We start from the raw sequence: 82,600 nt of genomic DNA, 5'->3' as shown, positions 1-82,600 counted from the left end.
CCGAAACCTTTTCGTCAATCAGGGTCCGATAAGGATCCAATTTACTGGCTTTCTCCGGCACGGGTTTCCTGGGCTTAATCAACTCAGGATTCTGTTGTTCCTCAAAGTGTTTTTTAATGGTACGTGGATCACTGTCGTATTGACGTGCCATCTGTGCAAAATTTGGTTTGATGTCGTTCATAATGTAGAACCTCACTCCTTCTCGAATATCTTTTCTCATGCTCATTACCTCCTTGTGTAGATGAGATGAAATAAGTATATTCAAAAAAATGTATGATTTCCGACATTTTTCAAACCGTTGTTTTCCTACATTTTACTACCGGCGTTAACACTTGGTAGCTAAATGGCTCACTGACACGCAACCACTGGCTTGTCTCTCACATTCAACAGGTGGCTCTACTGTGCTACAACATTGTCAAGAACGCTCTTTTCACGTCGGAACTGCGATATGCCAGAAGAGGTTAACCTCCTGTCAAATCGGTTTCGCCGAAATTCGGCCACCCACAAAAAATCCAGCTCCGGTGAGAACATTCTTATCGGAGCTAGCTCATCCGCGTGCGGATTTTCTCCGATAAGAGACGCGCTCGTCGGAGCTGACGGTCCTAGGCACACCCTCGGGTGTGCCTAGCTATTGAACATAATAAGGCAACGACCGAGATTAAAATCCGGTAGATGCCTCGAGATCATGCTGGAATATATGATTGCAGTACCACCCCTGAAAATCTGGACTTCCTGCAAATACTTGCCGACCAGTCTAAAAATAGCACACACTCGAAAAACGGCGTTTTTCTTTTATCGGGCACTTCTACATCAATGAAACGGTCGCCTCAGTCGAGATAGCATCTCGTTCTTTATCACCCGACAACTCTTTCCCCAGTGCAATGATGAAGTCTTTCAGTTTGTCTTTGACTTCCGGATGGGTCAGGCCGTAGTTGATGCTGGTAGTCATGAAGCCGAACTTGTCACCGACATCGTAGCGGGTGCCTTCGAAGCGTTTCGCGAAGACGCGCTGGGTTTGGTTCAGGGTATCGATGGCATCGGTCAGTTGGATCTCACCACCTGCTCCAGGAGCTTGGTTCTCAAGAATATCGAAGATTTCCGGCGTCAACAAGTAGCGCCCGATGATAGCCAAGTTGCTTGGCGCTTCTTCTGCTTTCGGTTTTTCCACGAATCGGCTGACATTGAATAACCCTGGTTCTAATTCGGAATCGGTATCGATGATGCCGTACTTGGAAGTTTCTTCCTGAGGCACCGCCATAACTGCGATATTCGACGCATGCGTCCGTTCATAGGCATTGATCAACTGCTTCGTCAATGGCACTTCATCTTGCATCAGATCGTCCCCGAGCATGACTACGAATGGTTCATCTCCTACGAAGGCTTTCGCCTGCAGGACAGCATGTCCCAGTCCCAACGGATAAGCTTGACGCACAAAATGGATGCGGACACCTGTCGACTCCTGAACCAATGCTAATAGCTCATCCTTGCCCTTTTCCCGCAAGTTCATCTCCAATTCAACATTGGAGTCGAAATGATCTTCGATAGCCCGCTTGCTTTTACCTGTGACGATCAAGATTTCTTCGATTCCCGATGCGATGGCTTCTTCGACGATGAACTGGATGGTCGGCTTATCAACAATCGGTAACATTTCTTTCGCCATGGCCTTTGTAGCTGGTAAAAAACGCGTGCCGAAACCGGCTGCTGGAATGACTGCTTTTCTGACTTTTTTCATGTATACAATTACTCCTTTGAAATGGATTTGAAATATGCTCCTGGAAGAATACCTAATCTGTTAAGCGCTTACTACTAATAAGATAAAGAATCCAAAATAAGCACATAATGGGCCTATTCTGGATTCTTTATACCCTAGGGTTGTTTAGTTTTCGTGGAAAAGGTCCCTTGTATAAACCTTCTCAGACACATCAGTTAATTCTTCCGCAAACCGATTAGACACTATTACATCAGAGATTCCCTTAAACTCATCAAAATCCTTGATTACTCTAGAGTTGTAGAAATCATCCTCATCAAGTGCTGGTTCAAATACTACCACTTCAATCCCTTTAGCCTTGATTCGTTTCATGACACCTTTGATTGCTGATTGACGGAAGTTATCAGAGTCCATCTTCATGGTTAATCTATAGATTCCGACTACCTTAGGATTTCGCTTAATGATCATATCTGAAATATGGTCTTTTCTTGTTCTATTAGCATCAACGATTGCAGACATAATATTTTGAGGAACATCAGCATAATTAGCCAATAACTGCTTCGTATCTTTCGGTAAGCAATATCCACCATAACCAAATGAGGGGTTATTGTAGTGCGTCCCGATACGAGGATCCAATCCTACACCCTCGATGATCTGTTTGGTATTCAATCCTCGTACTTCTCCATAGGAGTCCAATTCATTGAAGTATGCTACCCTTAACGCTAAATAGGTGTTGGCAAATAATTTAATCGCTTCAGCTTCAGTAGAATCCGTATATAGGATATCAATATTTTCTTTTATTGCGCCTTGCGCCAGTAGCTCTGCAAATACTTTTGCTCGTTCTGATTGTTCCCCTACAACAATGCGTGAAGGATGTAAGTTATCATACAAAGCCTTTCCTTCTCTTAAAAATTCAGGCGAGAAGATAATGTTGTTGGTTTCGAATTTTTCTTTAATGCTTTCCGTGTAACCAACTGGCACTGTGGACTTGATTACCATAACCGCATCAGGGTTGATTGATAAAACGTTCGCAATCACAGCTTCAACTGTTCTAGTATTAAAATAATTTTTCTCTGCATCATAGTTTGTAGGGGTAGAGATAATAACGTATTCCGCATCTTTATACGCTTTGTAGTTATCTGTAGTTGCTACTAGATTTAATTCTTTTGTTGAAAGATATTCTTCAATCTCCTTATCCGCAATAGGTGATTGACGATTATTAATCATATCAACCTTTTCTTGAATAATATCCAGTGCGATAACTTCATTATTTTGTGCCAAGAGAACAGCATTTGATAACCCTACATAACCAGTTCCTGCAATTGTAATCTTCAAGTTGTACATCTCCCATTAACTAGATTCATTTATTATTTCACATTATAATAATCAACGTACCAATCCGTAAATTGTTGTAGGCCTTCTTCAATCGAAGTTTTCGGTTTGAATCCCACAGCTTTTTGCAGAAGATCAGTTGAGGCATAAGTTGCCGGCACATCACCAGGTTTAATTGGTTCAAACACTTTATCAAAGACAACTTCACGATTTAGTGATTTGCTTAGACATTTTTCTAATGTTCCAATAAATACCATAAGTTTCTCTGGATTATTATTACCGATATTGAACACTGCACTCGGAACATCCTCGACTGGTGGATGGTCTATCAGTCTTACAATTCCTTCTACGATGTCATCGATATAAGTGAAATCACGATACAAATCATTTTCGAAGTCACCATTATTGAAAATCTTGATGGATTCTCCATTAAAGTATTTATCAGTAAAACCAAAATAGGCCATGTCAGGTCTTCCCATCGGACCATATACTGTAAAGAACCTAAGGCCAGTAGAAGGGATTTTATAAAGATGACTGTACGTATGAGCCATTAACTCATTTGATTTCTTGGTTGCTGCATACAGAGATACCGGATGATCTACAAAGTCGGATTCTTCAAACGGCACTTTTTTATTGGATCCGTATACGGAACTTGAAGAAGCATATATCAAATGGTCTACTGGATGGAATCTGCAAGCCTCTAAAATATTGAAAAATCCGATGATATTACTTTGAATATACACATCCGGATTTTCAATGGAATATCTAACCCCGGCTTGAGCAGCCAAGTTAATAACGACGTTAGGTTTATACTCTTCAAATATTTTCATGATTGCTTCTTTATTGGATGTATCTTCCTTAATGAAAGTGAAATTATCAAATGGTGTTAGATTTTCTAAACGGGCATTTTTTAGATTTACATCATAATAATCATTTATGTTATCGATTCCTATAACCTGGAATCCTTGTTCTAATAGTCGTTTTGATAGATACGATCCAATAAACCCTGCCACGCCCGTAACTAAAAATGTTTTTTTAAGTTGATTAATTTCCATTTTCATCCTCCTTATTTCGCAATATCAAAGTATAATTTTATCGAATATTATTATCTGCATCACTCAATTTTTAATAACGTTATCCTTCAATTTATATCTATTTGCTGATATCAGAAATGAATGATGCCAGTGCTTCTTGCCATGTCAGAATATTGAATCCAGTAGCTTTTGCTTTGCTCAAATCCATGATTGAATGTTTCGGACGATATGCTTTCTGTGGATATTGTTCCGAGGTGACCGGACTAACTTCTACATCAGAATCTTTCAGGATTTCAAGCGCAAATTCATACCATGAACAGCTATTATCATTCGATAGGTGATAAACGCCATACTTAGGTTTTACATTCTCTAAGTGCAGTAAAAACTCCGCTAATGTTCTTGTCCAAGTCGGGCGCCCTACTTGATCATTTACTACTGTCAATTTAGGATAGCTTTCTGACAATCGACGCATGGTATAGACAAAGTTATTTCCATACTCTCCAAATACCCAAGAGGTTCGGATGATATAGTACTTCGAACAAATTGATTCCACTAGTTGCTCGCCTACATGCTTTGCACGACCGTATTCATTTTTAGGATTAGCTGAATCAGTCACTTGATATAGGTCTTGATTTGTCCCATCAAAGACATAATCCGTACTTATGTAATACATCGTCGCATCAACTGATTCTGCAGCCTCAGCAACATTCTTCGTTCCAATTTCATTAATCAGCGCGTTCATTTCTTTACCTTCATCTTCAGCTTTATCCACAGCCGTGTAGGCTGCACAATGATATACAACTGATGGGGTTACTTTTTTAAATATGATATCAACAGCATTCTTATCCGTGATGTCCATTTCAGTTGCATCTGTGGCTACATATGTTATTCTTTTTTCATCCAACAAATGTCTCAATTCTGTACCCAGTTGCCCATTGGATCCCGTAATCAAAATCATCAAAATTCCTCCTCTATAAAAAAAGGCAGGGATTTCCTACCTTTTAAGACTATTCTTATTGGCCATTCTTCGCGTAACTTGCTTCAACAGCTTCTTTTTCAGCTGACCACCAGTCTCTGTTGTCTGTGTACCACTTGATGGTGTCTGCTAAGCCATCACGGAAGTTGGTGAACTGTGGCGTCCAACCCAACTCTTCTCTTAGCTTGGTAGAATCGATTGCATAACGCAAATCATGCCCGGCACGATCTTGTACATAGTCATATGCATCTTTCGGCTGGTCCATCAATTCCAGAATCAATTCTAGAACATGCTTATTGTTTTCTTCTCCATCAGCACCGATCAAGTAAGTCTCTCCAATGCGCCCTTTTGTTAGAATCGCCCACACAGCTGAAGAATGATCATTCGTGTGGATCCAGTCACGGACATTTTTTCCCTCTCCGTACAGTTTCGGTCGAATGCCAGACAAGATATTGGTGATTTGTCGCGGAATGAATTTCTCGATGTGTTGGTAAGGACCATAGTTGTTAGAACAGTTTGAAATCGTCGCTTCTAACCCAAACGAACGCATCCAAGCCTTCACCAACAAATCTGATCCAGCTTTAGTGGAAGAGTAAGGGCTTGATGGATTATAAGGAGTCTCTGCAGTAAATTTCTCACCCGGCCCTTCTCCATGTCCAGGCAAATCTTCACGCAATGGTAAATCTCCATAGACTTCATCAGTGGAAACGTGGTGATAACGCACACCGTACTTGCGACAAGCTTCAATCAACGTGTAGGTTCCGATGATATTGGTTTGGACAAAAGGAAACGGATCCTTAAGTGAATTGTCATTATGCGATTCAGCGGCATAGTGAACAACAGCATCAGACTCTCTAACAAGGCGGTCCACCAATTCGGCTTCGGCGATATCTCCCACAACCAATTCCACTCGGTCTCCTAGTAGTCCTGCTAGATTCTCTTTATTTCCTGCGTAAGTAAGTTTATCCAAAACTGTAACGTGTACTTCTGGATGATTATTCACTACATAATGAACAAAATTAGATCCGATAAACCCTGCCCCGCCAGTAACAATAATTTTTTTCATTTTTCTTTGTCTCCTAGCTCTTATATTTCGCCATATATGAATGGATTATCGAATTCAGCCAACGTAGGGTGCTTTGTATCTTTCTCGGACAAAACAAGTTTATCTACTTGCATCGGCCACTCGATACTGACTGCAGGATCATTAAACGCAATGCCGCCATCATTTTCTTTGGAATAGTATTCGTCTACTTTGTATTGTACGTTGCAGTGTGGAGTCAACGTCACAAAACCATGAGCAAAACCTTTCGGAACCAACAACTGACGATGGTTATACTCGCTCAAAATATACCCTTCCCACTTGCCGTATGTAGGAGAACCTAAGCGCATATCCACTAAAACATCATAAATTACCCCGGTAGTAGCACGGACTAGTTTTGTCTGAGCTTTTGGATTAGTCTGGAAATGCATCCCTCTTAAGACACCAGGTTCAACAGATAAGGAATGATTATCTTGCAGGAAATCGATATCAATTCCTGCAGCGCTGAACTTTTCCCTTGTGTAGCATTCTGTAAAGAAACCTCTGTGATCTCCGAAGACATCCATCTCAATGATTTTAACATCCTGTAACTTTGTATCAATTACTTTCACAAACTCATCTCCTAAACTTTTTCTGATTCCGCCAAACGAAGCATATACTGTCCATAACCGTTTTTCTTTAATGGTTGCGCTAACTCGATAAGTTGTTCACGGGTAATATAACCCATACGATATGCAATCTCTTCCAAGCAAGCTACCTTCAAATTTTGGCGTTTTTCGATTGTTTCGATAAACGTTGAAGCTTCGAGTAAAGACTCGTGCGTTCCTGTATCCAACCATGCAAATCCCCGGCCCATGATTTCTACATCTAATTTTCCTTTTTCTAAGTAAGCTTTATTAACGTCTGTAATTTCTAATTCTCCTCGTGGCGAAGGTTTGATACTCTTAGCAATTTCTACAACATCGTTGTCATAGAAATATAAGCCAGTTACGGCATAGTTACTTTTTGGGTTGAACGGTTTTTCTTCTATCGAGATAGCTTTCATAGTCTCATCAAACTCTACTACTCCAAACCTTTCTGGATCATGAACATGATAACCAAATACAGTCGCTCCGTTTCCCTTAGAGGCAGAACGCTGTAATAGTTTCGACAAACCACTTCCATAATAGATATTATCGCCTAATATCAAACAGACAGAATCGTCTCCAATAAATTCTTCACCAATCAAAAAGGCTTGAGCTAATCCATCTGGGTTATCTTGAACTTTATATTCAATGTGAATACCAATTTCAGATCCATCTCCGAATAATTGTTCGAAACGAATTATATCGGTTGGTGTAGATATAATTAAGATATCCTTAATCCCCGCTAACATCAACGTCGACATAGGGTAATATATCATTGGTTTGTCATAGACAGGTAGTAACTGCTTGGAAAGAACTTTGGTAAGGGGATATAACCGAGTTCCACTACCTCCTGCTAAAATAATTCCTTTCATAACTTGTTCCTCCTATTATCCTTCTAACAAAATTTATTTTTTTAACAGTAATTTTAACTCCCTAATTGCTAAAATAATATCTTTTCTTTTTATCATTATATATACCATATATGAGAATAGATAGATTAAAATTGAATTTAAACTACTTCCATACCATCCTATCATGATGAAAATCAGAGATATAATTGATTCCATTAGTAGAGCTTTACCAATCGAAATTTTCAAAATTTTTGATAGAAATGCCTCAGCTATGGCACATCTAAATGCTAACAATACCACAATGCATAATATCGCAAAATTTAAATTATTAAAAACTCGCACTGCAATAAAAGTAAGTACAACGCTTAATGCCAGTGAGTATAAGTTAATTTTTAACATCAACTTCTCTTCTCTTAACGTCTTCAGGTACGTATTAACTAATAGTGCCATCTTACCTTCATAGACACACATTGGAAATACAAGTGCCATATACTTCAAACTATCTATGTATTGCGGAAGCCAAATTGAAAGAATCATTTTAATAGGGAAATACAATATTAATGTGCCTAACAATATTAAAACCAGAATCTCCCTAAGTATTGTATAGATTTTTGACAATTTACGCTCATCGACTCTTCTTAAAACAGGGAAAATTATTATCCCAATAGCATTAATAAATATCATTATAAAATTAGATATACTAAGTGTTAGGGAGACCTTCCCAAATGTAGCAACATTCCAATTTCTCTCTATTCCGAACCTTACAATACCAATGATTAACATACTCGCTATATTAGAAAACATTAATTTTATTCCAACATTTATATTTTCTTTAGCCTCGGTAAAATTTATTCTAAACACAGAAATTTTCCGGAATATAATATCTTTACAGTAATACAACGAATATAATAATGAAATAAATTTTGCTATTAAATCAGCTACTATCATCAGTTCGTATTCTCTAAAACCCAACAATAAGAGAGAAACAATAAATGAACCGTATAATATTCTATCTAGCATAGTAATATTTGAATATTCTTTTATTCTGCTTGTTGCTTGAAAAATAAATAAAGGCATTGCTCTCATATTAGCTAGTACCATACAGAATGCAACCGATATGAATATGAATCGCTTGTCTATATCAGTGTCCATGAATATTGACACTGATATAATAATTATTGCGAGTAGAAGTTGAAAAATTGACAACATCCAGAATTGTGAGAAAAAAATATTTTTATCTAATTGATCATACTTTTCCCCACCATACCTCAGATAAATCCCATCATTCCAACCAAAATGAAAAAAACCCATGTACGATGCATAAAACATATATAATTGCCAATACCCATATTCTTCGATACCTATAAGTTTGGGTACGATTAATATAAGCACTGTAGAAATAATGAATGAAATAATATTCGATGAAAATACGTATGACACATTTTTTACTAGTAGCCGTGCTTTACTATTCATTTGTTGGCCCTTAAACATCTTTTCCTCCATATATAATTATTAATTCATTACTTTTATTTATTCTAATCACTCAGTGTCTTAACATTTAATAATAAATCTACTTAAGTAAGTATTGGTTCTTTTTAGAGCCTCTATTAAAATATTTTAGCCATGTGATCCCTGGTCGTAATATACTTATCTGTCCGGATAGCAGGTTCGCTTCTCTAGAACTATACGATGTAATGTAAAGCCCTTGACAGCTCCTTTGTGATTCTCTAATAGCAAACCGGGAGCTTTCTAAACTGGCGGAAAGCTTGAATCAGATCAAAAATAGGCCTCGGTAATATTCAACAGTTCTATTGATAAATGAAACTGCTCTATTTTAGCTGAGTAGCAATGAATCCTTTTATAAAGAGGTATGATTTATTTCATTAAATTACTCTTAAAACAGACTTGTTATGAATTAACCGAATTTTTAATAGCCTCTAAATACCCATAGCCATACTTTTCATCAGCCTCTAAATATGCACCTTCACTCCATTCATTCCAAGCTGTAACGAATATAAAATCACTATTTGGTAATTCATCACTATGTTTTATTTGCTCTCGTAAATATTTTTCAAATTTTTCTGGACTAGCATTTTTGTGAACAATACCTTTTTTCCCCCATCTTGCAGTAGTGTCCCAATCATTATATGCACCTAAATAGGTAGTAATCCCATTGCTAGGCGTTTGTGTCAAAACTCTTTGCCAAATCTTATCATAGCTACAAATCAACGGCCTATCTAAGTATTCTTTGTATAAAATTCTTTTAAAATTGTATAGTTTAGCATAATCAAATTTTTTACTTTTACCCAAAGCAAAGGTCGGTTGGTATTCAAATTGAGCATCAAACTTAAACTGGTTAGATACTTCTACATCTTCCTCATGTTTAAGTGTATTGATGTAGAAAAGCCCTTCCCAACCCTCTTTTTTGGCTAAAGTATCCCATAATAATTTCATTTCCTGCCAACAATCAATATTCTTCGCATCATAGATTACCATTATAGGCTTATTATCAACTTTTATATATCTTTCATCATCAAAAAACTGTTTTAGATATACAAAATGCTGTTCCCAATCTTTTTTTGATCCGTAGGTTTGTTCAATTAAAATTTTTCTATTTTTTCTACTTGTGCTATTGGACCACGTATGATTTGCCCAAGAGATACAAAACGGAATATCTATGTTTTTATTATTTAACATTTGTTCCATTGGTTGTTGCATTATCTGTTTTCCTTCAAACCAATAGTGATAGTAACAAAAGCCGTACACACCAAATTCCTTTGCTATCTGGGCTTGTTTTATCTGTTCCTCTTCATTTGTCAAATCATAATAATTATTATCCAAAGGAATTCTAGGTTGATAATGATTTTTGAATAAAGGCAAAGCTTTTTTACAACTCACCCACTCTGTGTGTCCTTTCCCCCACCATTCATTATTTTCTTCAATTTCATGATATTGAGGCAAGTAAATCGCAATTATTTTTTTCATAATACACCCTCTCTTATACACAATTATCTACAATCGTACAATTCAATTATATTTCAATAAAACAATTTAGCTCTGTCAAAAAACATCAAGTCCATGATAATTTTTTTATTATCCTCCATTACCATTCTCCTTTTGACCTTGCTTTACAAAAGAGAGAATAAAAGGAAAGTACACTAGTATAAGCGGACCAAATAGTACTTCGGTCCCCAAGTTTAAAAGTAAAAATATTAGTAATAATATTTTTTGTGATTTTTCAACTCTATATAATATACTAACGCAAATAAGCATAAAAATTAACAACCCAATAAATCCATAGTAATATATCACTCTCGCAAATCCGGCTAGGTATATTGGTATCTTCTTCATTCCATTTCCAAATAACCAATTAGATAATGAAATATTCCAATTAGAAGTTAAATACGTATACCCATTAAACCTTCCTGCAGCTGAATCTCCAGCAACTATCCTATCTACAAAAATTTGGAAAGAATTTGAATGAGTAATAAAATACAAAATTAATGGAACTATGAATATAACTATTATCATTCTTTGAATTGATATATTTTCTTTTGTTTTATGAAAGAACCAGAAAATCCAGGTTATAGCACACAATAAAATTCCCGTTGTTGAAACAGACAACAATATTCCAACTGTAATTATGACCGGGATTTTCAAATCGTTATCTGAATCACTTGAAAACAAACAAATGATTAAGATTCCAAGAACGTATACAGCATACCAAGCTGGCTCAGAGAATATAGAATGCGGACGCATTATCATATCCATACCTAATATTTTTGTGTCCACTTGAAGATCATTCCTTATTGGAGTTAAAAAGGGCAGGGTTCCTGGTAACATATAATTCATTGTTCTAAGTAAAGTAACTTGTACAAACAAATAAAATGTTGAAAATACAGATGTAAGTTTATATAGTTTAATTCCAAATTCATAATCAAATAATTGTTTAGAAAAGAAAATAATTATTGATAAATAAACAGAATATCTTGTAGTCCTAAATATTACATCGTTAGTATTTATTGTTTCATCACTTACTAAAGTTAATAGCATTTGGATAATTATATAGGCCAAGTAAATAATTAAAATTGAAAAAGAATATTTTTTATCAGAAATAATTTTTTTCATCATCCAAATTACTAAAACTGGAAACATGATTAGAAGCATCAAATCACCCAATGTAAAATTCGTTAAAATAGGTATTGGTGATGCATACATTGTTAATATAGGAAACCAGATTAATATTGCTGAAAATACCTTTTTCAATTTCTTTACTTCATTTTGTGTTTCCATTCATTTTAATTCTCCATATATTTTTTATTGGTCTACCCATTTAATTAATAATGCGGTTCATATCATTGACTTAATAACTCAAATTTTTTACCTTAAAAAGATGTCTTAATTATCCCTTATCTGATTTTTCAGTAACTTTGAAACATCATTTTGATGTATTAATTTGAATTTAAAATTTTATGCGTTCAAACATTTAATACCTATTACATCATATGTATACTCTGTATTTTGATAATAGTGAAGTGGAAAGATGAGCAATTGCATAAAGTTTTTCATACTAAATAAATTCAACAATCAAATCCTGATTAACAGAATATTCCGGAATCATTCTGGGTTATTTGTTATTGATTTTGGAATAGTTGAAGTTGATTGTTATATATATACGCTTATTTAAGTATTGTTTTTAACAATTAACTCTATTAAGTTGTTTAGTGTTTTCGAAGAAGATGATGCATCTAAAAAGATTGTATATAAATTTTCTTTCTTTTTTTAGGAATATGCCCCCATCTTTTTCTTTTTCGCATCTATAATCCCTCTAATAGCCATTTTCATTTTTTCGATTTTTCGATCCTCGAATATCATTATTTTAATAATGAACTTATACAAATGTACATTTATAATTTTTTTCATTCCCTTGCCATATTTTCTTTCTAAATATTTTTGATTCCTAAATAAATAATATGTTCTTACTGGAGCTGCAAATGAAGGATGTACTGTTTTCCATAATATCTTTTTTGGTATTGAATTTCCAAATCTTTGAATAATTACAGAGTTCCCTAGCATAATTATCTTTTTATTATTTAGATATAATTTAATACCCAAATCAATATCTAAATGAGCAATAAACATTTCATCATCAAAACCATTTACACCCATGTAGTCTTCTAAGAACATCATTGATCCAGATGTCATAACCCAATTCCTAATTTCATTCAAGTTTTCACCAATTAAAGTATATGCTACTTTCTCTTGATTCGTTTCATATTCAGAATAAACTGATTTTACATTTGGACATACAATAGAATAGTGCTCATGTGACTTTTCAATAAAATCAACGATAGTTTTTACCCCATTATTCTCAAATTTAGAATCTTGATCCATAGTTAAAACATAATTAAAACCATCCTCTACAGCCATACGACATCCAACATTTAAAGCATATCCTAATCCTTTATTTCCATCTAAATTTACATATATAGATTTCTCATTATTGATTATATTTTGTATTATTGCCTTTTGTTCATGTTCTGAGTTATCTATAATATATAATTTATCTATTTCATTAATATACGTATTTATGTTCGCTTCAACATCAATATCAGGATTATATAAAACAACAACACCCGCATACTTATACATAAGTACCACCTCTATCTTCATGTTTTCTTATATAGAAATCCTGTAGCCATTTAGCGGTTTCCTTAATGTCATAACCACTATGAAAAATTGCTTGAGAAACATCATTCCGTTTATAATTACTCGATTTCTCCAAAATTTTATTAGCCCAAATATCTGTTTTTGAATTTAACGGCAGTGATTCAACAATATCAGTCACAAAAGCTTCACTTGGGATAGTGTCTGCTACTATGCACTTTAATCCAGAGGCTTGAGCCTCAACAATAGCGATACCCAATCCCTCAAATAATGATGGGAATACAAAAACATCCATTGCTTGTATCAGCTGTGGGATATCGTCTCTAACACCAGTAAATAAAACATGTTCGGTGAGTCCTAATTTATTTACTTTTTCTTCTACTTTTGCTCTCTGCTCACCTTCTCCAATCAACAATAACACAGTATTTTCATTTCTATCATGTACTTTCTTAAAAACCTCTACTAGGAACATGTGATTTTTTTGGGGATGGAACCTTCCAATATGGCCAATTACGAATTTTCCAGCCAAGTTCAATTCTCTTCTTTTTATGGTTCTCACTGCTTCATTGTATCTGAAGGCATTGACATCTATTGCATTTTTTAAAATAAAAAAATTATCCTTTTGACATACTTTCTTTCCAAATAACCATTCTCCTGCATAAAGAGAACAAGCAAAAAAATCATCAGCTATATAACGTATTGGATATTGCATCAAATTCTTAGCAAACGCAACCATACCCTTTCCAGAAGAGGTATTATGGCTATGAGAAATAGAAATCAAACCATATTTTTTTGCTATTCGAAGATATATTGATGCTGTACTCCGTACATGTCCATGAATTAACTTATATTGTGGATGGTCTTTAAAAAAAACATTCCAAGCTTTATTATAAGAAGAGTAATTTAAACCTTCATATTTTGGAATACTGTAAATTCTTCCACCTAATTCCTTTATTTCTTGATCGTAATCACATTTATCACGAGTATGTACAACGAAATCGAATTGGATTATGTTTTTATCAATTTTACGATATATATTCATGATCATTGTTTCAGCTCCGCCTCTATCAAGACGTCCAAAAACGTGTAAAATGCGAATAGGCTCTTTCATATTCGATCCTCCTTTTTATATTATCTCTCTTATTGCAACAATTCCATTTATTTTTTTTATAATATCATTAATTTCACTTATGTATGCTTCAACCACAATTTGTCTGTCAAATTCATTCTCTACTTTTTTTCTGCCTGCAATTCCCATCAATTTTTTTGTAGAGTTATCTAAGTTTAAGAATTCCTCAATTTTGTCAATTAAATCCAGGCTGTTCTTTTGGTCAACAACATATCCATTTATTCCGTTATCAACCACTTCACGGCAACCTGACCTATTTGTAGTAATAATAGGCCTAGCACATGCAGAACTTTCTAATAATATATTTGATATTCCCTCTGGATAGTAAGATGGATGCACAGTGCAATGTGTTTTTTTTAATATTTTTCTTATATCCCTTACCATGCCATGATAAATTACTGTACCATCTTCCTGTAACTTATTTAGCCTTTCTTCATAAGCTTGTTCACAAAATCCACAGATATGGAATTTTGTATTTGGATATTTATTATGTATATATTCAGCTGCTTCAAGGTACTGTTCAATTCCTTTTTCTTTCATAATCCTTGAAATAAAAACAAATTCTGTAGTACTATTATCTAGATAAGGTAATGGCTGAAAGAAATCTAAATTTACACCTGATCCAGGTACTAATCTATTTTTACCAATTGCAATTTTATTATCATTAAAAAATTGCATATTCTCAGTATTCTGAAAAAAAACACAATTAATTTTTTTGAAAGCTACTTTATAAAGTAAGATAGTAATTTTTTGCATAATCCCAGCATTCTCAACTGCAGTACCCAATCCAGTAATATTCGCAATATAAGGAACATTCAATAATCTACATGCCATCCCCCCATAAATATTAGGTTTAATCGTATAGGAGAGCACTACATCAGGTTTGAATTCTTTTATTATTTTTCTATAATGTGCGAGTAGTTTTAACTCTTCTAATATGTTGGTACCATGCCTAGAAATAGTAGTTTCAACATACTCACACCCCATCTGTACCAAATCATCAATTCGTTCTCCATACGGTGATGATATAATGACCTCATACCCATCTTCTAATAATCTCTCAACAAGTTCTTTCCTGAAGTTATAAATTACAACATCATGATTTACTAATATAAGGACTTTCTCCATTTAAATTAACTCTCCACTTCAGTAGAAATAATTGATTTTTTTAAATCTTTGATGCGATAATCATGTTTTAAATCACTTAATGACATATCGTAATTCAAATCACCGAATACCTTATTTATCAAGCCAATTTTGTTGGATAATAAATATAAAATCGGATTAAATAATTTTACTAATTTCATTTTTTTCCCACTAATATCGGCGATCGTTTTCACCATTTCAGAGGTTTTCACATATTCTTTGTTCTGAGGGAAGAAAACTCCATGCTCATTTGTGCTAACTAATAAACGAATCAATTCGGTTAGATTATCGATATGCAACATACTTCTTTTATTGTCGATATCTGGAAATAGTGGTGTAATCTTCGCGAACTTAGCCAGAAACGGATAGTTTCCTTTTGAATCTTTCCCGTAAATCATCGGCGGACGTATAACGACAACATTAAATCCCTCCGACTGAAGTGGAAGGATTCCCTGTTCCGCTTGTAATTTACTGTTCCCATAGAAATTGATTGGTTCCGGTACAGTATCTCTCGTGATTACTTTGGTTTCCCCAATTTTGCTGCTTGCTCCATATACAATCATGCTGCTCATAAAAATGAACTGTTTGACTCCTTCAGACTTTGCTTTTTGAGCAACTTCAATCGTGAGATCACGGTTAACTTTGTAATACAATTCTTCTTGATCTGCTTTCGCATCTTGGTGGGCAATCCCTGCCACATGAAAAATGGTGTCATAAGGAGAAAAATCAAGTTCTTTCCATTCACCATTCTTCGTATCAACACTATCCACATGATACTCTTCCGGCCATTGTGCTACCCATTTTTCAAAAGAGGTGCCAATATAGCTATTGGCACCTGTAATCAATATTCTCTTCATACCTATTGATTACCTCCTTCACTTAGCGCGCCTGTGCCGCCTTCAATAACGCCATCGCTTTTCAAGACGCTTGTAATGGTTCCGACAAAGCATTTCACATCGAAAGCGAAATTCATTTTTTGGATGTATTCTCCGTCCAACTCAGATTTGACAGTAATCGGCAACTCATCGCGACCATTGATTTGAGCCCAACCGGTTAAACCAGGGCGAACATCATTTGCATTGTATTTGTCTCTTTCAGCAATCAGGTCGTACTGATTCCACAAAGCGGGACGCGGCCCGATAATGGACATTTCGCCTTTGATGATATTGAAGATTTGAGGCAATTCATCAAGGCTTGTTTTTCTCAAGAATTTACCGACTTTTGTGATGTACTGATCAGGATCTCCTAATAAATGCGTTGGTGTGTCCTTGGGAGTATCGATACGCATCGTACGGAACTTCAAAATATTGAAATGCGTTTTGTTGATTCCGACTCTTTTTTGTTTAAAGAAGATAGGACCCGGTGTATCCATTTTTATTGCAATAAATAAAATTAAGAATAATGGCGATAAAATGACTGCGGCCAATACCGAAAGAACTAAGTCAATCACTCTTTTTACCTTCAAATACTCCATTTAGCACCCCTATAATTATTTTTTTCTTCTTATAATTGTCTCTAAGATATAATCATTTAAAGAAAATATCTTTCAGTATTTTTTATGATAACATTTCTACAAGCGAATTTGCACAAAAATCGAAGTTTTTTTGAAGTTTTACTTAAACTTTACGTTTAAAATCCGAAGGATAAGAAAGGAAACGGATACATCATGAATAAAGTATGAAATCACGATATTCCATCTTTTGTTTTCGATTACGAAAACTAGAATAAGGGTTTAATTACGATTTAGTGATAATAAGCGTTCCCCCCTCATATATTTTATATTCTGCACTTTGTAATTCCCAGTTCAATATCGCTTAATTAGTTCTTGCAAGTTAATGATTGCATGTTTCTCATTTCTTTTTTTCTGCACAGATACACACTATTATAGTTCTTTCCTTAAAGGTTTCTTATTTTATATTCCTATAATCATAATTCCAGGTAGTACCTTTCCGGATTGATCTTTCTTGCAAGTTCATGACTGCATGTTTTTATTTCTGTGTCATACCCATTCTCCTTGCGATGTGCCAATAGTTTGGGTTTGACCCTCTCTTTTTACACAATTATCCGGAAACAACACCGACGATACGCTCTCCTCCGGTCAACAGTCGCTCGTCGGAGGTAGGATAGCTGGCGCATTAGTGTTCTCCGATGAATAAGCTCTTCATCGCAGGCGACTGTACACGCGGCACGGCTCCCATTTGCGACAAAAATCGCAACATTCGGATGTAAGCCTATCCAATCGGCTGAATCCGGCCTATACTGGAGCTATTGTTTCACAATTGAACGAACGGAGGAATGTTTTCGTGATTATTGATGCATTAACGAATATGGAATTTTATAAGGGATTGAACGAAAGGCTCTACAAAGGGCTGGCATTTTTGAAGGAGACAGATGTCGCATCGTTGCCAGTTGGGCGTTACGAGATAGATGGTGATGAGGTGTTTGCGCTAGTGCAGGAGTACGATACGCGTTTAGCAGACGAATGCCGTTGGGAGGCCCACTATACGTACACGGACATCCAGTATGTCGTGGAAGGCTGCGAAAAGATGGGCTGGAAAACGCTGGATGGCTTCATGAAAACAGAGGATCGCCCGGAAGATGATGTGTATTTCTTTGATGCGGAGGGCGATCATTTCGTCGTGCACGCAGGGCAGTTCGCAGTGTTCACCCCGCATGATGCCCACCGTCCGGGAATGGCGGTCGACAGACCGGCACCGGTCAAAAAAGTTATCGTTAAAGTGGCGATATAACAGAAGACAATTGAAAAAGCCAGTGCAGCTTTGCTTGCGCAGAGGCTGCACTGGCTTTTTTTACTGGGTTATTACTGACATCTTGCGGTGTCCGTCTTTTTGGAAGTTTAGTAGTCTGGGGGTTCATTGGAATAGCTTCAATCATCGGTTGGTTCTTATAAATACCCTATCCGAGTGTTTATAAGAACCAAACTGTTTATGAAATGAGTATACTTACTATGAAAGATATTTATTCGTATGGAGGGATCTAAAGATGACTGATGCACGGCAACTTTTATATGAGTTAGAGATAGCGAGTAAAATTTCCTTGCCAAATGCAGATCACATCAAACTGAAGTTGCACTATGAAGAAATACTCCAAAACTATGATATTACTAAGAAAACGCCTGATAATTTAGAAAATGATTTCCAAGAAAAGTTGGACTTGTATTTAAGTGCCATTTCGGTTGAAGCATTTAGCATCCAAACTGTTATGAATTACAAAGAAGAACTAAGGCTATTCTCAAACTACACGCAAAAACCCGTTGCGCTTATAACCACAACAGATATTCGAAATTATTTAACTCTAAATCCAAATCTAAAAAACAGCACTATTTCAAAAAAGCTATCCGTAATCAAGGCGTTTTTTGCTTCGTTAGTCGTAGAAGAGTTACTTCTGCATAACCCTGCTTCAAAGATTAAACCTTTAAAGCAGGAAAGCAGATTACCGAAAGCTTTGACTCCCCTGGAGATGGAAGATGTCAGAAATTCCTGTTTAACCTTGCGAGAACGTGCTTTTGTCGAGTTGTTCTTCTCTACTGGATGCAGACTGTCTGAAGTCTGCAGTATGAAGAAAGCAGATATCAATTGGCACACAGGCGCACTGCCTGTAATAGGAAAAGGTAATAAAGAAAGGATTGTATATCTCACGCCTACAGCGATTTTCCACTTAAAAGCATACATTGATGTCTGTGAATATGAAGAAAATTTCTGCGAGTATATATTTTCTACTTCTATTCGACCCTACCGCCAGCTCCATCCGGGGGCAATCGGCAAAGAAATTAAACACATTAACGATCGATGCAACCTATCAAAAAAATTAACCCCGCATATCTTTAGACATACCATGGCAACAACTTCTTTAAACAATGGTATAGAGTTGGCTGACTTGCAAAGCCTCCTAGGACACGTGAATCCCTCTACGACTCTTCGCTATGCGAAAGTTTCCGAAGAAAGAAAGCAAAGTGCTCATAAAAAATATGTCCACTAATGATATGCTCCACACAAATTAATAATGGTGATTCTTTCATTGCTTGTTTTTCTGGCACAAACTGATTACTTTTTGAAATGCTGTAAGCCAGCCATCAGGTGGATGACATTTTTTCCCTACTGTACTCCGACGAACTCCCTCTTCATCGGAGGTGGTCATAGGTGCAGCACGCTTCCCAGTTGCGACAGAAATCGCAACAATGTGGTGTAAGCCTATTCAATCGAAGGAATCTGCCCTATACTGGTACTATCGATTCACAATCGAACGGATGGAGGAATATTTTTATGATCATTGATGCATTGGCAAATATGGATTTCTATAAGAATTTGAACGAGTCGCTGTATAAGGGACTGAGATTTTTAAGAGAAACGGATTTGGCAGCTTTACCTGTGGGACGCTACGAAATCGATGGTGATGCGGTGTTCGTGTTGGTACAGGAATATGAGACGCATCTGCCGGAGGAATGCCGCTGGGAAGCGCACTACACGTATACGGACATCCAGTACATCGTGGAAGGCAGCGAAAAAATGGGCTGGAAAGCGCTGGATAACGTCGTGAAGACAGAGGATCGGCCTGACGATGACATCTACTTCTTCGATGCGGAAGGCGATCATTTCGTGCTGCATGCTGGACAGTTCGCGGTGTTCGCGCCACAGGATGCCCACCGCCCGGGTTTGGCGGTAGACGAACCGGCCCCGGTCAAGAAAGTCGTCGTGAAAGTAAAAATGTAATGCCAAAGAAGCCAGAACCGGAGTTGCTCGCGCAATCCCGGTTCTGGCTTCTTTTTGATTATCCAGGGAATGCAAATAGCCTAGAAACATTTCCTTACGTATGCTTTTCAATCCAGGTAAAAATACAACGACTGCAACAGATACTCGGATTCATATTTTTGCGCCAATCTGAAAAGGTGCCGTTTCAAGGTTGCGCGCGTTCCGCTGCCGTTGCGGTAATTCATGAGGTTCTTTTCATACTGCCTGCGCTCGGCGTCGGTCGCGTGCTTCTTGAAGTAGCCCCAGACATGAGCAGCGGCATTCTCGACGTACCCGGGGTGGAGTTCTTCGGCGAAGGCGGTATCGATCAGGCGATAAAATTCCTGAACCGGATAGGCTTCTTTGTCCTTCAGCAGTGTGCGGATGGCTTGATAGACCGCGGTCGAACGTTCGAGGACGGCGTATTTATAGCGGCCCCACTCTTTTTCCAACAGTACTGTTTTTGGAACGGCTGTGGTCGCGTTTTGGCATTTGATGGCGGACAGGTTCTTGTCCTTCACTTCCAGCATGATGTCGATCTGTTTGTCCTCCAGCTGTTCGTGGAAGGTCAGGAAAGTCTCCAAGTCGATCGTATCGGTGTGCGCGCCCGGCCGTTTGCCTGGCGCCTGCTGGGAGTAATGAATTTTCTGGTTGCCGTCCGCTGCTTTCCAAGTTTTTTTAACTTCGGCGATCCAGTATGGGTCGGTGCCTCCCGATTTAGGCGAGTTTATGGCATGGTGCAAGTTATCGTAGACGGCCGGGATCTGGAGTCGGTGCGCCAGCTCGAGGACCTCTTCGATATTGTAGAGCCTGTCGTCATTCTCAATGATGAGCCGATTTCGGACAGCTTCCGGAAGACGGCGGAAATTCTGTTCGAAGCGCTCAAGTGCTTCTTTTTTATCCCCATAGATACCACCGACATGGAGGACGATTTTGTGCTGATTGTCGACGCCCAGACACTCCAGCATTTTGGCGTGGTACGCGAGATCGAGGATAGCGCGCGCCACGACATCTTCGTCGGGCGAATTCAGGACGGTGTATTGGCCCGGATGGAACGACACCCGCATGCCGCTCTTGCGGATCTTCGCGCCGATGTGCTGGAAGGCTTCGGCGTGGATGTCCCACCAAGGAAGCGCGTTGACCGGGCTGGAGCCGAATGGGATCAGATCCGAACTGATGCGGAACAGTTTGATGTCGTTCTTGCGGTTGTAGTCGATCATCCGCTCCAAGGCGGTGAGGTTGTGCGCCGTTACCTCCGTCAGCTTTTCCGGGGTCGCGTTCTTCTGCATGAGGCTGCGGATGTTAGTGTTGGGCGTGCCGATGTTGAGGCAGGCATAGCCGATGGACATAGGGGTTCCTCCTCTCGTTCAGAGTTCCCGATGGAACTCGATTACTGCGTTACATTTTTTAGCGCTCGTATCTTTTACGATAATCCTTCAGCAGCACATCAAACATCCGGATACCATTAGCTGCGCTGGCAGCATCGGCGGGACTTTTCGCTTTTCCGTTTAGTTCGTCAACGACTGTTTGGATGAACGGCATTGCGACGTGCTCCGGTTTTTAGAAGGTGTAGAGCGTTTTTTCACCGTCCTTGACTAGGTGGATCCATTCTAAGCTCGTGCTCTCGAAGACCAAGGTCCCTTCCGAACCCACTATTATCATTTCATAGAATCCGGCTCGGTTCTCAACGATACCCGTCATCGAAGTGATAATAGTGGGGATTAACAAACTAAAATCTTTATTACTTTACTGACACTTGATATTTAAAAACAGTATTTTGTCACTTGAAGGTCGGAATTTATGAAGAACTGATTACTCTCCAAAAATATAATGAAAATCATCACAGTTCACTTTTTATCCAATAAAATTAATTGCAAAATTTTATTGAATACAAAGAAGAAAGTTGCTACATATTGATGTATAATTTGAGTGAAAAGGGGTGTTTTTGTGTCAAGACCAAAAATTTCAAATGCTATCAAAGCTGAAGTGAGAAAAAAATGTTACTATGGTTGTGTTATTTGCGGAAACCCAATTGTGGAATATGAACATATAAAGGAATGGCATGTCGAAAAGAAACACGAACTAGAAAATTTAACATTACTGTGCCCAATGCATCATTCTGAAGTTACAAAAGGTTTGATAGACAAAGATTTTGTTTCGTTAAAATCAAAAAATCCTTATAATAAAGGGAAACTTCTTTCTCCAAATTATCATATCAATTATTATGGAGATGAATTCGAAGTTTTATTAGGATCTAATACAAGTAAAGAAAAGCATTTTACTGATGCAGAACGCGTCATTGTTAGGTTCATGAATCGTAATATAATAACCGCCAGATTTGAAGAGGGTAACCTACTCATTAGTTTAAATTATTTTGATGAAAATAATAAGTTGGTATTCGCAATTCATGAGAACGAGATGATATTCAATTTAAATAGTTTCGATATAATTAATGTGAAAAATCGATTCATACTTAAGGAAAATAATAGAACAGTGATTAACATCCATATAGCTCCTCCTCGCAAACTTGTTGTATCTACCCTAATTATGAAATCCGGAGATTTAGAGCTTTCTGTTACTGAGGAGTACATAAATTATTGTGGAACTAAAATGTCGAATATGCACTCTTCATACAATGGAGGCGCTGCATTTAATTTTAATTAGCGAACATCAGTTAATTGTGAAGAATCCACTTTCATCGGATAAAATTATGAGAATACAATCTAATAAACTATCTGTAATTTACCCTATTTATTTTAATAAATGATAGATTATACTCAATGATAAGACCTTTGATTAAGTTAGCGAATTCAGGACGGTGTATTGGCCCGGATGGAACGACACCCGCATGCCGCTCTTGCGGATCTTCGCGCCGATGTGCTGGAAGGCTTCGGCGTGGATGTCCCACCAAGGGAGCGCGTTGACCTGGCTGGAGCCGAACGGGATCAGATCCTAGCTGATGCGGAACAGTTTGATGTTGTTCTTGCGGTTGTAGTCGATCATCTTCTCCAGCGCGGCCAGATTATGCGCGGTCACCTCCGTCAGCTTCTCCGGGGTCGCGTTGCGCTGCATAACGCTGCGGATATTGGTGTTCGGTGTACCGATGTTGAGGCAGGCATAGCCGATGGACATAGACCTCATCCTTTCTCTTTTATGTCATTCTTGGAAAGTTGGATATTATAAATTATCAAACCCTAATCTTTGAATAGTCCTTCGATGTTCCACAGTTCACTTTTATCTAGTAACATTCCATACAAAATTTTCATTTGATCAGTAGTTAATACATCATTAGCGCAGTTACGTAGCAATTCTTTACTTATAATATCTTTTCGATGTTCAATTAATTTATCCGCGAAGTCTTTATTTCTGAAGAAATTTACCCACATATAATCAGAAGTATCAATCTTACTATAATCAAATTCATCTGGGTTAACTAAAAATGACAATGGCTCCGAGTATTCAATGTAGGGAACAAACTTTTCAACAGGAATCGGGACATCAAATAATTTTAGTAATACGCAATAATTAAGAGTATCTTGTAAATGATCTGGATAGCTATAGATCCCTGGCGCCTTTACTCTCTTATCTTTTTCTTTCTCAATAACTTCTAGAAATTTTGTCAAAATCAAATCGGAGTATGGTATGTTATCATCAATAATTAACCAAAATATCTCCTCGTTGCTGAATTCCCGTAAATTTTCTAATATATAGTCTCTCCATTTTTCTTGTTTTAAAAATTTATGAAACAAATAAACACGCTTCTTCTTGATCTTATCAGTTGTACTTTTTTCTATAAAATCCTCTATTTTCTTCAAAATAGATTGATCTGCATAAATGGATAATTGAGTTATTATATTTTTATATCCATAAAAATCATTTACTTCGATTGTTTCAACAACTTCCTCTGCGATAAATGATGCTAACAAATCTTTATACGCATTATCTGCTTTTCCTGTGTTTTTTTTCAAAAATATGGCAAGCAATTTGAAAAAATCATTATCCATTGTCGCATTCATTTTCCCTATTTTTTTCATAGACATATTAATGCCCAATAATACTCTTTTTACCTCATCATTTGATAGCTCAAGTTTAGTAATTATAATTAAGAAAGAATTTAATTGTGTTAACATTTCAACATTTGCATATATTCTCATTGAAACACAAAAGTTCTCAAATTTATTTATTATTTCAACATGCTCATCCACAGTAATTGACTTAACTTTATACTCGCTAAACCATTTTTCTAATTGCTTTGGATTGGTATACTTTACAAACATATCCAAATCTACTGAATTTAAAGGGTATTGTTTCTGTTCGTTTTTTCTTTGTCCAAAAATATCACTATTCAGATTGTTCTCTGGAGCATATGTACAGATAACAGCTTTTAAATAGGGTTCTATCAGAGTTTTGGGATCACTAAAATGATCAAGCATCAGAAAATTTCCCTTTAAATAGAAATAATAATCATATACGATTGCCTGTAAATCAAATATCTCTCCAAAGTCTTGCCCATACACTAATCTATTGCGACTTCTTAAGTATGTATTTTCATGTTTTTTCAGCATTTCATTTGCTTTATACAGGTTACTTTCCATTCCGTAATATATTTTCTTTAGGTATGTTAAGGATTTGCTTACCTTCATAGGAAGATTGTCAAATATGCTTTCTATTTCCTTTCTCTCTATTTCGAATTCACTAAAATTCCTTTGTTTTAGAAACAAAGAATTCATTTTAAAAACAATCAAATCAAAAATACTGTCAGACTCTTTGAGATCATGCAAAGCATTAAACATTTCGTACTGACACTCTCCATTATTACCATACGGAAATACCAAATTATAGTAATAAGCCTTGGCAATTCTGTTCTTGATATTGTCCAATCTTAATAACAAGTCTACATATCTATTCTCAATATAAAGATCAAAGAGTTTATCTTCATCAACATTAATCAACATCGACGCAACAGGAAAATGTTCGTCTGCAAATTGCACTAAATTTATGCCTGTTCTTATTATCACAGAACGGATAAAGTCCGCTTTTGGAGACTCCGACTTCAATATCGATTCTAAAGACCTATAATCTTCTTCTTGATAAAAATAGAGTATATCTCTCTTCAAAACAGAATTGTTGAATTTATGAATTGCTCTCAAATCTTCATACGATATTCTGTTGTACCCTGTAAAAATCTGATATTTATCAAATAGTATATTTTCGAGAGGATCCACTAAATAGTCACTTTTTTCATCCAAAATATAATCCAAATAGGAATATACTTTTTTCCCTATCTCAGGTAATTCTACACCTTTATTCTTTTGTAGTATTGCTTCTGGAAGGTTCTTGCTATCCAAAATGTATATATTACTCATCTCGAAATATAATTTTTCATAAGCCTTGATTTCACCATCTTGAATTTGAATTATATAATTGTTTGGTCTGTTGTGGTTTGCCTCATGTTTTTTTGCTAAGTAGTTAATCCATCCCATGATCAGCTTCAAATTATAATCATTCAAAGAATATCCAATAAATAGAAAAGTATGATCAACTAGCAAGGATTTGATGTACGTTTCAATCAAAATATGAGTCTGGCTGTATTCAATGTAATCAGATTCCTTCAACACAATATTATCTAATGAATCAATATCTCCATGCATTTTTATGATATACCGATTGTTATTTTGGGCCAAAAGATGTTTATCTTCACTAATAACTGAGTAGAGTCGCACATTTGGATCGTTTGAGTTTTCTAGTAATTTATCATAGTTAGTCGTAATTATGTGGTGAGGTAGTAGCTTAAATATAATGTCATTAATCGCATTTGAAGGTGAATCTGAACTTAAAGTTCTTTGAATTATCTCTTTGTAGTTTTTATAATCATGACTTTCATCCGAATCGTAATAATACTGAGGTATTTTCAGAAATTCATCCTGGGTTAGATTCGCCTCTCGCTTGATAATTCCTTTTGATTCATCGTTTGTATTGTCCTCAAAGTAATTTAACTCTTTTGCGAACTCTTTAACTAAGATTCCCCAAGTTGGAATATTTGAGTTAGCTGATACACCGGCTCCTACAAATACTACTAATTTATTGTTCTCTCTAGCTTGTCTAATATCTCGTATTTTCTCTGATAACAACATTTGCAAGTCCCTCCACTATAAATTCCACCACAACAAATCAAGTGCCTACTTCGTACTCATTTTAACCTTATATTGACGATTTTTGAATAAAAATAATCTATTATCTTGAAATGCATAGCATATTATCAATTCAAAAAAGAATAAGCTGACATATAATATTCTGCACATATGGAGCCTGTTTTAATAAACGTGTTTAGATAAAACTACTCTGTTTCAATAAAACAGTTTTGATACAGCCTTGAACCTTCACACGACTGTACTGCCTTTCGTCGGTGGTTCAGCTGTCTTCATTCTTCGTTCAACCGACAGCCTTAATTTTTATCTACGATTAAACATTCAAAAAAAGACCAAATGTCGAAAGAAAAAGCACCCACTACAGCAGGTTGTCGATATTCAGGCTGGCATAACTGATTGAATTAGGGATGCTCCTTACATACTGAGTTCCTGATGAAATTCAATCATTGAATTTCATATTGGGATCAGCTTTCATATCTCTCCCGGTAATCCTTCAACAACTCATCGAACATCCGGATGCCGTTGGCTGCGCTAGCGGCATCCGCTGGGCTTTTAGCGCGGCCGTTCAATTCGTCGACGACGGTCTGGATGAATGGCATGGCGACATGCTCCGGCGTTTCGAAAGTGTAGGTCGTGGTTTCGCCGTCCTTAATCAGGCGGATCCACTCGAAGCTCGTGCCTGCGAAGAACAAGGTCCCTTCCGAACCGATGATCGTCACTTCATCCAGATTGAAGTCGGCGACATAACACCAGGCGGCCGACCCGACGACGCCGTTCGCGAAGCGGAAGGAGGCCGAGACGGTGTCCTCCACTTCATAGAGTCCAGACCGGTTCTCGACGATGCCGGTCATTGCGGTGATATCACCGAAGTAATAAGCCAAGTAATCGATCACATGCACTTGGATATCCAGGTCCTTCCCGCCTCCAGCGGCCGGCAACAGACGCCAAGGCAAGTCGTCCTTATCCAAGTCTTCGGGTGCTGGCCGCTGGTATTGACGTATTTCCACCAATTGCGGTTGCCCAATCGCTCCCTCATCCAGCAATTCCTTTATTTTCTGGAATTTTTCGAGCGCCCTGCGGTAGAAGCTGACGAATACCGGCAAGCCTTTCTCCCCGGCTGCGTCAAGTATCGCTTGGCATTCCTCGAATGTGCGCGCCATCGGTTTCTCGATCAACGGCACCTTGTTCGCCGCAATCACCTGCATGGCGTAGTCGAAATGGGTGGCCGGCGGTGTGGCGATGTAGACTACCGTGATTTCTTCGTCCGCCAGCAGCTCCTCGACCGTCGCATACACCTGACCGTGCCCATGGCGTTTCACCCAATCATGTGCCTTGTCTTCCGTGCGGTTATATACCCCTTTCAATCGGGACCCGTTCGCTTTGTAGAGCCCTGGTCCGCTTTTCTTCTCGGTTACGTCACCGCAGCCGATCATTCCCCATACAGTCTCTTTCATACCCATCCCCTTTTCTGCGATTGCTCATTTCTATGTATAGCCTATTATACGCGACCGTAGGTTGGTTTACCTGCACAAATGCTTCATACAGAACAAGCCCCCGAGGCGATTACGTCGCTTCGGGGGCTTATTGCTACTTTGGACAAAGAATCTACAGATGTAATACCGTCCTGGGCGTTCGCCCGGCAGGAACAACTTGTGTCGACTATTCGACATCCTGAGTTCTTCGTTCAGTCGACGGATTTAGCTTGTGTTGACTGTCCGGTATTCTTCGCCCTTCGTTCAGCCGACATCCCTGCTTTTCGTCGGCTGTTCGGCAATCTTCGCTCTCCGTTTAGCCGACGCATCTGCTTTTCGTCGGCTGTTCCACATCCAACGTGCTGCTCATTTGCATGCGGACTTTCTCTATACTTAATTATTTGTCAAAAAGAAAGTCATCGCTTTTTGCATATAAAATAGGTGTGATTCAATGTCTTGAGGGATTACGTTTTAGTCGTGGAGCACTCGTGAGCTACGGTTGTAACGCTATTATTTATTTTCCGAACCGTTTCTTACGCTCTGTTGAGATCAGCTTGTTCTGCTTTTGATTACTATTTTTTTTTTTTTACGAACAAAATCGTAAGGCCCACAGAAATAACTACTGCAATAATTACTGCCCAATAAGGAATTCCTCCTTGTGTTTGAGTAATGGGCTGATTCGCTCGTGCGCTGTATTCCTCAACCGAGTCATTGTTGATTTCAAAATTTTCTTCTACAAGCATTTCCTTTCCCGCCACATCGGCAGTAATAGAAAGAGTATATTTTCCTGATTCCAGTGCAGAACTGTCCCAGTTCATAGAGAAATTTATTTTAGTTTTCGGTGCCATGATTATAGGTTCAAAATTGCCTGAAAAAAGTTCTTTTCCCTCTTCGTCAGACACTTTATATTCACCAGCGATCTGTCTTTGAATGATGGGTGCATCGTTGAGCATCTCAATATAAACTTTTGGGCCGACTGCATTAAAGCCCGCTTCGCCAAATGAGAACGCTGGTTCTGCTTGTCCTGGCAAATCGAGCTGTATGGCTATTGCAAAGGCTGTTTTCGTTATAACTTTGAATTGAGCGGTATCCTTTTTAAGGGTTTCACTTGCTTGTTCACTAACTTCTACTTCTTCTTCAATAAGTACTCCCCCAATAATCGTGCCCTTATTCATATTGGGGACGGTAATCTCAATGGGAACTTCGATAGTCTCATTTGCTTTTATTACGACTTCATTCTCCATTGAAATATTTTGGGATAACGCAAAAGCTTCATCTAATATTGCTGTGTCAAGAGAGTCTACATCCACATCATAAAATATGCCGCCAGTGGTTTGGCTGTATGCATTTGTCGGTGTTAAGTTCACCAAAATATCTTCGCTTTTGTTATTTTTGATTTCAATATAAATTGTTTGCTTTTCATTTGGATTTACCTGCAGATTAAAATACCCACTGACTCCATCTTTTTGGTTGTCAGGCAATATGGCTTTTATCGACATGGGTAGCTCTGTCGCCTCGGATGCTGCTACCTGTGGAGACATTGCTATGCCTAAAACTGCCGTTAGCACAAGCAAAAAAACTGCACTATTTCTAAAATACTTCATAAATTTCCCTCCGTAAATCTGTACAGTCATATTTTTCATTTCAGTATTAATAATACCAACTTAAACTTAAAAGAGCGAGCCAAAAAAGTTTAGACCCGAATCACTGGAACGAATAAGCGGAGATTGATCATGGACCATCTGAGCATTATTCGTGAAGTAACATCGGGTCTGCTTTTGGAACACGTTTACGATTAATTGGTAGGCAAAAGAAAGAGGCTAGGTCTTTGTCCCAGCCCCTTTAAGAAATCATCTTAAGCTAGATTAAATACTTGGCCCTTCTGCAAATGTCATCGTAATAGTTGAGGTATAGGTACCTGCTTTAGCATCCTTAGGGAGCAAAGTCAATGTCATAGGAGCTATATTTACTGTATAGATTCCCATCCCCTCATTTATACCTGCATCTAAAATTGTGACACCGCTAGGGTTATCGATTGCACCGCTTCCAATCACTATATTCGTAACAGGTGTAGAATCAGTACCAGCTTCGATAGATACAACCCCAAGTGCTAACGAATTAGGGGGTAATGTCTTTAGGGCGCTATGAGCAGCTTCAGCATTTGTAAATGTTGTTGCCTTCAAGGTTACATCCCAACCACCACCAGTACCTCTGGCATCAGTAAGTGTGATAGGGGATACTGCGGAAGTTGTTGTTTTAGTGGTACCATTTAAGGTTACGGCATCAAAGTTGCCAGCTGTAAACCCAGTAATTGTCGCATTGGTGGTACCTGTAACTCCTGTTGTAGTTTCTGCAGCAAAGGCTGTGCTCGTTCCCATTACACTTAGCAACATTGTGATAGCTGCTATTTTATTCATTTTCTTTAACATTTTATCCCGCCTTTTCTTTTTCGATTTGGTCGTACGAATTTGTAAACTGTATACAGATTAACCAATTTTTTCTAATATTTTCTCAATGAAAACCCCTTTCGGTAACTGGCTACCACCCGTTTTTATACAGAAGGCCCTTTAGCTTTGCGTCCCACCTTTTCAGATGGTTTGCCTTTATCGTTGCATTTCCGCAATTATATACTGAGGTTTTCGGAAAAATCATTCAGCTCAACGCTTTGAGCTGTTTTATCAATAATCGATCCGCCTAGTAATAATAATTCAGAAAGCAGGTTTATCGCAGAGAAACTATTTGAAAATATTTTACTATTCAATGGAATAATCTGAATTTGTCATATATTTTGCCAAATAATCTTTCTATATTTACTATATTTCTAAATTGCTCAATTGTCAAATTAAGCTAGACAAAAGTGAAAATATCTGAAATTATACCCAACACTTTTGCCGACACGAAAAAAAGCGCACCCATGAGCGAGCGCCCGAATAAAAGGCAAGCCAGTGTCCAACAGGTATGCGTTCAGCCGAGAGATCGACAGGCTGTCGGGTGTTCCGGATACTGTCCTGGGTGTACACCCGACAGGAACGACTTGTGTCGACTATTCGACATCCTGATTTCTTCGTTCAGTCGAGGGATTTAGCTTGTGTCGACTGTTCGGTATTCTTCGCCCTTCGTTCAGCCGACATCCCCGCTTTTCGTAGGCTGTTCGGTATCATTCGCTCTCCATTTAGTCAACACCCTGATTTTTCGTCGGCTGTTCGGTATCATTCGCTTCACGATCAGCCGACGGGGGCGGGTTCCGTCGGCTATTCAGAATGTAAAAACATCTGAATGTCAAAAGAAAAAGCCCCCGCCGCAGCGGGAGCCTAAAGTTCTTGCTTTATTAGATGAATAGGTTCAAGTTTGCATCCATCGTGTCGCCGATGTAAGTTGCTACACCGCCGAAGTCCACGCCTTCGATGATTTCTTCTTCTTTGATGCCCATGATGTCCATTGACATTGTGCAGGCCACCATCTTGACGCCCATTTTTTGTGCTTGCGCAATCATGACAGGGATGCTGTCAACGTTCTTCTGTTTCATGACGGCTTGGATCATCTTCGAGCCCATGCCGCCCATGTTCATTTGGGAGATCGGCAATTTACCGGCATGTTTCGGCAACATGATGTCGAACATTTTTTCCATGCCGCGTTTCGCTACGCTGACTTTTTCCGGACGCTTGATGACGTTCAAGCCCCAGAAGGTGAAGAACATCGTCACTTGCTTGCCGTAAGCCGCTGCTCCGTTGGCGATGATGAAGGAAGCCAAGGCTTTGTCCAAATCCCCACTGAAGACAACCATCGTTGCGCCGTCTTTCGTTTCCTGCAGGACAGGTGCTTGTGTCGCTTGAGCTGCCAATGCTGCTTGGTTGAAACCGGCTGGTGCTGCGCCAGCTTTGCCTTTCGCTACGTGGGCACGAACGATCTTACCGTCGATTTCTTTCGAGAGCAACGTATTGCCGGTGTTCTTCGTCCAGGCTGCGATGTCAGCCAGGAAGCCGAAGTCGGATGCTTCGATGATCAGTTCCTGACCGTCGACCATCTTGTCGATGTTCTCTTTCACTTTCAGGATCGGACCCGGACACTGCAGTCCGCAGGCATCGACTTGGATCGTGTTGCCGACCGGTTGGGCTGGCTTCGCGTGTGTTGGTTCCACATGAACCGCCTCTTCCGGCGCTTCTTCTTTATAATTTAAAGTCGTGTTTGCTTGTTTGTAAGTTTTGTAGCCGCCGTCCAGGTTCTTGACGGTGAAGCCGTTCTGCATCAGGATGCGGGCTGCGTTGTAGCCGCGGTGGCCGACTTGGCAGAACACATGGATCGTTTTGTCTTTCGGCAATTCGCTCATGCGCGCACGGACATCGCCCAATGGGATTGTGTAGGCATTGCCCAATACGCCGGTCGCCAATTCGAAGTCTTCACGGACGTCCAGGAAGAACGCGCCGCTTGCGATCAGGCCGTCGACTTCATGCCATTGGAAAGTGTCGATCGTGCCTTCCAGAATGTTGGAAGCCACATAGCCGGCGATGTTGGCTGGATCTTTTGCGGATGAATACGGTGGTGCGTATGCCAATTCCAAATCCGGCAAGTCGTAGACGGTCGCGCCCAATTTCATGGCTGTCGCGATGACGTCGACGCGTTTTTCGACGCCTTCCATACCGACTGCCTGCACACCCAAGATTTTGCCGTCCAAGCCGAACAACAATTTGATGTCCAACGGGGAAGCCCCTGGGTAATAACCAGCATGGGAGTTCGGATGAATATGCACGACTTTATAGTCGGTGCCGATACGTTCCAAAGTTTTTTCGTTGTTTCCGGCTGCCGCTACTGTCAATTCGAAAACTTTCGCGACGGAAGTTCCCATCGTGCCTTTGTAACGGACATCCATACCGTTCAAGTGGTCAGCCACCAAGCGGCCTTGACGGTTCGCTGGCCAAGCCAATGGCACAACTGTCGGGCTGCCGTTGACGAAGTCAGTCACTTCGATGACGTCCCCTACTGCGAAGATGTCCGGATCGGATGTCTGCAGTTGGTCGTTCACGACGATTGCGCCTCTGAAGCCTGTTTCCAAGTTGGATTCGATAGCCAAATCGTTTTCCGGTGTCACGCCGATGGATAGGATCGTCATATCTGTATTCAGCACTTTGCCGCTGTTCAAGCGGACTTTCATGCCGTTCTCTTCGAAGGCTTTGACGCCGTCGCTCAAGATCAATTGCACGTTATGCATATCGATGTGCGCATGCACGGATTGCGCCATTTCGAAGTCGATCGGTGCCATGACCTGGTCGCTCATTTCGACCAAGGATACGTGGATGCCCAATTCCCATAGGTTTTCCATCATTTCCAAGCCGATGAAGCCGCCGCCGATCACGGTCGCGCGTTTCACTTGGTGCTCAGTGATGTAGGCTTTGATCTTGTCCATATCCGGAATATTGCGCAAAGTGAAGATGTTTTTCGCGTCATCGATGCCTTCGATGGCCGGTTTGATCGGTTTTGCGCCAGTCGAGATGATCAGCTTGTCATAGCTTTCTTCTGTTGTAGCGCCTGTTATTACGTGTTTCACTGTGATTGTCTTTTTGCCGCGGTTGATCTTCACGACTTCGCTGAAGTTCTTGATGCCAATGTTGAATTTCTTGGCCAAGCCGCCGACTGTCTCCAACAACAGGTTATCGCGTTCTTGGATTACGCCGCCGATATGGTAAGGCAAGCCACAGTTCGCGAAAGAGATGTATTCACCCTTTTCGAAGATGACGATTTCGTCCTCTTCATTCAATCTTCTCAAGCGTGCTGCTGCTGTCGCTCCGCCGGCTACGCCGCCGATGATCACAATTTTACGTTTCATTCTATATAATCCTCATTTCACAAAGTTTTTAAGTTTCGGTTGTATGCAGATAATAATACCCCGGTAGGTATAATTTGTAAAGGGAAATGTGTCGAAAATATTAAAAACTTTTTGCACAAACTCTCAATGCCGGCCCGTCAGTGCCGCCCAGCTCCGACGAAAAGCGCTTTCGTCGGAGCTAGGCTTCCGGTGACCCGCTCTCATCCTGTTACCGGTCTTTCGCCGAAGCTGAGCACGCGGACAGAGGTTGTCCTCCGGCGAGCAAGGTCTCCTCGGAGGTGAGAGATTTGCGCTCGCCTCTGCTCCGGCGAAGCCAACCCTAATCGGAGCTGGTGCTTTCCTCCGGTGAACGCCCCTCTCAACGGAGTTGTGGTTCCGCTAATCCATCCTCCTCCTGTTACCGGAACCCAGCCGGAGCTGAGCGCGTAATCGCACTCTGTCCTCCGACGAACAACGCCTCCCCGGAGGTGAGAGTTTTACGCTCGCCCCACCTCCGGCAAAGGCCGCGCTCGTCACAGCTGTGCGGCCGTGGAACCCCTTGTCGCAAATCTGTGATTATTTGATGCCAACCGGATGGAACTTTGGTATACTTTGATTAGAAAGCAACCGTGAGAAGAAAGAGGGAAATATAATGGCATCAGCATTAATCGTATACGCAAGTTTGACAGGGAACACCGAGGAGATCGCCGATATCGTCGCAGACCAATTGGAAGCATTAGGTGTGAACGTCGAAGTAAAAGAATGTACGCAAGTCGCACCGGAGGACTTCTTGGCATATGACATGAACATCGTCGCGACCTACACATACGGATCCGACGGCGACCTGCCGGACGAATTCATGGACTTCTATGAAGAGATGGAAGACGTCGACTTCACTGGTAAAATCGCTGGCGTTGTGGGATCTGGGGATACGTTCTATGAATATTACTGCAAAGCAGTGGATGATTTCGAAGCGCAATTCAAAAAATTCGGCGCAACAATCGGCGCTGAAAACGTCAAGATCGACTTGAACGCCGAAGAAGAGGATATCGCGAACCTGCAGAAATTCTCGCAATCAATGGTAGACGCCCTGAATAAGTAAGCTAGACGCACCTATTCATTACATCATCACAATAAAGGAAGAGTTAACATTCGGGAATCCCTGCGGTTGGCTCTTCTTTTTTAAAATGCAGGAAAGCGCTTATGTTTTACCTTGTATAAATGTTTTTTTGGAACGAAGCCGTTTATTTTTTACAAACAGAGAGGAGGATAATGATGGATGTCGGAATGGAATATGAAATATTGATGCTCCAGTTAGGGTCCTTGGCCCGCAAGCTTTTCAATGCCGAAGAAAATCTTTCAAAATACCAAGAAGCACTGGAAAAGGCCATTGCGATGCTGGAAAAGGAGAACCGCGACCTCGAACGGCTGCGCAATGACAGTTTCTCGAACACTCTCCTGAAGCTCTTCGGCAACTTCGACCGCCGCTATGACAAAGAGTACCGCGAAATCATCGGCGCCAAAGTCGAATTCGACAAGGCCTACGCGATGAAGATCGCCGCCGCCCGCAGAGTCAAAGAAGTCGAAGCGGATATCGAAGAGAAGAAGCTGCGGCTGCGCAACATCAAGGAAGACGTCCTGCGCAAACATCCGAACATGAATCAGGTCGTGAGCGAACGTCAACAACAGATTCTCGCCCTTGAGCACGAATGGCGCGAGACCAACGAAGCCGAACAAGCCGGAATCGCAGTGTTGGAATCCCTGTCGGATATCATCAGCGGTCTCGATGCTGCCGATGCCATTTCGACTTGGGATCTGATCACCGATAGCAGTCTCATCCTGGATTTCCTGAAGCACGACAAGCTGGATGCCGCAGAAGCCTCGCTTCTACACCTTGAACAGACCGTCTATACTTTTGCGCGGGAACTGCGCGACCTGGATTTCGTCTTCGAAAGTGACCTCGAGACCATCTCCTCCACCCAACGCGCTCTGGACATCTTCTTCGACAACCTCTTCTCCGATTGGGGAACGAAAGTTATCATTGAGAAGAATATCGAAAACCTGAAGAAGCTGCAGGACAGCACCGAGGATGTTATGGAAAGTTTGGCAGCGAAGAAACGCGAGCTGGAGACGACTTTGGGAGTGTTGGCGGTTGAGGATGATAAAGTAATTTGAAGAGTATATAAATGTGAAGAACCGAGTGGTCTGAGGACCCTCGGTTCCTTTTTGGGTTTAGCACGAGCGCAAAACTCGGGGTTTAGCGGTAATCCTGGCTTCTCCGATGAGCGCACTTCTCAACGGAGTTGGGTTTTCGGTAATTAGCTCTCCTCCTGCGAGAGATTGTTGGCCGGAGCTGGGGTATCAGCGGTTCGCTCTTCTACGGTGAGCAGGTCCTCGTCGGAGTTGACGGGCCATGACGAGCGTCAGCTCCGGCGAAGCCAGCCCTTTTCGGAGGAGCGAGGGGCTCAATCCCTTCGTCGGCAGACTTCTGTTCCCTTAACCAATTTGTTCATTTCACAAAAAAATCTATTGCATTCTTGCGGGTCATATGAGAATATAGTACATGTAATCGATTTTATATCAATTACAGGAGCCCTTGTGGTTCCAGCTTCTGTTTAATCCCCCCAAGGTTAAATAGACAAAGCTCAGCTTCGGCTGAGTTTTTTTGCGTTTCGGGGTCAATATTACACAAATATATGGGAAACTTATCTATTCTCTAGAGGTAAGTTGTGCTATGATAGTGCCAGTACTTTTTTAAAACATAGGAGTGAATACACAATGGTATTACCGAATTTTGAAGAAAATCTGCAAAAATACGCCAAGTTGTTGGTTTCGAAAGGGATCAACGTTCAAAAAGGCCACACGATCGTCATCACTGTCGACGTCGAGCAGGCACCGTTCGCGCGTCTGTTGACGAAGGAGGCCTATGCGCTGGGCGCCGAGGAAGTCATCGTCAAGTGGACCGACGATTTCGTCACCCGCGAAACGTATCTGCACACGTCCGAGGAGAGAATGACGAATATCCCGCAATACAAAGTGGATGAAAGTCTCGACATGATCGAAAAGAAAGCGAGCCGCCTTTCTGTCCGCTCGGCCGATCCGGATGCGCTGAACGGCGTCGACGGCAAGAAGTTGGCTGCAGCGCAAAAGGCTAATAACGTCGCCTTCGATGCGCAACGCATCGCGACCCAAGCCAACAAAGTGAGCTGGACCGTCGCTGCCGCAGCCGGCGCGAAATGGGCGGCGAAAGTCTTCCCTGATCTGGCGACCGAAGAGGAACAAGTCGACGCCTTGTGGAACGAAATCTTCAAGACGTGCCGCGTCTACGAAGCCGATCCTGTGGCGGCCTGGGATGCGCATGAAGCGCGCCTGCTATCGAAAGCCGATGTGCTGAACGCCGAGCAATTCGACACGCTGCATTACACAGCACCGAACGGAACCGATTTGACGATCGGCATGCCGCAAAATCATATCTGGGAAAGCGCCGGCAGCGTGAACGCGCAGAACGAAAAGTTCATCGCCAACATGCCGACCGAGGAAGTCTTCTCCGCACCTGATTTCCGCCGCATCGACGGTATCGTGAAATCGACGAAACCGCTGAGCTACGCCGGCAACATCATCGACGGCATGACGTTCCGCTTCGAGAACGGCCAAGTGACCGAAGTGACCGCCGAAAAAGGCGAAGAAACGATCCGCCGCTTGGTTGAAGAAAACGAAGGCGGACGCAGCTTGGGCGAAGTCGCCTTGGTTCCGGATCCGTCTCCAATCTCGCAATCCGGCATCGTCTTCTTCAACACGCTATTCGACGAAAATGCCTCCAACCACTTGGCGCTGGGCTCCGCTTACGCATCCAGTGTTGTTGGCGGTACCGAAATGACGCAAGAAGAGCTTGCTGCAGCCGGCCTGAACCGCTCGACTACGCACGTGGACTTCATGATCGGGTCCGCTGATATGAATATTGATGGGATCCGTAAGGACGGATTTGTTATGCCGATCTTCCGTAATGGGGATTGGGCGTTCTAGAGTTATTTGTTAGTTTGGTTGGCCTCCCGGGTACGGGAGGCTTTTTGTGTGGTTGGGGCGGCTGGAGGCCGCCGGGGTGTTTCCTAGGGGTTGCCCTCTCTCCGACCGAGGGTGCGTGCGCCGGAGGTAGCGTTTATGAGGGTTCGTCAACTTCGACGAGGACCCGCTCCCCAGAGCAGAGCGTGCTGCCCAGCCCTCACATCCGGCCAACATTCCTTCACAGGAGAAGGACTATTACCGGAAACCCCTACTCCGGCGAGCGGACCTTTCACCGTAGGACCCACTACGATTCAGCAACCGTTTTCTTAAGTTTTCCTAGCCCCGCAGTACATTACTTTTGTTCTGATTTTGGATGGGCTATAATGTGGGTAGATAGTCAGACAAGTCTTCACGAAAGCAGGGTGTTTACCGTGATTGATCGAAAGAAAACAATGGAGCAGCTCGAGGAGGTTTCGCATGCGGTGGAACCGGAAAAGCCGTCCAGCAAGAGTTGGCTGTATATTTTCGGGGCAGTCATATTGATTTTTGGCCTCACTTTCATCTTCCAACAGATGAGCGGGACAACGAACGGCGAAGTCCGGCCCGCCGACATCGAGAGCCTGCAAGCGGAAATCGCTGAGCTCAGAGGTACCGTTTCCGATTTGGAAGCACGCATTGACGCATTGGAAAATGAATGAGTTTCGGGCAGCTGATTGGCTGCCCTTTTTGCTCGATATTCATCTCACAGGATTTTTTTCAAATGAGTGTGGAAATTGCACGCAATAAGTGATACAATGGTTAGTGTTCTGTTGGTCCTATAGCTCAGCGGATAGAGCACTCGTTTCCTAAACGAGGTGTCGGAAGTTCAATTCTTCTTAGGGCCGTCATATAAACAAAAAAAACAAACTTCCGACAATTTTATTAATTTGTCGGAAGTTTTGTTTGTCTTAGCGTTCGATACTTTTTATATTTAAGGATGGTTGTCGGAAGTTGAACATAACTTTCATTTCGAACCACCACTGATACGGATGGCGTCGACTGTTCGTTGCCGTTCACTTTGCGATCAGCAAACTGATTCGAGTTGTGTCGACTGTTCGTCGTCTTTCGTTTTGCGTTCAGCAAACTGATTCGGGTTGTGTCGACTGTTCGTCGGCTTTCGTTTTGCGTACAGTAAACTGATTCGGCTTTCGTCAACTGTTCGTCGTCCTTCATTTTGCGTTCGACCGACACTACTCAATAAAAGATCGGGTATCCGATTCTTTTACGTATATTATCAGTGTTAGATAAATAGTTATTTGAAGATACCGAAGCCGCCCGTCCAGCTGATTTTGTCGGCAGCAGCGAGCGAAATTTGCAGGAAGCCCATAGCTTCGAGCTCGCGGGCTCGCTTCAGCAAGCCGGCATCGATGAACGCCAGTCCGCTGCCTTCCAATGCGGCAACCAGTTTGTCTTTGGCTTCCTTGTCGTCGGACGCCAACAAAACTGTCGTTGGGTGGGCACCCGCCACTTTTTTGGTTGCTAAGGTAGTGGCGAAATTCGTGTTGAAGGCTTTGATGACAGACGCGTCCGGCAGTTCCTTGGCGATTTCCGCTGCTGCTGAGCTGTCGGTCGGCACAACGAGGCTGTCGAACGTTTCAAAATTCAATGGATTGGTGATATCGATGACAATCTTCCCGGCAAACAGGTCGCGATGGGTATCCAATATACCGGCAATAGCCGGATATGGAACTGATAAAACCACAATTTCACCCAGTTGCTCCACAGGTGTATCCTTTGTGAGGTACGTAACTTCATTCCCTGCGGCTTCAAAATTACCCCCGATTGCACTTCCCATGTTCCCTTTGCCAAAAATAGTGATACTTGCCATTTTTCATTCCTCCTTCTGGATGTTGCAACGAAGCGTACTGACTTTTCGTAAACACTTACATCCTTATTATAGTCACTTGCCGGATGGAAAGGAAATTTTTGCTCTTGAAGAGTGTTATCGGATGTTGAACATACCTTTCATTACGAATCGTCGACTTATGTGGGCAGCATCGGCTGTTCGTTGCCGTTCAGTTTGCGTTCAGCAAACCGATTCGGATTTTGTCGACTGTTCGTCGTCCTTCACTTTACGTTCAGCAAACCGATTCGGATTTCGTCGACTGTTCGCTGTCTTTCATTTTACGTTCAATCGACACCAGGCAAAAAAACGCCTATCCATTTGATCTGGATAGCCGGATTTTCTGTGCTTTATGAGCGGGAGCAGTAACCTCTATTTGATTTTTCTAAGGCGGAACTCCCTATTCCTGCGGCGAAATCTCTAATTGCAGCGGACCTTTGTATCCCATATCCAAATAATACGAAAGTTCTTTTTCTAAATCATCTATCAGCTTTGTGTCTTCAATCGCGTTCAATATAGCGTACGCCTTCTCAATATACTCGGAGCTTTCATCAATTTTTCCTGTTTTCTGTAAAATGATCCCTTTTCTGGCATAGGAAATTGCTAATTGGTTATACTTTTGATATTTCTTGCATAAAGGAATCACTTTTTCCAAGTAGGAAAGAGCTTCAGGATATTTTTTATCATCGATCAGCAAAACAGCTAAATTAACATCTATATTGATCAATAGAACTTCAGCTTCCTTCAGCTTATGGTAAGGGATTAATTGTTTGGTCGCTCTTTCACCAATGTTGACGGCTACATCAATGGGGAAAATAAATAAAATGGTGTTTATTAATCGGATATCCAGTAAATACCATTTATCAAATTTGTCCAACCGCTCCCAAATTTTCTTGGCAAAGAATTGTGCTTCTTCTACGTTTTGAGTTGCATTTAAAATGATTAAGCTTTCGCATGCGTAGTAAAGATTCCTTAACAAATAATCTTCCACTTCTTTTAAGTAAGTGGCTATCTCGTCTCTAAGCAAATTCAAATCATCAGGGTGATTATAATTCAACGAAAAGAATTCATTGATCAGCTTTTCTTTTGTGGTCAAACTTTCTTTATTCAGTATGTAGCGGAACTCATCTACGGAAACATTCAGCTTTTCCAGGATTGCTAACCATTTTCGAAAAGTAGGTTCTATTTCATTTCTTTCTATTTTGGAGTACGCAGATTGCCCCATAATGCCTTCTGCGACATACTGTTGAGAATAACCTCTATCTATCCTGATTTCTTTAAATACATCTCCGAAATCTTTTTTCATGGGCTTCACCTTCTTATTAATAGTATTATATGACTAATTGGAGCAAATTGCATTTTTCTACTTTATAATAAAACTATCAAGAAAAATATTTTTTTAGAAAAGGGGTCGCTGTCATGAAGAAGTTTATCGTTTTGTCCATAGTCCTAGGAGTAATTGGTAGCAGTAGTTTAATTTTAAAGGATTTAACTACCGATGACAACCTGTCCAGCAAGGATATTCAACATGAACAAGTAGCAAAAGCACCAGAAAAATATTCCACTAATATGATTTGGTTTATAGGATAAGAATTATTGGCAACTTCGAATTTCTCGGAAAAGGAAAAAAACAGGTTAGGACACATATCCTAACCTGCAGACTACCTATAGCAGTTCTTTTATCCACTTGTTTTACTGATAAATCCAGAAAATTTATAATAATAGATGAAATAAAATAAGGCCGGATTCGGACTCCGGCCTCAGACTTTTCGCAGTTGTTTAGTTCCTTCAGCATATTTCCACTAAGCCCATCAACTTAACCCTAAAAATGTAGCGAGGAAATCTTATTCGTTCATTATGTAGGCGAAGTATGTATTGCGATCAATTATTGATAAAGATGGGGTACTGCGGGGAGGGTTTCGGCTACGGGTTAGACAGAAGCGAAACTTCAGACTGCTCCATTAGTGATTGGTTGATATAAACCTACCTCCAGCGATTGCTTAAATATTTGTTGTACAATTGGCTGCACACAATTACCATTTAAACAAATGTTATTCAGAAAAGTAAGAGCTCTCTTACTAATCTTAGTATAGCACCCGTGGGCAATTTTTTCTATTTCTTTTTTTTATGTTCAAAAAGAAAAGAAATATCAGCCAATATTGCATACTGCGAATTTACATGCACACACAAATCATGCTGCATCAATTAAATTAGATTAGTTTATTAAGCTTCCTTACTATTTAGAGTAGGAAAACACCGATCACAATATTAGCTGAACGACCACATTCAGTTCAATAAATGTATATTAAGGTATCAGAAAATACAAAATTGTTTTTCGTTGAGCGGTCTGTGTTTTGGCGCCACTTTCATTGCTAGTTTGTTAATAATTGCACAAATTTTATACGAACTCACATAAAAGATGCCACCAACCTCGGAATGGTTAAACTATTGTTTTGTTGATAATGTACACTTTATATTCTTATGAATATCGTTTTCCAAAATATTGTATTTGTATTGGCCAGTCAACGATTCTCATTTTGGAAGCGCATCCAAAATCGTCCCCTTTTTCCCCGGTTTCACCGTAATAAAACAGGCCCTCAGCGTCACCCCGTAGTTTCCGGGCGCCGCTGAGGGCCTACTTTTGTTTACTTTATTTCTTACAAAATAGTGTCGCCTTCGCCGTATGAGCTACGGCCGGCTTCGATGATGCCTTGGTTGCTGTCGCCGTTGTAGATGGAATTCTTAACCAACACATAATCGCATTTGCGGATCGCTGTGATGTCTTTTCCACCCGCATAGGAGATGGATGACTGTAGGTCTTCGCGCATTTCGTTCAAGGTATCTGCGATCGTTCCGTGGTAAGGCGTCAGGATCTTTTTGCCCTCAACGTTTTTGCGTTGGCCTTTTTGGTATTCGGAAGCACTGCCGAAGTACTCTTTATACAAGCGGCCGTTGATTTCTTTCGTTTCGCCCGGTGACTCGTCGTGTCCGGCCAATAACGAGCCGACCATGACCATTGTTGCGCCGAAACGGATCGATTTTGCGATGTCTCCGTTTGTGCGGACGCCGCCGTCAGCGATGATTGGTTTGCTTGCTGCTTTTGAGCACCAGCTAACTGCTGCCAACTGCCAGCCGCCTGTACCGAAACCGGTCTTGATCTTGGTTGTGCAGACTTTACCAGGCCCGATCCCTACTTTCGTTGCATCGGCTCCGGCGTTTTCCAATTCACGGACGCCTTCAGGAGTGCCCACGTTACCGGCAATCAGGAATGTTGCCGGCATCACTGCTTTGACGTGTTTGATCATGCGGATGACTTCATCGGAATGACCATGCGCCACGTCGATTGTTGTATATTCAGGAACGGCTTTTTTAGCCGCCAATTCATTTACGAAATCGAATTCTGCTGCTTTGATCCCCAAACTGATGGAAGCAAACAAACCTTTTTCATGCATGTGTTGGATGAACGGCAAACGGCTCGCCTCATCAAAACGGTGCATGATGTAGAAATAACCCTCTCTGGCTAACTTTTCAGCAAGTTCTTCGTCCAGAATCGTCTGCATGTTCGCAGGCACCACCGGCAATTTAAACGTGCGGCCACCAAGTACAACAGTCGTGTCGCATTCAGAACGGCTCTGCACAACACTCTTGTTCGGAATTAATTGTACGTCTTCATAGTCAAAAATTTTCATTTCTATTTCCCTCTTTCTGTTAGTGCACTTTTCCTTGCGGGAATCGCTTTACACAGACACGGACGTGAAGGCAAAAAATGTCTTCTATCGTAAAGTCCCTATAGTAAGTTACACTACTGCCAAAGGTTTGTCAAAGATTAATTGTTGATGAAAAGTAAGTTTTACTTTTGAGCGTCACGAAAAGCTGATGGTTGGCGCATCCCAGCACAGTTCGACTGATACTCCTGCCATATTTTCATTTATACGCAAATTCAGGTAAAATGGATTACTGAACAGTAATAATATTGGAGGGGCTCATCACTCATGAAAATAAATGCAATCAAAAAGGAACTCGATGGGATACTTCCCGGCCTCGCCGTCAGCATCCTCATCTCCTTGGCCAGCCAATTTCTCGCACGCTTCCTGCCGACTTTGGGCGCCGCGCTCATCGCTATCCTCTTGGGGATGCTACTGGGCAACACGCTCCTGAACCGACCAGAATTGAGCCAAGGAACCAAATTCTCTGAAAAAAGGCTGCTCGAATACGCTATCGTCCTGAACGGGTTGATCCTGGATTTCCAAGTATTGAAATCAGCCGGGCTGAAAGGCTTCGTCTTCATCATCCTACAGATTTCCCTGACGATTTTCGTCACCTACAATCTCGGCAAATACTTCGGATTCGGCAAACGCTTCGCGCTGCTGATGGGCGCCGGAAATGCAGTCTGCGGTTCCTCCGCCATCGGGACCGTCTCGCCGATTGTCAAAGCCGACAACAAGGAAAAAGGCATCTCAATCACCATCGTCAACCTGACCGGCACTGCGCTGATGATCCTGCTGCCAGTTCTGGGCGCCATTCTGTACGGCAGCGACACTCTGCGCACCTCCGCCCTGATCGGCGGAACCGTCCAATCCGTCGGCCAAGTCGTTGCCGCCGCCAAACTCGTCAATGACGAAGTCGTCACGCTGGCGACCGTCTTCAAGCTGATGCGCGTGCTTTTAATCATCGTCGTCGCCGTATTGTACGGGCGTATGAATATGAATGAAGGAGAATCTTTGTTCACGCGCAAGAAGCGCGCGGGGGTTGATGAAGGGTCAGTCACCGGAGTGGGAGCGTCAGCTAACCCGGCCGCCGTCTCCTACGGCGTCCCTTGGTTCCTTACCGGATTCGTCGTTTTCTTCTTGATCCGCAGCTTCATCGGCGTTCCAGAAGGCGCCTTGGTCGCTTCAAAAGCCATCAGCACCCAATTCGAAGTCGCCGCCCTCGCTGCGATCGGCATGCGCGTCAAATTCGCCGACATCATCAAAGAAGGCCCCAAAGCTATGCTGTATGGGTTGACCGTTGGAGCGGTGCAGGTTGTCATGGCCGTTGCGCTGATACGGGTATTTTTCGGATAATAGCGCCAAAAAGCATCGGTTCCTGTGGGAGCCGATGCTTTTTGGCTATATATCCGCCTTCCGTCGGCTGTTTGGTGTTCTCCGTCCTTCGTTCAGTCAACACATTCCGCTGGCGTCGACTGTTCTGTATTCGTCACCCCTCGTTCAGTCAACACAACGCGCGGGTGTCGGCTGTTCTGCATCCTCCAATTTCCGTTCAGTCAACGCATCAGGCTCTCGTCGGCTATTCAACATCTCCCACTCTTCGTTCAGCCGACATTCATGCTTTTCAGGCTTATGCGGACCAAAAAAGGCAGCCGCATCATCCATCACTGGAGAGGCGACTGCCTGGTTTTTGTATATTTGAAGAGCAGATATGTTGTTCTAGGGTGTTTTGTGCTTTCAATGGGCGTTAGCCCGACATACATATCATATTCTGGTGATAGACAGCATTCGCATTACAGACACCGACGTATATAAGCTATCACGGCTATTTCGCATTCCCCGTACATATGTTTCTGATTTTTTACATTCATCCTTGGTCAGGTTTTATTCTATTTTCCGCTGTTTTATAAACCTCTTTTTTATCGCGTTTGCCGATTGCGACTACCTGGATAACCTCGATTTTGCCATTTGCCTCCCGAAATACGATTCGAAGCCCCATTTTTTTGTTCTTCAACTTCCTGCACTCGCTCAGTGAACCGTGTAAGGCTTGTCCTGCTTGCATGCCAGATTCTTTAATCCTTACAATAGCTTTGTCCACGAAAATCTTCTGACTCCCATCCAGAGAATCGTAATCCTGTTTTGATAACGCCGTCCACTCTATCGTATGCACAAACTACTCCCACCCGTCATTCTCATCTATGGTAAGAAACTGATCGGCGTTGGCGCCACGGACTTCTTCATCCGAATATAGTTTTAAATCTTTGATAGCTAAACGCTTCTCTACTTCTAAGTCCAATACTCGCTCATGTAATACTTCGATTTCGTTTGTCAAAGATTCGTACTGTTCCTGCGTTAGCATAACGCCAGCAACATCTCCACGATTAAAAACGTAGACAGGAGTGTTTTCTCTCTCAGCTTTTTTAAATACGATGGACGGGGATTTTTTCACTTCAGATATGGAAGTGGTTGGGACGTCAAGAATTTTAAAGCCCATTTTTATCATCTCCTTATTTTACCCCATTATACACCGTTTAAAAACTTTTAAAAGTCTTTTTGTGATATCTTTAATATATAAAAAATGTTTATTGCTTAAGAAGGAAGAAATGTTTATCACGCTGCGCGTACAGCCGGCCGAAGCCGGCGTCAGCTCTTCGGTATTCTTCAGTCTTCGTTCTATCCACATACCTCGTGGACGTCGGCTGTTCGGTATTCTTCAGTCTTCGTTCAGTCAACACATCACGCCTATGTCGGCTATTCGGTATCTTCCGCTCTTCATTCAGCCGACACATCGTACAGGCGTCGGCTATTCATTCAACGGGATATAATATCTGCCACTCTCACTTCCAGCAGCATGATATTCTCGCTTCAAAACCTTATACACGCGATTTGTATCTTCCGTGCCGCACCAATCTGCCAAACGTTTTGTTGTCAGTTTTTCATTTGGAAAAAGGATTTGGAAGTCCGTAATGCTATTGCTGATGGCTTTTTGTATGATCATCTTCTTCCCGCAACTTTCACACACATGGGAGCGTCTGCAGAAATTTTGCACGAGCAGTCCACAAGTTGGGCAATTTATCCCTTTATTCATTTTTTCATAGTCAAATTTGATCAACTTACTTGGATACTCAGGATCATGACATTCAACAAGTGCTTGCGCCAACTTTTCCAGTTCCGGATTTGTTACGGGTTTCATATTTTGCAGTTCACGGAAATGCTCCGAAATCTGCCCAGGAAGAATGCTGTCACCCTCGCACGGGGCTCCCCAGATTGAAAATTCTGGATTTACGTATACTATAAATGCTTGAATTTCAATCGAATAGCCCATGCTCTTCAGGAGCTTCCGCAGCCTTACTTTTGTTTTCGTTAATTGCAGGGAAGGATTTTCCAAAGTAGTGCCCGATTGCTTCGTAAATTCTTCCGGCCCCCAGTGGTGTATCCCACCGTAATTTTTGATTTCATATAACACTATTTTACCTTCACAAATTAGCAACGCGTCTATCTGTAAGGAAGAACGTCTAATTTCCAATTGCAAATCATTCAGAACAATACATTTCGCCCCCAGTTTTTCTGTCAATCCGTCAAATCGGCACTCACCCTCATATCCCTTTTTCAAATTGAGATAGTAGTAAAAATTTTCTTTATCCAATCGCATACGGCTAAAATTTCATAAATGCGTAAATGCATAGATTTTGTGCGTTCTTTAAATGCCAATACATCCGCCTCCAATATTTATTTTCAAAGGTAGTATACGCATAATTTGCCATACAGCTTCTATATTTGAAGAAGCGGATATTATTTATGAAATACAAAATCTGTTTCTACGCAAATGAGGATTTATGCTGCATCGTTCGTCGGCTGTTTGTGTTCTTGTTCCCTTCGTTCAGTCGACGTTTTTTCTTCTTGTCGACTGTTCGGTGTCCGTCACTCCTCGTTCAGTCAACACATCGCGCGGGTGTCGACTGTTCCCCATCCCCCGATTTACGTTCAGCCGACATATCCGCCTTTCGTCGGCTATTCGGTAACATTCATTCTTCGTTCAGTTGACATTCTTCTCCTTCAGGCTTATCCAGACTAAAAAGGCAGCCGCTTCATCCATCGTTGGAGAGGCGGCTGCCTGGTTTTTGTTTATTTGAAGAGCCTAAATGTTATTCTAGGGTGTTTTGTGCTTTCGAAGGGCGTTAGCCAGTGACATGCATACCGCGTGGCCGTCGGCTTTTCGGTGTTCTTCGATCTACGTTCAGCTGACATACCGTGCCGGCGTCGACTGTTCAGCATTCTCCGTTCTGCGTTCAGTCAACATATCGCGTGGGCGTCGGCTGTTCGGTATTCTTCACTTCTCGGTCAGTCAACACATGGTGCGGACGTCGACTGTTCGGTGTTCTCCGACTTCCGTTCAGTCAACACATCGCGCGGGTGTCGGCTCTTCGGTATTCTCCGCTATTCTTTTCCAGGATTACATTGAATTCCGTCTCCATTGTTTCCATCTGCCCGCAGCTTATACACAAGCCCCAACACCTGAACGGCGATGATCGGGGTCATCGCGACGAGGGCGATCATGCCGAAACTGTCGGAGACGAGGCTGTCTCCGGCCATCGCGCTGGCCGCTCCTTGGACGAAGGAGAGGATGAATGTCGCTGTCATCGGTCCGGATGCGACGCCTCCGGAATCGAAGGCGATGCCGACAAATATTTTGGGTACGAAAAAGGTCAGTGTCAGCGCAATGAGGTAGCCCGGCAGCAGATAGTGCCATAGCTGAATCTGAGGGAAGACGATCCGCAACATCGCCAAGGCGACGGCCGTACCGATTCCCAAGGACAGAACGGCTTTGACCGCATTCCTTTTGACAGCGCCGTTCGTGATGTCTTCGATTTGGTGCGTCAGAACATGGACGGCCGGTTCCGCCAAGACGGTGACCAAACCGAGCACAAAGCTGATCACAAGCAAATATAGTTTATTATCCAAAGAAGCAACGTTGAAACCGATCGTGCGTCCGACTTCCATGAAACCGCCCTGCGCGCCAAGTAGGAACAGGAAGAGGCCTATGTAGGTCAGCAGCAGTCCGTAGATGATCCACGAGACGTTTTTGCGGGACAGCCGGAAGGAAACGCGTTGCAGCAGCATGAAAATCAGGAAGATGGGCAACAACGCCAGCAGCACTTCTTCGGCTATGACCGGCACTTTGTCGAGGAACGGGCCCAATACGGTTTGCGAAACCGTTAAAGGCGTTCGGACCGGAGCCTCAGCTATGGGGGTTCCCTGCAAGGTTTCTCTGAAGCGGTCCATCACCAAAACCGACAGAATGGGACCGATCGAAACGACCCCGATTAGGCCGAATCCACAATCATTGGAAGCGAGGGTGCTTTTGCGCAGCAGCGTGACCCCCAACGCCATCGACATGATGAATGGTACCGTCATGGCGCCGGTTGTTGCGCCCGAAGCATCGAAGGCGATGGCGAGGAATTCATCGGAGGCGGACAGAGCCAACAGGAACACGCCGGCATAGAAACCTACGAGCAGTTTGTGGAGGGGGAAGGTTTTGACGATCCGGATCAGCCCGATCGCAAGCATGACGGCGATGCCGACCGAAACGACGAGGATGATCCCCCATTTCGAGACCGTTCCCGCAGTCAGCCGTTCGACTTGTCCGGCCAGGATGTGCAGGTCGGGCTCCGCGATGGAAATGATGAAACCCAAAGCCAGTCCCGCTCCTGCCAGCAATAGGAGGCTGTCCGTCTTGGCGAAGGTCCGCCCCATCGCCCGACCAATCAGGTTGACGCTCAAATCGATGGCGTAGAGAAAAATGGATAGGCCCGCTGTTATGCAGAGGGCACCGAACAGAAAACGGGCAAGCTGCAGGTCGGTCAGCGGCGTCAAGGTGATATGCAGCAGCAGGACGATTCCGACGACCGGAAGGACCGCTTGCAGCACTTCCCGGACCTTCGACAAAAATAGGTTCAACGAAATCACTCCTCTCCCAAAAGCAAGTGCGGACATACCCAGTCATGATGGCCTATTCTCATTGATCATGCGGATGCCATTTCTCCATATGCTCCGCATGCGTCTTCAGATAAGCGCCGGGGTTGTAGAACTTGTCGTAGAATTCCAGATCAAGGTGGTGCGCCTGCAGGAAGGTCACGATTGCCATGGTCGGGACGGTCGCAGGGAACTTGCCGAATGTGTCGAAGATGTATTGCGCCTGCAAAGTGACGCAGGCGATGAAGTCTTCATCATGCACTTTCGCAGCGGAACGGACCTTTTTCGAATCTTTCCAAGGCCCTGGTGTATCCGGGTGGAACGGTCCGCCTGGCCCGAATTTGCGCTTCACGATCGCTTCGACCGCCGCCCGCATATCCGGATAATGCGGCGGGCAGAAGCCCTCCATCACGCCTTCCAGACCGGTGACGTTCGGAATGGGCCAGTCCTCCCGGGTATCGAAACGGAAGCCCAAGCCGGGAACAGCCGGATCGCCGCTCGCACCAAGTAGGCTGAGCGGATTGATGCCATCGTACATCCAACCGCCCAAGCCCATCGCCTGCAGCATCAAGGCGCCTGCATAGCAACTGGTGGATAGCTCGGCGGTGGCTTCTGCGAGCATCAGCTGTTCGGCGACTGTTATCGGGTAGACGTTTTGCGGATCAATGATGTGACTGAACTGCTCGATGCCCGGGATGCTGCGCTTATTGATGTCATCATAGAGGACAAAGCGGTTCTGAACCAAATAACAGAGTCCGAGAATAAGATGCAGCGAGATATCGGCCACCGGGATGACCATCAGCGTACCGGGTTGATTGGCCACCCAAGTGTTGTGCGGCTCGACATGCGGCATTTCCGCCGGCACTTTCAGGCGCCCGTCCTGCAATTTGGTGACATGCGCCTGCATGTCCGCCACCATCTCTTCGAAGTCCAGCTCCCCGTCCTTCCCCCTTTCCGCAAAAGCCGGCTCATCCCGGTTGTCGAGCACATAGACCCCCTCATCATCTGTGAAAAAGATCTTGCTCGTATGGAAACCGGCTGACGATGGGAAGGTGCGTCCACTGGCGGCGCCTGCGTAATTGGACAGCTGCGGGGCGTATTCCTTGGCGCGGTAGTGCATGTGATGCCAGCTCGTGTTTCCTCCGCAGGCAGCCACGACAAGCATTTTTTCCAATTCACTCAACGGTTCCGGTTCGAAACGGGACTTGTAGGCAAAGACGCCGTCCGGGATCTCTGCACCCCTGAAGAAGCGGCGGGAACGTCTTCCCAACAGGGCATCGACGAGGCTGAATGCCATCATGTCTTTGTACCCTGGCGGGGGATTTTGTTTAGCCATAACAAAGAACTTCCTTTCTTAATGTTCAACAAAAATGATGAACGACGGTTGGCTCGTTGCAGATGGATTGCTTTTGGACTGACTAAATCTTTCCATTGATAAGGAAATCAACAATATCCCGTGCGATCAGGGCGGGTTCTTCCCAATAGAGCATATGACCCGATCCAGAGTGTGCGATGAGCTTGGACCCCTTGATAACTTCAGTTAACGCGAGCTGGTCCTCATTCGTGATGATGGGATCCCGATCGCCCCAGACGATGAGCGTGGGCGCTTGGATTTTGGCGAGCTCGCCGGGAAGTGTTTCTTCAAGCAGGCCGTTGCTGGTTTCCACCCATACCCGGGCAGGCACCTTCAGGTTTTCGGCTATCATGCTGTCCAAGGCTTCAGCAGATGCCGCGCGGGAAAGGACGCTCTCCGCAAAACTTTTCATGAAACCAGGATCAATCGGATCCTTCAGCTCCGCAAACAAGTTCGGCCGCCCTGTCAGCGTGGCGGGTGAACCCAACAGGACCAGACCCGCCGTCCGTTCCGGATGCGTTGCGGCGAAGCTGCGGGCTGCGAAACCGCCGCTTGAAGCCCCTACGATGACCGCTTCACCAATCTGCAGCGCATCCATGAACAGTCGCAGATCCTCCACAAAATCACGGGTGCGGTATCCGCTCTTGGGCCGATCCGAATCGCCATGTCCCCGTTGGCTCAAGGCATATACGTGGACGCTCTCCGTGAGTTCCGCAAGCAGCGGCTCGAAGATGCGCCAGGAATCTGCGATCCCGGGCAACAGGATAAGCGGCGTACCGCTATTTGCGCCCTGTTCGGCATAGCTCAGGCGCAGGCCGTTCGTCAGTTCGGCACTCTTTGCGATAAGTTCCATCGGGCACTTCCTTTCATCATAATACTTTTCATGCACCTGCCGGGGTTTCATTCACCCCCATTATAATTCCTCCTGATTCGGTTCGCTAATTTTAGATCATCATCCGGAATGATTATTGTTAATATGGAAAGCACCCGCCTCCTAATAGCGGCAAGTAGAAATTCCGATCCGTGCCATATCATTTGCATAACCCAATCCATTGGGCGCACAATAGCAGTGAAGTAACAAATAAGTTTGCGGGTGCCCGCAGCAACTATCCTATCGTGTCCATTCCTTTGCAGCTATCTTGGCCATCGCATTTGGCAACTGTCAGCGCCGTACTTCAGGTGGACGAAGGGGGATATTTTTCATGAACGACATCATAACCATCGCCTTGAAGGCATTTCCGGTCATCGCGCTGATAATGACAGGGGTTGTTCTGGAGAAGACCGCATTCATCAGCGCCGATGCCGTCAAAGGCATGAAGAAGCTGATTTTGAACCTGGCCTTGCCCTGTCTTTTGTTTCTGATTTTATTGGATGCCGATCTGCAAGCGGACTACCTATGGGGCTCCGTCGCGGTCTTCATCACTTGCCTGCTGGCTTTCTCGATGGGATTTTTGTTCAAAAAAATCTGGAAATCATCCAATGCATTCTTCCCGGCAGTCTATTCCAGCTTCGTCACCGGCATCATCGGCTATCCGCTCTTCATCTCCACTTTCGGCGCCGAGCACCTGTACAGATTGGCCATCCTCGATATCGGCAATCTGATATTCATCTTCATCGTACTCGCGACTTTTTTGGATAAAGTCGGCTGCAACCAAACCGGCAGAAAACGGATGAGCTTGAAGGACCAGGTCAAACATCTAGTCAAATCCCCTTTCCTGATCTCCATGTTTTTGGGAATTCTCGCCTCCATGCTTGGAGGGCGGACGTTTTTCCACACGAACCCTGTGACCTCCGCATTGGTCGCTACTGCGGGAATGCTGGCAGAAATCACTTTGCCGCTTATTCTGCTGGTGATCGGCTATGAGCTCCATTTCGATCTGAAACAGCTCTTGGTTCCGCTCCCGGCGGTATTGCTCCGGATTGGTATGATGCTTCTGTTGGCCTATCTGCTGAACACATTCGTCATCGACAGGCTGCTTGGCTTGGACCGGATGTTCCAGATGGCCGTCTACACGATGTTCATCTGTCCGCCCTCCTTCATTATTCCTGTCTTCATCGAAGGCGATTGCCCCGACAAGAGCTTCATCATGAATTTCCTCTCGCTGAACGTCATCCTCTCCATCGTGACGTTCATCATTCTGATGACGGTGCTGCTTTGACGGTCTGAATAGCGAGGCGGTATTTTTGGTTTTCTCGGGGCGGGAGTTTCCCCGCCAAACAGTCTTTGGCGGTTTATTTCGGGCCGCATGATGCTGATTTAGCCCGCCAAATCGGTTTTGGCGGGGAATTCTGTTCTATGACGAGCGGGTTCTCCCCGCCAAACGGCCTTTGGCGGGGAAACTCCGCCCAATCGATCCGATCTCCGGTCTCCGCACATCCGCCACCAATCTCCGGAAACTGCTTGCTTGTTTCCGGTTTACGCCGTAAGATGAAACCAAAACAACAGTAAAGGAGCGGATAGAGTGGATTCGGTTTTTGAAATCTTTAAACACAAAATCCAGAACAACGAAAAACTGACGCCGAAGATGCAGGCTATTTTGAGCGCCAGCCTGGAGTTGTTCGCGGAAAAAGGCTATTCGAATACTTCGACCAAGGACATCTCCCTATTGGCGAATGTGGCGGAAGGCACCATCTTCAAGCATTTCGGTTCGAAGGAGAATTTGTTGTATGCCAGCATTTTGCCGATCCTCAGCAAGTCGCTCGAAGTGTTGATCCCAGCGGAGCTGCAGAAAAATAAAGAGAATATGGCTGACTTATCCTTCCATCATTTTCTCCACCATGTCCTGCCTGACAGGATCGATTTCGCCGGCAACAACATGAAAATCTGGAAAATCTTTCTGACGGAATATCTCTACCAGGAAAGCATGCGCGACAATCTGCTGACGTTGATTCCGGGAGCTCTGTTCCAAGAAATCAATCAACTTCTGGATCTGTTCAAACAAAAGCAAGAGATCGTCGACTGGCCGAATGAAGAAATCATCCGCCTGATCATCAGCACGGTTGCCGGCTTTGTCGTCGCGAAATCGATGGGTCTCTCAAGCAACGCCGATGCGAATGTCGAAACCGATCATTTGATTCTTTTTCTCGAAAAAGGCCTCCAGCCATAATCAGTCCTTGACAGTCTGCTCTGTTAAGGACTATACTGTACCCACAAGATAAAAGTGAGTGATTACTCACTTATTTATTTAAGAGGAGGAACAGTTATATGGCATTTTTGGAAGTAAATAACTTAAACAAATATTATCCCATCACCGACAGCGAACGTTTCCACGCATTGAAGGACGTCCAGTTGTCCTTCGAAAAAGGCGAATTGGTTTCGATCATCGGTGAGTCCGGCAGCGGCAAGTCGACGCTGATGAACCTGTTGGGCGGCTTGGATTCGCAATTCGACGGTGAAATACTGGTGGACGGTGAGAATATCGGCCAGTTCAAGGAAAAGGAAATGGTCGCTTTCCACAAAGAGAAAATCGGCTTCATTTTCCAAAGTTTCAATCTCGTCCCTCACCTTTCTATTTTGGACAACGTCACATTGGCGATGACGCTTTCGAACATCGACAGCAAAACCCGAAAAGCGCGCGCCAAAGAGGTTCTGGAGCAACTGGGCTTGAAGGACCATTACCAAAAGAAACCGAACCAATTATCCGGTGGGCAAAAGCAACGGGTGGCGATTGCGCGGGCCCTTGTTAATGACCCGGACATCATCATCGCCGACGAACCTACCGGGGCGCTTGATTCCCAGACGTCGGATCAAGTGCTGGACATCATCCAAGACATCGCGAAAACCGGCAAGCTGGTCATCATGGTCACCCATTCGGAGCGCGTCGCTTCGCGTTCCACCCGCATCGTGACGATCGACGACGGCAAAATCATCAATGACGAAAAGCGCCCGCCGCTGCAGTTCCACGACAACGCCTTTCAAATAAAGGCAAAGCAGGAAAACAAAAACCTGAGTTTCTTCGCGGCCATCCGTATGGCCTTGTTGAACATGAAAGAGAAATTGAGCCGCAACATCCTGATCGCGTTGGGCGGAAGCATCGGCATCATGAGCATCATCCTGATGCTGGCGCTCGGAAAAGGCGTCAACGACTACCTGACCGACACGATGAACGAAAACGTCAATCCGATCATCAGTGAAGCGCGGATGACCGAGGAGACGCAATACGACAGCTCCGCTAGCGTCGAAACCGTCGCAGAAGCAGCCCCTGCGCAGCCAGGCGGCATGGGAGGCGGTGGTGGAATCGGCGGTACGCTGATCGCCGATAATCCGGCCGCGCAGCTTTCGAAGAACATCCCGTTTGAAGAAGCGAACATTGCCGAGCTGGAAGCCATTCCGAATGTCGAAAAGTTGGAATTGTCCTACGCTTCCTTCTCGATGGGCAGCGACACGGTCGTTTATGAAGGCGAAAATTATCCCTTCATGAACTTCGGCACGACTTCGGAGTTCATGACCGACTCCAACATTTTGTACGGCGAGTTCCCGGAACAGGATGAAGTCCTGATCACCGAGGAAATGGCAGATGGAATGGCCGGCACCCCTGAAGAGATGATCGGCAAGGAAATCGAAGTCAAGCTTTCCGTCAACGGCAACCCTTTGAACGGCACCTACACGGTCAGCGGCATCTACACAGCCGGAAACGCGATCGGCCCTTCCGGAGCTTTCGACTCGGTCTTCATGACGATGGAAACTTTCGCGGACATGAACGCTGAAAACGGCTTGACCGTGGAACCGAATGTCGCGTATCTTTTCGCGGATGAAACAAGCAATTCCCAAGACATCAAAGATGCGATCAACGGGTTGGGATATGCAGGCTCTTCCACGGACACGCTGGCAAAAACCTTCACGAAATTGCTGGATATCTTCACGTATATCCTAGCCGGTGTGGCTGGCATTTCCTTGTTCGTATCGGCCATCATGATCCTTACCGTCCTCTACATCAGCGTTGTTGAGCGGACGCAGGAAATCGGCGTCATCAAAGCGATCGGCGGGCGCAACAAAGATATCCGCCGCATCTTCGTCTCTGAATCTTTCCTGATCGGCCTGTTCAGCGGCCTGCTGGGTGTCGGCATTGCCGCCCTGCTTTCCACAATCGGGAACGTGGCGGTCGAGCGCATCTTCGGGACGACCATCCTGCACATGACCCCGACCTATGCCTTGTTAGGCATCCTGGCCAGCGTCATCATCAGCGTCATTGCCGGTGTCTTCCCTGCCAATAAAGCAGCCAAGCTCGATCCGATTGAAGCTTTGCGTCATGACTAAGTTTTAAGGAAACTAAAGAAACAGCCATCCAGCCTCGTTTTTGAGGTTGGGTGGCTGTTTCTTTGGAGTAAAGGAAAAAAGAGTTAGAATGTTTCGAACCTCGGGGCGGGGTTTTCCCCGCCAAACAGTCTTTGGCGGTTTATTTCGGGCCGCACGATGCTGGTTTAGCCCGCCAAATCAGTTTTGGCGGGCTATTTTGAACTGCACACAATAGGAATACCCCGCCGAAACCGGTTTTGACGGGGTTAATCCTTCATATACTTCTTCTTTTACAGTTTGTAAATCTCTTTATCGACGCCATGGATAGCGACCCAATCATCATTGAAATCATCCACGGCTTTTTGGATAGCGGGCATGTCAAGGGATGCTGCCAGTACATCGGTGCCTACCGTCACAGCTTGGGCGCCGCACAGTAAAGCTTTGTTCACTTGGCCGATGTTTTTGAAGCTGGCGCCCAGGATTTTGGTAGGGTAATTGCCAGCCGCAATCATTTGCGCAAAACCGCTGATGACTTGGCATGGGTCGATGTTCATGTTTTCCATGCGGTTAAAGTACGGTGCGATGTAATCGGCACCCGCTTCGATTGCGTAGTAGCCTTGGATTTCGGTGTAGATGGCTGTCGCGGTGATGTTCACGCCTTCCGCCTTCAAGGCTTTCATCGCTTTCAGCCCTTCCATGTTCACCGGAATTTTTACGTAGACCTGATCATCGATTTCCGCAAGAATCCGGTGCGCGTCTTTGATCATCCCCTCCGCATCCATCGCGACGACTTGGACGTGCAGGCTCCGTTCCTTGCCGATGAGGGCGCGGATTTGTTTCAATTGGTCGAAGAATGCCACATCCCCTTCCTTCTTCAGGATGGACGGGTTGGAGGTCACGCCGCATAACGGCAAGGATTCCATCATTTTTGTGATTTCGGCGATGTTTGCCGTATCGATCATAAATTCCATTCGTTCAGTCTCCTTTTCCGATTAAAAAGTGTGTTCGGTTCTTTCGATGATGTCATCCTGCGTCGCCTTAGACAGAACCGTGAAGAAGGCGGAATAGCCAGCCACACGAACGATCAAATCCCGGTGATTTTCGGGATGGGCTTGGGCATCCAATAAGGTTTCCTTCGAAACGACGTTGTACTGGACATGGAAGCCGTCCAGCTTGTTGAAGAAAGTCCGGATCAAGGCGATCAGTTTCATGGAATCCTCCGGTTTTGCCAAGACTTGCGGCGAAACTTTTTGGTTCAGCAATACGCCGCCGGTTATCTCACGGGTCGGCAGTTTTGCGACTGTTTTGAACACGGATGTCGGTCCATTCTTATCCATATTATGCGAAGGCGAACACCCTTCCGCCAATGGGGTCCCGGCGTTGCGGCCATCCGGCGTCGCCATCGTGCCTTTCCCTTGGCCGACGTTGGCCGAGATGGAGGAGGTGCCGGCATAACGCAATCCGCCGATCGGGCCTTTGCCGTAGCGGTTGTTCGGATATTTTTTCACTTCATTGATGTAGGCGTTGTAGGCATCGACGACCAGGCAGTCGACATAATCGTCATCATTCCCGTACTTCGGCGCTTCCAACAACAGGCGCTGGATTTCCAGCCCCTTTTCGCCGGCGAAATTGTTCATCAAGGCATCCCACAATTCTTGGCTAGTCATCTTTTTGTCTTCGAACACTAGCTTTTTGATGGCAGCCAGCGAGTCCGCCAAGTTGGCGATGCCCACTTGCAGTCCGCTGATGAAATCGTAGACGGCGCCGCCTTCCTTCAATGTTTTGCCGCGGCCGATGCAGTCTTCGCAGAGCGCGGAGAGCAGGATATCCCCAGCCTGTTGCTCCAATACGGTATCGATCGCGTTTTCGATGATGACGCTGTGGCGGGTGATGGCTCGGATCGTCTTGTCCCAAGCGCGCGTCAGATCTTCGTAGCTCTGCATTTCCGGGAAGTAGCCGGAGCCTTCCACCAACTGCTGTCCGGAGGCCGAATCGATGCCGTTGTTCATCGCAATCAACAGCGTTTTCGGGAAGTTGATGAAGCTCATGCCGGTGCAACGGTAACCCCATTTGCCCGGAACGGCGACTTCCACGCAACCGATAGCCGAATAGTTGTAGGCGTCCTCTTCCGTGATGCCGCGTTCGATGAAGGAAGGGATGATGATTTCATCGTTGTTGAAGGCCGGCATGCCGAAGCCTTGTTTCACGACTTCGATGCACTCCTGCATGAATTTGTTGTCGAGCCCGCGGTGGTAGCGGACAGTCAGGTTCGGTTGGGTCAAATGGCATTGCGCCACCGATTTCAGGATCATGTAGGACATTTTGTTCACGGCGTCCTTCTTGTCGACCGTCTGCCCGCCGATTGTCACGTTCTGATAAAGCGGCGAACCGGCGGAGTATTGCGTGTGCGACCAGCTTCTGATTTTGTTGATCGTCAGCGTTTTGATCCAGAGATTGTTCAGCAATTCGATCGCGGCGGCTTCAGTCAGGATCCCTTTTTCCACATCGCGGTCAAAATAGGGTTGCATATATTGGTCCATGCGTCCGTACGAGAGCGAGTGGCCGTTGGATTCGATCTGCAGGACGAGGTGGACGAGCCAGATGCTCTGGATGGCTTCCTTGAATGTATCTGCCGGTGCGTATGGGACTTTTTTCAAGATCCGCGCCATTTCCAACAATTCCGCCGCGCGTTCCGGAGCGGCTTCCTGGGCTTTTGCTTCAGCCAGATCGGCGTAGCGCTTGGCAAAGTTCGTTGTGGCCTCGGTCACGATCAGGATGCTTTGATAGAAATGGTATTTCTTTTGGTCTTCCGCTTTCGTCAAATCCAGCTTCGCCAACGCCGCACGCACGCGCGCTTCGTATTCTTTCAGCCCAAAACGGAGGAGATCGCCGTACTGCACGGCCACGTGGGCATCGCCGGAAGTGATGTTGCCCTCTGCTTTGATGATGCCGAGGTCATAGAACAGTCTGCTTTCTGGCGGAATGGCGGCCAGACCCATTTCCTTGATCGTATTGTGTTCCCAATAAGGGGCGATTGCGCGGAGCTGTTCTTTCGTTTCTTCCGTAATGTAAAAAGCATCGCCGTCGCGTTTGTCGAATTCGTCCAATTCCTTGACGACCCAATCCATTGCGTATTCAGGGAAAATCGGGGCCGAACGGTTCGCAGAAGCTTGGTTGCCGGCAATCATCGTTTCGTCTTCGATGTAGATGGTCATGTTTTCCAAAATATTCTTCAGCATGTGGGCCCGTTTGATCGGCATCGGTTTGTCCTGGTGCGCTTTGTAGCTTTCGGTTGTATAGATGGCTCTTTCCGCATCCACAAAAGGCTTGCTTTCCAAGACGCTTTCGCGGTAGGCGTTCATTCGGTCAGAGAGGGATCCAAAATAGTTTGCTTGTTTTTTAATGATCGGCGTTGCTGCGGTTGTTGCTTGCATCATGCTGACTCCCCTTTTCTATCGTTTCGTTCGAAACTAATAAAACTTGCTTTCGAAATCATAATACCACCACCAGAAATGACTGTCAATCGATTTTGTGCCCAATGTGTTGAAAATGTAACCCCCTTCATGAATCTGAAAAAACTGAATCGGATTGGGCCGCGATAGGAGGCCGCTGCTCCGGTGGAGGCTTGCTTGGCCGGAGCTGGTGCTTTCCTCCGGTGAGCGCCCTTCTCAACGGAGTTGCAGTTCCGGTAATCCGCTCTCCTCCTGTGGGCGAATGTTGGCCGGAGCTGGACGCGCGGTCACAGTCTGTCCTCCGACGAACGATGGCTAGTCGGAGGTGAGGATTTTTCGCTCGCCTATGCTCCGGGGAAGTCTTCCTGGCCGGAGTTGAGGGCCTTTATGGGGCCGGCTCCTCCGGCCGAGACATTATCGCAATCATTTTTACGTATCCAAGAACACCTCAAAAAGAAGCCTGACGGAATCTTGCGGGATTCCGTCAGGCTTCTTCTGTAAATTCTTATTTTGTTGTGACAACTGTGACTTCTTTTGTTTCCAGGTAACGTTGCGTGTCTTCGTCCAGGCCGCCGTCCGTGTAGATGGTGTCGACTTCGTTGATATCCAGCGTTTTGATGAGGCCCCGCTCGTAAAATTTAGTGGAATCGGTCAGCACGATGACCCGTTTGGCGACTGTCGCCATCGTCTGGACGACTTCCGAACGCAGCATGTCGCTGTTGGAAAACCCGAAGACGCGGTCGAAGCCGTCGATACCGATGAACACTTTATCCACGAAGAAATTCTGGATGCTCTTCTTGGCGAGTGGGCCGACCGTCACCTGCGCATCCTGTTGGTAATTTCCGCCTAATAAGACGATCTGGCAGTTCATCTCGTTGCTGACATAATGGGCGATGAAGCTCGAATTCGTGATGATTGTGACATCCTTCTTCGTCTTCGAGATGATTTCCGCCAGGATGGCGCAGCTCGATCCCGATTCGATCATGATCGTTTCCCCGTTGGCTACTTCTTTTGCCGCCAGCTTCGCGATCTGCACTTTCTTATCGTAGTTCAGCGCTAAGCGGTAATTCAGATCGTCTTGGCTGTTGAGCACCGCAAAACCGTGCTCGCGATGGAGAAGTCCGCGCTTTTCCAATGCGTCCAGATCTTTCCGGATGGTTACTTTCGAAACACTGAGCCTTTCGGCAAGATCGTTCACTTCTATTTTTTTTAATTCGCTGACCAAGGCCAGGATTTCTTCTCTTCTACCTGTCATGATTCATTGCTCCATTTCTTGACGGACCGTTTCTTCTTATGGAACCATTCTACCATTTTGCGTAACTGAATACAATTTTTCGCGCCCTTTTAGTTTCGTTCGAAAGTGTTTAATATTCCTATGAAACATTTCCATTGACTTGTGAATCCCATGTGGTAAACTAAGCGTAAAGAAACGCAAGAGCGCTTTTCCAAATTAGCGATAAGGAGCATACGAACATGAATTATCCAAAAAAAGTTACTGTCCCCAGCTCTCCGCAAACCGCCTGCATCTTCAATATCCAGAAGTTCAGCATCCATGACGGTCCCGGCATCCGCACGGTCGTCTTCTTCAAAGGTTGTCCGCTGCGCTGTACTTGGTGCGCCAATCCCGAATCGCAAAATGCCTTCCCCGAACAGATGTGGGACAAAACGAAGCAAGAATACGTGACGCAAGGGAAAGACATGACCGTGGATGAAGTGTTGACGGAAGTCATGAAAGACCTGCCTTTCTATGAAGAATCCGGCGGTGGCGTCACCCTTTCCGGTGGCGAGGTCCTCTATCAGGCCACTTTCGCGAAGAAGTTGCTGGCTGAGTTGAAGCAACAAAGCATCCATACGGCCATCGAGACGACTGCCTGGACGAATCCGTTGATTTTCGAGGACTTCATCAAAGATGTCGATTATCTAATGATCGACCTGAAGCATTACGACAGCGCCGCGCATCGCGAGGGGACCAAAGTCAAAAACGAAATCATCATCGAGAATTTGCGCATCGCTAAAGCGGCCGGCAAAGAGGTACTGATCCGCATACCGGTCATCCCGGACTACAATGACAGTCTCGAGGATGCCCGACATTTCAGCAAACTGATCGCATCCATCGGACTGACCGATGTCAATCTCCTGCCCTTCCATCAGTTCGGTGAAAACAAATATGAACTTTTGGAACGCGAATATGCCTTTACGGGCGTGCGCCAGTACCAAGCGGAAGATCTGGATGATTACCGCCAAATCTTTCTGGAAGAAGGCTTGAACTGTTACTTTTAAGGATATTCGGCAACCGTAAATATGATACCGCTTACTGTTTTATCCCTGATGCATCCAAGAGCTGCTTGTCGATTTCGATCTGATTCAAAAATAAGAGCCTGAATATCGAATGACGTTACTGTATTCGGTATTCAGGCTCTTATTGCGTTAAAGAAAAAAGCAGCCGGTTACGGCTGCTCCACATACATATCTTTCTTGGACAGAGTCGCGAACAGATCATAGAGGATATCATCCGTGATCTTGACTGGATTGTTATCGAGATTCGGGTGATGGGAAAGCTGCACCAATTCATCGATCTGCGCATCGGACAAGTCCAGTTCCACCAAATCCGTTCGCAAGCCGATCTGTTTTTTCAGTGCTGTGATGGCGTCGGCCATCTCAGCTGCATCGGCGAAACCGAGCGCTTTGGCGAAGGCGGTCACGCGGCCGTCCGTCTCCAGCTGTGCGTTCACCTGGGCGAAGTAATCGATCGTCAATCCGCAGGCTTCGCCGTGCGGGATGCCGTAGAGATTCGTCAGCGGATAGGAGACGGCGTGCGAAGATGTCGTCTTCGGCAGCGCGAAAGCCAGGCCGGCGATTACGGATGCTTCGGCCATCTTTTCGCGCGCTGTGGCATCTGTCGGGTTTGCATAGGCGATCGGCAGATGCTCGAACACCAATTTGGCTGCATGGATCGCCAGCGCATCGCAGATTGGCTGATGGTTCACGCTCCAGTAACCCTCGATCGATTGGCAAAGGACATCGATCCCGGAGCAGGCGGTGACAGTCGGTGGGCACGTATAGGTCAATTCCGGATCGACGACGGCGTAGGCCGGGAAAAAGTTCGGCGAAAAGATCGGCGCTTTTTTACCGGTTGTGTGGTCGGAAAGGACCGAAACACTCGTGACTTCGCTGCCGGTTCCTGAAGTCGTCGGCACGGCGATCAAAGGCAGGAATGTTTCCGGCAAAGCTTTGCCGGTTCCGTGGTAGAGCCTGATCGACTCGTCCACCGTGGCGATCGTCGCGGCTGCTTTGGCAAGGTCCATCACGCTTCCGCCGCCCAACGCGACCACAAACTTGGAGCCATTCTCGCGCATCAGTTCGGCGCAGGCATCGACTTCGCTCACCTCAGGATTTGGCGAAACATCGCTGTAGACGACGGTCAGCAATCCTTCCGCTTCCGCCATGACTCTGTCAGCCAAGCCGGATTTGCGGAAGGAACGCGAACAGATCAGGATACCGTCCGTCTCCCCCAGCTCCGTGATGACCTCCTTCAAGGCGGAAATTTTTCCGTTTCCGAAGATGATTTTCACTGGTTGTTGATAATTCCAATCCATTCCATGCACCCTTTCTGAAGTTAATTTTTCTTTTAAATAGCTATGGGGCAGCCTCAAAGAGAGGCAACCCCATATTTTTGGTGTTCATCATAAATCAGCTTGCCCGCCTATGATCGAAACCATGGATTCATGACTGTTATTCATGTTTTTTCCCGCGGGCTGGCCCGCCGAGACGGATACTTACTCTTTATTCATCTTTTTCGAGCCCGATTAGTCAAAAAAGATGAATTCTTTTTAGTTATTCATCTTTTCAGGCCGTTTCCGGCCGATCGCCGGGCCAAAGCCCGGCCTCACCTCTCATTATACCATCCAACCTAAACAGCCAGCTCTTCTTTTTGGTTGATGACGTTCAGGATCGATTCGCGCATCGTCATGTATTGCTTGGAGTAGCGGGCGCTTTCGCTGTTGGCGCCGTCCATGTCGTAGGTGAAATCGGTGTCGAGCACCTTCACGATGCGGCCGGGGCGGCTGGACATGACGATGACTTTCGTCGCCAAGGACAAGGCTTCGTCCACATCATGGGTGATGAAGAAGACGGTGCTCTGGTTCTTCATCCAGATGCGGCGGATCAGCGCCTGCATCTTGTCGCGGGTCAGAGCATCGAGCGCGCCGAACGGTTCGTCCATCAGGATCATGCCCGGTTCGTTGACCAACACTTTCGCCAAGGAAGCGCGCTGCTTCATCCCGCCTGACAGTTCGTATGGCTTGCGGTTGGCGAAGTCTGTAAGTCCGACGATTTCCAGGTATTCCTCCGTGATCGCTTCGCGTTCTTCTTCCGGAATGTTGCGCATGCGCAGGCCGAAGTTGACGTTCTCTTTGATCGTCAGCCACGGATAGAGCGGCGGCGACTGGAAGACGACCCCGCGCTGCCAATCCGGCCCTTCGATCGGCTTGCCGTTCATCAAGGCTTGCCCGTCAGTCGGCTGCATGAAGCCCGCGATGATGTTCAAGAGCGTGCTCTTGCCGCAGCCGGATGGTCCCATTACGCAGATGAACTCGCCTTCTTGGATGTCGAGATTGACTTGGGCCAAGGCCGTCACTGTCCCGATTTCGCTGTTGTAGACCAGTTCGACATCCTCCAGTTTTACCACTGTCTTTCCGTTTATTCCTTCATAAGTCCTCTGCATAATTGGTTCCCCCTACTCTTTCGATTCCAGATAAGCTTCGATGTACGTTGTGTTGATGCCTTCCGCGAAATCTGCTTCGCTCGGCGATGCGGTGATGTTGCCTTGATCCAGGTAGAATTGGCCCATGTCGCTCATCGTAGCGGCCATTGCGCCGACTGCATCGGATGTCCCCAAGTTTGCTGCATCCAATTGTTCCTCTGCGGAAATCCAGTTTTGGCCTTCCATTTGCAGCTTAGCGGACTCTTCCGTGATGTTCAATTGCTCCGCGATGATGGAGATGGCTTGATCCGGATCTTCGCGGTAAAGCGTTACGGCTTTATCGACGGCAGCGATGTATTTCGCCACGATTTCCGGATAAGCTTCACCGAATTCGCTATGGACGATTTCGACGTTGGCTGTCATATAACCCATTTCAGCCACGTCCCCGCTGTGCAGGACGATGTTGCCGTCAGTCAGCAATTCGCTGAGGGTAGGCTCCCAGATGTAGGCGGCATCGATGTCGCCACGTTGCCATGCCGCAAAAATGTCGGACGGCTGCAAGTCGATCAGTACGAAATCAGTTTCTTCAAAACCGCTGGCCGTGATGGCGCGCAGCAGGCTGTAATGGGCCGTGCTGGCGAAAGGAACGCCGATGTTTTTGCCTTTCAGATCTTCCAGGGAGGTAGCGTTCAGCTCGTTCTTGGCAACCAACGATTCCACCGAACCGAGCGTCTCATGGATCCAGATCATTTCGATCGGGATGCCCGAAGCGATGCCCAATACGGCCGAGCCCGAACCGGTCAAGCCGAAGTCGACGGCGCCGGAAACCATGGCCTGGTTGATCGCTTTTCCACTTTCGAATTGGACGATTTCAATCGGCACACCCATTTCATCCTCAAAATAGCCTTCCGCTTTCGCGATGCCTTCGTCGTTCGGCATTTCCAGAGTTGCGATGATGACTTTATCAGGCAGAGCTCCGTCCGCCGAAGCTGTGGAAGAATCGGTCGCGCTGTCCGCGGCTCCGCAAGCCGCGAACAAAAGAGCTGAGCAAGATAAGAACAGTAGTTTAGAGAACATGTGGTTTTTTTTCATAAAAGCCTCCGATTATTTTCCTGCCCAAGGGACAAATTTATTTTGTACGATGACGATGATTTTATCCAAAAGAATGCCGGTGATGCCCATGATGATGATGCCGACGAAGACGATGTCGCTGCGCAGGTAGTTGCTGGCATCGAGGACCAGCCAACCGATCCCGGTCATGGCCGCGACCATTTCCGCCGAAACGAGGGTCGTATAGGCGACGCTGAGCGCGGTGCGCAGGCTCGTCAGGATATCCGGCAAGCAAGACGGCAGAATGACATGAAAGAACACTTGGGTCTGGCTGGCGCCGACCGTTTTCGCGCTGTTGATGAAGTCTGTGTTGACTTTCGCAACGGCGGAGACGCAGCTGACGTAGATCGGTGCGAAGGCCGCAAGGAACAGCAAGGCGACTTTCGAAGCATCCGCGATCCCAAGCCCCATCACCAACAAAGTGTAGTAAGCCAATGGCGGCAGCGGGCGGTAGAAGTTGATGATCGGATCCAAGGCCGCTTTGATTTTCGTGTTGTAGCCGCTGAGCAATCCCAACGGAATCGCGGCGATGATCGCCAAGCCGAAAGCACTGAGCAGGCGCCATAAGCTGGTGCCGATGTGCTGCAGCAAGGAGAAACCTTTATAGCCATTGAAGAGGATCTCCACGAAGGCCGTCCAAACCGCCAACGGACTCGGCAGCAGCATCGGGCTGACCAGCCCCAGCGCGGTAACGACATACCAGAGCACCATGATCGCTGCGACGGTGCCGACGGTGATCATTTTTTCCGGCTGGATCCTCTTTCGTCTTTTCTTAACCGCGATCGCGGACGTGCTTTGCTCGGGAATCATTGCATCGCTTGTGAGCGTATCTGCTTTCTTCATAAAATTGTCCTCCTTGGTCTCTTTTCGCCTAAACTGTTTCATGCGCGGCGTACCTGATATTCGCGGGCGATCGTTTGCACGAAGATCTTGCCGTCTCCCGCCTGGCCGGTGCTGTTGACCGCCAACAGGATGCCGATCACATTGTCCACATGTTCATCATCCGTCACGATCGTAAACATCCGCTTCGGCATCAGCACGCTGTGTCCGACTGTTTCGCGGAAGTCTCTGCCTATCAGCGGGTTCTTGCCGCGTCCGAAGACTTTTCGGCAAGTGAATCCCGGAAAGCCGCCTGCAGCCAGTTTTTGTTTCGTTTCCGTCACCTTGTTCAGGCGAATGATCGCTGTCACTTCCTTCATACAATTCCCACCTTTACAGTCCTTCAATTAAAGTCCTTCTGCGCCGCTACTGATCGTATAGGCATTTTCGATTGCGTGCACGAATATTCTGCCGTCGCCGTAATTCCCCAGGTTGCTTGTGCGCGCTTGGGTGGTGATCACGTCGACGATTTCCTTCTCATGGGCTGCTTCGGCCACCAGGAACAACAATTCCTTCGGCAGCTCGTCGTAGAAGACGTCGCCGATATGGATGCCTGCCTGTTTCCCCCGTCCGTACACGTCCATCCGCGTCACGGCGGTGTGCCCTTTTTCAGCGAGTTTTGCCAAAATCTGTTCGGTCTTCTCCGGCCTCACGATGGCCTCAATTTTCACTAGCATGCGCTCCACCCCTTCAGGCTGTTTTCTTCATTAGATAGTAGATTTTTTGAAAGATATTTTTTGGAAATGTGGTGCGGCCGGGAACCGGCGCAGTTTACAGATAGGTCGCATCGACAAGCGTCAGCACTTCATCCAGGATCGGCAGTACTTCAGCCAACTCTGCTTCGGTGATCGTAAGCGGAGGGCAGACGCTGATCGTCGTTTCGCGGCCGAAAGTCGAGAAGCCTCGGTCCTTGAGTTCCTTGTAGATTGCCGGCATGATCCGGTTCGGCGTGTTGAACGGAACGAGCGGCTCGCGCGTTTCCTTGTCGAGCACCAACTCCACCCCGCAGAAGAGGCCGTAAGTCCGGACATCGCCCACGCAAGGATGCTTGGCTTTCATCTCTTCCAAGTATTCTTTCAGTATTGCGCCGATTTTTTCGACGTTGGCGGCGATTTTTTCGTCCTCGTAGACTTCCAAAGTCGCCAAGCCAGCCGCGCAAGCCAATGTGTGGCCGCTGTAGGTCAACCCGCATTGGAGTTGGTTTTCGGTGAAGTATTCGCTGATCCATTCGGAGACGATCACGCCACCCAGCGGCACATATCCTGATGTCACCCCTTTGGCGAAGGTGATCATGTCCGGCGTGAAGCCGTATTGTTGGAAAGCGAAGGCTGTTCCGGTCCGATAGAAGCCGGCCATGACTTCATCGAGGATCATCACGATGCCGTAGCTGTTGCAGAGGTTGCGCACCCCTTCCAAATACCCTTTCGGATAAGCGATGATGCCGTTCGCACCGATGACCGTTTCCAGGAGGATGGCCGCCACGTTGTATGGACCTTCGTATTGGATCTGTTCAGACAGATTCTTCAGATAGAAGGCCGTCAATGCCTCTTCGGTTTCAAACGGAAGGTTATCGCGGTATGGAGAAGGATTGGAAAATTTCACGAAGCCGTTCGCGCCGCCGATTTCAGCAGCGAACCTGCGGGAATCTCCGGAAGCGTTGGATGCTGCCAGCGTTGCACCGTGGTAGCTGTGGTAGCCACTGAATACTTTCGTGCGGCCGGTCGCGATCCGCGCCATCTTGATCGCATTTTCGTTCGCGTCGGCCCCGGCATTCGTGAAGAACACGCGCGCCATATCCCCGCCGGCCAGCTCGACTAGCTTCTTCGCCAATAAGGACTTCACATCAGTCGCATAACTCGGTGCCATGAAGCACATCTTTGCAGCCTGATCCTGGATCGCCTTCACGACTTTCGGATGCTGATGGCCGATGTTCGCGTTCACCAACAAGGATGACATGTCCACTTGACGGTTGCCTTCGTAGTCCCAGAAATAAATGCCTTCCGCTTTCTCGACTGCCATAGCGGCCTGTCCCTGTTTCGACCAGGCCCGCATCACGTACTGTTGATCCATCGCTATTACTTCTTCTCCGGTTAAAGTTGTTGCTTCCGTTGTATTCCATGTTGCGTTCACTGTCATGCTGTTCCCTCCCGATGAAATTCTTTTTTAATCGTTTTTTAATATGTCCCCATAATACGGGGATTCGGATTCATCGTAAATAAAAAGCTCTAATTTGATGATAGCATTTATGACATTTCTGCTCTCATCAGGAAAATACATCGCTTACAACGGGGATTATTTCTTGCTGTTTGTCAGTCATGTAAGGTTTCCCTGAAAAGAAACTGACTTTCGTGGCCGGATTATTGTGAGGGGTTTCAGGTTTGCTATGGATGGAACGAGGTGGATAGGCTATCGATATATTTATGATTCTATTTGGAAAACGACGCCAATTTTCCGGGATGCGCGTCAGCTTTACTGACATACTTTGATTGCGAAAGAGTTTTTTGCGGTTATGAAGAGTAACTGTGTGAGGAAATCTGCCGTCGACGGGAGCGGTCTATGGGAGAATTGTCGGAGGTTTACCTAATGAATAAAAGACAAAATGTTCAGAAGAACGCAAAAAAGCGAAGACCATCGGCCGGCGGGCTTGGGGCCCGTCAGGATGGATTCTTCGCTGTTATTCATCTTTTTGGGCGCTGATTGGTTCGAAAAGATGGATTCTTTTTGCGAATTCATCTTTTTGGGCATTCATTGGTTCAAAATGATGGATTCTTTATTTTTATTCATCATTATTACCAGCACCGGACCAGAAAAGATGGATAAACAGCAGCTATTCATCTTTTCTCGCCCGCTATTCGATCCATCAAAAATAAAAGGGCCCTGCCCAAACTAGACTTGGTTTGTCTAGTTTGGGCAGGGCCCCACGCATTCAATATGCTGTTTATTTTGCTACGCCGGCAGTCCATTCTGCGACTAGATCCGGATTAGCTTCGACGAAGGCTGCAGCAGCGTCTTCAGCTGATTCGCCTTCATAGATTTGAAGCATCAATGCTTCGACATCTTCGATGGTCCAGTGGAATTGATCCAATACTTGGTATGCTTCCGGCATATCAGTTTCGAGTCCTTCACGAACCATGGTGTGGATTGTCTCTTCGCCGCCGAAAATTCCGTTGGGATCATCCAGGTATTTCAGGTCATAAGCCGAGAATTTCCAATGCGGATTCCAGGCTGTGATGATGATTTCTTCTTCATTTGCAATCGCCTGTTTGAGTGTGACGGTCATAGCGCCGGATGAGGACGTTTCGATTGCCCAATCGCTCAGGTTCGGATAATCGGCCAGCGCGCGTTCAGTCGCTGCTACGAGGCCTGCACCTGGCTCGATGCCGGTGATGGATTTGCCTGCTTGATCGGTCAAATCTGCGATGGAATCGACATCCATATAGGCAGGAACGGCCAAACCGATTTTCGCGCCTTCAAGGTTTCCGCCTAGATCGACCATCTTATCGCCGTATTCTTCCAGTTGCGCGCCGTGCGTTCCTGGCAGCCAAGCGCTCAGCATGGCATCCGCTTCGCCTGTGGAGACGGCTTCCCACATGATTGCGTTATCCAATGGTGTCAAGGTCACATCGTAACCAAGGTCTTCCAATACTTGGGCAACTACATGGTTTGTGGCCACTGCGTCATCCCATTCGACGTAAGCCAGTTCGATTTTCTGGCCTTTGCCGACCGTGTCTTCAGTGGATGCTGTATCTTCTGTCGCACCGCAACCAGCGGCGATGAGTGTGACACCCAAGCTCAATCCGGCAGTAAGTCCGAGGCGTTTCCAGTTACGTTTTGTTGTTTTTGTCATATGTATGTTTCTCTCCTTTTTGTTTGGCAATTAGGAATATGTGCGTTTTTATATAGCTTTATGATGCGCTCTTTTTGCTGAATTTTTGGGTCAGACGGTCGATGATGATGGCAAGCACAACCAAAGCCAGCCCGGATACGAAACCTGAACCGATTTTGGCGCGTTGCAAGGCGGAAAGGACATTACGACCCAATCCAGGTGCACCGATCATCGAAGCGATGACGACCATCGACAAGGACAACATGACGGTCTGGTTGATGCCGGCCATAATCGTGGATTTCGCCAGCGGCAACTCGACTTTGAACAACCTCTGTGCGCCGGTGCTGCCGAATGATTCGGCTGCTTCAACCAATTCGGTGGAAACTTGTCTGATCCCAAGATTCGTGAAGCGGACGGTCGGCGGGATCGCGAAAATAAGTGACGCGAGCACCCCGGGAACCATGCCGATTCCGAAGAAAGCTACGGCCGGGATCAGATAAACGAAAGCCGGCATCGTCTGCATGAAATCCAAGACCGGATTGATGATGCTGTTCGCAAGTTTGCTTTTCGCCATCAGGATACCGAAAGGCACGCCGATCAGGACGGACAGCAAGCTCGAAAACAGGACCAGCGTCAAGGTGAACATCAAGTCTTCCCATAGTCCTTGGTTGTAGATGAACCAGAGACCGACGACGGAAAAGATAGACAGGCCGAATTTTTTCCCTGAGGCAAAGAATGCCAGCAGAGCGACTAATACGATCAGGATGACTGCCGGTATGGCCGTCAGCGTTGAGGTCATCAGATCGATCAAAGCCTGCGAAGACGCTTTGATCGGATCGAACAGGAAGCTGAACGTGTCAGCGGTCTTGTCCGTGACGTATTCAGTGAACTCAGCAACCGGCAATTCAGGAATGAAATTTAATAGATTATCCATTTACGGACACCTCGCTTTCTCCTGCCAAAGCGGCTATGACGGCGCCTCTGACAAGTACACCCACCAATCTGTCGTTTTCGATGACAGCGACCGGCGAGCTTGAATCATGGATGATCGGGAAAATATCGCTCAAAGTGGTATCTTTGGAGACAGTCGGGATATCTTCTCTGAGGATGCCATCCACTCTAGTAGCGTTGGCTTTCAACGCTTTCGTAGCGTCCTCGGCAGTGATGTACCCTTTCAGTCTGCGGTGATTGTCCACCACAAGGATTGTTGAAATCCCTTCTTGGCGCAATAATTCCAATGCGAAGAGCGGACCGTGTTTCTCGATGTTCATGACGATCGGACGCTTCATGATGTGTTCGGCAGTCAATACTTTCGAACGGTCGACATCCTCAACGAATTTTTCGACATAGCGCGTTGCCGGATTGGTAAGGATTTCCTCCGGCGTACCGATTTGGACCAATTCCCCGTCCTTCAACAACGCGATCCTGTCCCCGATGCGCAAAGCTTCGTTCAGATCATGGGTGATGAAGATGATGGTCTTTTTAACGTTTTCCTGCAGATCCAACAGTTCATCCTGCATCTCACGACGGATCAACGGATCCAAAGCCGAGAAGGCCTCGTCCATCAACAGGATTTCCGGGTCATTCGCCAGTGCACGGGCCAAACCGACCCGTTGCTGCATTCCGCCTGATAATTGGTGCGGATACTGGTCGCTGTAGTCGCCCAAACCGGAATTTTCCAAGGCACGTTGCGCTCTTTCCTTGCGCTCGGCTTTTGCGACACCTTGAACTTCCAATCCGTATTCGGTGTTCTCCAAAATCGTGCGGTGCGGGAATAAGCCGAAGTTCTGGAAAACCATACTCATTTTTTCCCGGCGGACTTGGCGCAATGCCTTCTTGTCCATGACCGACAAATTCTCGCCGTCGATGAGGATATTCCCTTTTGTCGGTTCGATCAGACGGTTGAACATCCGTACCAACGTGGACTTCCCGCTTCCGGAAAGCCCCATGATGACGAAGATTTCCCCTTCTTCTATAGAAAGACTGACATTGTTGACCCCGACAGTCGCTCCAGTAGCGCGCAAGATGTCTTGCTTGCTCTTATTTTGCTCCAGCATTTCCAGAGCCTTATCTGCTTTTTTTCCAAAAATTTTCGTTACGTTCTCTATTTTTATTTTCGGCAAGTGCATTGCTCCTCTCAAATTTTTGATGCTATATGCGTGGATTCTTTTAATAGTGGGAATCAAATCCCCGAATCCGATTATGGGCCTCTGCAATGTACAAATATAGTGTTACATTTTCACTTATTACGAAAATATAAATTGAAGATAATTTTGTTACATCACAAAGCTATAACCACTATTATCCAGTTATGGCGTGGATATGCAAATGAAAAATGAATTATTTGTGAATTTTTCGCGAAAAAGAATGCGGTTACATACGCTTCCTAAAGGTAACCGTGAAGAATCCGAAATATTTTTAAAACAGTTGTTTGAAGAATCAGTATGTTGCTATTCCACGCTTTCAATATAAGCACAACCCGTACTGATGGCTTCCAGTTTGCGCACGTAAAAAAGGATCCCTGTCTGTTTAATGAGCAGGAATCCTTTTTCAATCAGTTATTTTTTCAGGTGATGCTTTTCGCACTGCATGCACGTCAGGCTTCATTTACGATCAGTGCAATTCCGGCCAGTAATCTTTGTTGTCTTCAATCAAGTCATCCAGAATGTCCTTGGCAACTTTTGCGCTAGGGATCGTTTTCGATAACGTCAAGGCTTGCCATAGTTTTTGATAGCTCTGTTCGACATAGGCTTCCACCACTAGTTTCTCGACCGTCACTTGTTGGAACATCAAGGCCTGTTCAAATGCAGGGATTTTCCCTTGGGCCAGTGGTTCCGGACCGTCATTCCCCACGATGCAGGGCACTTCCACCATCGCATCATCAGGGAAATTGGCGATTGCGCCGTTGTTTTCCACAATCATCAGCATTCTTTCATGTGTGTTGAACGCAATCGCGCGGGCTAAGTCCACGATGAAGGAGGCATGACTGTCGATATGGAAACCTCCATCAACTGCGGTTCCCTTCTCGATGATGTTGCGTGCAGCGGAAAATACTTCTTTTTCGCGGCCGTTCATCACTTCATTGGCACGCGTATAGTTGCGATCGGAATGCGCCACTTCATAATCCGGGTACAAATAATATTTCAGATAGGTATTCGGCAGATAACGCGGATTGACTGCAAGCAGATCTTTCGCTTTCTTGTGCGTTTCCTGCCAACTCTGATCCATGTGTTGCGTGTCGACTTCAACCTGGGTCAAGTACCCGTTCTCTGCCACATAGTCGCGGATCTGATCAAGATACTCATGCCCTTCCTTGTCTTTCACGCTTGTCCACCAGCCAAAGTGGTTCAGTCCAAAGTAACGGACTTCCAGGTCTTGCGGATCTTTTCCGATGATTTGGGACATTCTGCGCAATGTTCCCACAGGCATATCACAGATGTTCAGCACTTTCGAATTCGGACGCAGGACGCGGCAAGCTTCTGCCACAATCGCAGCCGGATTTGAATAATTCAGCATCCAGCAATCCGGCGAATAGGTTTCCATGTGGTCGATGATTTCCAGCATCCCCGTGATGCTACGCATGCCATAAGCAATACCGCCTGGTCCGCAGGTTTCCTGGCCGATTACGCCATGACGCAATGGAATCTTTTCGTCCTTTTCGCGCATTTCGTATTTGCCGACACGGATATGTGCCATGCAGAAGTCTTTATCCGTGAACGCTTCTTCTGGATCGGTTGTGTACGAGAACTTCAAATCGGGTGCCTGTTCTTTCAACAGGATTTCCAGAGCCTCGCCCAATACTGCCTGACGGTCTCCATCGTTGTCGTACAGCACCAATTCACGCATCGGGAAACGATCTATATTATCCAACATCATCATCACGATTCCTGGCGTAAACGTGCTGCCACCACCAGCAATGACTACAGAAAATTTCTTCATAAACAATTCATCCTCACTTTTTGAATTCAGATTATTCTTCAACAATTCCCCTATTTAATACATTATCTACCGATTTCCGGATCGCATTCACCTGCAAACCATATACGACTTGCACATTTTGGCCTTTCTTGATGATGCCACTGGCCCCGGTCTCATTCTTCAGGATCCCTTCGTTCACTTTTTCGGGATCGGTCAAAGTGAGTCGCAAGCGAGAGTAGCAATTAGTGACGGTCTCAATATTTTCTTCGCCGCCCAACGCAGCCACAATCGTGTGCGCCAAGCCCAAATCGTTCGCAGGCTCTCCTGGCTGAGCATTTTTCTCTTGATAATCCTTTTTCGAATACAATTTTGTTTCCTGCCCCGATTCCTCGCGACCGATCGTCTTGTAGTCAAATTTGGTGATCAAAAAGCGGAACAAGAAGTAATAGACTACAAAGAAGAACAATCCAACCACAATGTACATCGGCCACGCGGTCCGTTCTGTCCCAAGCGGCACATTATACAGCAGGAAATCGATAAAACCATTCGGGCCGATTGCTCGAACATTCAAAATATTCAGCAGGACCATGCTCAAACCGCTCAAGCCGGCATGGACGATGAACAACAACGGTGCGACGAACATAAAAGAGAACTCGATCGGCTCTGTCACGCCGGCGATAAAGGAAGTAACGGCTGCCGGAATCAAAATGGCGCGAGCTTTTGCTTTGTTTTCAGGGCTTGCTTTATGGTACATCGCCAAGCAGGCACCGATCAGGCCAAACATTTTCGAAATTCCGCGGGCATCCCAGATGACGCTCGGCGCAAGCAAGCCGCCGTCCGCATTGGCGATTTCAGCGAAGTAGATGTTGCGCGCACCCTCAAAAATTTCGCCTGCGACCTCAGCGACTCCGCCCAATTCAGTGTACAAGAATGGTGTGTAGACTAAGTGGTGCAGTCCGGTCGGGATAAGCAAACGCTCCAACGTCCCATACAGGAAAATGCCGAAGTTGCCGCTTTGATTGATCAAGACCCCTAAGCTGCTGATGCCGCCTTGGAAGAATGGCCAGATGTAAGTGAACAGGATGGCTAACAGCACAACTACCGGAATCAACACGATAAAAACAAAACGGGTGCCGCCATAAATTTGGAAAGCATTATTGAATTCTTTGTCGGCGTAGCGGTTATGGACGATTGCGGTGACGATTCCGAGGAAAATCCCCAAGAAGACACCCATATCCAAGACCTGGACGCCTAAGACCATCGTCTGTCCCGTGCCTTGTAAATTTCCTTCCACCAACATGCCTTGCAGACCCATGAAGCGGTTCATGGCATTTATGAAGACAAGGTAGCCGAGCAAGGCAATGAATCCGGCCTCCGACTTTTTCTTATTGGCCAATCCAACGGCCAACCCGACACAGAAGACGACGCCCAAGTTCACTAAAATCGAAACGAGTGATCCGGATAGGATCGTTCCGAATCCGGTTGTAACCGGGTTATTCAAAAATGGCAAAACTTCCAACAGGCGCGCATTGGTAAATAGATTTCCTATCGCGATCAAAATACCGGCTATCGGCAAAATTAAAACGGGAATAAACATCGCTTTGGAAAATTTCTGCATGGTGTCCATGACTCTCTCTTTCATTTGTTTCCCTCCAATATGATTTCTTTAATATGACTACAGTGTAGCGGGAACCGATCGGAAATAAAAGGCTTTCACAACGTTAAAAAACGTGTTCCGCAAAGACGAAACACGTTTCACTGACTATTCTGTTTGATTCTGTTGTCATGCTTTTTAAGCTTTTCTTTCTTCTGTCTGTTCATCAACTTCATTGATTTCTTTCAGGTAACGGCTCAATAGATACTCCACAAGCAGCAACGTAAAGGGAAAGAAAGTATTGGGCAACAGATTCCGGTCATCGAGCTTGTGTTGATCGGTAACCTTAAAATTCAGATCGCTGCATTCACCGAGGCGATTGGGCGTTTCCTTCGTGAAGGCTACTGTAAAAATGCCCGCATTCTTCGCTTTCAGCACTTTGTCGATGACACTTTGCGTTTCTCCCGATTTGGAAATGGCTACGAAAGCCCCGATGTTCTTCAGATTATTCTCCAAAACCCCGATGGAATCCAATGTGGTGGCAAGGATGACTTGTTTCCCGAGGAGCAGCAGTTTTTTGTAGAGATACTCTGCTGCAATCGCCGAAAAACCGGCAGCATAGATGAAAATGAATTTCCCGTCCAAACTCAATACTTTTCCGATGAACGCATCCATATCCTCTATTGAATTATGCTGCAGCACGAGCGCATGATCCAGTTGGAAAAATTCATCTTCCGACGTTCCTGCAGGCATGGTTTCGGCATTGACCAGCGGCAACAAGTGATAATAAAGATCGATGAAGCCCGTATAGCCTAGCTTTTTGGACAAGCGGATGACGCTTGCCGGTGAGGTGTAATTTTCTTTGGCAATCTGGCGGACACCCATTTGTAACACGGTATCCATATTGCTGATGATGTAGGTCAGCAGTTGTTGATCTGATTCGCTTAATTCCTTACCCTGAAATAACTTGGCAATATCTACCACGCATGGATCCACCCCTAAAGTTTTTTGTCCTCTATAGTATAACGAAAACCTGCCTGTCTATGCATATTGATTTTAAATAATTTGTTGAAATATAAGAGGCACTCCATTCTGTGGGCGGTGGTTCCGAAGATTGCAGCAACAGGTTATTTTGCGGGATAATATGTCGAGATAACCCGCCAAAATGATTTTGGCGGGCTTCCAGGAGCAGATTTCCTCGGGATAACCTTCCACCGCGCTCTCGGCGGGGAAATTCAGTGGAGCGCCCTGCATTTTTCCCCGCCAAATCGCTGTTGGCGGGTTTTTCTGCATCTCCGCGCGCACCCTTCCGCGCCTCCGCGCACCCAACGCAAAAAAAATGCACCACCCTTACTCTGCCAACAGAGCTTAGGGTGGTGCGTTCAACTATCATTCGCCGCTTCTTCAGGCCAATTCCCAAAGTTCGAAGCTGTAATCGATTGTGCTGCCTGCCGCGAGTGACAGACCGGTTTCTCCCGCTTGCGGGAACACGCGGGAAGTGAAGGTGCCTTCGCCGTCGTTGACGAAGATTTCGATTGAGCTGGTGTCGACGAAAATCTGCAGTTTCACTGCATCCATCTGTTCGACCGTCAGCGTGCGAGTCGTGCCGAAGTCTTCGGCGAACGGGATGCCGCAGCGGCTGCGATCGATCGTGATCTTCTTGGTAGATGGATCCAAGGTGATGCGGAAACGTTTGTCGTTGTCGGCATCCTCGCAGAGATCCAATGTCACCGGCGCGTGGTCGGCTGACGCATGGAAAGCTACATCCAGCTGGAGTTCGTAGCAGTTACCACCGTTGCGCTCGATCGTCTTTTCGCTAGACAACAAACCGGCATCATAAACAGTTTTCTCCTTGCGCAAAGCAACCAATTCGCGGACCGGTCGCTGGATCAGTTTGCCTTCCTTGATGGACAACTCGCGCGGCAACGTCAGGCAGTGCGCCCAGTCTTCGCTGTCGGTCGGATACGCGACATCCGGCAAGCCCATCCAGGCCGTCAAGATGCGGCGGCCATCCGGGCTTTCGGCGGTTTGGGTGGCGTAGAAATCGAAGCCGGCATCCAGTTCCTGGAAACCATTATGCTCCAATTTCAACTCATCCATCCGGAAATCATCGGCGATGACGTAACCGGTCTGGAAAATATTGTGGTAACGGTCGCCTTCCGGCTCGATTCCCTGCGGTGAAAACAGCAGCACTGTTTTTCCGTCGATTTCGAACAAGTCCGGGCATTCCCACATGTAACCGAAGTCCGCCAAGCCGGCGTCGATTTCACCCATCAATTCCCATTCCAAGGCATCCTTGGAACGGTACAGCAGGATCGTTCCGGTTTCATCGGTGCGTTGGGCACCGATGACGGTATAGTAGATGCCGTGTTGTTCCCAGACTTTCGGATCGCGGACGTGGTCGGTGTAGCCTTCCGGATTGCCGGCGATAGCAGGCGGCAGGAACTTCGTGAAGCTGCCGTCCGCTTCCATGCGGGCGACGATTTGGTTCGGCACCCTTTCCCATTCTTCCGTGCGGACATTGCCTGTGTACATGATGTGCAGCTGGCCGTCCTTGACGAAGCCGCTGCCGGAATAGACTCCGTGGCTGTCGTATTCCGTGTCAGGCAACAGCGCAACGCCCTCTTCATTCCAATTTACAAGATCCGTCGAAGTCATATGATACCAATGCTTCAGGCCGTGGACCGCGCCCATCGGAAACCATTGATAGAAGAGATGCCATTTGCCGTCGAAATAGGTGAAGCCGTTCGGATCGTTCAACAGGCCGGTGTTCGGTTGGATATGATAGTGCTGGCGGAAGGGCGACTGCGCCACCCTTTTCGCCAATTCTTCCATATAGTCGTCGGAATAATCCGAGAGTTTTTTATAGCGCTCCTCGCGCGTCCATTCTTTCATCGTTTTATTCCTTTCCGTGTCAAATTCGTCGTATGTCTAGCAGTCCAAGCCTGCCTCTCGGAAATTAGACCGATTAGGTCACAGTGTTTCCTTATTCAGAGTTGAATGAACCTGTTCCGCATTTCTGTTTTTCGCTTCGTCTTTTGTCCAGTCGCGTTTGCTGAAGACGTAGGTCATGGATACTGTCGTGAGTGTCGCGATCAGCATGCCTATGATGTAGAACCACAAGTCTTCTTGTTTGATCGAGATGACGCCCGGCAGACCGGCTGCGCCCAATGCGATCGCTTTGACTTTGAAGAAGGAAATGAACGCACTGCTGACGCCGGAACCGATCATTGCTGCGTAGAACGGGTAGCGGTATTTCAGGTTGATACCGAACATCGCAGGCTCAGTGATCCCCAAGTAAGCGGAGATCGCAGAAGCGGAAGCCAAGCTTTTCGCTTTTTGTTCCTTGATAATGAAGAACATCGCCAATGCAGCAGCTCCTTGAGCCACGTTTGACATAGCGGCGATCGGGAAGATGAACGTACCGCCTGTTTTGGCGATATCAGCCAACAATTGCGTTTCGACTGCGATGAAGCTGTGGTGCATACCGGTAACGACCAGTGGAGCGTAGAAGAAACCGATGATGGCTCCGCCGATGGCACCTGTCGTGTCATACAACCATACAAGGCTGTTTGTCATCACGTCGCCGAGTGTGCGCGTCAGAGGTCCCACCAAAGTGAATGTCAGGAAACCTGTAATGATGATAGCAAAAAGCGGTGTAATCAGGTTATCCAATGATGTGTGCACGCGTTTGTGCAGGAAAGTTTCGATTTTAGCAAGGATGAAGGCCGCAAACAAGATCGGCAGGACAGTTCCTTGGTAACCAACTTTTGCGATTTCGAATCCGAAGATATCCCAGAAAGGCACTTCTCCTGCAGCCAAAACTGCCGGATAGTTGTAGGCATTGACAAGATCCGGGTGGACCATCAACATCCCCAAAACAGCTCCCAAGTAAGGGTTGCCGCCGAATTTCTGAGTTGCGCTGAAACCGATCAGGACTGGCAGGAATACATATGCCGCGTTGGAGAAAGTGTTGATCATCGCTGCAAAACCTTCGATAGCAGGAAATGCTTCAATAAGTGATTTACCAGCAACGAACAAATCTTGTGCCGTGAATACGTTGTTCAAACCCATCATCAAACCGCAGGCTACGATGGCCGGGATGATTGGTACGAAGATATCCGAAAGCAACTTGACGCCTTGTTGGATCGGATTCAATTTCTGCGAGCCTGCTGTTTTGACTTCTTCTTTGCTCATGGCGTCGATGTCCGCCATTTTGATGAATTCTTTGTAGACTTCATTGACTGTTCCGGAGCCAAGAATGATCTGGTATTGACCGGCTGTGGAGAAAGTCCCTTTGACTTCGTCGCGTGCGTCCAATCCCGCTTGATCGACTTTGCTTTCATCCCTCAAAACCAAACGTAGTCGTGTCGCACAGTGCGTCGCCGCTTGTACGTTGTCTTTCCCGCCGATGTCCGTCAACAATTCTTCTGCAATCTTTTTGTAATCCATTTTTTTCTCCCTCTTTCCTTTGATCTGTTCTGCCTAAAAATAAGTGCAATAAAAACTTTGTTTCTTTTCGTTTCGGAACCGGTTCCTTTCTGGTTCAAAATGATAAGGAGCAGGTTTTCTGTATTGGTGAAACCGGTTCCTCTTGATATGAATAGTAAACCCTTTCAAAGATAAAGTCAAGCGTTTTCTAAAAAAATTATTTTGCATTTTTTATGGATCGGCTTGAGATGGCCTCTCTTTGCTAAATGGAGTAAAAAGATGGAGTAGTTGTCGTAAACCGAACAGAACTTTCGCATTGCGTTCAGCCGACTGACGAGGCGTTCACCCACTGTTCGTCAGCCTCCATTTTTGCCGGCCGCCCAAAATACAAGAGCAGCCCACCAACATCGCATCGGATGTTGGCAGGCTGCTCTTGTTATCTTTTTGTGTTACTGCTTAGTCTGCCGCAACTGGATTATACAGCGAGGCAGTAACCCTTTTAAATACTAGAACCTCCTCAAGTGGTGCCTAGTGAGGTTTATTCAAGTTCGAGTTCAGCTTGCAGTAGGTTCTGAACGCGAGTCAGTTCGGTCTCGTCAACGAAGTTATAATAGATTTCGTTCAGCATGCCACCGGTGCCGCCGAGCTGTTGCTGTGTCATGTTGTCTACTGCGCCAAGGTAATCCTGGTTTTGGAGCGTGTAGAAATCGGACATTTGGAAACTCGTCTGCACGTTGGATGACAGGGATTGCAAAATGGTTTGATAGTTCAGCAGGGTTTCCGGGGTCGCAAGCTTGCGGATGACGCTTTCGATGACCAAGCGCTGTCTTCCTTGGCGACCGGTATCGCCGGCCGGGTCTTCGTAGCGCATGCGTGCGAATGCCAACGATGCCTCACCATCCAGTTGATTCGTACCTTTGACGAAATCATAACCACTCTGGGTGAACGCAAGCGGGCTCTCAACATTGATGCCGCCGACCGCATCAACGATTTCCTGGATACCGGCCATATTGACCATCGCGTAGAAATCAATAGGGATGTCCAGCATCTGCTGGACGGTATTGATCGACATCGCGGTGCCGCCGAATGCATAAGCGTGGTTGATTTTGTCCGAAGTACCGTAGCCGACAATTTCGGTGTAAGTATCACGCGGAATGCTCAATAGTGTGGTCTTTTGGGTATGCGGATTGATTGTGACGACCACCATTGAATCGGAACGTCCTTGTTCAGTACGACCTAGGTCGCCGGTGTCAACGCCCAATAAAAGGATGGAAACGGGCTCGCCTGCTTCCAATAGTTCCGAAGGCGTCAACGCTCCAGTATCGGCTCTGCTTTCTCCGTCAGTACCTGCCGAGGAATCATATACTGTCCCGGTATTCGTCGTTCGGAACGTCTCGACCTCGACTGGTGTATAGGCCGTGTCCATCGTATTTTTCACGCTAACATAGATTGAATAGACATACCCGAGTATACCGACCACAAGAATTGCAAGGATACCGACAAATATTTTCAACCCATTCTTTTTTCGATTATTTGATCGCATTATTTTTTCTCCTCTTTTTTTGTGAAAGCCAACTATAATATAATTGTTGGTGTTTCCTATATTTTAGATTACTTGGGCCGGATAGTAAAGTCGTTTTGCAATATTTGGGTAACAGTTACCGTTAGAAGTTGTTGCAAGCAATTCTTCCCCAGAAATAAGGTACGCTGAATACGAAATTTCAGGCAACTCACCAATCTTGTTGGAAGTTCCAAAAAAAACATCCTTCATCCAATGTTAACATAAAAAGAGGCTGGGACATAACTAGCTTAAAAGAATCAAAAAAAGGTTCCAACCACCACAGACTGGTAATTGGAACCTTTTTTGAGGATTTTGGTGCAGCTTCCCTCCCAAGGAGGGCTTCACGGGCAGTGTACTTCCTCAAGTTCACTGCCATAAGCGCAAATCCTAAGTCATTGCGCACTTTCTCTTTTCCTCTTACAGAGAATCGAGGGAAGCACAAATTAGCATCCAGGAACCCGAACGCTCGTTCTACACCGATATTCCGTTTACCGTAAATCGCGCCAGTCTTCTCATCCGAAAGCAAACCTTTGATTATTTTTTTCTGTTGTTCCCATTTCTCGTTGTACCGGATAGTCCGATTGTTTCGTTCTTTTGCCTTGGTGCATTGTTCTCGCAAGGGTCAATCCGAACAGTCCGCGCACTCATAGAATTTGAAAGTTCGAGTGAAGCCATAGGAATCTTTCCGATTGGATATATAACGGAAGGGAAGCTTCTGCCCATTGGGGCACGTGAAAGCATCCTCTTTCTCATCATACTCCCAATTGGAGGAGTTGAAAGGATTATTCCGATATTTCTTCTGTTTTTCCTTGCGATAGGTGTTGTAAGTGACGAGGGGAGTCGATTCTCGGTTGTCCAAGAATGGTATCAAGGTGCGTGTATCCGTTAGGTTTGGGTAAATATCGTAAGCCAATGCATATTGACCTTCGGTCGCTATCTGTACATTGTAACCAGGCTTTAACTGGCAGTTTTTCATGTAATTATCTTTCATCCTCATGAATGTGGCATCTTGATCCGTCTTGGAGTAGCTGTTTCTTTTTTCGAAAATTGTCATATCACGCTGATATTTTTACTTCCGCTTTGCCATATCCAAAAACAGTTTGTGATACTTCTTCGGGAATTTTCGTTGGGATCGAAGTTGCTTTCTTTCACTGACTGCGTCCGAAAGTTCTTCCAGACTTTCTCGCTCAATCCCTGGGGTAATCTCTTTCTCGAGAAGCCCATCATACATTTGGTTGGATTTCTCGATGAGGGCAGCACTGTACTTTTCAATCGACTTGTGCCAAACAAACG

The 82,600-nt window shown here is 45.2% G+C and carries 64 protein-coding genes, 1 tRNA gene, 3 pseudogenes and 1 riboswitch (1 of these 69 running past the window's edge); of the genes and pseudogenes, 15 read left to right on the top strand and 53 right to left on the bottom strand.

The window, feature by feature from the left end; all coding sequences use genetic code 11:
• From PH235_RS08390 to PH235_RS08315, 16 genes and pseudogenes are all read right to left on the bottom strand, one after another.
• A pseudogene (locus PH235_RS08390) lies at window positions 1-220 on the bottom strand (IS21 family transposase); the annotation flags it as partial.
• Window positions 221-805: 585 nt separating this feature from the next.
• Window positions 806-1,732 (bottom strand): UTP--glucose-1-phosphate uridylyltransferase GalU, encoded by a 927-nt coding sequence (gene galU / locus PH235_RS08385; RefSeq protein WP_272161906.1) that lies wholly within the window; start codon window positions 1,730-1,732, stop codon window positions 806-808.
• A 144-nt stretch (window positions 1,733-1,876) separates the two neighbouring features.
• The gene (locus PH235_RS08380; protein WP_272161905.1) at window positions 1,877-3,043 is read right to left on the bottom strand and encodes a nucleotide sugar dehydrogenase; all 1,167 of its coding nucleotides are present in this window, start codon (window positions 3,041-3,043) and stop codon (window positions 1,877-1,879) included.
• A gap of 32 nt (window positions 3,044-3,075) precedes the next feature.
• The gene (locus tag PH235_RS08375) at window positions 3,076-4,095 is read right to left on the bottom strand and encodes a GDP-mannose 4,6-dehydratase (protein ID WP_272161904.1); all 1,020 of its coding nucleotides are present in this window, start codon (window positions 4,093-4,095) and stop codon (window positions 3,076-3,078) included.
• 97 nt (window positions 4,096-4,192) lie between these two features.
• Window positions 4,193-5,032, bottom strand: coding sequence for a dTDP-4-dehydrorhamnose reductase (rfbD, locus tag PH235_RS08370; RefSeq protein ID WP_272161903.1), 840 nt, complete (start codon window positions 5,030-5,032; stop codon window positions 4,193-4,195).
• 55 nt (window positions 5,033-5,087) lie between these two features.
• Complete coding sequence (gene rfbB / locus PH235_RS08365; RefSeq protein WP_272161902.1) at window positions 5,088-6,116, bottom strand: dTDP-glucose 4,6-dehydratase; 1,029 nt, start codon at window positions 6,114-6,116, stop codon at window positions 5,088-5,090.
• Window positions 6,117-6,136: 20 nt separating this feature from the next.
• Window positions 6,137-6,703, bottom strand: a complete 567-nt coding sequence (gene rfbC / locus PH235_RS08360; protein WP_272161901.1) for a dTDP-4-dehydrorhamnose 3,5-epimerase — start codon at window positions 6,701-6,703, stop codon at window positions 6,137-6,139.
• An 11-nt stretch (window positions 6,704-6,714) separates the two neighbouring features.
• Window positions 6,715-7,590, bottom strand: coding sequence for a glucose-1-phosphate thymidylyltransferase RfbA (gene rfbA, locus PH235_RS08355; protein WP_272161900.1), 876 nt, complete (start codon window positions 7,588-7,590; stop codon window positions 6,715-6,717).
• 33 nt (window positions 7,591-7,623) lie between these two features.
• A complete protein-coding gene (locus PH235_RS08350) occupies window positions 7,624-9,060 on the bottom strand; it encodes a hypothetical protein (RefSeq protein ID WP_272161899.1) in 1,437 nt (478 codons plus the stop codon).
• A 417-nt stretch (window positions 9,061-9,477) separates the two neighbouring features.
• Window positions 9,478-10,554 carry a glycosyltransferase WbsX family protein gene (locus PH235_RS08345; protein WP_272161898.1) on the bottom strand — a complete coding sequence of 359 codons (1,077 nt, stop codon included), beginning with the start codon at window positions 10,552-10,554 and terminating at the stop codon, window positions 9,478-9,480.
• A 108-nt stretch (window positions 10,555-10,662) separates the two neighbouring features.
• Entirely contained in the window at window positions 10,663-11,862 is a 1,200-nt protein-coding gene (locus PH235_RS08340) for a hypothetical protein (protein ID WP_272161897.1), read from the bottom strand.
• Between the two features lie 489 nt (window positions 11,863-12,351).
• A complete protein-coding gene (locus tag PH235_RS08335) occupies window positions 12,352-13,221 on the bottom strand; it encodes a glycosyltransferase (RefSeq protein ID WP_272161896.1) in 870 nt (289 codons plus the stop codon).
• Complete coding sequence (locus PH235_RS08330) at window positions 13,214-14,347, bottom strand: glycosyltransferase family 1 protein (RefSeq protein ID WP_272161895.1); 1,134 nt, start codon at window positions 14,345-14,347, stop codon at window positions 13,214-13,216. Before PH235_RS08330 ends, PH235_RS08335 begins: the two co-directional genes overlap by 8 nt.
• Before the next feature lie 15 nt (window positions 14,348-14,362).
• Window positions 14,363-15,493: a glycosyltransferase family 4 protein gene (locus tag PH235_RS08325; protein ID WP_272161894.1), complete on the bottom strand. Its 1,131-nt coding sequence runs from the start codon at window positions 15,491-15,493 to the stop codon at window positions 14,363-14,365.
• Between the two features lie 5 nt (window positions 15,494-15,498).
• Window positions 15,499-16,368 carry an NAD-dependent epimerase/dehydratase family protein gene (locus PH235_RS08320; RefSeq protein WP_272161893.1) on the bottom strand — a complete coding sequence of 290 codons (870 nt, stop codon included), beginning with the start codon at window positions 16,366-16,368 and terminating at the stop codon, window positions 15,499-15,501.
• A gap of 2 nt (window positions 16,369-16,370) precedes the next feature.
• Window positions 16,371-16,985 (bottom strand): sugar transferase, encoded by a 615-nt coding sequence (locus PH235_RS08315; RefSeq protein WP_272161892.1) that lies wholly within the window; start codon window positions 16,983-16,985, stop codon window positions 16,371-16,373.
• A gap of 829 nt (window positions 16,986-17,814) precedes the next feature.
• Here PH235_RS08315 and PH235_RS08310 point away from each other — a divergent pair.
• The 3 genes from PH235_RS08310 to PH235_RS08300 all read left to right on the top strand — a co-directional run bounded on the left by PH235_RS08310 (window position 17,815) and on the right by PH235_RS08300 (window position 20,241).
• Window positions 17,815-18,261, top strand: a complete 447-nt coding sequence (locus PH235_RS08310) for a YhcH/YjgK/YiaL family protein (protein ID WP_272161891.1) — start codon at window positions 17,815-17,817, stop codon at window positions 18,259-18,261.
• A 253-nt stretch (window positions 18,262-18,514) separates the two neighbouring features.
• The gene (locus PH235_RS08305) at window positions 18,515-19,510 is read left to right on the top strand and encodes a tyrosine-type recombinase/integrase (protein ID WP_272161890.1); all 996 of its coding nucleotides are present in this window, start codon (window positions 18,515-18,517) and stop codon (window positions 19,508-19,510) included.
• Between the two features lie 284 nt (window positions 19,511-19,794).
• The gene (locus PH235_RS08300) at window positions 19,795-20,241 is read left to right on the top strand and encodes a YhcH/YjgK/YiaL family protein (RefSeq protein WP_272161889.1); all 447 of its coding nucleotides are present in this window, start codon (window positions 19,795-19,797) and stop codon (window positions 20,239-20,241) included.
• 107 nt (window positions 20,242-20,348) lie between these two features.
• Here the strand turns inward: PH235_RS08300 and uvsE are convergent, their stop codons facing one another.
• Both uvsE and PH235_RS08290 read right to left on the bottom strand, forming a co-directional pair.
• On the bottom strand, window positions 20,349-21,608 hold the full coding sequence (gene uvsE, locus PH235_RS08295; RefSeq protein WP_334223637.1) for a UV DNA damage repair endonuclease UvsE: 1,260 nt from the start codon (window positions 21,606-21,608) through the stop codon (window positions 20,349-20,351).
• Window positions 21,609-21,666: 58 nt separating this feature from the next.
• Complete coding sequence (locus PH235_RS08290) at window positions 21,667-21,801, bottom strand: hypothetical protein (protein WP_272161887.1); 135 nt, start codon at window positions 21,799-21,801, stop codon at window positions 21,667-21,669.
• 405 nt (window positions 21,802-22,206) lie between these two features.
• Between PH235_RS08290 and PH235_RS08285 the strand changes: the two genes are divergently transcribed.
• Complete coding sequence (locus PH235_RS08285; protein ID WP_272161886.1) at window positions 22,207-22,923, top strand: HNH endonuclease; 717 nt, start codon at window positions 22,207-22,209, stop codon at window positions 22,921-22,923.
• Window positions 22,924-23,055: 132 nt separating this feature from the next.
• Here the strand turns inward: PH235_RS08285 and PH235_RS14560 are convergent, their stop codons facing one another.
• The 7 genes from PH235_RS14560 to PH235_RS08255 form a co-directional block, all read right to left on the bottom strand.
• A complete protein-coding gene (locus PH235_RS14560; RefSeq protein WP_334223638.1) occupies window positions 23,056-23,205 on the bottom strand; it encodes a hypothetical protein in 150 nt (49 codons plus the stop codon).
• A gap of 6 nt (window positions 23,206-23,211) precedes the next feature.
• The gene (locus tag PH235_RS14555; protein ID WP_334223636.1) at window positions 23,212-23,391 is read right to left on the bottom strand and encodes a hypothetical protein; all 180 of its coding nucleotides are present in this window, start codon (window positions 23,389-23,391) and stop codon (window positions 23,212-23,214) included.
• 62 nt (window positions 23,392-23,453) lie between these two features.
• The gene (locus PH235_RS08275; protein WP_272161885.1) at window positions 23,454-26,393 is read right to left on the bottom strand and encodes an SIR2 family protein; all 2,940 of its coding nucleotides are present in this window, start codon (window positions 26,391-26,393) and stop codon (window positions 23,454-23,456) included.
• A 479-nt stretch (window positions 26,394-26,872) separates the two neighbouring features.
• On the bottom strand, window positions 26,873-27,862 hold the full coding sequence (locus PH235_RS08270) for a Gfo/Idh/MocA family protein (RefSeq protein ID WP_272161884.1): 990 nt from the start codon (window positions 27,860-27,862) through the stop codon (window positions 26,873-26,875).
• Window positions 27,863-28,452: 590 nt separating this feature from the next.
• Window positions 28,453-29,484 (bottom strand): DUF916 domain-containing protein, encoded by a 1,032-nt coding sequence (locus tag PH235_RS08265; RefSeq protein ID WP_272161883.1) that lies wholly within the window; start codon window positions 29,482-29,484, stop codon window positions 28,453-28,455.
• A gap of 261 nt (window positions 29,485-29,745) precedes the next feature.
• Window positions 29,746-30,309, bottom strand: coding sequence for a WxL domain-containing protein (locus PH235_RS08260; RefSeq protein WP_272161882.1), 564 nt, complete (start codon window positions 30,307-30,309; stop codon window positions 29,746-29,748).
• Window positions 30,310-30,406: 97 nt separating this feature from the next.
• Window positions 30,407-30,492, bottom strand: a riboswitch (cyclic di-GMP riboswitch).
• Window positions 30,493-31,208: 716 nt separating this feature from the next.
• Window positions 31,209-33,701, bottom strand: coding sequence for a CoA-disulfide reductase (locus tag PH235_RS08255; RefSeq protein WP_272161881.1), 2,493 nt, complete (start codon window positions 33,699-33,701; stop codon window positions 31,209-31,211).
• Window positions 33,702-34,332: 631 nt separating this feature from the next.
• Here PH235_RS08255 and PH235_RS08250 point away from each other — a divergent pair.
• The 5 genes from PH235_RS08250 (at window position 34,333) to PH235_RS08230 (ending at window position 38,566) form a co-directional block, all read left to right on the top strand.
• The gene (locus tag PH235_RS08250; RefSeq protein WP_272161880.1) at window positions 34,333-34,782 is read left to right on the top strand and encodes a flavodoxin; all 450 of its coding nucleotides are present in this window, start codon (window positions 34,333-34,335) and stop codon (window positions 34,780-34,782) included.
• A 173-nt stretch (window positions 34,783-34,955) separates the two neighbouring features.
• On the top strand, window positions 34,956-35,855 hold the full coding sequence (locus PH235_RS08245) for a hypothetical protein (RefSeq protein WP_272161879.1): 900 nt from the start codon (window positions 34,956-34,958) through the stop codon (window positions 35,853-35,855).
• Between the two features lie 603 nt (window positions 35,856-36,458).
• Entirely contained in the window at window positions 36,459-37,703 is a 1,245-nt protein-coding gene (locus tag PH235_RS08240; RefSeq protein WP_272161878.1) for an aminopeptidase, read from the top strand.
• A 410-nt stretch (window positions 37,704-38,113) separates the two neighbouring features.
• Window positions 38,114-38,380 (top strand): hypothetical protein, encoded by a 267-nt coding sequence (locus tag PH235_RS08235; RefSeq protein WP_272161877.1) that lies wholly within the window; start codon window positions 38,114-38,116, stop codon window positions 38,378-38,380.
• A 113-nt stretch (window positions 38,381-38,493) separates the two neighbouring features.
• A tRNA-Arg gene (locus PH235_RS08230) sits at window positions 38,494-38,566 on the top strand.
• A gap of 407 nt (window positions 38,567-38,973) precedes the next feature.
• Here the strand turns inward: PH235_RS08230 and PH235_RS08225 are convergent.
• Together PH235_RS08225 and PH235_RS08220 are read right to left on the bottom strand one after the other, a co-directional pair.
• Window positions 38,974-39,549 (bottom strand): NADPH-dependent F420 reductase, encoded by a 576-nt coding sequence (locus tag PH235_RS08225; protein WP_272161876.1) that lies wholly within the window; start codon window positions 39,547-39,549, stop codon window positions 38,974-38,976.
• A gap of 415 nt (window positions 39,550-39,964) precedes the next feature.
• Window positions 39,965-40,870 carry a helix-turn-helix domain-containing protein gene (locus PH235_RS08220; RefSeq protein WP_272161875.1) on the bottom strand — a complete coding sequence of 302 codons (906 nt, stop codon included), beginning with the start codon at window positions 40,868-40,870 and terminating at the stop codon, window positions 39,965-39,967.
• 113 nt (window positions 40,871-40,983) lie between these two features.
• Here PH235_RS08220 and PH235_RS08215 point away from each other — a divergent pair, with 113 nt between their 5' ends.
• A complete protein-coding gene (locus PH235_RS08215; RefSeq protein ID WP_272161874.1) occupies window positions 40,984-41,154 on the top strand; it encodes a hypothetical protein in 171 nt (56 codons plus the stop codon).
• 1,067 nt (window positions 41,155-42,221) lie between these two features.
• Here PH235_RS08215 and PH235_RS08210 read toward each other — a convergent pair.
• The gene (locus PH235_RS08210) at window positions 42,222-43,253 is read right to left on the bottom strand and encodes a GMP reductase (protein ID WP_272161873.1); all 1,032 of its coding nucleotides are present in this window, start codon (window positions 43,251-43,253) and stop codon (window positions 42,222-42,224) included.
• 303 nt (window positions 43,254-43,556) lie between these two features.
• Between PH235_RS08210 and PH235_RS08205 the strand changes: the two genes are divergently transcribed.
• Window positions 43,557-44,627 carry a YeiH family protein gene (locus tag PH235_RS08205; protein WP_272161872.1) on the top strand — a complete coding sequence of 357 codons (1,071 nt, stop codon included), beginning with the start codon at window positions 43,557-43,559 and terminating at the stop codon, window positions 44,625-44,627.
• Between the two features lie 511 nt (window positions 44,628-45,138).
• Here PH235_RS08205 and PH235_RS08200 read toward each other — a convergent pair.
• The 6 genes from PH235_RS08200 to PH235_RS08175 form a co-directional block, all read right to left on the bottom strand.
• A complete protein-coding gene (locus tag PH235_RS08200) occupies window positions 45,139-45,441 on the bottom strand; it encodes a type II toxin-antitoxin system RelE family toxin (RefSeq protein ID WP_272161871.1) in 303 nt (100 codons plus the stop codon).
• A gap of 3 nt (window positions 45,442-45,444) precedes the next feature.
• Complete coding sequence (locus tag PH235_RS14580) at window positions 45,445-45,765, bottom strand: type II toxin-antitoxin system Phd/YefM family antitoxin (protein WP_443080854.1); 321 nt, start codon at window positions 45,763-45,765, stop codon at window positions 45,445-45,447.
• A gap of 309 nt (window positions 45,766-46,074) precedes the next feature.
• Window positions 46,075-46,917 carry a nuclease-related domain-containing protein gene (locus PH235_RS08190; protein ID WP_272161870.1) on the bottom strand — a complete coding sequence of 281 codons (843 nt, stop codon included), beginning with the start codon at window positions 46,915-46,917 and terminating at the stop codon, window positions 46,075-46,077.
• A gap of 791 nt (window positions 46,918-47,708) precedes the next feature.
• Window positions 47,709-49,238 carry a DUF1538 domain-containing protein gene (locus PH235_RS08185; protein ID WP_272161869.1) on the bottom strand — a complete coding sequence of 510 codons (1,530 nt, stop codon included), beginning with the start codon at window positions 49,236-49,238 and terminating at the stop codon, window positions 47,709-47,711.
• 49 nt (window positions 49,239-49,287) lie between these two features.
• Window positions 49,288-50,580: a hypothetical protein gene (locus tag PH235_RS08180; RefSeq protein WP_272161868.1), complete on the bottom strand. Its 1,293-nt coding sequence runs from the start codon at window positions 50,578-50,580 to the stop codon at window positions 49,288-49,290.
• A gap of 82 nt (window positions 50,581-50,662) precedes the next feature.
• Window positions 50,663-51,451, bottom strand: coding sequence for an alpha/beta fold hydrolase (locus PH235_RS08175; protein ID WP_272161867.1), 789 nt, complete (start codon window positions 51,449-51,451; stop codon window positions 50,663-50,665).
• A gap of 349 nt (window positions 51,452-51,800) precedes the next feature.
• Here PH235_RS08175 and PH235_RS08170 point away from each other — a divergent pair, with 349 nt between their 5' ends.
• The 3 genes from PH235_RS08170 to PH235_RS08160 all read left to right on the top strand — a co-directional run bounded on the left by PH235_RS08170 (window position 51,801) and on the right by PH235_RS08160 (window position 55,855).
• Window positions 51,801-52,757: an AEC family transporter gene (locus tag PH235_RS08170; protein WP_272161866.1), complete on the top strand. Its 957-nt coding sequence runs from the start codon at window positions 51,801-51,803 to the stop codon at window positions 52,755-52,757.
• A gap of 303 nt (window positions 52,758-53,060) precedes the next feature.
• Entirely contained in the window at window positions 53,061-53,705 is a 645-nt protein-coding gene (locus tag PH235_RS08165; protein WP_272161865.1) for a TetR/AcrR family transcriptional regulator, read from the top strand.
• A 98-nt stretch (window positions 53,706-53,803) separates the two neighbouring features.
• Window positions 53,804-55,855 (top strand): ABC transporter ATP-binding protein/permease, encoded by a 2,052-nt coding sequence (locus PH235_RS08160; RefSeq protein ID WP_272161864.1) that lies wholly within the window; start codon window positions 53,804-53,806, stop codon window positions 55,853-55,855.
• A gap of 269 nt (window positions 55,856-56,124) precedes the next feature.
• Here the strand turns inward: PH235_RS08160 and PH235_RS08155 are convergent, their stop codons facing one another.
• The 3 genes from PH235_RS08155 to PH235_RS08145 all read right to left on the bottom strand — a co-directional run bounded on the left by PH235_RS08155 (window position 56,125) and on the right by PH235_RS08145 (window position 60,541).
• Window positions 56,125-56,805, bottom strand: coding sequence for a fructose-6-phosphate aldolase (locus PH235_RS08155; RefSeq protein WP_272161863.1), 681 nt, complete (start codon window positions 56,803-56,805; stop codon window positions 56,125-56,127).
• Window positions 56,806-56,826: 21 nt separating this feature from the next.
• Window positions 56,827-59,268 carry a glycyl radical protein gene (locus PH235_RS08150; protein ID WP_443080859.1) on the bottom strand — a complete coding sequence of 814 codons (2,442 nt, stop codon included), beginning with the start codon at window positions 59,266-59,268 and terminating at the stop codon, window positions 56,827-56,829.
• A gap of 523 nt (window positions 59,269-59,791) precedes the next feature.
• On the bottom strand, window positions 59,792-60,541 hold the full coding sequence (locus tag PH235_RS08145) for a DeoR/GlpR family DNA-binding transcription regulator (protein ID WP_272161862.1): 750 nt from the start codon (window positions 60,539-60,541) through the stop codon (window positions 59,792-59,794).
• A 218-nt stretch (window positions 60,542-60,759) separates the two neighbouring features.
• Here PH235_RS08145 and PH235_RS08140 point away from each other — a divergent pair, with 218 nt between their 5' ends.
• A complete protein-coding gene (locus PH235_RS08140) occupies window positions 60,760-61,566 on the top strand; it encodes a glycyl-radical enzyme activating protein (protein ID WP_272161861.1) in 807 nt (268 codons plus the stop codon).
• 167 nt (window positions 61,567-61,733) lie between these two features.
• On the opposite strand, the gene PH235_RS08135 is transcribed toward PH235_RS08140, so the two are convergent.
• The 16 genes and pseudogenes from PH235_RS08135 to PH235_RS08060 form a co-directional block, all read right to left on the bottom strand.
• A complete protein-coding gene (locus PH235_RS08135; RefSeq protein WP_272161860.1) occupies window positions 61,734-62,882 on the bottom strand; it encodes an iron-containing alcohol dehydrogenase family protein in 1,149 nt (382 codons plus the stop codon).
• A 314-nt stretch (window positions 62,883-63,196) separates the two neighbouring features.
• The gene (locus PH235_RS08130; RefSeq protein WP_272161859.1) at window positions 63,197-64,009 is read right to left on the bottom strand and encodes an ABC transporter ATP-binding protein; all 813 of its coding nucleotides are present in this window, start codon (window positions 64,007-64,009) and stop codon (window positions 63,197-63,199) included.
• Between the two features lie 12 nt (window positions 64,010-64,021).
• Entirely contained in the window at window positions 64,022-65,080 is a 1,059-nt protein-coding gene (locus PH235_RS08125) for a taurine ABC transporter substrate-binding protein (protein ID WP_272161858.1), read from the bottom strand.
• Between the two features lie 12 nt (window positions 65,081-65,092).
• Complete coding sequence (locus PH235_RS08120) at window positions 65,093-65,941, bottom strand: ABC transporter permease (RefSeq protein ID WP_272161857.1); 849 nt, start codon at window positions 65,939-65,941, stop codon at window positions 65,093-65,095.
• A gap of 38 nt (window positions 65,942-65,979) precedes the next feature.
• The gene (locus PH235_RS08115) at window positions 65,980-66,297 is read right to left on the bottom strand and encodes a P-II family nitrogen regulator (RefSeq protein ID WP_272161856.1); all 318 of its coding nucleotides are present in this window, start codon (window positions 66,295-66,297) and stop codon (window positions 65,980-65,982) included.
• A gap of 27 nt (window positions 66,298-66,324) precedes the next feature.
• Window positions 66,325-66,654, bottom strand: a complete 330-nt coding sequence (locus PH235_RS08110) for a P-II family nitrogen regulator (protein WP_272161855.1) — start codon at window positions 66,652-66,654, stop codon at window positions 66,325-66,327.
• Between the two features lie 94 nt (window positions 66,655-66,748).
• Window positions 66,749-68,113 (bottom strand): aminotransferase class III-fold pyridoxal phosphate-dependent enzyme, encoded by a 1,365-nt coding sequence (locus tag PH235_RS08105; protein WP_272161854.1) that lies wholly within the window; start codon window positions 68,111-68,113, stop codon window positions 66,749-66,751.
• Between the two features lie 802 nt (window positions 68,114-68,915).
• A pseudogene (locus PH235_RS08100) lies at window positions 68,916-70,737 on the bottom strand (ABC transporter permease/substrate binding protein).
• Entirely contained in the window at window positions 70,730-71,932 is a 1,203-nt protein-coding gene (locus tag PH235_RS08095; RefSeq protein ID WP_443080851.1) for a quaternary amine ABC transporter ATP-binding protein, read from the bottom strand. Before PH235_RS08095 ends, PH235_RS08100 begins: the two are co-directional and overlap by 8 nt.
• A 484-nt stretch (window positions 71,933-72,416) precedes the next feature.
• Window positions 72,417-73,742: a 6-phospho-alpha-glucosidase gene (locus tag PH235_RS08090; RefSeq protein ID WP_272161852.1), complete on the bottom strand. Its 1,326-nt coding sequence runs from the start codon at window positions 73,740-73,742 to the stop codon at window positions 72,417-72,419.
• A 31-nt stretch (window positions 73,743-73,773) separates the two neighbouring features.
• Entirely contained in the window at window positions 73,774-75,363 is a 1,590-nt protein-coding gene (locus PH235_RS08085; RefSeq protein WP_272161851.1) for a PTS transporter subunit EIIC, read from the bottom strand.
• Between the two features lie 150 nt (window positions 75,364-75,513).
• Window positions 75,514-76,299 (bottom strand): MurR/RpiR family transcriptional regulator, encoded by a 786-nt coding sequence (locus PH235_RS08080; RefSeq protein WP_272161850.1) that lies wholly within the window; start codon window positions 76,297-76,299, stop codon window positions 75,514-75,516.
• Window positions 76,300-76,719: 420 nt separating this feature from the next.
• A complete protein-coding gene (locus tag PH235_RS08075; RefSeq protein WP_272161849.1) occupies window positions 76,720-78,210 on the bottom strand; it encodes a glycoside hydrolase family 32 protein in 1,491 nt (496 codons plus the stop codon).
• Window positions 78,211-78,288: 78 nt separating this feature from the next.
• Window positions 78,289-79,767 carry a sucrose-specific PTS transporter subunit IIBC gene (locus PH235_RS08070; RefSeq protein WP_272161848.1) on the bottom strand — a complete coding sequence of 493 codons (1,479 nt, stop codon included), beginning with the start codon at window positions 79,765-79,767 and terminating at the stop codon, window positions 78,289-78,291.
• Between the two features lie 517 nt (window positions 79,768-80,284).
• Window positions 80,285-81,289 carry an LCP family glycopolymer transferase gene (locus PH235_RS08065; RefSeq protein ID WP_272161847.1) on the bottom strand — a complete coding sequence of 335 codons (1,005 nt, stop codon included), beginning with the start codon at window positions 81,287-81,289 and terminating at the stop codon, window positions 80,285-80,287.
• Window positions 81,290-81,644: 355 nt separating this feature from the next.
• Window positions 81,645-82,600 (bottom strand): annotated as a pseudogene (locus PH235_RS08060) (transposase) (its annotated part continues 395 nt past the right edge of the window); the annotation flags it as partial.

Origin of the sequence: Trichococcus sp. K1Tr (assembly GCF_028309625.1) — a bacterium.
In the GTDB taxonomy this organism is placed as follows: Bacteria; Bacillota; Bacilli; order Lactobacillales; family Aerococcaceae; genus Trichococcus.
The sequence above is the reverse complement of the archived record's forward strand: the minus strand, read 5'-3'. Positions and strand labels throughout refer to the sequence as shown.

Coding starts and splice junctions, on each gene's coding strand:
- PH235_RS08340 (WP_272161897.1), bottom strand. CDS start 11,862: ATGGAAACACAAAATGAAGTAAAGAAATTGAAAAAGGTATTTTCAGCA.
- PH235_RS14580 (WP_443080854.1), bottom strand. CDS start 45,765: ATGGGCTTTAAAATTCTTGACGTCCCAACCACTTCCATATCTGAAGTG.
- PH235_RS08240 (WP_272161878.1), top strand. CDS start 36,459: ATGGTATTACCGAATTTTGAAGAAAATCTGCAAAAATACGCCAAGTTG.
- PH235_RS08145 (WP_272161862.1), bottom strand. CDS start 60,541: ATGACAGGTAGAAGAGAAGAAATCCTGGCCTTGGTCAGCGAATTAAAA.
- rfbA (WP_272161900.1), bottom strand. CDS start 7,590: ATGAAAGGAATTATTTTAGCAGGAGGTAGTGGAACTCGGTTATATCCC.
- PH235_RS08090 (WP_272161852.1), bottom strand. CDS start 73,742: ATGAAGAAATTTTCTGTAGTCATTGCTGGTGGTGGCAGCACGTTTACG.
- PH235_RS08115 (WP_272161856.1), bottom strand. CDS start 66,297: ATGAAGGAAGTGACAGCGATCATTCGCCTGAACAAGGTGACGGAAACG.
- PH235_RS08205 (WP_272161872.1), top strand. CDS start 43,557: ATGAAAATAAATGCAATCAAAAAGGAACTCGATGGGATACTTCCCGGC.
- PH235_RS08170 (WP_272161866.1), top strand. CDS start 51,801: ATGAACGACATCATAACCATCGCCTTGAAGGCATTTCCGGTCATCGCG.
- PH235_RS08250 (WP_272161880.1), top strand. CDS start 34,333: ATGGCATCAGCATTAATCGTATACGCAAGTTTGACAGGGAACACCGAG.
- PH235_RS08070 (WP_272161848.1), bottom strand. CDS start 79,767: ATGGATTACAAAAAGATTGCAGAAGAATTGTTGACGGACATCGGCGGG.
- PH235_RS08180 (WP_272161868.1), bottom strand. CDS start 50,580: ATGGCTAAACAAAATCCCCCGCCAGGGTACAAAGACATGATGGCATTC.
- PH235_RS08125 (WP_272161858.1), bottom strand. CDS start 65,080: ATGAAAAAAAACCACATGTTCTCTAAACTACTGTTCTTATCTTGCTCA.
- PH235_RS08105 (WP_272161854.1), bottom strand. CDS start 68,113: ATGACAGTGAACGCAACATGGAATACAACGGAAGCAACAACTTTAACC.
- PH235_RS08265 (WP_272161883.1), bottom strand. CDS start 29,484: ATGAAGTATTTTAGAAATAGTGCAGTTTTTTTGCTTGTGCTAACGGCA.
- PH235_RS14555 (WP_334223636.1), bottom strand. CDS start 23,391: ATGTCCATCGGCTATGCCTGCCTCAACATCGGTACACCGAACACCAAT.
- PH235_RS08140 (WP_272161861.1), top strand. CDS start 60,760: ATGAATTATCCAAAAAAAGTTACTGTCCCCAGCTCTCCGCAAACCGCC.
- PH235_RS08325 (WP_272161894.1), bottom strand. CDS start 15,493: ATGGAGAAAGTCCTTATATTAGTAAATCATGATGTTGTAATTTATAAC.
- PH235_RS08215 (WP_272161874.1), top strand. CDS start 40,984: ATGAAGAAGTTTATCGTTTTGTCCATAGTCCTAGGAGTAATTGGTAGC.
- PH235_RS08175 (WP_272161867.1), bottom strand. CDS start 51,451: ATGGAACTTATCGCAAAGAGTGCCGAACTGACGAACGGCCTGCGCCTG.
- PH235_RS08130 (WP_272161859.1), bottom strand. CDS start 64,009: ATGCAGAGGACTTATGAAGGAATAAACGGAAAGACAGTGGTAAAACTG.
- PH235_RS08135 (WP_272161860.1), bottom strand. CDS start 62,882: ATGGATTGGAATTATCAACAACCAGTGAAAATCATCTTCGGAAACGGA.
- PH235_RS08150 (WP_443080859.1), bottom strand. CDS start 59,268: ATGCAAGCAACAACCGCAGCAACGCCGATCATTAAAAAACAAGCAAAC.
- PH235_RS08225 (WP_272161876.1), bottom strand. CDS start 39,549: ATGGCAAGTATCACTATTTTTGGCAAAGGGAACATGGGAAGTGCAATC.
- PH235_RS08260 (WP_272161882.1), bottom strand. CDS start 30,309: ATGTTAAAGAAAATGAATAAAATAGCAGCTATCACAATGTTGCTAAGT.
- PH235_RS08220 (WP_272161875.1), bottom strand. CDS start 40,870: ATGAAAAAAGATTTCGGAGATGTATTTAAAGAAATCAGGATAGATAGA.
- galU (WP_272161906.1), bottom strand. CDS start 1,732: ATGAAAAAAGTCAGAAAAGCAGTCATTCCAGCAGCCGGTTTCGGCACG.
- PH235_RS08345 (WP_272161898.1), bottom strand. CDS start 10,554: ATGAAAAAAATAATTGCGATTTACTTGCCTCAATATCATGAAATTGAA.
- PH235_RS08155 (WP_272161863.1), bottom strand. CDS start 56,805: ATGGAATTTATGATCGATACGGCAAACATCGCCGAAATCACAAAAATG.
- PH235_RS08335 (WP_272161896.1), bottom strand. CDS start 13,221: ATGTATAAGTATGCGGGTGTTGTTGTTTTATATAATCCTGATATTGAT.
- PH235_RS08110 (WP_272161855.1), bottom strand. CDS start 66,654: ATGCTAGTGAAAATTGAGGCCATCGTGAGGCCGGAGAAGACCGAACAG.
- PH235_RS08270 (WP_272161884.1), bottom strand. CDS start 27,862: ATGAAAGAGACTGTATGGGGAATGATCGGCTGCGGTGACGTAACCGAG.
- PH235_RS08330 (WP_272161895.1), bottom strand. CDS start 14,347: ATGAAAGAGCCTATTCGCATTTTACACGTTTTTGGACGTCTTGATAGA.
- PH235_RS08160 (WP_272161864.1), top strand. CDS start 53,804: ATGGCATTTTTGGAAGTAAATAACTTAAACAAATATTATCCCATCACC.
- PH235_RS08375 (WP_272161904.1), bottom strand. CDS start 4,095: ATGGAAATTAATCAACTTAAAAAAACATTTTTAGTTACGGGCGTGGCA.
- PH235_RS08245 (WP_272161879.1), top strand. CDS start 34,956: ATGGATGTCGGAATGGAATATGAAATATTGATGCTCCAGTTAGGGTCC.
- PH235_RS08300 (WP_272161889.1), top strand. CDS start 19,795: ATGATCATTGATGCATTGGCAAATATGGATTTCTATAAGAATTTGAAC.
- PH235_RS08320 (WP_272161893.1), bottom strand. CDS start 16,368: ATGAAGAGAATATTGATTACAGGTGCCAATAGCTATATTGGCACCTCT.
- rfbD (WP_272161903.1), bottom strand. CDS start 5,032: ATGATTTTGATTACGGGATCCAATGGGCAACTGGGTACAGAATTGAGA.
- PH235_RS08315 (WP_272161892.1), bottom strand. CDS start 16,985: ATGGAGTATTTGAAGGTAAAAAGAGTGATTGACTTAGTTCTTTCGGTA.
- rfbB (WP_272161902.1), bottom strand. CDS start 6,116: ATGAAAAAAATTATTGTTACTGGCGGGGCAGGGTTTATCGGATCTAAT.
- PH235_RS08095 (WP_443080851.1), bottom strand. CDS start 71,932: ATGCACTTGCCGAAAATAAAAATAGAGAACGTAACGAAAATTTTTGGA.
- PH235_RS08275 (WP_272161885.1), bottom strand. CDS start 26,393: ATGTTGTTATCAGAGAAAATACGAGATATTAGACAAGCTAGAGAGAAC.
- PH235_RS08290 (WP_272161887.1), bottom strand. CDS start 21,801: ATGCCGTTCATCCAAACAGTCGTTGACGAACTAAACGGAAAAGCGAAA.
- PH235_RS08075 (WP_272161849.1), bottom strand. CDS start 78,210: ATGAAAGAATGGACGCGCGAGGAGCGCTATAAAAAACTCTCGGATTAT.
- PH235_RS08305 (WP_272161890.1), top strand. CDS start 18,515: ATGACTGATGCACGGCAACTTTTATATGAGTTAGAGATAGCGAGTAAA.
- PH235_RS08085 (WP_272161851.1), bottom strand. CDS start 75,363: ATGAAAGAGAGAGTCATGGACACCATGCAGAAATTTTCCAAAGCGATG.
- PH235_RS08120 (WP_272161857.1), bottom strand. CDS start 65,941: ATGAAGAAAGCAGATACGCTCACAAGCGATGCAATGATTCCCGAGCAA.
- PH235_RS08210 (WP_272161873.1), bottom strand. CDS start 43,253: ATGAAAATTTTTGACTATGAAGACGTACAATTAATTCCGAACAAGAGT.
- uvsE (WP_334223637.1), bottom strand. CDS start 21,608: ATGTCCATCGGCTATGCCTGCCTCAACATCGGCACGCCCAACACTAAC.
- PH235_RS08255 (WP_272161881.1), bottom strand. CDS start 33,701: ATGAAACGTAAAATTGTGATCATCGGCGGCGTAGCCGGCGGAGCGACA.
- PH235_RS08065 (WP_272161847.1), bottom strand. CDS start 81,289: ATGCGATCAAATAATCGAAAAAAGAATGGGTTGAAAATATTTGTCGGT.
- PH235_RS08350 (WP_272161899.1), bottom strand. CDS start 9,060: ATGTTTAAGGGCCAACAAATGAATAGTAAAGCACGGCTACTAGTAAAA.